Raw genomic sequence first — 115,343 nt, 5'->3', positions numbered from 1 at the left:
AAGGAGAAAAGGAGTGAGTAGCTTCGATGATGCATTCGATGCCCTCATCGGAAACGAAGGAGGCTATTCGAGCAATCCGAAGGACCCGGGCGGCGAGACAATGTGGGGTGTTACGGCGCGCGTCGCGCGTGCGGCAGGATATGCCGGCGCGATGCGTGAACTGCCGCGCGATACCGCGAAAGAGATCGCGAAGAAACTGTATTGGGATCCACTGCATCTCGATCAGTTTGACCCGCGGATCGCCTTTCAGATCTTCGATGCGAACTATAACGGAGGCCATCCGGTGATCTGGATGCAAGGTGCCGCAGGCGCGCGTGTTGACGGTGTGCTCGGGCCAGCAACGATCGCTGCAGTGCAGTCGACAGATCCCCTGCGCTTCATGATGCGCTGGAATGCGCTGCGCCTCACCTATTTCACCTCTCTGGCTACCTGGTCGACGTTTGGCAAAGGCTGGACGCGGCGGATCGCCGCCAATCTCACGAAAGGAGCCGCATGATGCCACTGATCCCTATCGCAATGGCGCTCGCGCAATTTGCGCCGATGATTGCCGGATGGCTCGGCGGATCCAAGGCTGAGGATGTCGCGACGAAGGTAGTTGGAGTTGCTCAGGCCGTCACCGGTCAATCGGCACCGGATGCTGCATTGGCCGCCATCCAAGCCGATCCTAACCTTGCGCTGCAATTCCAGAAAGCCGTGCTCGAGCAGCAAGGACAGCTCGCGCAGATCGCCGCCGATCTCACGAAGGCAGAACTCTCTGCTGACATGGCGAATACTGCCTCTGTCAATCAGACGATGCAGATCGAAGCGAAGGCGGACCACTGGCCTACCTACTCGTGGCGCCCGTTCGTCGGCTTTTGTTTTGGCTTGCTCGGCCTCTTGGCCGGCTTGACTGTTGCCGGTGCATATATCGGCGTGATGGCCTTTCAAGCCAACCCGGCGATCCTTAGTCAGATTCCTGGAATGCTCGGCTCCGAAGCTGCGGTCATGGCTACCATGGCGCCGGTGCTCGGAATCGCCAGCTACTTCCGCGGCAAGATGCAGGCCAACCCTATTTTGCCGACAGATAACCGGGGGTGATTCAGTAATCTCGGATGGCGAATAGTGTGGGAACGAGGCATGAAAAAAGCAGTAAAATCAATACTCAGTTTACGAGCGTCGTTCCCATTTTCTGGACGCTATCCAATGCTGCATACAGATTGCATGCCAGGATTGTGATTCCTGTCGTCGTGGGTTCGAGTCCCATCAGCCACCCCAACAAATTCAAGCAAAAAGCCCAGTTCATCGAACTGGGCTTTTTGCTTTCTAGCGTCTGTATAACCACCGTGTAACCGGTTTTCGTCAAAGCCTTTTCGACGAGGGGCTGTATAGCGTGTAAAGCACCGCTTCTTTTCGTGTCTGCGACGTCGCCGGCGCGTATCGCAAAACCGTCAACGGGCCGGGACCATATGTGCCTCGTCTTTCTTCGACGTTTCGTTGACAACACACTCACCCAATCTGCGAGCGACGCGTCGTTCTCGACTAAGGTTTGCACGCGCCGTGCCGTTATCTTTCGAGGACAGCCCTCGTGCCTCGAATGCTGATCCGTTTGCTTGCCTGCTCGCGCGTCGCGTGAGCAGGCTTTTTTCGTTTACGGCGACGGGAACCGGAAATTTGGCGGAATAGCGCAGGGATTTGGCACGAACCGACAAAGCGCAACAGTCTTGCATGCGTGTAATGTGTCGTCTTCCTCGTGCCCTCATGCCTTGCAGGGCCGTTCGATCCCGGCGACCAGTGAAGGTGTCGGGATTTTTTTTGCCTGCACGCAAATGTCCCGGCGGCGAGCCGTCGCGGCATGCATGTTTCAAGGAACGGTATATTTTGCGACGAGACATTCCGATCAAGAGAACAAGCAGAAGGAGTTGCCAACCGATGCCGGAAACCCGGACCACGCTTCGCGTCGCGACAGCGCACGACGCGCCCCTCATCGCCCGCCTGCACACCCTGAGTTGGCAAACCGCATACAGCCATATCCTTCCGGCAGCCTATCTGTCCGACGAGGTGCCGGCGGAACACGCGGTCCGGTGGCGGAAATATCTCGATCGCAATGAAAATGAGTGGGGCCTCGTGTTGATCGCCGAATCTGATGGCGAGCCCGTCGGCTTCGTCAGTGCCGAACGCCCGGTCGATCCGGCGCGCGGCGTGCTGCTCGACTGCCTGCACGTCCATCCTTCGCATCACGGCAGCGGTACGGGCAAACGCATGATCGAAGCCGTTCGCGCGTGGGCCCGGACGATCGGCGTGGACAAGGTCCATCTGTCGGTGCTGGAGGGCAACGTGCGCGCGATCGGCTTTTATGAGCACAACGGCTGGCAATTGGCGGGTATCGAAACGAGCCGGATCGGCCAGACGGAGGTCACCGATCGGATCTACACGATACAGGCCTAGCGGCTTGCCGCGATCCGAACGAACGACCGCACGATATGCAGCCATTCCCGGGCGAAAGCCGAACTTGCTCGTCTGTTACTCGCCGCAATATCGCACGAGCAAATCGGCCTCCGTCTCGTGCACCTCGACGGGCAGGGTCGTCGCACCTGCATAGGCAAGATAGCGTGCGCGATGCTGGCCGTTGCGGAATGACGCGACGCCGACTTTCGACAGGCCGGGGATGCCGAGCAGCGTTCGCGTTCTCGTCTCGCGAAACGTGATGAACGGCATGTCCGGAATCTTGTCCTGGTCCGGATCGAGGAATTCGCGAATACCCGCGGCTTTTCCGGGAGCCCAGTACTGGACCGACGGCAGCACATAGTCGGTGGTGTCGCGGTCGGCGCATGTCAGCAGTTTCGTCAGGTCGATCGTCACGACCTGATGTCGCGAGTCGTCGGACGGGAATACCCGCTTGAGGTGCGTATAGGCATAGGGGGCGTGCCCGGGAAGCTGGATGATCCAGACATCTACGCCATTCAGTTGTGCGCGGGCGAGCGTCATTATTTCCTCTGGTGGCGCAAGCGGTCTTCGTGGCCGGAGTTTAGCAGCGCGATTACGACAGCGGTGCAGGTCGATACCCGGAATAGGAAAACGGAACGATTCGCAGCGGAACCGGATGTGCAGAAGGCGCGATTGGCAAAGCGGATGCGGTCATGTGTCAGCGGTCGATATCGACAGGTCGTGGGAATGTCGCGATACTTCCAGTAGAAAGCACGCGCTGCGCGCAATTCACGCATGCTTCATACGGCGTCGCGAAGCCGGACAGGCGCGGATCATCAAGAGAACAGAGAGGGCAGATTGACCGGAGAAAACCATGTCGTCGAAACTTGAAATCGAATATCTCGATTACTGTTTCACGGCGACACTCGAAATCAGGGAGTCCGGTCGGACGGGCGTTGTCGACCGAAAACTGGAATCCGATTCGCGAAGCAAGACACTTGCGTGGATCGTGTTCGACCGCTTTCTCGAGCGGAATGACTTCGCCGATGAAGAGGATGCGCGTGCAAATATCGTCGACTGGCTGGAGCGGCTTGCCGACCCGAGGTCCGGCGCGTCGGCCGAAATTGCGAAGGCAAACGCGGTTGCCGCCGGGGCGGCGTCAACAAGTTCATCGACTGCCGAAATCGTCGGCGAAACGGTCATTGAAATCGTCAGCGATGTCGATTGGATCGATATGGTCGCCGACTGGTTTTCCAGCAGCTCGCCGTAATGACGAAACCGGGTTTTTTCTGATGCTGGGTATTGCGTTCGTGAAACATGGTTTCACGAAAAACGGTGCGAGAAAATGAAGCCGAAATCACGGCTCTCGAAAAAATAGAATAATCCTGCTTTGACATCACTCGCGACTTACCGGAAACTGGGCCGCTTCTGAAAAACGTCCACTTGAACTAAAACAAAATAGAACTCCAAACATGAATAGAAGAACGCTGCCGACGGCCGGCGCGATCGTTGCCGCTGCCGGTCGCAGGTCTTGCGCTCGGATCGCGACGCCACGCGGCATGCGGACCTGCCTGACGCCGCCACCTTGTCGACAAAGGGTGAGTTGCCGCACAGACCGTCGCGCGGCCCGCGATCACAATTTGGCCGGTTGACCGTTCTTCCCCGGCCCGGTCAACTGTTTCCCCGCTCGCTCGCGCAGGAGCGGGGGCTTTTTGCCCGCCCGACGCCGGAGAGCTGCGTCGGCGGAACCGGACAGGCGTTCGGCAGGCTGCGCAATCGAACCAGGCGCCCCCCGACATCCGTTCGCCTGATCCGCACGAATCGCTTTCCTCGTGCCTGAGCGAACCCTCAGGCCCATCGCCGGTTTCGGCCAGCGATGCCTTGATCCCGGCAGCGCGCAGCAACGCTGCCGGGATGTTTTTTGCACATGACACGTAGCGTCACGTCGTACGCAGCGGGCATGTCGACCCGCTCAATCAGCCTGTTCGACGCTGGTTTCCCATCCGTCGTATTCCCCTCCGAGCGAACGCACCTCGCGATTGATCGCGATCGTATGGCGCGTGATGTCGGCCAGCGCCATCGTGCCTTCGTGCGAAAACCGCACGGCCGACTTGCCGTCTTCCGTCGGCGCGACCGATTCGACCGGATAACCTTTCGCTTCGGCCCAGTCCGCGAACTGGTGCGCGTCGCTCGGGTCCGGGAAGTACGCCCAGTGCATCACGCGCCGGTTCACGTCGCTGGCGTCGCCTTTCTGCCGCAGCGCATCCAGCACGCGCATGTCGCGCATGATTTGCCAGTCGTCGTCGGTCGGGTAAAGGGTCTGCCAGTATGCTTCCTTGTCCGGATCGTCCTGGTGTGCGTACTGCAGCGCGTAGGTTGTCTGTTCGGCCAGCGAGTCGACGAGCTCCGCCGCCGCCGCATCGTCGAATGGCACGTAGAAAAGGAAATCCCGGTTGCCGTCGACGGTGATGCGGCCGACCTGCACGCCGCCTTTCGCGGTGATCGTGGCGTCCAGCAGATCCTCGATCTTCGTGAGGTCGGCGAACTCGTCGCCGGTCGGCAGGCCTTCGGGCGTCGGGTGCGCGAAGGGGACGCGCACGCTGAGCAGCGACGTGCGCGGATCGCCTTCCGCGATTTCCGCAAAGCTGTGGTTGAAGCTGATGAAAGCCTGATGGTCGCCCATTCTGGCAGGGAAGGTTCCCCAGGCGTCGGTCATGTGTTTCTCCCGTACACGATTGTCTGTTGACGGTTTCAAAGCGTCCCAATGTATCATCGAAAATGGCGTTTGCCGGGGAGGTGCGCGTGATGGCAGCCTCGCGGGTAACGTATGCGAGATCCGGGGCTGCCCGTGATCCTGCGCATTTGCGTGACGGGCCGCAAAAGCGGACCGCAAAAAATTCGAAGGAGATTCCGATGTCGATGTTTGCGGTGAATGGTGTTCGAATCGATCCGCTCAGCGCGCGCGTGACGCACGTGCGCTGGGCAGCCGTGAATCCGGCCGACCGGTCGTGGGCGGCGGCACCGAGCGAGGCGCCGGTGGCGGAAGTGGCGCGCGCACTCGCGTCCGGCAACGATGTCCGCGCGATCTTCTCGGCATCGGATGCCACCGCGATCGGGCCCAGGCTGAAACGCGTGCTGTATCGCGATGCGTCTGAAGGCATCGAACTCGACATCGATGCGACGAGCGAGTCGCGCACGTTGCGGGATCTTCCGCAGATCTGACCGGAACGACGCGTGCCGGCGGTAGCGGGCGCCGTCGCATTGATTGCGGCACCCGGCCGAAAGGCCGCCCACACAACGTCGAACGCGAGGAGTAGTATCGAATAACCGTCGTACTGCATTGCCGATCGCGCCGAACGGTTTGACTGGCCGTGCGATGTGCGGCGGGCCGGTACCAAAAGCGAATGGCGCAAACGCGCACGAGACCATGTCCAGACCTGTCATCGCCCCGTTGGCATCCGCGCTTTGTCTGGCGCTCGCTGCCTGCCAGACCGCGTCCAGGCCGACGCCTGTGCAGCCGTCGCCCGAGACCGCGTCGGCAGCCGTTCCGGCGTCGTCGCCGGCAGTGCCGATCCGCGGCATCGGCCAGGCGCCTCAGCTGGCAGGGCAAAGTCACTGGGCCGTCGGTCAATGCACGACCAACGGCACCGTCAAGGTGTGCAATTGACCGGTGCCGACTGAACGGTGCCCGTTCCCTGCGATCGAAAGATTGTTGGTGCGCGGAAACGCACGACGTTCTCGACCGCAACGATTTCCCGTCGCCAATCCCTGTTTTCCGGCTCGTTCGCAGAGCCTTGATATGGCGCCCGATCTCGATGGGCCAATTGCCGTCGAAGCGAGTAAGCGAACGATGAACGACGAACGCGAAACGAACGATTCCGACCTGCACGTCGATCCCGTCGCGGGAACGGTCATCGGCCCATTGCCGGTAACGCTGGCGGTCGACAGCCGGAGCCTGAAAAGAAGGGCAATCGCGTGCGCGGTGCTGGCCGCGGCGAGCCTGTGCGGTTATGCGGCCGCCCCGACGCTCTGGCCGGTCGCGGCGCTGGCCGTGCTGCTGGCGCTGGCGGGTGTCGCCTTCTTCGTCTCGTCGCGACGCAAGATGGCGCTGCATGTCGACGAAACGGGTTTCAGGCTGATCGGCTCCGCACGCGAAAAACCCGTCACGCAATGGCGCGACGTCACCGAGTTCCGGATCATCCGCGTCGCCGGAAATCGTTATATCGGCTACCAGTTCTCGGCGCATTCGTCGCGCACCAAGATGCCGGGCGGCGTGATGCTGCCGATCGCCCGGTTTGCCGATCTTCCGCTCGACGCGGTGGCCGGGTTGCTGGAAGCATGCCGCCGGCAGTTCGGCAGGCAGGACGACCGGGCCGACCGAACGGGCTGATTGCGCCCGATGAGCGTGACCTGAGCGACCCGGCACTCAAGAAAACAAAAAAATGTCGGGCGCCGTGTCGATTTCCGCCGGGTTCGTCCGTCGTGGTATCGGAGGCGTGCGCATCGCGCGTCCGTCCCGTTTCCCGATACGACAACCGACTGAAGGAGCGACACCTATGGCCACGTCCGTCAAACCGATCCCGGAAGGGATGCGCACGCTGACGCCGCACCTGATCTGCGCCGGCGCGGTAGCAGCCATCGACTTCTACAAGCGCGCATTCGATGCGAGCGAGCAGTTTCGCCTGCCGATGCCTGACGGCAGGCTCGCGCACGCGTGCCTCGCGATTGGCGATTCGACACTGATGCTGGTGGATGAAATGCCCGAGCACGGCGCGCTCGGGCCGAAGGCGCTGAAAGGCACTGCCGTCTGCCTGCACCTGTACGTGCCGGATACCGATGCGGCGATCGCGAAGGCTGTCGCGGCCGGCGCGACGGTGACGATTCCGGCCGCCGACATGTTCTGGGGCGATCGCTATGGACAGGTCGAGGATCCGTTCGGGCATCGCTGGTCGCTCGCGACGCATCAGCGCGACCTGACGCCCGAGCAGATCGCGGAGGCGATGGCCAGCGCACCGCCGTGCGGAAGCTGACGCGGCCAGGCAACCGCGGTTGAACGACGGGGCGGCGGCAGGCGCCGCCCCGGTTCGCGCGCGGTCAGGCGCCGGCCGTCGTGCCGCGCTGCTTGTGCTCGTACATCCGGTGGTCGGCCGGTGCGTGCAGGTCGGCCACCGTGCGATGGTGCGCGGGATCGCAGGCGACGTTCCCGACGCTGAACCGGATCGCGTAGCCGCGCGCGTCGGCCATGTTGCGCAACGCAAGCGCTTCCGCCACGCGTTCGACCGGCTCGGCGACGTCGGCCGGTTGCATGGGTTGTCTCTTGTCCCGGCAGCAAGGCCGGTCATCGGATCGTATGCGCATGATTCGGCGCGTCGCCAAGCCGCAAGTCCCGCGACGGGCGTTTTCGGCTCCGCACGGATCGATGAAGATACGGCGAGAAGCGAGCGCCATGGGCCAGCGTCGTGTCCCGATGCGGAATCGTTTGCGCGATGCCTCAAGGTGCTCGCCGCGGTGCCGTAAACAGGACGAGTCCAATCGTTCATCGCATCCCATCGCACCATGGTTCGAATCCTGTACGCGGGGTATCTCGCGTTTGCGCTGTATCTCCTTTACCCGATGGTTCAGAACACGCTGACATTCAGCACGGATTGCGTGCGCAACGCGCTGCCCGGCGGCGCCCACGGTTTGTCGACGTCGGCGGCAAGCGGCGTGGACGGGCACGCGAACCGCTGTGTGCCGACCACGCAGGTTGGTGCCGCGACCGCGCGCTTGCCTGAAATCCATTGAGCGGGGCGGACCGTCGCGCGTATCGTTCGATGCGCGACGCGGCGTGCTGGCCATTTGGCCGAATTGATACCCGCGCCACGCTCGACGATCATCGGTAACACGGCGGATCGAATGCGACGTGTCGAGGGCCGTGCGAAAGCGCGGCGTGGTCAGTAGCTGGAGCGGTACGGCGTGCCCTGGTCGAAGCGGCTTTGCCAGTGCGTGAGGTAGCGTGACGCGAGTTGTGGATTGTTCCACACCACGACGACGTTCTCGGAATTGCGGCTGGCCGCCGACGCAGAGTAGTTGAACGAACCGGTCTCGACGTGCTCGGCGTCGATCACGAGGTACTTGTCGTGATGGATTGCATAGGCGTCGATCGTGCGCGTCGGGATGCCTGCGTTGATGAGCAGGTTCAGTGCCTGCTTGCTGCTCTTCGCGCGATTGCCCTTGTCGTCGACGACCACGGCGACATTGACGCCGCGTCGCTTGGCAGCGAGCAGCGCGCGCGTGACGGGCGGCGACGTGAACGAATACGCAGCGACGCGAATCGAGCTGCGCGCGGCGCCGATCGCTTTCAGCACGAGTGCCTCGGCGCCGCCGTCGGGCGAGAACGCCGATTCGACAACCTGTGTCGCGGGTGCTTCGTGGGTAGGTGCCGGCAGCCATCGCGACACAAGGTCGATCGCCTGCTGAAGCAGCGATTCACTTTGCGTCTTGCCGAAGGCGGCGAACGGTGTAGCGAGCAGGGAGGCGGCGAGGCAGGCAGCGGCGAGGCGATTGCGCGACAACATCTTGGACAGCGAACAATTTCGAGACAGCGGGCCGTGAGTGTAACGCAGACGCGGCGGCGCGGTCACGCGCGGATGCGAATGGATTGCCCGCGCGGTGATCGCTGGCGGCGGAGGCGATGACGCAAAGTTGCGTTGCGTGGCATCTGCGTGCGCGATCAGGTCGATCGATGGATGTCGCTGACGACGGCGTGCGATTGCGCGTGCCGTTGCGGGACATCGGCGTGAAGGCAAGGCTCGCGTGCAGGTGAACGGGCTCGGTGCGGCCCGTGACGGAAGCTCGCATGCAAAGCGCGGTTCGTGCGCGTCAGGCAGTCGTGCGCATGCCGCGCGTCAATCCTCGACCGCCGGCGTCCCGGTTTCGTCGGGCGCGATCCATCCGGGCCCGGGCTCCGGCTGCACGTCGCGTGCGTCGAGCGGTTCGCCGCAGGCCGAGCACACGGTAACCGCATGCATCAACTGGCCGCAGGCACGGTGACGCAATTGCACCGGCGGCCCCTGGCCGTCGTCCTTCCAGCGGTCACCCCACGCCATCAGCGCGAGCAGGGCCGGGTACAGGTCGAGGCCTTTTTCCGTCAGCCGGTATTCGAAGCGCGGCGGGCGCTCCTGATATGCGCGCTTGACCAGCACGCCTTCGTCGACGAGCCGCGCGAGGCGTTCGGCCAGTACATGGCGCGTGAGGCCAAGCTGTGCCTGGAATGCGTCGAAGCGGCGGCAGCCGAGGAATGCGTTGCGGAGGATCAGCATGGTCCAGCGGTCGCCGAGTACGGCGAGCGTGCGCGCGACCGAGCAGTTCAGCGTGCCGATGTCATCCCATTTCATCGTCGAGTCTCTTGCGTCTTGCGGCGGTTCAGCGAAATAGCGGGTTCGATTATAGAACCCGCCTTCGGTTGCAACGGGCGCGGCTGCGTTGACAACGGGCGGCATCGTTGTCGATAATGAGTTCCAATTTAGAACTTACTCGCGTGGCGACGCGCTTTCAACCCGGAGACAACCCGATGAATCCGCTTTCCCTGTCTGGTCTCGATCTGCTGCGTGCCGCGGTGGTGGGCGATGTGCCGCTTGCGTCGATTTCCGAGACGATCCCGATGCGTCCGCTGGACGTCGAACTCGGCTATGTGAAATTTTCGGCGCGAGCGGATGGTCGGCACCTGAATCCGCTCGGCGGCGTGCACGGCGGGTTCGCCGCGACGGTGCTCGATTCGGTCACGGGTTGCGCGGTGCATTCGATGCTCGACGCGGGTGTCGGCTACGGCACGGTCGATCTGCATGTGAAGATGCTGCGGCCCGTGCCGCGCGACGTCGACCTGATCGCGGAAGGGCGCGTGATTCACCTGTCGCGTTCGCTGGGCGTCGCGGAGGGCACGCTGAAGACGCCGGACGACAAGATCGTCGCGCATGCGTCGGCGACCTGCTTCATTCAGCGGCCTCAGTAACGAACGGCGGCAGGCGGGGCCGGCTGCGGGAGGGTGCTACGGACGTGCGACGCAGGTTGCAAGGCCGTTGCCCGCTCATTCATGGCAGAGCCGAAGGCCGCCTGTAAGCGCACGCGGCGCACGTCTGAAGCGATCGCTTCAATGTGATAGCGTTCCTGCTTTCCACCGACGCGACAGGAACAGCATGGAATACCGCACACTCGGCGATTCGGGCATCGAGGTCAGCCTGGTCGGTCTCGGCACGATGACGTGGGGCGAACAGAATTCGGAACGCGACGCGCACGAGCAGATCGACTACGCGATCGGGCAGGGCGTGACGCTGATCGATGCCGCGGAGATGTATCCGGTGCCGCCGAAGCCCGACACGCAAGGGCGCACCGAGCAGTACATCGGCACCTGGCTCGCGCAGCATCGCGCGCAGCGCGACCGGATCGTGCTTGCCACGAAGATCGCGGGTCCGGCACGGCAGCCGCACAACCCGCGCCATATTCGTGGCGAAGGCAACCAGTTCGACCGCAAGAACCTGACCGAGGCGCTCGACGGCAGCCTCAAGCGGCTGCAGACCGACTACGTCGATCTCTACCAGCTGCACTGGCCCGATCGCAGCACGACGACGTTCGGCCGTCCCGCGTATCCGTGGGTCGACGACGCGTACACGGTGCCGATCGAGGAAACCCTCGGCGTGCTCGCGGAATTCGTGAAAGCCGGCAAGGTGCGCGCCATCGGCGTGTCGAATGAAACGCCGTGGGGTGTCGCGCAGTTCCTGCGTGCGGCCGAGAAGCTCGGGCTGCCGCGCATCGCGAGCATCCAGAATCCGTACAGCCTGCTGAACCGCACGTTCGAGAACGGGTTGTCGGAATTCACGCATCGCGACGGCGTCGGCCTGCTCGCGTATTCGCCGCTCGCATTCGGCTGGCTGTCCGGCAAGTACGAGAACGGTGCACGCCCGGCCGGTGCGCGCATCACGCTGTTCGAGCGTTTCCAGCGCTACAGCAAGCCGCAGGCCGTCGAGGCGACGTCGCGCTACGTCGCGCTCGCGAAGCGTCACGGGCTGTCGCCCGCGCAGCTCGCGCTCGCGTTCGTCAACAGCCGGCCGTTCGTGCGCAGCAACCTGGTCGGTGCGACGTCGCTCGAGCAGTTGAAGGAGAACATCGGCAGTATCGACGTGAAGCTGTCCGACGAGATCCTCGCCGAGATCGACGCGCTGCACGAACAGCAGCCGAACCCGGCGCCGTAAACGGCGTGCGGCCCGCGCGGCAGCGATGCCGCGACGGGCCGCATCGGCGCGCCGTCGTCGGTTGCGTTACCGCATCTTGAGCCGCGTGCGCGCGACGAACAGCGCGGCAAGGCTCAGCAGTGCGCAGCCCATCAGGTAGAACGCCGGCGACAGCCGGTTGCCGGTCGTGCTGATCAGCCAGGTGATGACGAACGGCGCGAAGCCGCCGAACAGCGTGACGCCCGTGTTGTAGCTGACCGCGAGGCCCGTCGCGCGCGTCTGCGACGGAAACAGCTCGGCCATCAGCGCCGGCAGCGCGCCGCAGTACATCGCTTTCATCGCACCGATCCAGACCAGTGCGGCGAGCATCGTCGCGAACGACGCGTGGCGCGTGAGCCATGCGAACGTCGGCCACACGGTGACCAGCATCAGGACGGCCGCGACCGCCATCATGCGGATCCGCCCGGTGCGATCGGACAGATGGCCGACGACCGGCGTGACGAGCGTCAGCACGAAGCCGGTCGCGAGCGTCGCCGCGAAGCCCGTCGATGCGGGCAGCCCGAGCTGCTTGATCGCATAGGTCGGCATGTACAGCACCATGTAGTTGATCGCGGTCGAGATCACCAGCGCGCCGATCGACAACAGCAGCCGCAACTTCTGGTCCGCGAACAGTTCGCGCACCGGCGCTTCGGAGCGTGCCTGCGTCTTGAACTCGACGCCTTCGTCGACGTAGCGGCGGATGTACAGCCCGACCGGGCCGATCGCGAGACCGAACAGGAACGGCACGCGCCAGCCCCAGCTTTCGAGTTGCGCGGTTGTCAGCGTGGACGTCAGCAGTGCGCCGAAGCCCGATGCGAGCAGCGTCGCGAGGCCCTGGCTCGCGAACTGCCAGCTCGACATGAAACCGCGCCGCTGCGGTGAGTGCTCGACGAGGAACGCGGTCGAACTCGCGAATTCGCCGCCCGCGGAAAAGCCCTGCATCAGCCGCGACAGCATGATCCCGAGCGGCGCGAGAATGCCGATCGATGCGTAGGTCGGCATCAGCGCGATCAGCAGCGTACCGGCCATCATCATCGCGATCGACAGCAGCAGCGACGCCTTGCGGCCCGCGCGGTCCGCGTACGCGCCGAGCACGAAGCCGCCGATCGGCCGGATCAGGTAGGACAGCCCGAACGTGCCGAGCGTCAGCATCAGCGAGGTCGCTTCGCTCGTCGCGGGGAAGAACAGCTTGGCGATCGTCACCGCGAAGAAGCCGTAGACGATCAGGTCGAACCATTCGAGTGCGTTGCCGATCGACGCCGCGAAGATGATGCGCCGGATCTTCGCGGCGCTGGGGCGGGCGGCTTCCTGCGAGGTCAGGGTGGTCGTATTCATCGTGTGTGCAGGTCCCGAGAAAGGGGCGAAGCGCGTTACAGGGTGGCGCCGGCCGCGGCGGGCGCCGCGCGGCGAACGGGCGGCGCGTCGTCGCCGAGATCCCAGAAGAGGCCGGCCATCATCTGCAGCCCCTCGCTGACGACGCTCGCGAGCAGGTGCTCGTCGGGCGCATGCTGCGAGCACGCCGGGTACGAGTGCGGCACCCACAGCGTCGGCAGCCCGAGCGTGTCGGCGAACACTTCGTTCGGCAGCGTGCCGCCGAGATTCGGCAGGATCGCGGGCTTCTTGCCGGTGGTCCGCGCCAGCGACGCGACGGCCCAGCGGACCCACGGATCGTCCGGCGGCACGCGCGTCGCCGGTGCGCCGCGCTCGATGTCGATCTCGATGTCGCCGAAACCGTGCGCATCGAGGTGCGCGCGCAGGTGCGCATGCAGCGCTTGCCAGTCGGTGCCGACGACGAAGCGCAGCTGGCAGTGCGCATACGCGGCGGGCGGGATCGCATTGACGGGGTGCTCCGGGTTGCCGGCCTTGAACGCGAGGATCTCGAACGTGTTCCAGCCGAACACGCGCTCGGCCGCGGACAGGCCGGGCTCGCCCCAGTTGGCGTCGAGCGCCGGATCGCCGGGGCCGCCGCCGACGGAAAGGTCGGCGAGCGCGTCGCGCACGGCGGCCGGGATCGGCGGCGGGCGCAGCCCCGCGACGCGAATCGCGCCGCGCGCGTCGACGAGGCTCGCGAGCGCATGCGCGAGCACGATCGCCGGATTGCGCAGCAGCCCGCCCCAGTTGCCGGAGTGGTGCGCGCCGTCGCGCGCGCGCAGGCTCAGCCTGAAGTTGACCGAGCCGCGCGAGCCGAGGAACACGGTCGGGCGCGCGGCGGCGATACGCGGGCCGTCGGACGCGATCAACACGTCGGCCGCGAGCGCGTCGCGCTCCTGGCGGCACAGCGCGTCGAGGCCCGGCGACCCCGTTTCCTCGCCCATCTCGATCAGCAGCTTCGCATTGAAGCCGAGCCGGCCGCCGCGCGCGTCGAGCACGCTCGCCAGCGCGGCCAGGTTGATCGTGTGCTGGCCCTTGTTGTCGGCGCTGCCGCGGCCGTACCAGCGGTCGCCGTCGGCCGTCAGCGTCCACGGCGACAGCGGCGCGCGCCACTGCGCGTCATAGCCGCGCACGACGTCGCCGTGACCGTAGATCAGCACGGTCGGCAGCGCGTCGTCCTCGTGGCGCGATGCGAGCAGGAACGGGCCGCCGCCGTCGACGGGATTGTCGACGATCCGCGACGTGAAGCCGAGGCGGGCGGCCTCGGGCGCGATCTCGTCGGTCAGGTACGCGCGCAGCGCGGCACCGGTGCCGCTTTCCTGGCTTTCGGTGCGCAGGCCGACGCGGCGGCTCAGGGTCGTGAAGAACGCACCGGATTCGAACTGGTTCAGCGCGTGCTGGATGGCGGCGGTACGGCTCAAGTCGGGCTCCTCTGTCGGGCTGGCGGCGTGCGCGGATCGCGCGTGCAGCGTGAAGTGCGATCGATTCTAGGAAGCCGTTTTTTTTGTCACAATGATCGAATTTCGAACCTTCATTTGCCGAAAAGGCAAAGCAGCGCGGCCGGGAACGGCGCGGAGACAGAACGATGGCGGCTTTCCTGCATGGCCTGGCGCTGCGGTATTTCGTCGAGGTGGCGCGCACCGGCTCGATCAGCGACGCATCCGCGCGGCTGCACGTGGCCGTGTCGGCGATCAGCCGCCAGATCGCGAAGCTCGAAAGCGAGCTCGGCGCGCCGCTGTTCGAGCGCCGGCCGCGCGGGATGGCGTTGTCGGAGGCCGGCGAGCGGCTGCTGGCCTTCGCGCAGCGCAGCCTGCTGGAGGCCGAGCATGTGATGAAGGACATTGGCGGGCTCGACGCGCTGCACGGCAGCCTGCTGAAGATCGCGTGTTCGGAGGGGTTCGCGATCGATTTTCTGCCCGGCGCGCTCGCGAGCTTCAAGGCGCGCCACCCGGGCGTCGATTTCTCCGTGTGGGTCGTGTCGCCGGCGGACGCGACGCGGCGTGTGCGCGACGGCGACGTGGACGTCGCGCTGACCTTCAGCCTCGCGCCGGAGAAAGGCGTGCGCGTCGAGCACACCGAGCGCGCGCCGATCTTCGCGCTGGTGCGGCATGACCATCCGCTCGCGGCGCGCGCCGCGGTGTCGCTCGCCGATGTTGCGCGGCATCCGCACGTGCTGCCCGAGGCCGGCACGACGGTGCGCCAGTTGATCGACATCGCGTGTGCGCTCGACGGGCTGCTGCTCGAGCCCGAACTGACGAGCAACAACACCGCGGCGATGTACGGCTATGCGCGGCGCACGGGTGCGGTGATGTTCACGGGGCTGCTGTCGGTGCGCGACCGCTTCGATGCGGACGGGTTCGTCGTCGTGCCCGTGACGAACCCGCAGCTTCGCGAGCGCAGCATCCAGGTGCAGACGATGGCGGGGCGCGATCTGCCCGCGTCGGTCCGGGCGTTCCGCGACCATCTGATCGACGCGATGCAGGTCGCATCGTCGCCGCCGGCCGCCGCGCGCGGCCCGAGACGCCGGCCCGTGAGATAATCGTCAATCCGCCTTCCGCGCCCATGCGGCTCACCGAGCCGCATCGCCCCTGTTCGACGCCAAATTGAAGAACCTGATTGTCACCCTCGATCGCGCCGGCGAGTTCGACGAGATCATCGACGTGCGCACACCGCTCGAGTTCGCCGAGGACCATATTCCCGGCGCGCTGAACGCGCCCGTGCTCAGCAACGAAGAGCGCGTGCTCGTCGGCACGATGTACCGTCAGGTGTCGCCGTACGAGGCGACCCGCGTCGGCGCGGCGATGGTCGCGCGCAACATTGCGCGCCATCTCGACACGACGTTCGCCGACCGTCCGCGCAACTGGCGGCCACTGATCTATTGCTGGCGCGGCGGCAAGCGCTCCGGCTCGATGACGGCCTGGTTCAACCTGATCGGCTGGCAGGCGCGCCAGCTCGACGGCGGCTACAAGGCGTATCGCCGCTCGGTATGCGCGACGCTCGACACGCTGCCGACGCGCTTTCGCTATATCGCGCTCGTCGGCCACACGGGCTGCGGCAAGACGCGCCTTTTGAACGCGCTGCGCGACGCGGGGGCGCAGACGCTCGATCTCGAGGCGCTCGCGTGCCATCGCGGCTCGCTGCTCGGTGCACTGCCGGGCACGCCTCAGCCGGCGCAGAAGGGGTTCGATTCGGGGCTCGTCGAAACGCTCGGACGTTTCGACCCCGAATGGCCGGTGTTCGTCGAATCGGAAAGCCGCAAGATCGGGCTCGTGCAGTTGCCGATCGCGCTGATCGACGCGTTTCACGCGGGGCCGTGGGTGCAGGTCGAAGCGGCGCACGACGAGCGCATCGCGTTCCTGCTCGACGATTACGGCCACCTGTTCGACGAACCGGCCGCGTTCAAGGCGCAGCTCCATCGGCTGATCGGCCTGCACAGCCGCGAAGAGGTCGCGCACTGGAACGCGCTGATCGATGCGAACGCGCGGGCCGAACTGTTCACCTTGCTGATCGACAAGCATTACGATCCCGCTTATGCGCGCACCTACCGCACGGCATACGGCAAGCCGAACCGGGCGCTGACCTTCACTTTCCGGCCCAACGCGGCCGACGCGCGCGATCAGGCAAGCGCGCTGCTGGCCCAACTCGCGCAGGCCGGGCTGCCCGCGTCGGCCGCGCTTGCGGCAGGTGCGAAATCCGAAACCGATAAAAACCAATCGACGACTACACGATGACGACCACACGCACCCAACCCAATCCGGCCCTCGGCTGGATGACCTTCCTGCTGATCGCGGTCGCGGGACTGTTCTATGTGAAATGGTTCCCGTACTACAACAAGGCGTTCGTTGCCGCCGAGCACCATTCGATCGGCCAGTCGATCCTGATGGGCACGTCGGCGGCCGCACCCGAGCCGTCGCTGAAGGCCGCGCTCGACTACGCGTGGGCGTACGGCAAGGCAATCTGGCAGGCGATGGTACTGGGCCTGCTGCTCGGTTCGGCCGTGCAGGCGCTGCTGCCCGCGCACTGGGTCGCGCGCGTGCTCGGCCGCACGGGCTTCGGCAGCGTCGCCGCGGGCGGCCTGCTGTCGCTGCCCGGGATGATGTGCACGTGCTGTGCGGCGCCGGTTGTCGCGGGGCTGCGTGCGCGCCATGCGTCGCCGGGCGGCGCGGTCGCGTTCTGGCTCGGCAACACGGTGCTGAACCCGGCGGCGCTGGTCTTCATGGGCTTCGTGCTCGGCTGGCACTGGAGCGCGCTGCGCCTCGTGCTCGGCATTGCAATGGTGTTCGGGATCGGCTATCTGCTGAACCGCATTGCTCGCCCTGAAGACCGCAGCATCGACGATGCGCAGCTCGCCGCGCTGGCGGCCGAACAGGCGGCGGCCGGCAATCCGTTCGTCCGCTGGATGAAGCTGCTTGCCCGCATGGCCGTGCGACTCGTGCCCGAATACATCGTGCTCGTGCTGCTGCTCGGCGCCGCGCGCGCATGGCTGTTTCCGCATATCGGCCCGGACATCGGCAATCATCTCGGCTGGATCGTCGCGTTCGCGGTCGCGGGCATGCTGTTCGTGATCCCGACGGCGGGCGAGGTGCCGATCATCCAGGCGATGCTGTCGCTCGGCATGGGCGTCGGCCCGGCCGCCGCGCTGCTGATGACGCTGCCGCCGATCAGCGTGCCGTCGCTCGCGATGCTCGCGCGTTCGTTCAAGCCCTACATGCTGGCGATCGTCGCGACTCTCGTCGTCGTGTTCGGGATCGTGAGCGGCTTGCTCGCGATCGCGTTCGGGTTCTGACGCGCGAGAGCGGCGCGCCGGGCGGGCGCGATCGTCGTATTCATCCGGCGCCGCGGCTTCACGCGTGCGGCGCCCTTTACAAGAAGCAAACAGGAAAACGCATGACCCAACCGAAGATTCATCCTCGACTCGAAAAGGCGCTGACGCGCGGCGATCTCGCGATCCGCCAGGCCAATTCCGCGCGGGCAACTGCCGTGCTGAACGCACTCGGCACGATGATCATCGAGGCCTCAGCAACGATCGGCGTCGATGCCAGTATCGACATTCCGCAGGGCGACCGCATTTACGATCCCGTCAACGGCCTGTGGCCGCAGAAGATGCTGGTGTCGTTCGACGGCCCGGTGGACGAAGCCGACAAGGAAGAACTGCGCTCGGTCTACCTGGTCGCCGACGATCCGGGCACGCAGTTCCGCGTCGAATGGCATCGCGCGGACGGCAAGCTCGGCCGCCAGGAAGGCGGCCCGCTCGCGACCGTCGCGTTCCTGACCGACGTCGAGATTCCGTGGAGTGACGACGACGAGTAACGTCGTCGCATGAAGCCGGCGCCGCGCGCGCCGGCCGTCAGCGCATCATCCGCCGCCGGAACAGCCACGCGGACAGCAGGAATCCGCCGACCGCATAGCCGGCGAGCACCGCAACGTGCAACGCGACGTCCGTCGCGGGCCGGCCGAGCATCGCGGGCCGGATCAGCTCGACCGCGTTCGCGAGCGGCAGCGCATGCGCGGCGTGCTGCGCGACCGGCGGCAGCTGCGTGATCGGGAAGAACACGCCCGACAGCAGCAGCATCGGCGTCAGCACGAGCGTCTGATAGAACATGAAGAAATCGTAGGACGGCGCGAGCGCCGTGACGATCATCGCGACGCTGGCAAACGCGAGGCCCGCGAGCGCGATCACGGGCAGCGCCGCGAGCATCGACGGAAACTGCGCATAGCCGAGCGCACCCGCGACGAGCATGATCGCGGCCCCCGACAGCATGGCCTTGCTGGCTCCCCAGACGATCTCGCCCAGCACGATGTCGCCGAGCGCGAGCGGCGTATGCATGATCGCTTCCCAGGTGCGCTGCACGTGCATTCGCGAGAAGCCCGAATACATCGATTCGAAGCTCGCGGACATCATCACGCTCGACCCGGCCGTGCCGGCCGCGAGGAACGCGATATACGACACACCGTCGACATGGCCGAGCATCAGGCCGAGCCCGAAACCGAGCCCGAACAGATAGATCATCGGATCGGCAAGATTGCCGAACATCGACGCGAGCGCGAGCTTGCGCCAGACGAGATAGTTGCGCCGCCATACGGCGACCCAGTTGGTTGCGTTCGCCGGCATCGCGATCGCGAAGCGTGACTCGCGCGGCGGCGCCGAAGGTGCGGTGGTGGAATAGTTGCGGACGTCCATGGTCGATCAGTCCTGCATTTCGCGGCCCGTGAGCCGCAGGAACACATCCTCCAGATTGGCCGGGCGATGCAGATAGCGCAACCCCGTACGACCCTTGATCCGTGCACGAAGCGGCTCCGGGTCGCTCACGTAGCAGAACAGCGTTTCGCCGCTGATCTCGGTACGCTTCGCGAACGCCGACAACTCGTCGCGCAGCGCGGCCGGGTCGGGCCCGTAGATTTCGATCACGTCGCAGCCGATCTCCGATTCGATCAGTGCGTGCGGCGCGCCTTCGGCGATCTTCCGGCCTTCCTCGATCACGCACAGGCGGTCGCACAGACGTTCGGCTTCTTCCATGAAATGCGTGGTGATCAGAATCGTCTTGCCGCGCGCGAGCAGCGAACGCAGCCGCTCCCACATCAGGTGCCGCGCCTGCGGATCGAGGCCCGTCGTCGGCTCGTCGAGCACCAGCACGTCGGGATCGTTGACGAGCGCGCGGGCGAGCGTGAGGCGGCGCTTCATGCCGCCCGACAGCTCGCCGACCTTCGCGTCGGCCTTGTTCTCGAGCTTCGCGAATTCGAGCAGCGGCTGCACGAGCGCGCGCGCAGCGTGAGCCGACATCCCGAAATAGCGGCTGAACACGAGCAGGTTCTCGCGCACGGTGAAGTCGGGGTCGAGATTGTCGAACTGCGGGACGACGCCGACGCGCCGGCGCGCATGCCGTGCTCGCGATGGAACCGGTTCGCCGCACAGCGAAATGGTGCCCGCATCGGGATACGCGAGGCCGAGCAGCATCTTCAGCGTGGTGGTCTTGCCGGCGCCGTTCGGCCCGAGCAGGCCGTAGCATTCGCCGGCCTGTACGTTGAAGGACAGGCCGTTGACGACGAGTTTGTCGCCATAGCGCTTTTCGACGTTGCGGAGATCGATCGGTGCGACGGACATGGGCATGTTGTCGTTGTAAGCGGGTGCGTTCCGCCGCCCGATGCGTGGCCGGTTGGCGAACGGATCGGACGAATGCGGGTCACAGGGGGCATGACCGAAGCGCGCGACGCCGGCACGTTATGGCCTGCTGGAATACGAACGAGCCATTCTAGTGCATCGGCTGCGTCTCTTCAGGGCAGGCCTGCACGGCGCGATGCATGTGCGCACCGATCGTGCACTGCATCATCGCGCACGCGCCGAGCGGGGCGAATCAGCGTTTTCCATCCCTTGCGTCCTGAATTGCGGCGCACCATGATGAATGCGTAGGCTCGTTGTCGCGATAGGGAGGTTTCATGGCTAGCTACAACAAGATTTTGCTGTGTTACGACGGCTCGCTCGAAGGGCGCAAGGCACTGCGTTGCGGCGCCAATCTCGCAATGGACCTGAAGGCCGAAACGCACTTGCTGTCGGTCGTCGACATGCGTTCGAGCATTGCGCAAAGCGCGGGTCTGCTGACCGACGTCGCGTGCGGCCGCTTCGAGGAAACCGCGCGCGAAATCCTGCAGGAAGGCGTGAACTGGCTGCGCGAGCGCGGCGTGCAGGCCGAAGGCCATTTCGCGTTCGGCTATCCGATCGACGAAATCGCGAATCTCGCGTCGGAGCTGAAGGTCGACCTCGTCGTCGTCGGCCACCGGTGCCGCAGCGGGCTATCGAGATGGTGGATGGGGTCGGGCAATACGCAACTGCTCGATCGCGTGAACTGCAGCATTCTGGTTGCGTGCTCGTCGGTGGAGGAGCAGAAGGCCGAAATCGCGCGCGAGCGTGAAGCGGCCACGGCGAGCGGCAAATGATCCAATGACGCAATGACGGCCTGATCGGCGATTCGCGCCGGTCAGGCGCCGCACCGCATCCGCGGCGCGGGCGTCGCGCGCGACCGGTTACGCATGCAGGTCGATCGCGGACAACTTCCACGAAAACAGCCCGAAGCGGTGGAATACCGCCGCATAGCGCGTGCCATCGGCGCTGCGCTGGTAGGTCACGACGAATTCATCGACATTCCGGTAGCCGGCGCTGGTTTGCTGCTGATGCGGCGTGTGTGTTACATCGTTCGCGCTGGCCGGTGCGGCAGCAGCTGGTGCCGGCGATGATGCTGCCGCGGCTGCGTTGCTGGCCGGAGCGGCTGCGCTCGCCGGAGCCGGATTGGCCGGCGGTGCGGCCGGTGCGCTGCCCGGTGCATTGCCTTGCGGCAGATTCGACCATTCGGGCGGACGCTCGCCCGGATTGCCGCGTGGCGGCAATCCGCTCATCAGCGCGGCCACGCCTTCCGGGGTCGCGTACGCATCGACCAGCGGGCCGATCAGCGCGGACCCGATCAGCGCACCGATCACCGCGAACGGATTCTCCTTCTTCACCGCGTCGATCCGGCGCATCAACTCTTCCGTGACCTGCTGCTTCAGGCTGATGCGCAGCGACGGAAAATCGACATATTCACTGATGGCCTGCGCATCGCGCGAATCGATCGCCGATTTCAGGCGACCGAGCGCGACGTATGGCGATGCGTATGCATAACCGATCGCCGCAATGACGGCGACGGCCAGCACGACGATCAGCAGGGGCTTGAGCCGCCATGTGCGGCCCGAAGATCCAGTCACGTTGCCTCCGGTGCGGGAATGCTCCGCAATCAGAGACCGCCTTGCGCGGCCGATCGTTCCTCCGCGATGCAGCGATCGATCATCCGGCACACGGCATCGATCGTACCGACCATGATCAGCCGCGACCGGCCGTGATAGACGCGCACCGGCGCGCGGCGCGCGGGCTCTGCATGATTCAGGCCGGCGTTCAGCGATACCCGCGCGAAAGCGGGGAGCGCCGACGGCAGCAGGGACGCCTGCCGTTCGACTGCGACTTCTTCTTTCACAGGCGCTGCCGCGGACAGCGGTGCGCAAGGCGTGCGGCCGCGCAGATGACGCAGGCGACCGAATTGACGGAAAGGCAGCAGACGGGCAAGGCGTTCCATGATGTTCTCCTCAGCGAGACGGAATGTCAGAGTTCGCCTGATCGGATCAACCCGACGGCGATGCCTTCCAGCGCGAATTCCGCGCTGCCGGCCTTGACGAAGATGTTTTCGTAATCCGGGTTCTCCGCGATCAGCTCGAGGCCGCCCGGCCGGCGCATCAGGCGCTTGACCGTGACGTCGTCGCCGAGACGCGCGACGATGATCTGGCCGTCCTTCGCTTCCGTGCGCTTCTGAACGGCGAGGAGGTCGCCGTCGAGAATGCCGGCGTCGCGCATCGACAGGCCGCGCACCTTCAGCAGGTAGTCGGGCTTGCTGGAGAACAGTGCGGGATCGCACGCGTAATGTTGCGAGATGTGCTCCTGCGCGAGGATCGGGCTACCGGCCGCGACGCGGCCGACGAGCGGCAGCGACAGTTGCATCAGGCCGGCGTGCGGCAGCGTGAACTGGTGCGGCGCGTCGTCGATGCCGAGCAGGCGGATGCCGCGCGATGCGCCGGCGGCCAGCTCGATCACGCCCTTGCGCGCCAGTGCGCGCAGGTGTTCCTCGGCCGCATTCGGCGAGCTGAAGCCCAGTTCGGCCGCGATTTCGGCACGGGTGGGCGGGAATCCGGAGCGCTCGATCGCGCGACGGATCAAGTCGAAAACTTGCTGCTGACGGGCGGTGAGTTTGGTCATGGCTCAACTGTATGGATAGACAGTGAGCTGTATTTTTATACAGTACTTCGCGAATTTCAAGCGTTACTTGAAGTTCGACGCGATCGCGCCGGTTCCGGCGCGATTTCGCGACGTCCGGACGCCGGTTTATCTGCCGCAACCGTCCATCCCGTATGCGTTAGCACTTTTGAGTATTAAAAAATGAGGAACGATTATTTTTAATCATGTAAGCCGTTCGCTAGACTGGCCCGACATCGCAATACCGACAACACTGGAGAACCAAGGATGGCGAAGCGCAATACGGGGCTGGTGGGCGGAGCGGGCCGCCTGATCGCAACACTCGCGCTGGGCGCGGCGGCGGCGCTGGGCGTCGCGACGCACGCCCAGGCCGATACGACCTTCCTGAACGTGTCGTACGACCCGACGCGCGAGCTGTATCAGGACTTCAACCAGGCGTTCGGCAAGGAGTGGAAGGCGAAGACGGGCGAGACGGTCAACTTCAAGCAGTCGCACGGCGGCTCGGGCGCGCAGGCGCGCTCGGTGCTCGACGGCCTGCAGGCCGACGTCGTCACGCTGGCGCTCGCGTACGACATCGACGCGCTCGCGAACAAGGGGCTCGTCAACAAGGACTGGCAGAAACGCCTGCCCGACAACGCGTCGCCGTACACGTCGACGATCGTGTTCCTCGTGCGCAAGGGCAATCCGAAGGGGATCAAGGACTGGGACGACCTGACCAAGCCGGGCATCTCGATCGTCACGCCGAACCCGAAGACGTCGGGCGGCGCGCGCTGGAACTACCTGGCCGCGTGGGCGTATGCGGTGCACAAGCCGGGCGGCAACGAGCAGACGGCGAAGGAGTTCGTCACGAAGCTCTACAAGAACGCGGGCGTGCTCGATTCGGGCGCGCGCGGCGCGACCACGAGCTTCGTGCAGCGCGGAATCGGCGACGTGCTGATCGCATGGGAAAACGAGGCATTCCTGTCGGTCAAGGAATTCGGTACCGACAAGTTCGAGATCGTCGTGCCGTCGGTGAGCATCCTGGCCGAGCCGCCCGTCGCGGTGGTCGACAAGGTGGTCGACAAGAAGGGCACGCGCAAGCTGGCCGACGCGTACCTGAACTTCCTGTACAGCCCGCAGGGCCAGGAGATCGCGGCGCGCAACTATTACCGGCCGCGTTCGAAGAACGTGCCGGCGGAACTGACGAAGCAGTTCCCGAAGCTGAAGCTGTACACGGTCGACGACACGTTCGGCGGCTGGACGAATGCGCAGAAGACGCATTTCGCGGATGGCGGCGTGTTCGACTCGATCTACAAGCCGCAGTAACGCCATAACGACAGCGGCGCGCCACGACAGCGCGCCGCATCCCCGACGGGCCGCCGGCGCAATTCATCGCGCCGGCGTTTGCGTCGGGCCCATGAGCAGCATCGACCCAGCAAGAGCATCCGATGACGACGTACACCTTTCGCAAGCCGAGCGCGCTGCCCGGTTTCGGCGTGACGCTAGGCATCACGGTGGCCTATTTGAGCCTCGTGGTGCTGATTCCGCTCGCCGCCACGTTCCTGAAGACCGCGACGCTGTCGTGGGACCAGTTCGTCACCGCCGTCACGTCGCCGCGCGTGCTCGCGTCGTACCGGCTGACGTTCTCGGCCGCGCTCGGCGGCGCGCTGATCAACGCCGTGTTCGGCTTCCTCGTCGCGTGGGTGCTCGTGCGCTACACGTTCCCGTTCAAGCGCCTCGTCGATGCGATCGTCGACCTGCCGTTCGCGCTGCCGACGTCGGTCGCCGGCATCTCGCTTGCGGCCGTTTACGCGACCAACGGCTGGGTCGGCCAGTATCTCGCGCCGCTCGGCATCAAGATCGCGTTCACGCCGGCCGGCGTGCTGGTCGCGCTGACCTTCATCGGGCTGCCGTTCGTCGTGCGCACCGTGCAGCCGGTGCTCGAGGATTTCGAGCGCGAGCAGGAAGAGGCCGCCGCGTGCCTCGGCGCGTCGCGCTGGCTGACGTTCCGCCGCGTCGTGCTGCCGGCCGTGCTGCCGGCGCTCCTGACCGGTTTCGCGCTGTCGTTCGCGCGCGCGCTCGGCGAATACGGGTCGGTGATCTTCATCGCCGGCAACGTGCCGATGAAATCCGAGATCACGTCGCTGCTCATCATCACGAAGCTCGAGCAATACGACTACGCGGGCGCGACCGCGCTCGCGGTCGTGATGCTGGTCGTGTCGTTCCTGATGCTGCTGCTGATCAACACGCTGCAATGGTATCTGCAGCGCCGCACGAGCAAGGGCGCAAGCGGCCCCGCGCCCGCGATTGTCACCGCAACCGCAGCAGGAGGCCAGCAATGAGCCAGGAGGCCACCGTCGTGCTGAAAACCTCGCCGTCGGCCGCGCAAGGGCGCGCCGCGAAACGGCTCGACCCCGTCAGCGAGTCGCGCGTCGTGCGCTGGCTGCTCACGGGCATCGCGCTGGTATTCCTCGCGTTCTTCCTCGTCGTGCCGCTCGCCGCGGTGTTCGTCGAGGCGCTGAGAAAGGGCGTCGGCTTCTATCTCGAATCGCTGGCCGATCCCGACGCATGGGCGGCGATCAAGCTGACGCTGATCGTCGCCGCGATCGCGGTGCCGCTGAACCTCGTGTTCGGCGTGTGCGCATCGTGGGCGATCGCGAAGTTCGAATTCCGCGGCAAGGCGCTGCTGACGACGCTGATCGACCTGCCGTTCTCCGTGTCGCCGGTGATCTCGGGCCTCGTGTACGTGCTGCTGTTCGGCGCGCAGGGCTGGCTCGGGCCGTGGCTGCAGGATCACGACGTGCAGATCATCTTCGCGGTGCCGGGCATCGTGCTCGCGACGATCTTCGTCACGTTCCCGTTCGTCGCGCGCGAGCTGATTCCGCTGATGCAGGCGCAGGGCACCGACGAGGAAGAAGCCGCGCGCGTGCTCGGCGCGTCGGGCTGGCAGATCTTTCGCCGCGTGACGCTGCCGAACGTGCGGTGGGGCCTGCTGTACGGCGTGATCCTGTGCAACGCGCGCGCGATGGGCGAATTCGGCGCGGTGTCGGTCGTGTCGGGCCACATCCGCGGCGTGACCGACACGATGCCGCTGCACGTCGAGATTCTGTACAACGAATACAACTTCGCGGCGGCGTTCGCGGTGGCGTCGGTGCTGGCGCTGCTCGCGCTCGTCACGCTCGCGCTGAAGCTGCTCGCCGAGCGTCATCTCGCCGCCGAACTGGCCGGCGCGCGCGACGCCGTTCCTGCACATGCCGGCCCTGTCGCCGCCGTTTCGTCGAAATCGTAAAGAGGCAACCAGAATGGGTATCACCGTCAGTAACCTTCAGAAACGCTTCGGCGATTTCACGGCGCTCGACAACGTGTCGCTCGACTTCCCGCCCGGCGAGCTGGTCGCGCTGCTCGGGCCGTCCGGCTGCGGCAAGACCACGCTGCTGCGCGTGATCGCGGGCCTCGAGCACGCGGACGCCGGCCAGGTCGTGCTGCAGGGGCTCGACGTCGCGTCGGTCGGCGCGCGCGACCGTCAGGTCGGTTTCGTGTTCCAGCATTACGCGCTGTTCCGCCACATGACGGTGTTCGAGAACGTCGCGTTCGGGCTGCGCGTGAAGCCGCGCCGCGAGCGGCCGTCGGAAGCCGCGATTCGCGACAAGGTGCACGAGCTGCTGAAGCTCGTGCAGCTCGACTGGCTCGCGCAGCGCTATCCGTCCGAGCTGTCGGGCGGCCAGCGCCAGCGCATCGCGCTGGCCCGTGCGCTCGCGGTCGAGCCGAAGGTGCTGCTGCTCGACGAACCGTTCGGCGCGCTCGACGCGAAGGTCCGCAAGGAGCTGCGCGGCTGGCTGCGCCGTCTGCACGACGACCTGCACATCTCGACGATCTTCGTCACGCACGACCAGGAGGAGGCGCTGGAGGTGGCCGATCGAATCGTCGTGCTGAACCGCGGCCACGTCGAGCAGGTCGGCAGCCCGCAAGACGTCTACGACCATCCGCGGAGCGCGTTCGTGTACGAGTTCCTCGGCGCGGCGAACCGGCTGCCGGGCACGGTCGCCGGGCGCGGCTTCGTCGCCGAGGGCGCCGCTGCACCGATCGAGGTGGACGCCGACTTCGCGGGCCCCGCGAACGCATACGTGCGGCCGCACGACCTGCAGCTTTGGCCGGCGGGCGAAGGGCACCGGGACGGCATCGCCGTGGACGTGCGCCGCGTGATCCCGCTGGGCGGCTCGGTGCGCGTCGAGCTCGAGGCGCGCGCGGGCGGCGCACTCGAGGCGGAACTCGATCGCGATGCATGGCGTGCGCTCTCGCTGCAGGTCGGCGACGGTGCGACGGCCGTGCCGCGCGCGGTGCGCGTGTTTCCCGCGCGTTGAGGCGAGAATGCAGGGCAGGGGGCGGAATTCGCTCCGATTCGACAATCAAACAACGACAGCCTAAGAGGCATACCCATGAATTTTCAGCAATTGCGGTTCGTGCGCGAAGCGGTGCGCCAGAACATGAACCTGACGGAAGTCGCGAACGTGCTGTACACGTCGCAGTCGGGCGTGTCGAAACAGATCAAGGATCTCGAGGATGAGCTGGGCGTCGACATCTTCATTCGGCGCGGCAAGCGGCTGACGGGCCTCACGGAGCCGGGCAAGGCCGTGCACCAGTTGATCGAGCGGATGCTGCTCGACGCCGAGAACCTGCGCCGCGTCGCACGCCAGTTCGCGGACCAGGACAGCGGCCACCTCGTCGTCGCGACCACGCACACGCAGGCGCGCTACGCGCTGCCGAAGGTGATCCGGCAGTTCACCGACGTGTTCCCGAAGGTGCATCTCGCGCTGCGTCAGGGCAGCCCGCAGCAGATCGCGCAGATGATCCTGAACGGCGAGGCCGATCTCGGCATCTCGACCGAGGCGCTCGACCGCTATCCGGACATCGTCACGTTCCCGTGCTATTCGTGGCACCACACGGTCGTCGTGCCGAAGGGCCATCCGCTCGTCGGCCGCGAGAACCTGACGCTCGACGAAATCGCCGAGTACCCGATCATCACGTACGACCAGGATTTCACGGGCCGCTCGCACATCGACCAGGCGTTCGCGCAGGCAGGCGCCGTGCCCGACGTCGTGCTGACCGCGATCGACGCGGACGTGATCAAGACCTATGTCGAGCTCGGGATGGGGATCGGCGTCGTCGCGGCGATGGCTTACGATCCGCAGCGCGACACGGGCCTCGTCGCGCTCGATACACAGCACCTGTTCGAGGCGAGCACGACGCGGGTCGGGCTGCGCAAGGGCGCGTTCCTGCGCGCGTATGCGTACCGGCTGATCGAGATGTTCGCGCCGCACCTGAACGAAGCGGAAATCGCGGGGATGTTGCGCGAAGCCGTCTGACGGCAGCGCTTCGCGCGCCGTCCGGGCGGTTGCCGCGGGCGGCGCGGCATGCGCTCGCCGGAGGCGATGCGCAGCGGCGAACGTGCCGTCACCGTGAAGCGGCTGCACGACATCGACAAGTCGTGGTGTGGATGCTGCTCTTCGTGCCGATCGTCGGCGCGATCGCGTAGTTCGCGATGAACGGCTTCATCGCCGGCACGCCGCATGCGAACCGCTTCGGCGAGCCGCGATCGGCCGATGAAGACGAGCCGGTGCCGCAGGACCCTGCGTGACGCGCGGCGGCCTGCGCAAGTGTGGTTTTTGCGCGTCGCGACGCACGATCGCGCACTCCGAAAAAACCCTTAAATATTGATCAGACAGGTTGCGCGCCGAAGCGAATCGGTACAGCATAGCCTCCACTCCGCCGGCTTCCAGCCGGCGGCGGCGCGTAAACAACAACACGCGCCAGGCAGTCGGCCGTCTGCCTCGCTTCCATTCCGTGGTACCGACAGCAGCATCGATGGCCATTGTCCGGGTAGTGTGGCGCAAACGTTTGCTTACATTAAAACAACAGTCCGGCCCTTCGGGCCAGTCGCCAGGAGATGTGTATGAATGTCCGCTTTCGCCGTCGCTTCCTGACCGCCGCGCTCGCCGCCGTCGCGGTCGCCGCCGCCCCGGCCGTCCACGCGCAATCTGCGGCCAAGCCGAAGGTCGCGCTCGTGATGAAGTCGCTCGCCAACGAGTTCTTCCTGACCATGGAAACCGGCGCGAAGGAATACCAGAAACACAACGCGAATCAGTTCGACCTGATCACCAATGGCATCAAGGACGAGACCGACACCGCGAACCAGATCCGCATCGTCGAGCAGATGATCGTGTCGAAGGTCGACGCGATCGTGCTCGCGCCGGCCGATTCGAAGGCGCTCGTGCCGGTCGTGAAGAAGGCCGTCGACGCGGGTGTCATCGTCGTGAACATCGACAACCGGCTCGATCCCGACGTACTGAAGTCGAAGAACCTGAACGTGCCGTTCGTCGGCCCCGACAACCGCAAGGGCGCGCGCAAGATCGGCGACTACCTCGCGAAGAAGCTGAAGGCGGGCGACCAGGTCGGCATCGTCGAAGGCGTGTCGACGACGACCAATGCGCAGCAGCGCACGGCCGGCTTCGAGGACGCGATGAAGGCGGGCGGGATGAAGGTCGTGTCGGTACAGTCCGGCGAATGGGAGATCGACAAGGGCAATGCGGTGGCCGCCGCGATGCTCAACGAATACCCGAACCTGAAGGCGCTGCTGTGCGGCAACGACAACATGGCGATCGGCGCCGTGTCGGCCGTGCGCGCGGCCGGCAAGCAGGGCAAGGTGGCCGTGGTCGGCTACGACAACATCAACGCGATCAAGCCGATGCTGAAGGACGGCCGCGTGCTCGCGACCGCCGATCAGTACGCGGCGAAGCAGGCCGTGTTCGGCATCGACACGGCACTCAAGGCGATCGCCGAGCATCGCAAGCAGGCCGACATGTCCGGCGTGGTCGAGACGCCGGTGGATCTCGTGACGAAGTGACGCCGCGCCGGTGCGGCCGCCGCCCTCAAGAATCGGGCGCGGCGGCCGTTATCCGGTGTGAGCGCGATCACGGCCACTGCATGCCCATGCACTAGTGAGCGTCACACCCGCGCGCCGCGTGCGCGCGGCCGCAACCAGGATCGCGATGGAACCGACCTTCCAACCCTCCCGTTCAGCCGCTCCGGTGCTGTCCGTCTCCGGCATCGGCAAGACCTATGCCGAACCCGTGCTCGCCGACGTCACGCTGACGCTCGCGGCGGGCCAGGCGCTCGCGTTGACGGGCGAGAACGGCGCCGGCAAGAGCACGCTGTCGAAGATCATCGGCGGGCTCGTCGAACCGACCGCCGGCACGATGCAGCTCGGCGGCCAGGCGTATGCGCCGGCGAGCCGCACGCAGGCCGAGGCGCTCGGCGTGCGCATGGTGATGCAGGAGCTGAACCTGCTGCCTACGCTGACGGTTGCCGAAAACCTGTTCCTGAACCGCCTGCCGCGGCGCTTCGGGATCATCGACCGCGCGCGGCTGCGCGACGACGCGCGCGCCGCGATGGCGCAGGTCGGGCTCGACATGGTCGATCCCGATACGCCCGTCGGCGCGCTCGGCATCGGCCATCAACAGATGGTCGAAATCGCGCGCAACCTGATCGGCGACTGCCGCGTGCTGATCCTCGACGAGCCCACCGCGATGCTGACCGCACGTGAAGTCGCGCTGCTGTTCGAGCAGATCGACCGGCTGAAGGCGCGCGGCGTCGCGATCGTCTACATCTCGCATCGGCTCGAGGAACTCGCGCGCGTCGCCGAGCGTGTCGCGGTGCTGCGCGACGGCCGGCTCGTGCATGCGGGCGACATGGCGGCGACGACGTCCGACCGGCTCGTCACGCTGATGGTCGGGCGCGAGGTCGGCGAGCACATCGATCTCGGCGAACGCCATATCGGCGCACCGCGGCTTGTCGTGTCGGGCCTCACGCGCGGGTCGGCCGTGCGGGACGTGTCGCTCGAGGTGCGCGCGGGCGAGATCTTCGGCATTTCGGGGCTGATCGGCGCGGGGCGCACCGAATTGTTGCGGCTGATCTACGGCGCCGATACGCCCGATGCCGGGATGATCGCGGTCGGCCAGCCGCTGAAACCGGCGCGGATCGGTTCGCCGGTCGACGCGGTGAAGCATGGCATCGCACTGATTACCGAGGATCGCAAGGGTGAAGGGCTGCTGCTGTCGCAGTCGGTCACCGCGAACGTGTCGCTCGGCCAGCTCGACCGGCTCGCGCGCGGCGGCATCGTCGACACCGCGCGCGAAACGGCGCTCGCCGAGCGGCAGATCGACGCGCTGCGGATCCGCACGCACGGTGCGGCGCAGGCGGTCGGCGAGCTCTCGGGCGGCAACCAGCAGAAGGTCGTGATCGGCCGCTGGCTCGCGCGCGACATGGGCGTGCTGCTGTTCGACGAGCCGACGCGCGGGATCGACGTCGGTGCCAAATTCGAGATCTACACTTTGATGGGCGCGCTCGCGCGCGAAGGCCGCGCGCTCGTCGTCGTGTCGAGCGACCTGCGCGAGCTGATGCTGATCTGCGACCGGATCGGCGTGATGTCGGCCGGGCGCATGACCGCCGTGTTCGAGCGCGGCAACTGGACCCAGGATGCGCTGCTGGCCGCGGCGTTCGCCGGCTTCGGCCGCGAAGCGCCGCCGGGCGGCGCGCAGCATCCGGACGCGGGGCCGGCGCAGGGCGCCGCTCCCGGCACTTCGACGACAGGACGACAGCAATGACCCAGCCTCCCGTATCCCCGACCGACGCAGGCGCGCAGCAGGACGTGACGGGGCGCCGCGCGCGCACGCTGTCCGGCACGCGGCTCGGCCTGTCGAACTATCTCGGGCTCGCCGGCGCGCTGGCCGCGATGATCGCGCTGTTTTCGGCGCTGAGTTCGCATTTCCTGACCTACGACACGTTCAGCACGATCGCGAACCAGATTCCCGATCTCGTCGTGATGTCGGTCGGGATGACCTTCGTGCTGATCATCGCCGGGATCGACCTGTCGGTCGGCTCGGTGCTTGCGCTCGCCGCGTCGATGGTCAGCGTCGCCGCGCTGAAATGGCAGTGGGGGCCGCTGCCGGCCGCGTTGATCGGGATCGCGGTCGCAACCGTCACGGGCGCGCTGACGGGCGCGGTCACGGTCGGCTGGCGGATCCCGTCGTTCATCGTGTCGCTCGGCGTGCTGGAGGCCGCGCGGGGCCTCGCCTATCAGCTGACGAATTCGCGCACGGCCTATATCGGCGACGCGTTCGATTTCCTGTCGAACCCGATCGCGCTCGGCATCTCGCCGGCATTCCTGATCGCGGTCGCGGTGATGATCGCAGCCCAGTTCGTGCTCACGCGCACCGTGTTCGGACGCTATCTCGTCGGGATCGGCACGAACGAGGAAGCCGTCCGACTTGCCGGGGTTAACCCGAGGCCGTATAAAATCCTCGTATTCGCATTGATGGGCGCGCTCGCGGGGCTCGCATCGCTGTTCCAGATTTCGCGGCTCGAGGCGGCCGATCCGAACGCGGGCGTGGGCCTCGAACTGCAGGTGATCGCGGCTGTCGTGATCGGCGGCACGAGCCTGATGGGCGGGCGCGGCTCGGTGATCAGCACGTTTTTCGGCGTGTTGATCATCTCCGTGCTGGCCGCGGGGCTGGCGCAGATCGGCGCGAACGAGCCGACGAAACGGATCATCACTGGCGCGGTGATCGTGGTGGCGGTCGTGCTCGATACCTATCGCAGCCGGCGTGCACGCGCGCGATAGAAAGACAGACAGAACAGACCAGAGAGAAACGGGAAATGGCGACGATCAAGGATGTGGCGGCCATGGCGGGCGTGTCGTTTACGACCGTCTCGCACGTGGTGAACAATTCGCGGCCGGTGTCCGCGGATGTGCGTGCGAAGGTCGAGGGCGCAATCCGCGAGCTGAACTACGTGCCATCGGCCGTGGCGCGCTCGCTGAAGGCGCGGGCGACGGCGACCATCGGCCTCGTCGTGCCGAACAGCACGAATCCGTACTTCGCGGAGCTTGCGCGCGGCATCGAGGATCAGTGCGCGGCCAACGGCTATTGCGTGTTCTTCTGCAACTCGGACGACGATCCCGTGAAGCAGCGCAACTACCTGCGCGTGCTGCAGGAAAAGCGCATCGACGGGCTGATCGTCGCATCGGCGGGCGAGGATGCGGTGCTGGCGCAGACGCTCGCGGACACGCATGCGCCGCTCGTCGTCGTCGACCGCAACATCGAGGGGCTCGCGGCCGATCTCGTGCAGATCGACCACGAACGCGGCGCGTACCTGGCGACGCGCCACCTGCTCGAACTCGGGCACGCGAAGATCGGCTGCATCACCGGGCCGACCGACACGGCCGTCAGCGCGATGCGCGTGCACGGCTTCATCCGCGCGATGGCCGAGCGCGGGGTCGACATCGTGCCGGGCGCGATCGCGGAAAGCGATTTCTCGTGCCTCGGCGGTTATCACGCGGCGTCGCGGCTGTTCGAATCGGTGCGGCCGAGCGCGATCTTCGCGGGCAACGACCTGATGGGCGTCGGCGCGCTGCGCGCGGCGGCCGAGCGCGGGCTGCGCGTGCCCGACGACTGCTCGATCATCGGTTTCGACGACATCGAATTTTCCCGCTACACGTATCCGGCGTTGTCGACGGTCGGCCAGTCGGTGCGCGCGCTCGGCGAAATGGCCGCGCAGACGCTGATCGAGCGGATCGGCGGCGGCTCGACGGCCGTGCCGAGCCGCCGTCGCGTCGTGTCGCCGCGCCTCGTGCTGCGCGAATCGACGGCGATCTACCGCGAACCGGCCGCATCGGGCGGTCGCGCATGACGACGCACGCCGCGGGTGCCGGCCGCGTGACGGTGGTCGGCAGCCTGAACATGGATCTCGTCGTGCGTGCGCCGCGGCTGCCGCTGCCGGGCGAAACGCTCGCCGGGCACGCGTTCGCGCAGGCGGCGGGCGGCAAGGGCGGCAACCAGGCCGTTGCCGCCGCCCGGCTCGGCGCGCAGGTCGCGATGATCGGCTGCGTCGGCGCGGATGCGCACGGCGCGGCACTGCGCGCCGGCCTCGAAGCCGAGGGCATCGACTGCACGGGGCTCGCGACGAGCGCGTCGGCGTCGACCGGCGTCGCGCTGATTGTCGTCGACGATGCGAGCCAGAACGCGATCGTGATCGTCGCGGGCGGCAACGGCGAGGTCACGACCGATACGATCGCACGGCACGAAGCCGCGCTGGCGTCGGCCGACGTACTGATTTGCCAGCTCGAGACGCCGCCCGACGCGGTGTTCGCGGCGCTGTTGGCCGGGCGGCGGCTCGGCCGCACGGTGGTGCTCAATCCGGCCCCGGCCGTCGCGCCGCTGCCGGACGGCTGGCTGCCGCTCGTCGATTACCTGATCCCGAACGAGGTCGAGGCCGCCGCGCTGACCGCGCTGCCGGTACGCGATCCGGCCGGTGCCGAAGCCGCCGCGCGTGCGCTGCAGGCCGGCGGCGCGCGCAACGTGCTGGTCACGCTCGGTGCGCGCGGCGTGCTCGCGCTGACGGCCGACGGCGTCGCGCGGCACTATCCGGCGCCGGCCGTGCAGGCCGTCGACACGACGGCGGCCGGCGATACCTTCATCGGCGGCTTTTCCGCGCGGATCGCAGCCGGCGCGGACGTCGACACGGCCATCCGCTTCGCGCAACGCGCGGCGGCGCTGTCGGTCACGCGAGCGGGCGCGCAGCCGTCGATTCCGACGCTCGCGGAACTGGCCGAATAGGGCTGGATCACGGATTCCGCATCACGGCCGGCCCGTCGCACGAGACGGCCGGCCGTACCTCCTGCCTGCTGCCCCGGCCGGCATCGCGCAAAGCCTTCTCCGATCCAGTTTGTCGTCGCCCGGATCTCGCGCTGATTATTCGGTCGCCCGCAATAAACAGACAAATAATTCGAAAAAATACCGTCAAAACCATCAAGTTGTGCGCCATGCGGTCGTAAATGCACCGAGGGAGTGAGGCAATGCTTCGAGCCAACGGGCCCGGCCCGTTCATGACGACGCAACACAGGAAGGATGATGGTCTTCAGGAACCTGACGATTCGTGCGCGCATCGGTGTGACGATGGCGTTTCTGGCGGTGCTGCTGGGCGTAACCGGCGTGCTCGGGCTGTACGGGATGACGCGTGCGAACGACTCGACGCGCGAGATTTTCACGAACCAGATGCCGAGTGCGGTCGACGTGGCGGTCGCGGAAATGTTCGCCGCACGCGAGCGCCTCGCGCTCGACCGCGCGGCGCTGCTGTCCGGCACGCCTGACTCGGCGGCGGCCATCGAGCGCAGCCGCGCGATGCGCGCGCAGTCCGACGCGTGGTGGCAGAAATACCTCGCGCTGCCGCGCGACGCGGAGGAGGATCGCCTGGCGCAGGATGTCGCCGCGAAGCGGCAGGCGCTGCAACGCAGTTGCGACGCGTTCGCGAGCATCGTCGGGTCCGACCAGCGCGATCGCATCGGCGACGGCGCGAAGCAGCTCCAGGCGAACTACACCGAGCTCTCGGTGGCGGGCGAGGCGCTGCGTGCCTTCCAGTTCTCTGCCGCGAAGGCGAGCTTCGATCATGCGCAATCGGTGTACGACACGCTGCGCGTGCTGTCGATCGTCGCGCTCGCGGCCGGCATCGGCGCCGCGCTGCTGTCGTGGCTGACGCTGAGCCGCGCGATCGGCCGCCCGATCGCGGACGCGCTCGCGCATTTCGACGCGATCTCCGCAGGCGACCTGCGCCGGCCGATCGTGGTGCACCGGCGCGACGAGATGGGGCAGCTTCTCGAAGGCCTCGCGAAGATGCAGCGCGGGCTCGTCGACACGGTGCGCACCGTGCGCGGCGGCAGCGAGTCGATCGCGACCGCGGCCCGCCAGATCGCGGCCGGCAACATCGACCTGTCGTCGCGCACCGAGGAACAGGCCGCTGCGCTGCAGGAAACCGCATCGAGCATGGAACAGTTGACCGGCACTGTGAAACAGAACGCGGACAATGCACGCCAGGCAAGCGCGCTGGCCGCGAATGCGTCGGAGATTGCAAACAAGGGCAATACGGTGGTCGGCCAGGTGGTCGGCACGATGGGCGAGATCAACGACAGCTCGGCCAAGATCGCGGACATCATCGCGATCATCGAGGGAATCGCGTTCCAGACCAACATTCTTGCGCTGAATGCGGCCGTCGAAGCCGCACGCGCGGGCGAGGAAGGGCGCGGCTTCGCGGTCGTCGCGGGCGAGGTGCGCAGCCTCGCCCAGCGTTCGTCGACCGCGGCCAAGGAGATCAAGGCGCTGATCGACGCGTCGGTGGAGCGCATCCGGTCGGGTTCCACGCTGGTCGACGAAGCGGGGCGCACGATGAGCGACGTGATCGGTGCGGTGCAGCGCGTGACGGACATCATGGGTGAAATCGCCGCGGCGTCCGAGGAGCAGAGCGGCGGGATCGACCAGGTGGCGCGCGCCGTTGCGCAGATGGACGAGGTCACGCAGCAGAATGCGGCGCTCGTCGAGGAAGCCGCGGCCGCCGCGCAGTCGCTCGATGAACAGGCCGCGCGCCTGCGCGAAACGGCGGCGGTGTTCCAGCTCGACGACGAAGCGGCACGCGCGGGCGCCGTCGCGCCGGTCGCAGCGCGTCACGCGTCGCGTGCACCCGCGGCGGCGGTTGCCGTACCGGCACCGGCGCCGACACAACAGGCTGCTGCGCGCGACGATCGCGATGCACCGCCGAAGCGCATGGCTGCGACGCCGCCGGCGCGCAAGCCCGTGGCTGCATCCGCAGCGCCCGCAGCGGCGCCGGTCGCTGCCGCCGCCGGCGCCGACGACTGGGAGACCTTCTGATTCGCGCGTGCCGCGCATCTATCCCCATTTGGTGACGAACGACGCCCGCGACATGCGGGCGTCGTCGTTTCGGCGGCGGACAAAATATGACAGCGCGCGTGAACGGTCACGCATCGTCGCATGCATCGCGCGGCCCGCGCCGCCGGATGCGCGCAATACGCGCAACGGTGCGCGTCGTGTTCCCGCATCCGTCGTACGGGTATCTCCGTAAGGGGCACGGCAAAAAAATTGTAACGGTGCGCGCGGCGTGTCGTCGTAAACGACGGCTCGAACGTATAGGGATGAAGGGGGGCGTGACGACGTCGGAAGTGTCCAACGCACAAGACGATTCGTTGTTCGACGAGACGCGACGGATGCAGTTTCTGCGGCTCGGGAGGTCGATTGTAAAACGACGAAATACGTTGTCCAAGCGGTGTTGTCGAGAATGACGAACTTCATACGAAGAGTTCGTGAAAAAAAATTAGAAAGGGTTTAGGATGAATTCGAACGCGCTTGCTTCTGCGCAGTCGTACGAAGGCAGGCACGTCTTCAGACTCAGGCGAGGGAGGTAGCATGGATATTTACAGCAGCTTCGCGAACCGCTTCGAAAAAATGCGAGAGGAAGAGCTCTCGCTGGAGGAGTATCTCGCGCTCTGCAAGAACGATCCATCCGCGTACGCGACGGCTGGTGAACGCATGCTGGCAGCAATCGGGGAACCTGAACACATCGATACCCGCAACGAGCCGCGCCTGTCGCGGATCTTCGCGAACAAGGTCATCAAGGTCTATCCCGCATTCCGTGAGTTCTACGGAATGGAGGAAGTGATCGAGCAGGTGGTCGCGTATTTCCGCCACGCCGCGCAAGGGCTCGAAGAGAAGAAGCAGATCCTCTACCTGCTCGGTCCGGTGGGCGGCGGCAAGTCGTCGATCGCCGAGCGTCTGAAGCAACTGATGGAGCGCGTGCCGTTCTATGCGCTGAAGGGCTCGCCCGTCAACGAATCGCCGCTCGGGCTGTTCGACTACGACGAAGACGGCCCGATCCTCGAGGAACAGTACGGCATTCCGCGCCGCTACCTGAAGAGCATCCTGAGCCCGTGGGCCGTCAAGCGCCTGCACGAATACAACGGCGACATCCGCCAGTTCCGCGTCGTGCGCCGCTATCCGTCGATCCTGCGGCAGATCGGCATTGCGAAGACGGAGCCGGGTGACGAGAACAACCAGGACATCTCGTCGCTGGTCGGCAAGGTCGACATCCGCAAGCTCGAGCAGTATGCGCAGGACGACGCCGACGCATACAGCTACTCGGGCGGCCTGTGCCTCGCGAACCAGGGCCTGCTCGAATTCGTCGAAATGTTCAAGGCGCCGATCAAGGTGCTGCACCCGCTGCTGACCGCCACGCAGGAAGGCAACTTCAAGGGCACCGAGGGCTTCGGCGCGATTCCGTTCGACGGGATCATCCTCGCGCACTCGAACGAGTCGGAGTGGAAGGCGTTCCGCAACAACCGCAACAACGAGGCACTGCTCGACCGGATCTTCGTCGTGAAGGTGCCGTACTGCTTGCGCGTGTCGGAAGAGACCAAGATCTACGAGAAGCTGATCCGCAACTCGTCGCTCGCCGAGGCCGTATGCGCGCCGGGCACGCTGAAGATGATGTCGCAGTTCTCGGTGCTGTCGCGCCTGCACGAGCCGGAGAATTCGAGCCTGTTCTCGAAGATGCAGGTGTACGACGGCGAAAACCTGAAGGACACCGATCCGAAGGCGAAGTCGTACCAGGAATATCGCGACTACGCGGGCGTGGACGAAGGGATGACGGGCGTGTCGACACGCTTCGCGTTCAAGATCCTGTCGCGCGTGTTCAACTTCGATTCGAGCGAGGTCGCGGCCAATCCCGTGCACCTGATGTACGTGCTCGAACAGCAGATCGAACGCGAGCAGTTCCCGCCGGAAACCGAGCAGAAGTACCTGTCCTTCGTGAAGGACGTGCTCGCGTCGCGCTACGCGGATTTCATCGGCAAGGAGATCCAGACGGCCTACCTCGAGTCGTATTCGGAGTACGGCCAGAACATCTTCGACCGCTACGTCACGTATGCCGACTTCTGGATCCAGGATCAGGAATTCCGCGATCACGATACCGGCGAGAGCTTCGATCGCGCCGCGCTGAACGCGGAGCTGGAGAAGATCGAGAAGCCGGCCGGCATCAGCAATCCGAAGGATTACCGCAACGAGATCGTGAATTTCGTGTTGCGTGCGCGGGCGGCGAATGCCGGCAAGAACCCCGTGTGGACGAGCTACGAGAAGTTGCGCGTCGTGATCGAGAAGAAGATGTTCTCGAACACCGAGGAACTGTTGCCGGTGATTTCGTTCAACGCAAAGGGTTCGGCGGAAGAGCAGCGCAAGCATGAGGACTTTGTAAACCGGATGGTCGCGAAGGGCTATACGCCGAAGCAGGTGAGGCTGCTTTGCGACTGGTACCTGCGCGTGCGCAAGTCGTCATGACGCGCGCGGTACCGAGCCCGTGCGGCGAGTCCGCACGGGCGCTTTCAGGGACGCCGCCCGCATGACGGGAGACGGCATGTGCGGCGAGCGTTCCGGCATATCGACTTTCGAGCGGGAGACCGGCAGTGCTTCATCAAATCATCGACCGCAGGCTGGCCGGCAAGAACAAGAGCATCGCCAACCGCGAACGCTTCCTGCGTCGCGTCAAGAACTACATTCGTCGTGCCGTGTCCGACGCGGTGCGCGACCGTAGCATCAAGGATATCCAGAGCACGCAGAGCATCACGATCCCGCGCAAGGACATCGCGGAGCCGAATTTCCGGCACGGGCCGGGCGGGCGGCGTGAATACGTGCATCCCGGCAACGAGGACTACGTGCGCGGCGACAAGATCCCGCGCCCGCAGGGCGGCTCGGGCGGCGGCGGCAGTCAGGCCAGCAACGAGGGCGAAGGGCAGGACGACTTCGTGTTCGAGCTGTCGCGCGACGAGTTCATGCAGTACTTCTTCGACGATCTCGAACTGCCGCGCCTCGTGAAGACGCACCTGCTGACGGTGCCGAGCTGGAAGAACGTGCGCGCGGGCTGGTCGGCGGAAGGCACGCCGAACAACATCGACGTCGTGCGCTCGCTGCGCAGCGCGCTCGGCCGGCGCATCGCGCTCGGCTCGCCGCTCGTCAACGAGCTGCGCGAACTCGAGGCCCAGCTCGAAGCGATGAAGAGCGATCCGGAAGACCGCCGCGCGGAAATCGCGACGCTCGAGGCCGAGATCCATCACCTGAAGGGGCGCATCTGGCGGATTCCGTTCATCGATCCGTTCGACCTGCGCTACATCAACCGCGTGAAGCAGCCGCAGCCGTCGAGCCAGGCCGTGATGTTCTGCCTGATGGACGTGTCGGGCTCGATGGACGAGCAGCGCAAGGATCTCGCGAAGCGCTTCTTCATCCTGCTTTACCTGTTCCTCAAGCGCAACTACGAGCGCATCGAGGTCGTGTTCATCCGTCACCATACGCGCGCCGAGGAGGTCGACGAGGACACCTTCTTCCATTCGACCGAGAGCGGCGGCACGGTCGTGTCGAGCGCGCTCGAACTGATGCGCAAGGTGCAGAACGAGCGCTACTCGCCGACCGAATGGAACATCTACGGCGCGCAGGCGTCCGACGGCGACAACTGGACCGACGATTCGCCGAAGTGTCGCAAAATCCTGGAAGAGGATATCCTCACGAAGACGCGTTACTTCGCGTATATCCAGGTCGCGCCGGAAGAGCAGAATTTGTGGCTGGAATACGCGCAACTGGCACTGTCGCAACCGCATCTCGCGATGAAAAAAGTGGAATCGGCTGCCGACATTTACCCGGTATTTCGCGAATTGTTCGAAAAGCAGGTGGAAACGTCATGACGACCCGCCATCTGCACAACGAGTCGCGCGGCTACGAGCCGCGCCCCTCCGGCGACGACACGGCCGGCCCTGCCGCATCGCAGCAACGCGCGCAGGCCGAACCTTCGCCGCCGGCCGCCGACTTGCCCGGTTCCGGGCAAAAGGAAGCGCGTATGAACGTTGCCGAACGCAAGCCGCTGCCGTGCCCGTCCGACTGGACGTTCGAACTGCTCGAGGAATACGACACGCACATCTCGCAGGTCGCCGAACAATACGAGCTCGACATCTATCCGATCCAGCTCGAACTGATCAGCGCCGAACAGATGATGGACGCGTATGCGTCGGTCGGGATGCCAGTCAACTACCGCCACTGGTCGTTCGGCAAGCACTTCCTGTCGACCGAGAAGAGCTACCGCCGCGGCCAGATGGGCCTCGCGTACGAAATCGTCATCAATTCGAACCCGTGCATCGCGTATCTGATGGAAGAGAACACGATGACGATGCAGGCGCTCGTGATCGCGCACGCGGCGTACGGGCACAACTCGTTTTTCAAGGGCAACTACCTGTTCCGGCTGTGGACCGACGCGCACGCGATCATCGACTATCTCGTGTATGCGAAGAACTACGTCGCGGAATGCGAGGAGCGCTACGGGCTCGATCGCGTCGAGGAGCTGCTCGATTCGTGCCATGCGCTGATGAACTACGGCGTCGACCGCTACAAGCGGCCGCAGAAGCCGTCGCTGTCGAAGGAAGCCGCGCTGCGGCGCGAGCGCGAGGCGTACCTGCAGTCGCAGGTGAACGAACTGTGGCGCACGCTGCCGGGCAAGAAACCCGAGCTGATGGAGGAGCAGGAAGACCGCTATCCGCCCGAGCCGCAGGAGAACCTGCTGTATTTCGCGGAGAAGAACGCGCCGCTGCTCGAGCCGTGGGAGCGGGAAGTGATCCGCATCGTGCGCAAGATCGGCCAGTATTTCTACCCGCAGCGGCAGACGCAGGTGATGAACGAAGGCTGGGCGACGTTCTGGCACTACACGCTGCTGAACACGCTGTACAACCAGGGCAAGCTGGAAGACAGCTTCATGATGGAGTTCCTGCATTCGCACAGCAACGTGGTCTACCAGCCGCCCGTCACGAAGCCGTACTACAGCGGGATCAACCCGTATGCGCTCGGTTTCTCGATGATGAGCGACATCCGGCGGATCTGCGAAGCGCCGACGGAAGAGGACTACAAGTGGTTTCCGGAGATCGCGGGCACGCCGTGGCTGCCGGCGATGCACTACGCGATGCGCAACTTCAAGGACGAAAGCTTCATCGCACAGTACCTGTCGCCGAACCTGATCCGCGAGATGCGGCTCTTCTCGGTGCTCGACGACGACATGCGCGATTCGCTCGAGGTGTCGGCGATCCACGACGATTCCGGCTACCAGTACGTGCGGCAGGCGTTGTCGCGGCAGTACGACATCCATCACCGCGAGCCGAACATCCAGGTGTGGGCCGTGAACACGCGCGGCGACCGCAGTCTCACGCTGCGTCACTTCATGACCGACAACCGCCACCTGTCGAACGACAGCGACGAAGTGCTCAAGCACATGGCGCGGCTGTGGCAGTTCGACGTGTACCTGGAAAGCGTCGACGAGGCCGGCACCGTGCGCAAGCGCTACGAGTGCCGCTACGTGCCGCCGGAGGTGCGCGTCTGAGCGCCGCTTTCGAATAGTTTGCATCGGACGCCAGCCCGCGGGCTGGCGTTTTCATATGACGAACGCGCGGCGGGAGAAAAATTTTCTACATCCGGACGAACCCGGAAAGCCTGTTACTTTACATTTCGCTAAAATCCCGTAGCGCCGTGCCGCCGGAACCGGTGCCACGTGCGACCGCACGCGGCGGCCCCCAAGCCGTCTCGCCCAGAAAGCATTAAAAGGAACAGACCAATCCATGGACGTCCAGACCGACCAAGCTGCGCTGTCCGCGCATGACACCCGGCGGCGCGTGTTCGCCATCGTCGGCGCCTCATCGGGCAACCTCGTCGAGTGGTTCGACTTCTACATCTACTCGTTCTGCGCGCTGTATTTCGCGCCGGCGTTCTTCCCGAGCGGCAACACCACGACGCAACTGCTGAATACGGCGGGCGTGTTCGCGGCCGGCTTCCTGATGCGCCCGATCGGCGGCTGGCTGTTCGGCCGCATCGCCGATCGTCACGGCCGCCGCGCGGCGATGATGATCTCGGTGCTGATGATGTGCGGCGGTTCGCTCGTGATCGCGGTGCTGCCGACCTATGCGCAGATCGGCGCGCTCGCGCCGGCGCTGCTGCTGGTCGCGCGCCTGTTCCAGGGCCTGTCGGTGGGCGGCGAATACGGCACGAGCGCGACCTACATGAGCGAGGTCGCGCTGAAGGGCCGGCGCGGCTTCTTCGCGTCGTTCCAGTACGTGACGCTGATCGGCGGCCAGCTGTGCGCGCTGCTCGTGCTCGTGATCCTGCAGCAGACGCTGTCGACCGACGAACTGAAGGCGTGGGGCTGGCGCATCCCGTTCGTCGTCGGCGCGGCGGCCGCGCTGATCTCGCTGTACCTGCGGAAATCGCTCGACGAGACGTCGACCAGCGCGTCGCGCGACAAGAAGGACGCCGGCACGATCCGCGGCGTGTGGCGGCACAAGGGCGCGTTCCTGACGGTGGTCGGCTTCACGGCCGGCGGCTCGCTGATCTTCTACACGTTCACGACGTACATGCAGAAGTACCTCGTGAACACGGCCGGCATGCACGCGAAGACGGCCAGCAACGTGATGACCGTCGCGCTGCTCGTCTACATGCTGATTCAGCCGGTGTTCGGCGCGCTGTCCGACAAGATCGGCCGCCGCACGTCGATGATCCTGTTCGGCTCGTTCGCGGTGATCGGCACGGTGCCGCTGATGCATGCGCTGAAGGACGTGACGAGCCCGGTGGCCGCGTTCGTGCTGATCACGGTCGCGCTGGCGATCGTCAGCTTCTACACGTCGATCAGCGGCCTCATCAAGGCCGAGATGTTCCCGCCGGAAGTGCGTGCGATGGGCGTCGGCCTGTCGTACGCGGTCGCGAACGCGATCTTCGGCGGCTCGGCCGAGTATGTCGCGCTGTGGTTCAAGTCGATCGGCAGCGAGGAAACCTTTTACTGGTACGTGACGGTGCTGTGCGCGATCTCGCTGATCGTGTCGTGGCGGATGCGCGATCCGAGCAAGGAAGGGTATCTGCGCAACGAACCGTGATCGATTGCGCATCGCGCGCAGTCGCATCGTGACGAACGTCCCGCCAGCCGGCGGGACGTTTTTTTGCGGCGTGCGATTACGCGTGCGGCGGCGCGTGATCGAACACGCTCGACCAGCCATGCGAACATCTGCTCGACGCTCGGCGAGCGCGACGGGCCGTATACGGGGAGCCGGACGATCGCGCAGGTAGACATCCTCGGCATCGCGTCGGTGGGGCGCGTCATATCGATATCGAAATCGATTCGTTGTCCGTTACGAGCAATTTCCTTAATCTGAACCCGTAGTTCGTGTGACACCTCCTTGACTGGGATTCGCGCCCGCTGTCCGCAGCGGGCGTCTTTTTTTGTGCGCGGCGTGCCGCCGCACGGCTCGCTTGCCTCATCACGAAACCCGCTGAGCAAAGCACCATTTGTTGGTTCGGATTCGCCGCACGCGCTGATACGTTAGCGGCTTCGCGACCACACGCTCCGTCGCGATGTTCCTCGAACCGGCCGCCGCGCGATCCGCGGCGGCCTTCATAACAAATCAGGTCGTGCTCGTGAAAATCCACACTCTCGCTACGTGGCTCGTCGGGGCTGCGCTCGTCACCGCAGGTACGGTCGCGCATGCGGACCGTCTCGACGACATCAAGAAGGCCGGCGTGCTGCGCGTTGCGACGTTCGACAGCAACCCGCCGTTCGGTTATGTCGATGCAAAGAACAACCACATCGTCGGTCTCGACGTCGACTATGCGAAGGCGCTTGCCGACAAGCTCGGCGTGAAGCTGCAGCTTCAGCCGACCAACCCCGCGAACCGCATTCCGTTCCTGACATCCGGCAAGGTCGATCTCGTGCTCGCGAACTTCACGATCACCGACGAGCGCGCGAAGCAGGTCGACTTCAGCATTCCGTATTTCTCGTCGGGCCAGCAGTTTCTCGCGAAGAAGGGCGTGCTGAAATCGGCCGACCAGTTGAACGGCCTGCGCGTCGGCGCGGACAAGGGCACGACGAACGAGATCACGCTGCGCGAGAAATTCCCGAAGGCGACGATCGTCGCGTACGACGACACGCCGTTCGCGTTCGCCGCGCTGCGCGCCGGCAACGTGCAGGCGATCACGCAGGACGGCCCGAAACTGATCGGCCTGCTCGCGAACGTGCCCGACAAGCAGAACTACGAGATTCCCGCGTTCACGATCTCGAACGACTACATGGGCGTCGGCGTGCCGAAGGGCGAGACGCGCCTGCTCGGCTTCGTCAACGACACGCTGAAGGGGCTCGAGGCGAACGGCCGCGCCGTGCAGATCTACGATGCATGGTTCGGGCCGACGACGAAGACGCCGCTCACGCGCATCTTCCGCATCGGCGACAAGACCTGAGCCACGCCGCACGCGCGCCGCGATTTGCCGGAACGTCGGCAGCGCGGCGCTTTCCGATTTGTTCCGATCGCGTGCTTCGCGCACGTCCCTCAGCATGCTCGGGTTGGCTCCCAAATATCTGTCCTGGCTCTGGCAGGGTTTCCTGCTGACACTCGGCCTCGCGGCCGCGTCGGCCGTCGCCGCGACCGCCGGCGGGCTGCTGCTCGCGGTCATGCGGCATGCGCGCGGCACGGCGCTGCGCACGGCGGCCGCCGCATATATTGTCGCGTTCCGCAACACGCCGCTGCTCGTGCAGTTGCTGTTCTGGTATTTCGGCGTCGCGTCGTTGCTGCCCGACACGTGGATCGCGTGGCTGAACGCGCGTCATCAAGTGAGCGCGGGCCCGCTCACGCTCGCATGGCCGTCGTTCGAATTCGTCGCGGGCTGGGTCGGGCTGAGCGCGTATACGGCCGCATTCGTCGCCGAGGAATGCGAAGCCGGCCTGCGCGGCGTGCGCCGCGCGCAGCATGACGCGGCGGCGGCGCTCGGCCTCACGCCGATGCAGTCGCTGCGCTACGTGGTATTGCCGCAGGCCGTGCGCATCGTGCTGCCGCCGCTGTTCGGCCAATACATGAATCTCGTGAAGAACTCGTCGCTCGCGATGGCGATCGGCGTGGCCGAGCTATCGTATGCGTCGCGGCAGGTCGAAACGGAAACGTTCAAGACCTTCGCCGCGTTCGGCGTCGCGACCTTGCTGTACGTCGCGGCGGTGGCCGCGATCGAGGCCGGTGCGTATGCGGCCACGCAATGGCGCGACCGGCTTGGCGCGGGGCGTTGACGATGGATTTTTCGCTGCTGCTCTCCAACCTGCCGTACCTGCTCGTCGGCGCGTTCCCGGAAGGTCCGCTCGGCGGCGCCGCGCTGTCGCTGGTGCTTGCGATCGCGTCGGCCGCTGCCTCGGCCGTGCTCGGCATCGCGCTCGGCGTCGCGATGGCGCTCGCGCGCGGCCCCGTACGCGTGCTGCTGCTCACGTTCATCGGGTTCTTCCGCGCGATTCCCGTGCTGATGCTGATCTTCTGGACGTACTTCCTGATGCCCGTGCTGCTGCACATGGATGTGCCGGGGCTCGCGACGGTCGTGTGCGCGCTCGCGCTCGTCGGCGGCGCGTATCTCGCGCATGCGGTGCATGCGGGCATCGTCGCCGCGGGCGATGGCCAATGGCAGGCCGGGCTGTCGCTCGGGCTCACGCGCTGGCAGACGGTGCGCCACGTGCTGCTGCCGCAGGCGATCCGGATCATGACGCCGTCGTTCGTCAACCAGTGGGTCGCGCTCGTGAAGGACACGTCGCTCGCGTATATCGTCGGCGTGCCGGAACTGTCGTTCGTCGCGACGCAGGTGAACAACCGGCTGATGGTGTATCCGGCGCCGATCTTCCTGTTCGTCGCGGCGATCTATCTGGTGCTGTGCACGTCGCTCGACGGCGCGGCGCGCTGGCTGTTGTCGCGCGGCACGCGTGCGCAACACGTCGAGCAAGCGACGGCCGAGCGCACGGAGCCCGCGCGGTGACGGTGTGCCACGGCCGTGGCGAACGGCCGGTGAGGACGCGCTGGTGAATATCCGCAGTTGACGGCACACCGGGCAGGTCGTGCCCGGCGTGCGGTACGGACAGCAACGGTGGATGGCCGGCCGCCTGCGCCGCCGCTTCCGGAGCGACGGCGGGCGGCACGTGCGTCACGACGCCGAGTAGTGCGTGTTGAAGACCGCGCGCAGCGTCGATTTGTCGGTTGCGAAATCGCCCCACAGCGGCCCGTCGTTCTGCGCGAACGCGAACGGCGCCGTATTGATCGACGCGAGGCGGAAGCGCCATTGCGCGGCTTCCTGGCGGAACGCGGTGAGCTGCATGTCGGACAGCGCCGTCTGCGCGCTGGCGAGCGTGACGAGCGGGTCGACCGGATCGTTCGCGACGCGCACTTCGAAATGCAGGTGCGGGCCCGTTGCGGCGCCCGTCATCCCGACCGAGCCGAGCCGCTGGCCCTGCTTCACGGTTTCGCCGGTCTTGAGCCCGTGCGCGAACGCGGACAGGTGCGCGTAGTAGGTCGAGTAGCCGTCCGCGTGATCGACGATCACGTAGCGGCCGTAGCCGCCCGGATCGGTGCCGACGAACGACACGACGCCGTCGGCCGCCGCGTCGACGGGCGTGCCGCTCGGTGCGGCGAGATCGACGCCCGTGTGGAACGCCATCGCCTGCGACAGCGGATGGACGCGCTCGCCGAAGAACGAGCTGATGCGCGTCCACTTGACCGGCATCGTGAACGCGGCGGCTTCGAGCGGCGAACCGTCGAGCGTGTAGTACGCGCCGTGCTCGGCACCCGGCGCGCGGAACCAGATCGCGCCGAACGTGCGGCCGGCGACGCGCAGTTCGAGCGCGGTGAGGCGCGGCGTGCCGTCGGTCGTGTCGAACGCGACGCGGTAATAGTCGCCGCGCTGCGCACTCGCGCGCATCGCGACCTTGCCGGTGACGAGATCGCCGAGCTGGATGCGCACCTCGGGCGGCACGTCGAGCCGGTTCAGCGTATCGGACAGCGTGAGCTCGATGTCGCCCGCGCGCATCCCGTGCTGGTTTTCGGGCGGCGCAAGCTGGAACAGGCTCGCATAGCCGAGCATGTCGTTGCGGTGTGCGCTGAGCGGCGCGAACAGGCCAGGCTGCAGGCTGCGGTCGTTGCGTTCGCCGTGTTCGTTGCGCTCGCCGAGCGTGCGGGCGAGCTCGCTCGTCACGAAATGCTGCGCGGTGGGAAACGGCGTGTCGGACAGCACGCGCTGCGGCAGCACGGCCGTGCCCGAGTCGACGGCGCCCGGCAGTTGCGACACGGCCGGCAGCGCGGCGGCAAGGCCGAGGGCGGCGAGGGCGCCGAGCACGGCGGCCGGCACGAGCGCGCGCACGACGCGCTGCGCGCGGCCGGGCGCGAAAGCATCAGGAGTTGCGGCAGGCTTGACCAAGGTGTCCACATCCAGGAAAGCGGTTCAAAGGGGTGTGGGCAGGGGCCGCCGGCGGCTCAACCGTCGAATGGCGACGGGGCGGGCGGCGGGCGTGCAACAAAACAGGCCCCGCCAGGGGCCTGTGTCGTTTCCGTTCGACCCAACGCGCGGGGCGGGCCCGCTTCGAACGGCGGCGTGTTTACCGGGTCGAACCCGGTTATCACGAAGACGCTAAAGAATGATGACAGCGTCAGTCTACCGATGTTCCGCGAAACGTTAAAAATTTTAAAGGGGGTCAGCTCATTCGTTTCGCAGTGCGGTAAATCGGGTTAAATCAGAATTTGTTACGATAATTTTCGTCAGTCCGGCAATTTTTGCGCGCGGCCGCGCAACGCGGCGGACGTGCGGACGGCGTCGAAGCCGGCGTCGAGCATCGCTTCGGCGTCGTTCCACAGATTGCCGCGCAGCCGGTTGGTCCAGATCATCGACGCGAACACGCCTTCGAGCAGCGACACGAGATAGACGGCGGCCAGGTGCACGTCGAGATTGGCGGCGAGTTCGCCGGCCGCGATCGCGCGGCGCAGCAGCGCCTTCGTGATTCGCAGCATCTGCAGCTCGAGCAGCATGCGGCGCCGCTGCAGCGCGCCGTTTTCCTCGCTCTGCTCGCACTTCGTATAGAGGATCACGAGCACGCGCTGCATCGGGCCCGGCTCGCCGCATTCCTGCAGATAGTGGGACGCGGCACGCCGCAGCGTGGCGAGCGGCGGCAGGCCGTCGCCCGCGTCGAAACCTTCCGACGTGCGCGCGAACGCGCGGTCGCACATCGCGAGACACACTTCCATCTTGTTGCGGTAGTGGCCGTAGACGGCGCCCCGCGACATCCCGGCGGCCTCGGCGAGGTCCGCCATCGCGGTTTGCGCGACGCCTTTCTCGAGCAGCACGAGCTCGGCGGCGTCGAGGATCCGGTGCTTGATGGCGAGCGATTCTTCCCGGGTCTTGCGGGCCATGTCGTGAGTTTCCTTACAATTCGCTGTCGTTTTATTGAGACAGTGTGGCGGTCAGGTTGAAACAGCGTTTATTTAATCAGTCGTGACTGATTATAATCGACCACCCTGAGCCGCCGCATTTTATCGGCGGCGAACGATCCGAGGTCACCATGAATAACAACAATTGCTTCCTGTCGCGCTGCCGCCGGCTGGCGCCGTTCACGCTGGCGGCCGCGCTCGTCGTGGCCGGATGCGGCAAGGGCGAGCAGGACGCGGAGAAAGAGACCGCGAAGCAGGCGACCGTCGTCACGGTGCGCCCGACGGCCGTGCCGATGACCGTCGAATTGCCGGGCCGGCTCGACGCGTACCGGCAGGCGGAAGTACGCGCGCGGGTCGCGGGCATCGTCACCGCGCGAACCTACGAGGAAGGCCAGGAAGTGAAGCAGGGCGCGGTGCTGTTCCGCATCGATCCCGCGCCGCTGAAGGCCGCGCGCGACGCCGCGCAGGGTGCGCTCGCGAAGGCGCAGGCCGCCGCGCTCGCGGCGAGCGACAAGCGCCGCCGTTACGACGACCTGGTGCGCGACCGCGCGGTCAGCGAGCGCGACCATACCGAGGCCGTTGCCGACGACACGCAGGCGAAAGCCGGGGTTGTATCCGCGAAGGCCGAGCTCGCGCGTGCGCAGTTGCAGCTCGACTATGCGACCGTCACCGCGCCGATCGCGGGCCGTGCACGGCGCGCGCTCGTGACCGAAGGCGCGCTCGTCGGCCAGGACCAGGCGACGCCGCTCACGACCGTCGAGCAGCTCGATCCGATCTACGTGAACTTCTCGCAGCCGGCCGCCGACGTCGACGCGCTGCGCCGCGCGGTGAAGAGCGGCCGCGCGACCGGCATTGCGCAGCACGACATCGAGGTGACGCTGTTGCGCGCCGACGGCACCGCGTATCCGCTGAAGGGCAAGCTGCTGTTCAGCGATCTCGCGGTTGATCCGACCACCGACACCGTCGCGATGCGCGCGCTGTTCCCGAATCCGGAGCGCGAGCTGCTGCCGGGCGCGTATGTGCGGATCGCGCTCGACACGGCGGTCGACCAGCGGGCGATCCTCGTGCCGCGCGACGCGCTGCTGCGCACGACCGATCGCACGTCGGTGCGCGTCGTCGGCGCGAACGGCAAGGTCAAGGACGTCGAGGTCGCGGCCGACCAGATGAGCGGCCATGACTGGCGCATCACGCGCGGCCTGACGGGCGGTGAACGCGTGATCGTCGACAACGCCGCGCAGTTCGCGCCCGAGACGGCCGTCAAGCCCGTCGAGAAGGTGCCGCCGTCGAAGGCGGCGCCGGCAGCGGCCGCTTCGCACGCGGCCGCCCGTCAAACCTGACCGGTTCAAACCACCATGGCACGTTTCTTCATCGATCGCCCCGTCTTCGCGTGGGTGATCGCAATCTTCATCATGCTGGGCGGCATGTTCGCGATCCGCGCGCTGCCCGTTGCGCAATACCCGGACATCGCGCCGCCCGTCGTCAGCATCTATGCGACCTACCCGGGTGCGTCGGCGCAGGTCGTCGAGGAATCGGTGACCGCGCTGATCGAGCGCGAAATGAACGGCGCGCCGGGGCTGATGTATACGTCCGCGACGAGCAGCGCCGGGATGGCGTCGCTGTACCTGACGTTCAAGCAGGGCGTGAATGCCGATCTCGCGGCCGTCGAAGTGCAGAACCGGCTGAAGACGGTCGAGGCGCGCCTGCCCGAGCCCGTGCGCCGCGACGGCATCCAGGTCGAGAAGGCCGCCGACAACATCCAGCTCGTCGTGTCGCTCACTTCCGACGACGGCCGGATGACCGACGTGCAGCTCGGCGAATATGCGTCGGCGAACGTCGTGCAGGCGCTGCGCCGCGTCGACGGCGTCGGCAAGGTGCAGTTCTGGGGCGCCGAATATGCGATGCGGATCTGGCCCGACCCGGTGAAGATGGCCGGGCACGGCCTCACCGCGTCGGACATCGCGTCGGCGGTGCGCGCGCACAACGCGCGCGTGACGATCGGCGACATCGGCCGCAGCGCGGTGCCGGCCAGCGCGCCGATCGCGGCGACCGTGTTCGCCGACGCGCCGCTGAAGACGCCGGCCGATTTCGGCGCGATCGCGCTGCGCACGCAGGCCGACGGCTCCGCGCTGACCCTGCGCGACGTCGCACGCGTCGAGTTCGGCGGCAACGACTACAACTATCCGTCCTACGTGAACGGCAAGGTCGCGACCGGGATGGGCATCAAGCTCGCGCCGGGCTCGAATGCGGTGTCGACCGAGAAGCGCGTGCGCGCGACGATGGACGAGCTGTCCGCGTTTTTCCCGCCGGGCGTGAAGTACCAGATTCCGTACGAGACGTCGTCGTTCGTGCGCGTGTCGATGAACAAGGTCGTCACGACGCTGATCGAGGCCGGCGTGCTGGTGTTCCTCGTGATGTTCCTGTTCATGCAGAACCTGCGCGCGACGCTGATCCCGACGCTCGTCGTGCCGGTCGCGCTCGCGGGCACGTTCGGCGTGATGTATGCGGCCGGCTTCTCGATCAACGTGCTGACGATGTTCGGGATGGTGCTCGCGATCGGCATCCTCGTCGACGATGCGATCGTGGTGGTCGAGAACGTCGAGCGGCTGATGGTCGAGGAAGGGCTCGGCCCGTACGACGCGACCGTCAAGGCGATGAAGCAGATCAGCGGCGCGATTGTCGGGATCACCGTGGTGCTGACGTCGGTGTTCGTGCCGATGGCGTTCTTCGGCGGCGCGGTGGGCAACATCTACCGGCAGTTCGCGCTGTCGCTCGCGGTGTCGATCGGTTTCTCGGCATTCCTCGCGCTGTCGCTGACGCCCGCGCTGTGCGCGACGCTGCTCAAGCCGGTGTCCGGCGACCATCACGAGAAGCGCGGTTTCTTCGGCTGGTTCAACCGCTTCGTCGCGCGTGCGACGCAGCGCTATGCGACACGTGTCGGCGCGATGCTGAAGAAGCCGTTGCGCTGGCTCGTCGTGTACGGCGCACTGACCGCGGCCGCGGCGCTGATGCTCACGCAGCTGCCGACCGCGTTCCTGCCCGACGAGGACCAGGGCAACTTCATGGTGATGGTGATCCGGCCGCAGGGCACGCCGCTCGCGGAAACGATGCAGAGCGTGCGCGAGGTCGAGTCGTATATCCGCACCGACGAGCCGGCCGCGTATACGTTCGCGCTCGGCGGTTTCAACCTGTACGGCGAAGGGCCGAACGGCGGGATGATCTTCGTCACGCTGAAGAACTGGAAGGAGCGCAAGGCCGCGCGCGATCATGTGCAGGCGATCGTCGCGCGCATCAACGAGCGCTTCGCGGGCACGCCGAACACGACGGTGTTCGCGATGAATTCGCCGGCGCTGCCCGATCTCGGCTCGTCGAGCGGCTTCGACTTCCGGCTGCAGAACCGCGGCGGGCTCGACTCCGCGACGTTCAGCGCCGCGCGCGAGCAGCTGCTCGCGGCGGGCGGCAAGGACCGCGCGCTCACCGACCTGATGTTCGCGGGCACGCAGGACGCGCCGCAACTGAAGCTCGACATCGATCGCGCGAAGGCGTCGGCGCTCGGCGTGTCGATGGACGAGATCAACACGACGCTCGCGGTGATGTTCGGCTCGGACTATATCGGCGACTTCATGCACGGCACGCAGGTGCGGCGCGTGGTCGTGCAGGCCGACGGGCTGCACCGGCTCGATCCGGACGACGTGAAGAAGCTGCGCGTGCGCAACGCGCGCGGCGAGATGGTGCCGCTCGCGGCGTTCACGACGCTGCACTGGACGATGGGGCCGCCGCAGCTCACGCGCTACAACGGCTATCCGTCGTTCACGATCAACGGCTCGGCCGCGGCAGGCCACAGCAGCGGCGAGGCGATGACCGCGATCGAGCGGATCGCCGCGAAGCTGCCGGCCGGCATCGGCTACGCGTGGTCGGGGCAGTCGTTCGAGGAGCGGCTGTCGGGCGCGCAGGCGCCGATGCTGTTCGCGCTGTCGGTGCTGGTCGTGTTCCTCGCGCTCGCGGCGCTCTACGAGAGCTGGTCGATCCCGTTCGCGGTGATGCTGGTCGTCCCGCTCGGCGTGATCGGCGCGGTGCTCGGCGTCACGCTGCGGATGATGCCGAACGACATTTATTTCAAGGTGGGGCTGATCGCGACGATCGGGCTGTCCGCGAAGAACGCGATCCTGATCGTCGAAGTCGCGAAGGATCTGGTCGCGCAGCGCATGTCGCTCGTCGACGCCGCGCTCGAGGCCGCGCGGCTGCGGCTGCGACCGATCGTGATGACGTCGCTCGCGTTCGGCGTCGGCGTGCTGCCGCTCGCGTTCGCGTCGGGCGCGGCATCCGGCGCGCAGATGGCGATCGGCACCGGTGTGCTCGGCGGCGTGATCACGGCGACCGTGCTCGCGGTGTTCCTCGTGCCGCTGTTTTTCGTGATCGTCGGCCGCCTGTTCGACGTCGGCCCGCGCCGGCGCGGCGGCACGCAGCCGGCGACGATGGAGGGATCGCAATGATGTTTGCGCTGAATGCACGCGCTGCGCTGCGGGCGCCGCTCGCGCTGGCCGCCGCGCTCGCGCTGGCCGGCTGCTCGCTCGCGCCGCGCTACGAGCGGCCGGCGGCGCCGGTGCCGGCTACCTATGCGCCGGCAGACGGAAGCCGGGAGCCGGCTGCGGCGCCTGATGCGACACCTGCCGACGCCGCGCTGCTCGACGACTGGCATGCGTATTTCACCGATCCGGCGCTGCAGGCGTGGATCGACGCGGCGCTCGCGAACAACCGCGACCTGCGGATCGCAGCCGGCCGGCTCGAGGAGGCGCGTGCGCTGTACGGCGTGCAGCGCGCGGACCTGATGCCGTCGGTCGATGCGAATCTCGGCTATGAACGCACGCGCCAGTACGACCCGGTCGTGCGCGAAAGCGCGATCAGCGGGCTGTATCGCGCGGGCGTCGGCGTCAGCGCGTACGAACTCGACCTGTTCGGCCGCGTGCGCAGCCTGTCCGACGCGGCGCTCGCCGAATATTTCGCGACGGCGGACGCGCAGCGCACGGTCCGCATCGGCGTGATCGCCGAAGTGGCGGGGGCGTATGTATCGGAGCGCTCGCTGTACGAGCAGCTCGCGCTGGCGCAGCGCACGCTCGACGCGCGCGTGCACATGGCCGCGCTCACGCAGCGCCGCTACGCGGCCGGCACGAGCGACGCGATCGAGCTGCGCTCGGCCGAGATGCTGGTGGCGTCCGCGCGTGCGTCGCAGGCCGCGCTGCAGCGCGAGCATGCGCAGGCCGTGCGGGCGCTGCAATTGCTCGCGGGCGATTTCGCGCGCAACGTGCCCGGCGACGCGACCGCGCTCGACACGTTGTCGATCGCGCCCGTGGCGCCCGGCGCACCGAGCGCGCTGCTCGAACGGCGGCCGGACATCCGGCAGGCCGAGGCGCGGCTCAAGGCCGCGAACGCGCAGATCGGCGCCGCACGCGCGGCGTTCTTCCCGCGCATCGCGCTGACGACCGACTACGGCTCGGTCAGCGACGCGTTCTCGAGCCTGTTCGCGGCCGGCACGAGCGTGTGGACGTTCGCGCCGCGCATCACGCTGCCGATCTTCGCGGGCGGACGCAATCGCGCGAACCTCGACGTCGCGAACGCGCGCAAGCACATCGCGGTCGCCGAATACGAGAAGACCGTGCAGACCGCGTTCCGCGAAGTGGCCGACGCGTTCGCCGCGCGCGACTGGATCGATCGCCAGCTTGCCGCGCAGCAGGACGTCTACACGGCGGACGGTGCGCGGCTGAAGCTCGCGGAGCGCCGTTATGCGGGCGGCGTCGCGACGTATCTCGAACTGCTCGACGCGCAGCGCAGCACGTACGAGTCGGGGCAGGAGCTGATCCGGCTCAAGCAGCTCAGGCTCGCGAACGCGATCGCGCTGTATCGCGCGCTTGGCGGCGGCTGGGCGCCGGCATCGGCGTCGGCGGAGGTCGCGGCTTCCGCATGATGCGCGTCGCCTGACGCCGCAGCGCGCCGGGCAACGAGACGGCGGCCGCACGATTCGACGTGCGGCCGCCGTTTCCCGTTTCGATCGACATCGTTGCCCGCTGCATCGCCGATCGCTATCGGCGTTAGCTTCCGCTGTCGGGCAAGTCGTCCAGACCGTTTTCATACCGCGGCAGCGCGGAAGGGCATCTTCCGGAACGGCCCGCATCCGGCGATCGATCGTGTCGCCTCCCGGCGCAAACATGTGCCGCGCATCTTCCTTTTTCATCTCGTCCATTCAGACACGCGCATCGCGTGCCGACGGCCGCGCAAATATCTGATTCTCGATCGGTAATTGACGGTCGAATTAATTCATGTATTGGAATTAATGCCGGCGGCAAAGTGTCGCGGTAAAACGTTTGCATTCGTTTCGCATTCATTTCGCAATCGTTTGCGCAATAAATCGAAGTTGCTGAAAGCCGGGGTTAATTTCCTGTCAGTTGAAAATGATTTGATATTGATGTTGCCGTCCGACAACGATGGCGGCATTGGACAACGTTTTGTCTTTTTCGGATCGGGGCCGATATGAACCAATACCAGTATGGGTGAGGACGATTATGAGGAATGCAGGAGAAAAATATCGTTAATCTTCAATCGGTTCCGTGGAGCAAAAGAGAACTTCAGGTGAAATCGGTGAGATTAAAAATTGTCGAGAATGAATGTGATTTGTAAGATGCAAATGGAACATTGTCAGGGATATTTAACAATGATTTACAAAAAACTTTCACGACTATCTCGATAATGCCGCCTCGTGACGGACGGGAGCCACCACACGCTGCCTTTTGTATCCGCCACGTCGTCCATTCCCTTTGCAATTCTCACGGAAAACGTCATGAAAAAATCCCTCCTGACCGCTGTCGCACTCGCGGCCCTGTCGACCTCGGCCTTCGCAGCGGGCACCGGCACGATCAACTTCACGGGCGAGATCGTCGCGGGCGCGTGCGGCATCGATTCGGGCTCGGTCAACCAGACCGTGAACCTCGGCAAGGTGCCGACCAACGTGTTCAAGCAGGCTGGCGACAAGTCCACGCCGACCAATTTCGACATCAAGCTGACCGACTGCGACACGAGCATCGCGCAGAACGCGTACTTCACGTTCACGGGCACGTCGAGCGCTGGCCAGCCGAAGCTGCTCGCCACGATCGGTTCGGCAACCAACATCGGCATCCGCCTGCAGGCCGCGTCGGGTGAATACCTCGACAACGGCGCCGAGCAGAAGGCTCCGACCGTGCTGCAAAACGGCACGAACATCGCACGCTTCGCAGCGATGTACGAAGCGACGGCAGCCGGCGTGACGCCGGGTACCGCCGACGGCGTCGCGAACTTCACGGTCCGCTACCAGTAAGCGTCCGTATCGGAGGAGGGGTGCGTGCATCCCTTCCTCCTTCTTCTTTCCTTCCTGTTTCCTTCTCCTCGGATTTCCGGTAGCACCGCGTGCGAATCAGACATTCCTTCCTTTGCGTCTCCGTGCTGGTCGTCGGCAGCCAGAGCCATGCGACGGAATTCAATGCGTCGTTTCTCGATATCGACGGAACGAGCAATGTCGACCTGTCGCAGTTCTCGCAGGCCGACTTCACGCTGCCGGGCGAGTACATGCTCGATGTGCAGGTCAACGACCTGTTCTACGGGCTGCAGTCCATCGAATTCATTGCCGTCGATGCGTCCGGCGCGGGCAAGCCGTGCCTGCGACCGGAGCTCGTCGCGCAGTTCGGGCTGAAGCCGTCGCTCGCGAAGGACCTGCCGCGCTTCCAGGGCGGACGCTGCGTCGACCTCGGTGCGATCGAGGGGGCGACCGTGCGTTACCTGAAGAGCGACGGGCGGCTCAAGATCACGATTCCGCAGGCCGCGCTCGAATTCACCGATTCGACCTACCTGCCGCCGGAGCGCTGGTCCGAAGGGATTCCCGGCGCGATGCTCGACTATCGCGTGATCGCGAACACGAACCGCAACTTCGGTGCGGGCGGCGGGCAGACGAATTCGATCCAGGCCTACGGGACGATCGGCGCGAACTGGGATGCATGGCGCTTTCGCGGCGACTACCAGGCGCAGTCGAACGTGGGCAACACGGCGTACGCGGATCGCACGTTCCGCTTCAGCCGGCTCTATGCATTTCGTGCGCTGCCGTCGATCCAGTCGACGGTGACGTTCGGCGACGACTACCTGAGCTCCGACATTTTCGACACGTTCGCGCTGACGGGCGCGTCGATCCGCAGCGACGACCGCATGCTGCCGCCTTCGCTGCGCGGCTATGCGCCGCTGATCGCGGGCGTCGCGCGCACCAATGCGACCGTGACCGTGTCGCAGGCGGGCCGTGTGCTGTACGTAACGCGCGTGTCGCCGGGCGCGTTCGCACTGCAGAACATCAACACGAGCGTGCAGGGCACGCTCGACGTGGCGGTCGAGGAAGAAGACGGCAGCGTGCAGCGCTTCCAGGTGACGACGGCCGCCGTGCCGTTTCTCGCGCGTACCGGGCAGTTGCGCTACAAGGCTGCCGTCGGCAAGCCGCGCCTGTTCGGCGGCGCCGGCATCACGCCGTTCTTCGGCTTCGGTGAAATCGCATACGGCCTGCCGCTCGACGTCACGGTGTACGGCGGCTTCATCGCCGCATCGGGCTATACGTCGATCGCGCTCGGCGTCGGCCGCGATTTCGGCACGTTCGGCGCGGTGTCGGCTGATGTCACGCATGCGCGGGCGCGCCTGTGGTGGAACGGCGCGACGCGCAACGGCAACTCGTACCGCGTCAACTATTCGAAGCACTTCGACGGGCTCGATGCCGACGTGCGCTTCTTCGGCTACCGGTTTTCGGAGCGCGACTACACGAACTTCGCGCAGTTCACGGGCGACCCGACCGCGTACGGCCTCGCGAACAGCAAGCAGCGCTACTCGGCGACGATGTCGAAGCGCTTCGGCGACACGTCGACCTATTTCTCGTACGACCAGACGACCTACTGGGCGCGCTCGTCCGAGCAGCGCGTCGGCCTCACGCTGACGCGTGCGTTCTCGGTCGGCGCGCTGCGCAACCTGAACGTCAGCGTGTCGGCATTTCGCACGCAGAGCGCGGGCGCGAGCGGCAACCAGTTCTCGATCACCGCGACGCTGCCGATCGGCGGCCGCCACACCGTCACGTCGAACCTGACGACGGGCAGCGGCAGCACGAGCGTGAACGCGGGCTACATCTACGACGATCCGGATGGCCGCACCTACCAGGTCAATGCGGGCGCGACCGACGGCCGCGCATCGGCGAACGCGAGCTTCCGCCAGCGCTCGTCGGCGTACCAGCTCACGGCACAGGCGTCGACGCTCGCCAATGCGTATGCGGCCGCGTCGCTCGAAGTCGACGGTTCGTTCGTCGCGACGCAGTACGGCGTGTCCGCGCACGCGAACGGCAACGCGGGCGACACGCGGCTGCTGGTGTCGACCGACGGCGTGCCCGACGTGCCGCTGTCCGGCACGCTCACGCATACCGATTCGCGCGGCTATGCGGTGCTCGACGGCATCTCGCCGTACAACGTGTACGACGCGACCGTCAACGTCGAGAAGCTGCCGCTCGAAGTGCAGGTGACGAACCCGATCCAGCGCATGGTGCTGACCGACGGCGCGATCGGCTTCGTGAAGTTCGCCGCCGCGCGCGGCAGCAACCTGTACCTGACGCTGACCGACCCGGCCGGCAAGCCGCTGCCGTTCGGCGCGTCGGTGCAGGACGCGGCGAACGGCAAGGAGCTCGGCATCGTCGGCGAGGGCGGTGCGGCGTTCCTGACACAGGTTCAGCCGAAGTCGTCGCTCGCGGTGCGCGCGGGCGAACGCACGCTCTGCACGGTCGATGCGCTGCCGAACCAGCTCCAACTCGAAGGCACGCCGATCCCGGTGACGTGCCAGACGCCCGGCGAGTCGCACGCAGCGGCCGCGCGGGTCGAACGATGAATCCACGGATCCTGCGATGAAAAACTCTCTTTCCCTTTCCTTTCCGCGCCGCGCGTCGTGCGCACTCGCGACCGCCGGCGCGCTGCTCGCGGGCGCCGCGCATGCGGCGATCGTGCCGGACCGCACGCGCGTGATCTTCAACGAAGGCGAGCAGGCCGCGATCGTCACGATCACCAACAAGAGCACGACGTATCCGTATCTCGTGCAGTCGTGGCTCGAGGACGCGAAGGGCAACAAGATCACGTCGCCGCTGATGGTCGTGCCGCCGCTGCAGCGCGTCGAGGCGAACGAGCGCAACGTGCTGCGGATCGCGAAGCTGCCGGGCACCGAGTTGCCGGCCGATCGCGAATCGGTGTTCTACCTGAACATCCGCGAAGTGCCGCCGAAGACCGATACGCCGAACACGCTGCAGATCGCGCTGCATACGCAGATGAAGCTGTTCTACCGGCCGAAGGCCGTGCAGCCCGCGCGCGACGAGGACTGGACGCTGCCGATGACGCTGCGCGTCGACGCGGCCGCGCACAAGCTGGTGTTCGACAACCCGACGCCGTACCACGTGACGGTGGTCGACGTGAGCTCGGGCGCGCAGAAGACGCCGGTGCCGATCGAGCCGGTGATGGTGAGCCCGATGAGCACGGCCGACGTGCCGTTCAAGGCTGCGACGCCGTCGACGCTGTTCGTCACGCATATCGACGATTACGGCGGCCAGGTGGCGGTCGAGTATGCGTGCGACGCGGGGGCTTGCAAGAGCGTGAAGAAATGAGCGGGGGAATGCGTCATCGGGAATCGCCGGCGGCATGGTTGCGCTGGGTCGTGCTCGTGCTGCTGGTCGCGGCCGTGCAGCCCGCGTGGGCACTGCGCTGCCTGACCAACAGCGGCGCGACTTCGTTGACCGAGCCGATCGGTGGTGTTGCGTCGTATCCGACCGACGCGCCGGACGGCTACGTGATCTGGGTGTCGCCGGTGCGCACGACGTCGGGGTACTGCTACAAGGACCTGGGTGACGACGGCAGCCTGAAGGTCGTCGACAACATTTACTTCTACGCGAATCCGAATCGCACGAACCCTGCCGCATGGGGACTCGAGATCGGCATCCGCTACAAGGGCGTCGACTATTTCGACAAGACCAGCAATCGCGGCGGCGGGGTGTTTACCGGATTTTCGGTGCCGCCGTGCAGCCGGTACGACTTCGACCGCGGGCGCTGCCAGCAGACGCGCATCAGCATCGACTATCAGGTCGTCGTGCGCAAGAAGGGCAACTGGGTCCAGCCGCCGAGCGATATCTATACGGTGTTCCAGTTCGACGGCGAGTTCGGGCTGAATGCATTCGGCACGAGTTTCCAGTACCGCCTGAGCGGCCTGCGCAACCTCAAGCCGACGCCGTGCTTCGTCGACGTACTCGTGACGCCCGAACCGGGCATCGTCAATTTCGGGCAGGTGCAGGCGGTCGGCAACGGCTTCCTGCCGGCGGTGCCGCGCAAGCGATTCTCGTTGTCGCTGACCAAGAAATGCAACGTCGCGGTGCGCGTCGACGGGTACTTCGAAACGAGCTATCCGGTTCGGAACGGTTTGCTGGTACCCGCGAAGGACAGCAATTTCGGCATCGGCATCGAAGACAGCCAGGGCAAGGCGATTCCGTTCAACGAACAGTTCACGCTGACGCAGTTTCCGTCCAATGTGATGAATCAGAGCGTGCTGATGGACGCGGTGCTGAAGTCGTTCGGGCCGCCGAAGATCGGGCGATTCGATGCGACGGCGACGATCCGGTTGTTCATCTATTGACGCATGCGTGCGCGGCCGGCGCCCGACAGTCGGCCGCAAGCCGTCAACCCGGCGCCGGCATTGCCCGGCGCCTTTCATGTCGAAAGCTTATGCGATGTCGCGGCCGGCATCGCACGATCGCGTTCGCTCGAACAACGATCCCGTCAATTGTTCAGACAAATCCTGACAGCCGGAAGGGGTATCTCGTAATCGGATTGAGAATGATTTGCGTTTACGTTAAATTGCGCTATCTCAGAATTTGACGGAGCAGATCGATGGCGATGGCGGAAGTGCTCGACCGACCCGCGGCGGCAACGGCAAACCCGTTCCTCGGCAGTTATCCGGACCTGCCGTTGCGCGCCGCGCCACGCGCGCGCCGTGCCGCGGAGCCCCGCGCGCAGGGCGCATTGCTCGACGTGCTGATCTCGCATCGCGCGATGCTCGTCAATGTCGCGCGCGGCTTCGTCGGCTGTGCGAGCCGTGCCGAGGACGTCGTGCACGACGTATTCGTGAAGCTCGTCGAATTCCCGAACCAGGACGCGGTGCGCCAGCCGGTCGCTTACGTGACGCGGATGGTGCGCAATGCGTCGATCGACGCGTGCCGCCGGCAAAGCCTCGAAAACGTCTATCACACGGAAGAGGACGACGGCTTCGACGTGCCGTCGCCGGAGCCGTCGCCGGAAGCCGCGCTGATGACGCGCGATACGCTGCGGCGCGTGTGGGCCGCGCTCGACGACCTGCCCGCGCGCAGCCGCGCGGCCTTCGAGATGGTGCGGCTGCGCGAGGAGACGCTGCAGACCGCGGCGCGCGCGCTGAACGTATCGCAGACGCTCGTGCATTTCATGGTGCGCGACGCGGAGCGCCACTGCGCGGAATGCCTCGACGCGTGCCATCGCGGCGTCGCGTGCCCGGTGTTCCTGGGCGGCCGTGCGCGGCGGCGGTAAAAAAACGCGCCGGCCAATCGTCTATCAGACAGGAGCGGCGCAATCCGCCGCTTCGCATCCTTCAACCGCCTCCTGCTTTTTTCCGATCATGACGCAAGCCACGACGCCTTCCGCCGACACCGACGATCTCGTCTACACGGTCGTCATCAACGACGAAGAACAGTATTCGATCTGGCCGACGTTCCGGCCCGTGCCGGCCGGCTGGCGCGAGGTCGGCGTGAGCGGCCCGAAGGCCGACTGTCTCGCACACATCGAGACCGTCTGGACCGACATGCGCCCCGCGAGCCTGCGCCGCGCAATGGACGGCGAGCGCGCGACGCGCGCCTCGTGACCCTCAGCGCCGCGACCCGGCGCGCCACCTGAAGAGGACGTTGCATGACCCTGCTTTCGTTGCCGACGCTCGACGACCTGCGTATCGAGCCGGGGCTGCCCACCGTCGTGTCGCCGCGCGGCAGCGACGGGATGTCGATCGACGACGTCGCGCCGCTGGCGCGCGAGATCGCGACCGACACGCTCGAACGGGCGGGCGGCGTGCTGTTCACGGGCTTTCACGTGCCGTCGATCGACGCGTTCCAGCAGTTCGCGGCATCGTTCGGCGATCCGCTGATCGGCTATGAATACGCGTCGACGCCGCGCAGCCAGGTCGAAGGCGCGGTCTACACGTCGACCGAATACCCGCCGCACCGCGCGATTCCGCTGCACAACGAGCAGTCGTATACGCGCGAATGGCCGCTGCGGATCTGGTTCCACTGCGCGCTCGCGGCGCCGAAGGGCGGTGCGACGCCGATCGCGGACAGCCGCGCCGTGTACCGCGCGCTCGATCCGGCGCTGATCGCGCGCTTCGAGCGGCGCGAGCTGCTGTACGTGCGCAATTTCGGGCAGGGGCTCGACCTGCCGTGGCAGCAGTCGTTCGGCACCGACGAGCCGGCCGAGGTCGAGCGGATGTGCGCGGCGCGCGGCATCGAATGCGCATGGCGCACCGACGACGACGGCGAGCTGCTGCTGCGCACGCGTGAACGCTGCCAGGCCGTCGCGCGCCATCCGCGCACCGGCGACCGCGTGTGGTTCAACCAGGCGAACCTGTTTCATCTGTCCGCGCTCGACGACGACATGCAGGAAGCGCTCGTCGATGCGGTCGGGCTCGAGAATGTGCCGCGCAACGTGTACTACGGCGACGGCGAGCCGCTCGAAGCCGATGCACTTGCCGAGATCCGCGGCGTGCTCGACCAGCAGCGCATCGTATTCCCGTGGCGCACGGGCGACGTGCTGATGCTCGACAACATGCTGACCGCGCATGCGCGCGACCCGTTCGAGGGGCCGCGCAAGGTCGTCGTCGCGATGGCGCAGAGTTACACGGTCCCGCGCGCGACCGAACGGAGGACCGATGACGCGTAGTACCGCCGCGCTTGCCGCGCGCGGATTGACGGTAGGTTATCGCGACCATGTCGTGATCGACGGGCTGGACCTGTCGATTGCGGCCGGCCGCGTGACCGCGCTGTGCGGGCCGAACGGCTGCGGCAAGAGCACGCTGCTGCGCACGCTCGCGGGCCTGCAGCCCGCGCGTGCCGGCCATGTCGAAGTGAACGGCAAGCCGCTCGCGTCGTTTCGCCGTCGCGCGCTCGCGCGCGAGCTGACGATGCTCGCGCAGTTCAACCAGATTCCGTCGGGCCTCACGGTGCGCGAGCTCGTCGCGTACGGGCGCTATGCGTACGGCGGCTTCCTGCGCGGCCTGTCGCGCGCCGACCATGCGGCGATCGACGAGGCGCTCGAGACCAGCGGCCTTGCGGGCGATGCGGGCCGCGACGTCGGCGCGCTGTCGGGCGGCGAACGCCAGCGTGCGTGGATCGCGATGGCGCTCGCGCAGCAGGCGCCGATCGTGCTGCTCGACGAGCCGACCACCTATCTCGACATCCATCACCAGCTCGACATCCTCGATGCGCTGCGCGCGCTGAACCGCGCGCGCGGGTTGACGATCGTGTGGGTGCTGCACGACCTGAACCAGGCGGCCGCGTACAGCGACGAGATCGTGCTGATGCGCGCGGGCCGCCTCGTCGCACAGGGCTCGCCCGACGCGATGCTCGATCCGGCGCGGCTGCGCGCGGCGTTCGGCGTCGAGATGCTGAAGCTCGCGCATCCGCAGACGGGCGCGCCGATGTGCGTGCCGGCCTACGGGCCGTCCACATCCGACACACCGCAGGCGGCAGGCGTCTTCGACCGGGATCTCGCCGTATGACGACGTTCGCGATGCGCAAGCGCCTCGCGGCGACGGGGAAGGGCGCGGCCACCGGCCGGGCCGGCACGATCGCGATCGGCCTCGTCGCGCTGATCGCGATACTCGCGGCGCTGCGCGTTGCACCCGATTTGCGCGTGTGGTGGGCGGCGGCGCCCGGCAGCGACGGTGCCGCGCTCGCGCATGTGTTCCTGTTCGACCTCAGCCTGCCGCGTGTCGCGGCCGCGCTCGTCGCGGGCGGCTGCCTCGGCATCGCGGGCGCGCTGTTCCAGTCGCTCACGCGCAATCCGCTCGCGTCGCCCGACCTGCTCGGCGTGACGGGCGGCGCGCAACTCGGCCTGCTCGCGGCGATGCTCGTGCCGGCACTGGCGGGCGTCGCATCGGTGCCGCTGCTGTTCGTGTGCGGGCTGGCCGCCGCTGCAGTCGCGATCGTCGCGGCCGGCGGCTGGCGCGCGACGCCGTTGCGGCTCGTGCTCGCGGGCAGCGTGTGCATGCTGCTGTTCGCGGCGCTGTCGACGCTCGTGCTCGCGTTCTTCGAGCAGAACATCGCGGGCGCCGCGCTGTGGACCAACGGCAGCCTGTACCAGCCGGGCGCGACGGGCCTCGCGCTCGCCGCGCGCTGGCTCGTCGTGCCGCTGGTCGCGCTGCCGTTCGTGATCCGGCCGCTGAACCCGCTCACGCTCGGCGACGATGCCGCGGCCGCGGCCGGCGTGCGCGTCGATGCGACGCGGCTCGCCGCGACGCTCGTCGCGGTCGCGTTCACGAGCGTGGCCGTCAGTATCGCGGGCCCGCTGTCGTATGTCGGCCTCGTCGCGCCGAACCTGCTGCGTCAGGTGCGCGGTGCGCGCACGGCGCGGCTCGGCGTGCTGGTGCCGCTGTCGGCGCTCGCCGGCGGCGCGCTCGTGCTCGTCACCGACAGCGCGGTGCTCGCGTCGGGACTCGACGCGACACTGTCGACCGGCGTCGCGATCGCGCTGGTCGGCACGCCGCTGATGCTCGCGATGATCCGGCGCGGCGCCGCATGGTCAGGCGTGCTGCACGCGGATGCCGAACGCACGGCGGGCGGCGGCTCGACGCGGCTCGTCGGCTGGCTCGAACGGCTCGGCTGGCCGCTGCGCACCGCGCTGTTCGTCGTGGTCGGCGCGCTGGTGGTGTTGATCGGCGTGTCGGCCGGCCCCGAGTGGCTGTCGCCCGCGCGCTGGTCCGCCGCGCTGCACGGCCAGGATGCGCTCGCGCGGATGCTGATCGACCTGCGCATGCCGCGCCTGCTGTGCGCGCTGCTCGCGGGCGCGCTGCTGGCCGTGAGCGGCGTCGCGATGCAGAGCGTCGTGCGCAATCCGCTCGCGGGCCCCGAAGTGCTCGGCGTCACGCAGGGCGCGGGGCTCGTCACGCTGTTCGCATTGTCGACGTGGCCGCTGATGGGCCATGTGACGCTCGCGGCGGCCGCGCTGATCGGCGGCGGACTGTCGCTCGCGATCACGCTCGCGCTGAATCACCGGCATCGTTATGCGCCGCTCGCGGTGGCGCTGACCGGTATCGTGATCGGCGCGCTGTGGACGACGCTCGCGCAATGGCTGATCACGCAGCAAAGCGTGCAGCCCGCGCGCTTCGTCGTATGGCTCGTCGGCGGCACCTATGGCCGCAGCTGGGGCGAGGTGTCGATGCTGCTGCCGTGGTGCGTGCTCGCGGTGCCCGTGTTCGCGTGGCTCGCGCGACCGCTCGACATGCTCGCACTCGGCGACGACCAGGCGGCCGCACTCGGCCTGCCGGTGGCCGCGCTGCGGCCGCTTGCGCTGACGATCGCGACGCTCGCCGCGTGCGCGGCCGTCGCGGCGGTCGGGCCGGTCGGCTTCATCGGGCTGATGGCGCCGCACGTCGCGACGATGCTCGGCGCGCGCCGGCATCGCACGCGGCTGTGGCTCGCGGCCGCGTGCGGCGCGCTGATCCTCGGCGCCGCGGATCTCGCGGCGCGCACGGTCGTCGCGCCGCGCGAAGTGCCGGCCGGCGTGCTGACCGCGCTGATCGGCGCGCCGTACCTGCTCGGGCTGCTGATCCTCGAGGGGCGCCGCGCCCGGCGCGCGGGGCGATGACGCCGTCGCTCGACGGCGTGCGCGCCACGCGCTTCTCGGCGTTCGCGCCCGAACCGTTCGCCGACCATCTCGACGTCGTCTGGCTCGGCATGCCCGACGACACGCACGCGCCGGGCCGCATCGTCGTGCCCGTCAGCGCGTTGCCCGAGCATCGCGAGGCCGTGCTCGACGCGATGGTCCGTCATTACGGCGGCGATCCGGCGCAGCATGCGCGCGCGCTGATCTCGCAATGGAGCAAATACTATTTCGGTCGTGCGGCGCCGGCCGGTGTCGTCGCCGCGCTGACGCTCGGCCGGCCGCTCGACATGGCGCCCGAACGCACGTTCGTCGCGCTCGACGACGGGATGCCCGCCGCGCTGTATTTCGCGGCGGACGCGCTCGGCGCGCCGTGCGACGATCCCGCGCCGCGCTATGCGGGGCTCGTCGCGCATCTCGGCGCGGTGATCGATCTGCTCGCGGCGATGGGCCGCGTCACGCCGCGCGTGCTGTGGAGCAACGCGGGCAATCTGCTCGACTATCTGCTCGACACCTGTCGTTCGCTGCGTTGCGCGGCCGATCCCGTGCGCGACGCGGGCTGGCTGTTCGGCTCGACGTGCTTCGCGTGCGAACCGAATCCGCTGCGCATGCCGGTGCGCGACGCCGTGCCGCGCTCGCCGCTGCTGCCGACGCCGTTTCGCGCGCGCCGCGTGTGCTGCCTGCGCTACGAAATTCCTGGAGAAACGCAACTGTGTGGAAGCTGCCCCCTGCTATTGACGATGGACGACGCGGCGCTGGCCGGGCAGGACGCGATCCGGTGACGGATGCCGGCCGCCGGCACGCGTTGGGTGCGCTCGCTGTGCTCGGTGCCGCGTGCTGCGGCGTGTTTTCCGCGTCGGCCGGTGCGGTTGCCGTTGCCGGTGGCGGGCCCGGTACGCCGAGCGCCGTGTCGCTGGCCGGCAACCCCGTCGTGTCGCAGGCGAGCGCGAAGATGCCCGTGCGGCCGCAGCGCGTGGTCGCGCTCGACTTCATGTTCGCGGAAAGCGTGGTCGCGCTCGACCTCGTGCCGGTCGGGATGGCCGATACCGCGTTCTATCCGGGCTGGCTCGGCTACCAGAGCGACCGGCTCGCGCACGTGACCGACATCGGCTCGCGGCAGGAGCCGGGGCTCGAGGCGATCGCGGCGGTCAAGCCCGACCTGATCATCGGCGTCGGCTTCCGGCATGCGCCGATCTTCGACGCGCTCGACCGGATCGCGCCGACGATCCTGTTCCAGTTCAGCCCGAATGTTTCCGACGGCGGCGTACCCGTTACGCAGCTCGACTGGATGCGGCAGATCTTCCGGACGATCGGCGCGGTGACGGGGCGCGACGCGCGCGCGCAGGCGGTCGATGCGCAGCTCGACGCGGGAATCGCGCGCAATGCGGCGCGGCTCGCGGCAGCGGGAAGAAAGGGCGAGCGCATCGCGCTGCTGCAGGATCTCGGCTTGCCCGACCGTTACTGGGCCTATACGGGCAACAGCACGTCGGCCGGCCTCGCGCGTACGCTCGGGCTCGATCCGTGGCCGAAGAAGCCGACGCGGGAAGGCACGCTGTACGTGACGTCGGCCGACCTGCTCACGCAGCGCGACCTGGCCGTACTGTTCGTGACCGCGTCGGGGATGGACGTGCCGCTGTCGGCGAAACTCGATTCGCCGGTGTGGCGCTTCGTGCCCGCGCTGCGCGACCGCCGGATCGCGCTCATTGAGCGCAACATCTGGGGATTCGGCGGGCCGATGTCGGCGCTGAAGCTGGCCGACGTGATGACCGATACGATGCTGAAGCTGCCGGCCGTGCGTTGAGCGAGCGGCGCAGATACCGCCGTTTCGACGGGCATGACGTCGTGATCGGCTTGACGACCGATGGCCCCGGCCTTTCCTTGTCGCCAATCTCCGGCAACATTCCCTTCCGAATCGAACATCGCCGACGCGCTGCCATTGCGGCGCGTCGGCGATCTATCCACGAATGGCTTACGCGCTCAGCGCATCGACACCATCCTGAGCACGCAAACGCGCGGGCATCGTGTCGCTGACGATGCGCCCGTTGTCGAGCTTCAGCAGCCGGTCGGCGAGATCGAAATAGCGGTCGTCGTGCGTGATCACGATCACGGCCTTGCCGCGTGCGCGCAGCTCGGGCAGCAGCTGCTCGTAGAACACGGCCTTGAACGACGGATCCTGGTCGGCCGCCCATTCGTCGAACAGGTAGAACGGCCGGTCTTCCAGATACGCGACGACGAGCGCGAGCCGCTTGCGCTGCCCGGTCGACAGCGCACGGGTCGAGAACGCGCCGTCGACCACTTTCACCTTGTGATCGAGCGCCAGCTTCGCAACGAGCGCGTTCGCCCGCGCATCGGCCTGCGCGCGGGCCGGATCGTCGGGATCGACGATGCCGAGCAGCGCATCGAACAGGTGGAAATCGTTGAACACCGCGCTGAAGCGCTGCCGATACGCTGCCCGCTCGCGCCAGCCGATCGTGCGGCCGTCGACCTCGATCGTGCCTTCCTCGGGCTCATAGAGCCCCGTCAGCACCTTCGCGAGCGTCGTCTTGCCGCTGCCGTTGCCGCCGACGATGAACACGAGCTCGCCCGGCTTGATCGTCAGGTCGATCGGCCCGATGCTGAACATCCGTTCGTCGCGTTCGTGGAAATACGCGTGCGTGACGCCGCGCAACGTGACGGCGCCGGCCGGTGGCACGTCGGGCGCGTCGGCCGCGGGCGGCACCGTGCGCAGCGCGCCGAACTCGGCCATCACGTCTTCGATCCGCGTGAGCGACACGCGTGCCGCGTTGACGGTCGGCAGATTGTTCAGGAGGCCGTCGAGCGGCACGAGCATGAACAGAAACACGACGACATAACCGGCCGCCGTGCCCGGATCGGCATGCACGCCGAGCTGCGGCCAGAACGACGCCACGCCAAGGAATACGTAGAACAGGAAGATGATCCAGCCGACGCCGACCGCGTACGCGCTGAACGCGCGGCGGCGGTGGTCGCGCACTTCGCCGATCGCGGCGCCGAGCTGGCCGTCGACGAACTGGCGCGCGCGCGCATCGTGCAGCTTCAGTTCCTTTGCGCCGGAAAACAGCGAGCCGAGATAGCCGAACAGGCGGTCCTGCGCCTGGCCGGCCGCTTCGAGCGACGCGATCGCGCGGCGGTCGCCGGTGTGATAACCGAGCGAGCCGGCGATGATCGCGGCGAGCGCCAGCACGCACACGGGCCACGACAGCCACGCGAGATAGCCGAGGCAGCCGAACACGATCGAGCCGTGCATGACCAGGTTCGGCAGCGCGAAGAACAGCATCGACACGTTGGTCGCGTCGTCGGTCAGTACCGACTGCACGGGCGCCGCGCCGATCCGCTCGATGTCGCGCAGTTCGGCCGCGCCGACGCGCCGCGCGAGATGCACGCGCAGCCGCGCCATCGTGTCCTGCGACAGGCGCGCGAACAGCGTGCCCGACACGATCCGCGTGACGAGCGCGATCACCGCGCACAGCGCGAAGCGCCACGCGAGCGACGCATCGGCCGCACCGGGTTGCGAGAGCGCGCGGTTCAGCGTCGCGACGAGCAGCACGCTCGCGACGCCGTTCAGCACGCACGCGGTAAGCGCCAGCGCGAGCGACGCGCGGCTTTCGCGCAGCAGCGCGAGGATCAGGCGCGCCGCGGGGCGGGCGGGCGAGGCGTCGAGGGACGGCGGGGAAGAAGGCTCGTGGGCAGCAGTCATCGGCAACGTCGGTAAAGGGAAGGCGAGCGAATACGCGGAAGCGGAAAAGTCGATGCGAAAGCGGCGGGCGGGGTGCGCCCGTTCCGGCTTTCCTTCCTGATAGACGAACGAGCCGCGCAAATATTTAGCAGCGCATGAAAAAAATCGGCTGCACGCACTTTGAGCGCAAAACGGTAAAAAATCGGCCGCGCCGTTCGTCACACCAGTGAAGCCGCCCCAAGCGGCCCCGAGACTTGGCCGAAGCGGCCGGACCGAAGGACTTCACGCACATGACGAGTTTCCCGACTGCGCTGCATCACCGAATCCGCGAACTGGCGCGCGTTGCGCCCGACGCGCCTGCAATCGCGGTACCTTTCCAGAACGACTTGCGCCTGTCGCGCGGTGCGCTCGACGCGCGTGCGTCGCGGCTGGCCCGGCAACTGCGCGCGGCCGGCGTCGGCGCGGAAGTGCGGGTCGGCGTCTGCGTCGAGCGCTCGTGCGAGCTGTTCGTCGCGCTGCTGGCCGTGCTGAAGGCGGGCGGCGTGTTCGTGCCGCTCGATCCGCGTCATCCGGCCGCGCGCCTCGACTGGATCATCCAGGATGCGCAACTGCGGCACGGCATCGTCGACGAAGCCGGCCGCACGGCGCTGGGCATGCCGTTCGAATACGCGTTCGATGCGGCAGCGGAAGCGGTGGGCGAGCAGGACTTCGCTGCCGATGACGAAGACGTGCCCGTGCACCCGCGTGCGGCCGCCTACATGATCTATACGTCGGGCTCGACCGGCACGCCGAAGGCGGTCGTCGTCGAACACGGGCCGCTCGCCGCGCATTGCGACGCGCTCGCGGCCGCGCTGCCGATCGTCGCAGGCGACCGCCTGCTGCATTTCGCGTCGGTCAATTTCGACGCCGCTCATGAGTGCTGGCTCGCGCCGCTCGCGATCGGCGCCAGTATCGTCGTGGCGCCGCCGCAGCCGTTCGCGCCCGACGCCGCGCATGCGCTGATGGTGCGCGAATCGGTCAACGTCGCCGCGTTCCCGCCCGCGTACCTGCGCGAATTCGCGGCTGTCGCCGCGCGCGACGGCGTGCCGCCGGCATTGCGCGTGCTCGCGTTCGGCGGCGAAGCGCTGCCGCAGCAGGCATTCGAGTTCGTGCGCCGCACGTTCCCGTCGGTACGCCTGATCAACGGCTACGGGCCGACCGAGGCCGTGATCTCGCCGATGCTGTGGCCGGTCGAACCGGGCGAAGCGCCCGTGCTGGCCGCCGACGACGCGTATGCGTCGCTGCCGATCGGCCGCGTGATCGGCCCGCGCGTCGCGCGCATTGACGGCGATGAGGCCGCTGGCGTGGGCGAGCTGCTGCTCGGCGGCGTCTGCATCGCGCGCGGCTATCACGGCCGCCCGGCGCTGACGGCCGAACGCTTCATTCCCGATCCGGACGGCGAGCCCGGCGCGCGCGTCTACCGCACGGGCGATCTCGCACGCCTGCGCGACGACGGTGCATTTGACTATCTCGGCCGCCTCGACGACCAGGTCCAGGTGCGCGGCGTGCGCGTGGAGCCCGCGGAAATCGCCGCGTGCCTGCGCTCGCATCCGGCCGTGGCCGACGCGGCGGTGGTCGCCGAAGCCGGCAACGGACCGACGCGGCTGATCGCATGCGTCGCGCTGCGCGCGGCGGCCGACGATGCGGCACTGAAGGCGCACGTGGCCGCGCAATTGCCGGCGGCATGGCAACCGCACCGGTTCGTGCGTTGCGATGCGCTGCCGTATACGTTGAACGGCAAGATCGACCGTGCCGCGCTGCGCGAGCGGATTGCCGCCGCGCGCGACACGACGCAAGGTGCCGGCGCCGCGCCGCGCACGCCGACCGAGCAGCAGCTCGCCGGCCTCTGGCAGACGCTGCTCGGCCTCGACGCCGCGCCGTCGCGCGACGACCGTTTCTTCGCGCTGGGTGCCGATTCGCTCGCCGCGATGCAGTTGCAGGCCGCGATTCGCGCCGCATCGCGCGTGAACCTGCGGCTCGATACGCTGTTCGCCGATCCGGCGCTCGCCGAACTGGCCGAAACGGTCGATCGCGCGGAACGCGAGACAGGCGAGCCGCTGGCCGCCATTTCCGCACGCCGCGCGAAGGCCGATGCGGCCGCATCGGGCGCGCCGCACGTCGACCGTGCGGCGTCGCTCGCGCAGCAACGCTTCTGGGTGCTCGCGCAAACGCGCGATGCGAGCGCCGCGTATCACATCGCCGCGCACTGGACGCTCGACGGCACGCTCGATCGCGACGCGCTGCAGCGCGCGCTCGATCACGTGATCGGGCGTCATGAGGCGTGGCGCACGACGCTCGTCGACAACGACGACGGCATCGTGATGCAGCGGATTCATGCGCATCTGCCGGTGTCGATCGCCGACCTCGACCTGCGCGACCAGCCGCCGGCCGCGCGCGACGCACAAGCCGCGCGGCTCGCCGAGCGCGATGCGGCCGAACCGTTCGATCTCGCACGCGGCCCGCTGCTGCGCGCGACGCTCGTCGCACTCGCCGACGACCGTCACCGCCTGCTGCTGACCGCGCATCACGCGATCACCGACGGCTGGAGCTCGCGCTGCGCGTTCGACGAACTGTCGGCTGCATACAGCGCGTATGCGGAAGGCCGAGAACCGTCGCTGCCTGATCTGCCGATCCAGTACGCCGACTACGCGGACTGGCAGCGCGACATGCTGGCCGGCGGCGAGGGCGAACGCCAGCTCGACTACTGGCGCGGCGCATTGCGCGACGTGCCGGGCCCGATCCCGCTGCCGGTCGACCGTCAGCCGGGCGCTGCGCGTACGCTGCAGGGTGCACGCGTGTCGGTGCGCCTGCCCGACGCGGTTGCGGCCGACGTGCGGCAACTCGCGCGCGACGCGCAGGCCACCGTCTTCACGGTGCTGCTGGCCGCGCTCGACGCATGGTTGTCGCGTCTGACCGGCGAAACGGACGTCGTCGTCGCGGTGCCGGTCGCGCATCGCCAGCGCGCTGAAACGCGCGCGTTGCTCGGGCTGTTCCTGAATACGGTCGCGCTGCGCGTGCGCGTGGCGCCGACGCTGCCGTTCCGCGCGCTCGTCGACGCGGCGCGCACGGCGGCGCTCGACGCGGTCGCGCACCAGGACGTGCCGTTCGAGCGTGTCGTCGATGCGGCGAAGCCGCCGGTCAAGCGCGGCGACGAATGGCTGCGCGTGAAATTCGCGCAGCAGTTCGACGCGCGGCACGACAGCGTGCTGCCGGGTGCGATCGCTGTTGCTACGCCGGGGCCCGATCTGGCCGCGCGTTTCGACTTCGCGCTGGATTTCACCGACGACGCGAACGGGATCGAACTGGTCGCGGCCTATGCGACCGACTGCATCGACGCCGACACCGCACGCGCGTGGCTCGACAGCTATGCGGCGCTCGTCGGCGCGGCCGCGCACGATCCGCAACGCACGACGGCCGCGCTGCCGTGCGACGCATCGGCCGCATTGCGCCAGCCGCGCGACGGCCGCGCGCTGAGCGTCGAACATGCCGACATCGTCGCCGCGTTCGCGCGACAGGCGGCCGCGTATCCGCATCGCGTCGCGCTCGCCGATGCGTCGGCGTCGCTGACGTTCGCCGAACTCGACGATGCGTCGAACCGCATCGCGCGTGCGCTGACGCAGCGCGGTGTCGCCGCCGAAGCGTCCGTCATCGTCTGCATCGAACGTTCGGCGCGCTTCGTCGTCGGCCTGCTCGGCGCGCTGAAGGCCGGTGCGCTCGTCGTGCTGCTCGATCCCGCACAGCCGGCCGCGCGACTCGCCGCGGCGGCAGCCGACTGCGGCGCGCGCTGGGCGCTCGTCGCGGATACGGCCGCGTGGCCGGCCGGCATCGACGCTCAGCCGCTCGACGTCGATACGCTCGCACAGGACGCGACGCTCGCGCATGCAGCCGGCGTGCGCGTCGCACCGCATCCGGAACAGGGCGCGTACCTGATCTATACGTCGGGCTCGACCGGCACGCCGAAGGGCGTCGTCGTGTCGCACGGCGCACTGGCCGACTACGTGCAGGGGATGCTCGACGAACTCGCGTTCGCGCCGGACGCATCGTTCGCGATGGTGTCGACCGTTGCGGCCGATCTCGGCCACACGACGCTGTTCGGCGCGCTGTGCGCGGGCCGCACGCTGCACCTGCTGCCGGCCGCGTGTGCGTTCGATCCCGACCTGTTCGCGGACGAGATGCGCCGCCGCGACGTCGGCGTGCTGAAGATCGTGCCGAGCCACCTGCAGGCGCTGCTCGACGCGCGCGTGCCGGCCGACGTGCTGCCGCGCCACGCGCTCGTGACGGGCGGCGAAACGCTCACGTGGGCGCTCGTCGCGCGCCTGGCCGCACTCGCACCGGCCTGCCGCGTGATCAACCATTACGGGCCGACCGAAGCGACGGTCGGCGCAATTGCGTGCGATACGGCGTCGATTGCCGCCGATGCGCGCGATCCCGCGAGCGGCGTGCCGCTCGGCCTGCCGCTGCCGAATGCGCGCGCGCTGGTGCTCGATGCGTTCGGCGCATGCGTGCCGGCCGGCGCGACGGGCGAGCTGTATCTGGGCGGGCCGGGCGTCGCGCGCGGCTACCTCGGGCGTCCGGCGCAGACCGCCGAACGCTTCGTACCCGATCCGTTCATGCCCGGCGCGCGGCTGTATCGCACCGGCGACCGCGTACGGTTGCGCGCGGACGGCCGTCTCGCGTTTCTCGGCCGCATCGACGACCAGGTGAAGATCCGTGGCTACCGCGTCGAACCGGGCGAGGTGAGTGCAGCCGTGCGCGCGGCCGGCCCGGTCGCGCAAGCCGAAACGCTTGCGATCGAGCACGACGGCCGCCTGCGGCTCGCGACCTTCGTCGTGATGCGCGACGGCGCGGCGTTCGACGAGGCTGCGATGCGCGCGGCGCTTGCCGCGAAGCTGCCCGACTACATGGTGCCCGCGCAGTTCGTCGTGCTCGCGCGCCTGCCGGTGACCGCGAACGGCAAGATCGATCGCGCGGCGCTGCGCGAACTGGCTGCGGCGCCGATCGCGATCGCGTCCGGCGATGCGCCGCAGGGCGCGGTCGAAACGGTGCTCGCCGAAGTCTGGCAGGCCGTGCTGAAGGCGCCGCAGGTGGGCCGCGACGACAACTTCTTCGAACTCGGCGGCGATTCGATCCTCGTGCTGCAGGTGATCGCTCGTGCGCGCAAGCGCGGCGTGCGCTTCACGCCGAAGCAACTGTTCGACAACCCGACGGTGGCCGAACTCGCACGCATCGCGAAGACCGAGGACGTGACTCCTACCGCGCAGCCTGCAATCGCAACCGCAGTGGCGACGCCGGCTGCCGCGCCAATCCTGACGCCCGCGCAGCAACGCTTCTTCGCGCTCGACGTCCCGCAGCGCGGCCACTGGAACCAGTCGGTCGCGTTCGACGTGCGCGGGCCGTTCGACGCGGACGCATTCGCGCGCGCATTCGATGCGTTGCTGACGCATCACGACGCGTTCCGCCAGCGCTTCGCGCTTGGTGCGGACGGCACGTGGCACGCGAGCGATGCCGCTAAGCCATACGATGCGCTGCCGTTCGTCGAAGTCGCCGCACGCGACGAAGCCGACGCGCTCGCGCGCTTCGACGCGTTGCAGCGCCGTCTCGACCTCGGCCGCGGGCCGCTCGCGTGCGCGTGCGCGGCACGGCTGCCGGACGGCTCGACGCAGCTTTATCTCGCGATTCACCACGCGATCGTCGACGGCGTGTCGTGGCGCATCCTGCTCGACGACCTCGACACGGCCTACCGCGCCGCATGCGACCGCACGCCGGTCCGGCTGTCGCAGCCGGGCCTGCGCGCGGATGCATGGGCCGCACGACTCGCGCGCGCCGCGACGGAACCGGCATCGCCGTTTGTAGCCGAAGCCGCGTACTGGGCCGGGATGGCGCAGGGCCATGACCTCGTGCCCGATCATCCGGACGCAGCGGCGACGAATGCCGATGCAGCCGTCGTCGTGCAGACGATCGACGCGGCGTTGACCCGCGCGGCGCTGACCGATGCACATGCAGCCTATCGCACGCAGACGATCGAACTGCTGGGCGCGGCGCTCGCGCTGGCGCTGTCCGGCGCACGCGGCGGTGGCGCATCGTGCCGCGTCGAACTGGAAGGGCACGGCCGCGAGGCGCTGTTCGACGATGCGGACGCGAGCCGCACGATCGGCTGGCTGACGAGCCACTACCCGGTGACGCTGCCGGTCGAAGCGACTGCGAGCGACACGCTGTGCGCGGTCAAGGACACGCTGCGCGCGGTGCCGCACAAGGGGCTCGGCTTCGGCGTGCTCGCGCACTACGGCGATGCGGCGACGCGCGCGGCGCTGGCCGCCGTGCCGCGCCCGCGCGTCACGTTCAACTATCTCGGCCAGTTCGACGCGCCGCGCGACGCGACGCTCGTGCCGCGTTTCGGCGGCACCGGCGTCGAGCGCGATCCGCGGGGGCCGCTGGGCAATACGCTCGCGATCCACGCGTACCTCGATACGGACCGCGACGGCGCACGCACGCTGAAAGTGCACTGGGTCTATGGCGTGCCGCAGTTCGAGCGCGCGACGATCGACGCGTTCGCCGAACGCTTCGCGGCCGCGCTGCGGGAACTCGTTGAAGCCTGCGCGTCGCGCGTCGCGCATCGCGGCGGCGGCGCGACGCCGGGCGATTTCCCGCTCGCGCAGGCCGCCGGCCTCACGCAGGCGGCGATCGAACGCACGCCGCTCGATTGGCGCACGATCGACGACGTGTATCCGCTGTCGCCGATGCAGCAGGGCATCCTGTTCCATGCGCAGTTCGCGCCCGGCCACGCGAGCTACGTGAACCAGCTCGTCGCGAACGCGACCGCGCTCGATGCCGACCGCCTCGCGGCCGCGTTCGACGCGTCCGTCGCTCGCCACGACATCCTGCGTACGAGCGTGATGCCCGACGAAGCCGCGCCGCTGCAGTGCGTGCATCGCCACGCGCAGATGCTGGTCGAGCAGCTCGACTGGCGCACGCGCGGCGACACGCTCGACGCCGATTTCGACGCATGGCTCGCGGCCGACCGCGCACGCGGTTTCGACTGGCGCGAGCCGCCGCTGATGCGGCTTGCGCTGATCCGCGTGACGGACGACGCATGGCGCGTCGTGTGGACGCGTCACCACGTGCTGCTCGACGGCTGGAGCACCGCGCGCCTGCTCTCCGACGTGCTGCGCGACTATCGCGACCCGGATGCGGTGTCGCCGTTCGCGAGCCGTCCGGCGCTGCGCTATCGCGACTTCATCGCGTGGCTCGGCACGCGCGACCGCGATGCCGACGAGCGCTTCTGGACCGAGCGCCTCGCGCGGCTCGACGCGCCGACGCTGATCGCGGAACGCGCGGCCGACCGCGCGGACGCCGAGATGGTCACGTGGCGCGCGACGATCGATGCGGACGCGATGACGCGCGTCGCGCAGACGGCGCGCGCGCTGAAGCTGACGGTCAACACGCTGGTGCAAGGCGCATGGGCACTCGCGCTGCAGCGGATGACGCACCAGCCGGCCGTCGCGTTCGGCGCGACCGTCGCGGGCCGCCCCGATGCGCTCACGGACGTTGACACGGTGCTGGGTCTTTTCATCAACACGCTGCCGGTGATCACCGCACCCGCGCCGCAGCAACGCGCGGCCGACTGGCTGCAGACGCTGCAGCGCGAGAATGCGGCGGCCGCCGAGCATGCACACACGCCGCTCGCCGACATCCAGCGCTGGGCGCATGGCGCGGGTGGCGCACTGTTCGACACGCTGGTCGTGTTCGAGAACTACCCGGTGGACGACACGGCGCGCGACGCCGATCCGCGCGCGCTTGCGCTGAGCGGCGTACGCAGTATCGAAGCGACCGATTTTGCGCTGACGCTCGTGATCGAGAGTGGTGTCGAATTGACGATCGACTACGGCTACGACACCGCGCGCGTCGATGCGCGGCAGGTCGAGACCTGGCACCGTGCGTTCGCGTGCGCGCTCGATGCGCTGGCCCGCACGCCGGACGCGCTGCTCGGCACGCTGTCGATCGCCGACGACGCAACCCGCGACGCGCTGGCGCTTGCGCGGGACACCGCGCATGCGTGGCCGGCTTCGCAACGGCAGCCGCTGCACCTGCAATTCGCCGATGCGGCACAAGCGACGTCCGACGCGATCGCGCTTGAATACGCGGACGTTCATGGCGGCGTGCATCGTGCGACCTATCGGGAACTCGATATCAGCACGTCGCGCATCGCGGCCGCGCTGCGCCGGCGTGGTGTGCAGCCCGACACGCCGGTCGCGCTGTGCGTCGAGCGTTCGTTCGACATGGTGATGGCGCTCGTCGGCGTGCTGAAGGCCGGCGCCGCCTACTTGCCGGTCGATCCCGACTATCCGGCCGAGCGCATCGCGTACCTGCTGCGCGACGCGCGGCCGGCCGTCGCGATTACGCAGGCGCACCTGCGCGAGCAGGTCGAAGCCGCGCTTGGCGACGGTGCCGCGACGCAGTTGCTGACGGTTGCGGACCTGCTCGCCGATGAAGCGGACGAAGATGAAGAAGCGCCTGCGGGCATCGCCATCGACGACGCCCGACTCGCGTACCTGATCTACACATCGGGCTCGACCGGCAAGCCGAAGGGCGCCGGCAACACGCACGGCGCACTCGCGAACCGGATCGCGTGGATGCAGCACGCATACCGTCTGACGCGCGACGACGTCGTGCTGCACAAGACGCCGTTCGGTTTCGACGTGTCGGTCTGGGAATTCGTGTGGCCGCTGGCGATCGGCGCGAAGCTCGCGATCGCCGCGCCCGGCGACCATCGCGATCCGGCGCGTCTCGCGGCCGCGATTCATGCGCACGGCGTGACAGTGCTGCATTTCGTGCCGTCGATGCTCGCCGCGTTCGCCGCGTATCTCGACGATTTCTCGGCCGCCGCGCAATGCGACAGCGTGCGCCTGATCGTCGCGAGCGGCGAGGCGCTTGCGCCCGAACTCGTCGCGAAGATCGCACGGCTGCTGCCGAACGCGACGCTCGTGAACCTGTACGGGCCGACCGAAGCCGCGATCGACGTGTCGCACTGGACCTGCAGCCCCGACGACGCGAACGCGGCCGCGGTGCCGATCGGCCATCCGATCGCGAACCTGCAACTGCACGTGCTCGATGCCGCATGGCAGCCGGTGCCGGCCGGCGCGACCGGCGAACTGTATCTCGCGGGCGCGGGCCTGGCGCGCGGTTATCTCGGCCGCCCGGCGCTGACCGCCGAGCGTTTCGTGCCCGATCCGTTCGTGCCGGGCGCACGCATGTACCGCACGGGCGACCTCGCACGCCGGCGCGCCGACGGTGCGCTCGACTACCTCGGCCGCGTCGATACGCAGGTGAAGCTGCGCGGCCAGCGGATCGAGCCGGGCGAGATCGAGGCGCTGCTGCGCGCGGTACCCGGCGTGAACGATGCGGTCGTGATCGTGCGCGACGAGCAATTGATCGGCTATGTCGCACGCGGCGACGCCGGCTCGCTCGACTGTGCGGCGCTGCTCGACGCGTTGCGTGCGCAACTGCCGGCCTACATGGTGCCGTCGCAGCTGATCGAGCTCGACGCATTGCCCGTCACGCCGAACGGCAAGTGCGACCGTCATGCGCTGCCCGCGCCGGTGCGCGAAGCGGCTGAAGCCGTCGAACTCGCGACCGATACCGAACGTGCGCTCGCGGATATCTGGCAACGCGTGCTGCACGTCGATGCGATCGGCCGCGACGGCGATTTCTTCCTGCTCGGCGGCCACTCGCTGCTCGCGACGCAGGCCCACGCGCAGGCGAACCTGCACTGGGGGCTCGCGCTGCCGCTGCGCACGCTGTTCGACACACGCACGCTCGCGCGCTGCGCGGAAGCGATCGACGCGGCCTGCGCGGCCCGCGGCGCGACCGATGCGGCGAGCGCGATCGATGCGCTGCTCGGCGAACTGGAAACCCAATAAGGACGACGGATGACGAAGGTTCAACCCGACTGGCTCGCGCTCGCGACGCGTTTCGCGCAACTGCCCGACGCGCAGCGCGCGGTCTTCATCGACAAGCTCGGCGCAGCCGGCATCGACTTCCGCGTGCTGCCGATCCCGCCGCGCACGCCGCGCAGCGACCGCGTGCCGGCGTCGTTCGCGCAGACGCGGCTGTGGTTGCATGCACGGCTGATCGATGCGCCCGACGCGTATCACATCACCGAGCGCCTGGCGCTGACGGGCCCGCTCGACGCGCATGCGCTGCGTCTTGCCTGCGATGCACTGATCGCCCGCCATGAAGCGTTGCGTACGACCTTCGACGAGGCGCAGGACGGTGTTGCGCAAACGATCCACGCGCCGCTGCGCTGCCCGTGGCGCGAAACCGATCTCGAAGCGCTGCCGGACGCGCCGCGCGCCGCGCGCGCGGAGGCCGTCGCGACGGCCGACGAAGCCGAACCGTTCGATCTCGGCACGCCGCCGCTCGTGCGTGCGCATCTGGTCCGCTTCGACGCGACGCATCACTGGCTCGCGCTGACGGTGCACCACATCGTGTCGGACGGCTGGTCGTCGGGCGTGATGCTGGAAGAGCTCGCGGCGTTCTATCGCGCGTATGCATCCGACCAGCCGGTGCCGCTCGCGCCGCTGCCGATCCAGTACGCCGACTACGCGCTGTGGCAGCGCCGCTGGCTCGACGCCGGGGAACGCGATCGCCAGCTTGCGTTCTGGCGCGAACGGCTCGATCCGCAGCGCGGCGTGCTGACGCTGCCGGGTGCAGCCGCACGACCGGCGCGCCGCAGTGCGCGCGGCGCTCGCCATGTGTTTTCGCTCGATGCGCGCATCGGCGCGCAACTGCGTGCGTTCGCGGCCGCGTCGGGTGCGACGCCGTTCGCGGTGCTGCTCGCCGCGCTCGATGCGCTGCTCGCGCGCGCGACCGGCGATGCGCGGATCTGCGTCGGCGTGCCGGCCGCGAACCGCGAACGCGCGGAAGTCGCCGGCCTGATCGGCTTCTTCGTCAACACGCTGGCAATCGACGTCGACGTGCCCGCGCACGGCGATTTCTCGTCGCTGGTTGCGCGCACGCAGCGCGCGCTCGTCGACGCACAGATGCACCAGGACGTGCCGTTCGAGCAGGTGGTCGATGCGCTCGGCGTGCCGCGCAGCGCGAGCCACCATCCGCTGTTCCAGGTGATGGCAGCGTACGGCGAGCGCCGCGCGCTGCCGGCGCTCGGCGCGGCAGCCGCCGCGTTGCTGCCGTCCGGCACGCCGTCCGCGAAATTCGATCTCACGCTCTCCGTCGAGGCAACGCCCGACGGTACGTTCGACGCCGCGTTCATCTACGCGCTCGACCTGTTCGACGCCGACGCGATCGCGCGGCTGGCCGCGCGCTTCGTCACGCTGCTCGCCGATGCGCTCGCGCGGCCTGACCTGCCGACCGGCGATCTCGACTGGCTGCCCGCCGACGAGCGCGCACAGCTCTTTGCGTGGAACGCGCCGGCGGGCGCGACCGAAGCCGAACCGTTCGTGCCCGTGCATGCGCGCATCGCCGCACATGCGCACGCGCGGCCCGACGCGCGCGGCGTCGCCGATATCGATCGCGCACTGACGCGCGGCGAGGTCGATGCACGCGCTGCGCGCCTCGCGCGTCATCTGGTGGCGGCAGGCGTGCGGCCCGAGATGCGCGTCGGCGTCGCGCTGCAGCGCTCGGTCGACCTGCTCGTCGCGCTGATCGCGGTGCTGAAGTCCGGCGCCGCGTTCGTGCCGCTCGATCCGGCCCATCCGTGCGAACGGCTCGCGCAGATCGTCGGCGATGCGAGCATCGCGCACGTGCTGACCGATGGCGCGAGCGCTGCGTCGTTGCCCGAGCTACCGGAACTGCGCGTGTGGCGCGCCGACGAAATCGATGCGCTCGACGAAGCCGCCGGCGTCGCGCTGCCCGACGTGCTGCCGGGCCATGCCGCCTACGCGATCTACACGTCGGGCTCGACCGGCAAGCCGAAGGGCGTGATCGTCGACCACGCGTCGTTCGCGCTGCACTGCGCGGCGATTGCCGAGCGCTACGGCGCGGGCGAGAACGACGTGTTCCTGCTGTTCCAGTCGGTCAACTTCGACGGCGCGCACGAAGGCTGGTTTTCGCAATACATGTCGGGCGCCGCCGTGTCGGTGACGGCCGACGTGCTGTGGCCGCCCGCACAGACCTGCGCGATGATGGTCCGCGACGGCGTGACGATGACCTACGTGCCGCCCGGCTGCGCCGCGCAGCTCGCCGAATGGGCGCTCGCGCACGGCGCACCGCCGACGCTGCGTTCGCTGACCGTCGGCGGCGAGGCGACGTCGCGCGAGGCGTTCGCGATGCTGCGCCGTGCGCTGCCGAACGTGCGTGTGGTCAACGGCTACGGCCCGACCGAGACGGTCATCACGCCGACGCTGTGGATGTTCCGGCCCGGCGACGATCTCGCGACGCTCGGCGACGCCGCGTATCTGCCGATCGGCACGCTGGTCGGCGCACGCACCGCGCACGTGCTCGACGAGCGGCTGCATCCGCTGCCGGTCGGCGTGATCGGCGAACTGTATCTGGGCGGCGAGGGGATCGGCGTCGCGCGCGGTTATCTCGACCGCCCGGCGCTGACGGCCGAGCGCTTCGTGCCCGATCCGTACGGTGCGCCGGGCGCGCGCCTGTACCGCACCGGCGACCTCGTGCGGCGCCGCGCGGACGGCGTGTTCGACTTCATCGGCCGCGTCGATCACCAGGTGAAGCTGCGCGGATTGCGCATCGAGCTCGGCGAAATCGAGGCGCAACTGGCCGCGCACGATGCGGTGCGCGAAGCGTGCGCAGTCGTGCACGGGCAGGGCGCGCTTGCGCAGCTCGTCGCATATGTGGAACTGACCGCCGATGCACGGGCGGCCGCGCAGCCCGTCGAAGCCGCGACGCTCGATGCGCACCTGCGCCGCACGCTGCCCGACTACATGGTGCCCGCGCAACTGATCGTGCTCGATGCGCTGCCGCGCAACGCGAACAGCAAGGTCGACCGCGCGCGGCTGCCGGCACCGGTGCGCGTCGAACGTGCGTACGAGGCGCCGCGCGACGGCGACGAAACCGCGCTCGCGGCGATCTGGTGCGACGTGCTGAATCTCGAGCGCGTCGGCCGCGGCGATCACTTCTTCGATCTCGGCGGCCATTCGCTCGCCGCCGTGCGCGTCGCGACGCGCGTGGCCGAACGGCTCGGCCGCGACGTGCCGGTGCGCGCGCTGTTCGAGGCGCCCGTGCTCGCGCAGTACGCGCTGCAGGTGGCCGACGCGCCGCGCGCCGCGCATGCCGGCGCTGCGGCGCCGGGCGTCGCGGTGGCCAAACCCGATGCGAACGGCGTGTGGCCGCTATCGCCCGCGCAGCTCGGCCTGTGGTTCCTGTGGCGCGCGCAGCCGGACAGCGCCGCATACAACATTCCGGTCGCGCTGCGCATGCGCGGCCCGCTCGACATCGATGCGCTGCGCGCTGCGTTCTCGGATGCGGCGGCCGTGCATCCGGCGCTGCGCGCGCGGCTCGTCGCTCGCGACGGCGCGCTGCCGGGCCAGTGGATCGACGTGGCGGCGCCGGTCGAATTGCCGGTCGTCGACCTGTCGGCGCAACCCGATGTGCTTGCCCGCGCGTCGGCGTTGACCGACGACGATGCGCTCGCGCCGTTCGACCTCATAGCCGATGCGCCTCTGTGGCGCGCACGCGTGCTGCGGCTCGGCGCGGACGACCACGTGTTGTCGGTGACGATCCATCACATCGTGTCGGACGGCGAATCGATCGAGCTGTGGCTCGATGCCGTTCGTGCACGCTACGTCACCCGCGTACGCGGCGACTCCGTGCCGGTCGACGAAGCTGTCCAAACGGCTGTACCGCTCGTGCTGACCGCACCGTGCCATCCGGCCCGCGTCGCGTACTGGCGTGACGCGCTGGTCGATCTGCCGTCGCGCGTGCTGCCGCAGCGCGCGGACGCGCCGGCCGTGCCGCAATGGCGCGCGGCACGCATCGCGTTCGAATTCGACGCGTCACTGATCCGCGCCGCGCGCGACGCCGCATCGGCCGCGCACGCGACGCTGCCGATGCTGCTGCACGCGGCGCTCAACACCGCGCTGTTCCGCGCGACGGGCGCGGCCGACCAGCCGGTCGGCGTGCTCGCGTCGACCCGCGAGCTGACGGGCGATGCGGCACGCGATGCGCTCGGCCTGTTCATCAATTCGGTCGTCGTGCGTACGCGGATCGACCCGGCCGCGCGCCGTGCGGACGTGCTCGCCCAGGTGCGCGATACGGCGCTGGCCGCGTATGCGCATGCCGACGTGCCGTTCGCCGACGTCGTCGCGGCGCTGCGCGCGCCGCGTGCCGCGCAGGCCAATCCGCTGTTCCAGGTGATGTTCAACTACCTGCGCCCGACGGGTGCGGCCGAGCGCGACTGGGCCGGCCTGTCGCTTGCCGAATTCGACGACGTGCGCCATCGCGTCGTGTTCACGCTGGAGCTGGACGTCGTCGAGCATCCGGACGGCCGCGTGAGCGCCGCGTTCTCGTATGCGGACGAACTGCTCGACCGCGGTTTCGTCGATGCGCTGGTCGATGTCTATCACGACGAAGTCGCGCGCTTTGCCGGCGCATCGGAAGCGGCGCTTGGTGCATCCGATACGCGTGCCGTCGCGCACGCGAACTTCATTGCACAGACGAGCGTAGAAGCACCGCCCAACGCACCGTCGCACGCGGCCGCCGTGCTCGCGGCGCTGTGGTCGGACACATTCTCGACGGCCGCGCCCGAGCCCGGCGCGGACCTGTTCGAAGCCGGCGCGACGTCGTTCGACGTCGTGCGCTTCATCGACGCGGCAGGCCGTGCCGGTCACGCGCTGACGGTCGCCGACGTGTTCGCGTCGCCGACGCTCGCGGCGCTCGGCGCGCGGCTCGATGCGCGCGCGGAAACAGGACAGGAGGAACGCCATGCTGGCTGAAGTGCGTCCGGACGGATTCACGATGCCCGATACGTGCCGCCTCGCGTTCGCGGACGGGCTGTTCGCCGCGCGCGACGGCACGGAGATCCGCGTCGCGCAGGGCTACGGCATCGGCGCGCAGTTGCTGCGCGCGCAACTCGCCGACGACGGCACGCTGCGCCTCGTCGCATACAACCATCGCGCGGCGCCGGCCGACCAGCGGCGCGCGCTGCTGGCCGCGCTGTCCGCGGCGTTTTCGGACGGCGCGCATCATGCGGCGATCCGGCTCGACCCGGCCGCGTGGCCGGCGGTCGCGCTCGACGCGCTGCGCGCGAGCGGCGTGCTCGCCGACGGCGGCCGCTGCATGCGCGACGGCTGGGCGCAGCAGGCCGATCTGTGGCTCGTCGGCACGCACCTGCCGTGCGCGACGCTGCCGATGTTTACCGACGGCCGGCGTCATCCGCGCCGGCCGCCGGCGCCGCGCGGCGACGTCTACGCGCGCGACCTGCCGGCGCTCGGTGTGCGCTTCACGCTGCGCGGCTGGCAGCCGGCGGAGGACACCGTGCGGCTCGCGCGCTGGTTCGACGAGCCGCGCGTGCGCGACGGCTGGCCGGGCGCGCAGCCCGGCGCGGACGGCCCGCAAGGGGCCGCACCCGACGCCGATCCGCACGTGACGCCGCTCGTCGGCTGTTTCGACGGCGAGCCGTTCGCGTACTTCGAGGCGGTCTGGCTGAAGGAAGACGCGCTCGCGCCGCACGTCGCGGCGCGCGACTACGACCGCGGGCTGCGGATGCTGGTCGGCGAATCGCGCTGGCGCGGCCCGCATTGCGTGGCGGGCTGGCTGCCGTCCGTCGTTCATTACCTGTTTCTCGACGACCCGCGTACCGAAGCGGTCGGCTGTGCCGTTCCGGCCGGCCACGCGCGGGTTGCCGACCATCTCGCGCGGCATGGCTTCGCGCGGCAGCGCCGTCTCGCGCTGGCCGACGCGCAGCCGCTGTGGATGCGCACGCTGCGCGAGACGTTCTTCTCCGGTCGTCACGTCTGACGGGCCGGAATCACCGACAAGGGAGCTGAGACATGCAGAGAGAAACCGTATTCGACCTGATCGGCGTCGGCTTCGGGCCGTCGAATCTGGCGCTGGCCATTCGCCTCGCGGAGCACGCAGGCGCACGCACGTTCGCCCATTGCTTCGTCGAGCGCCAGCCGGAATTCGGCTGGCATCGTGGGATGCTGCTCGACGACTGCCGGATGCAGATCTCGTTTCTGAAGGATCTCGTCACGATGCGCGATCCGAAAAGCCGCTACACGTTCATCAACTACCTGTTCGAACGCGGCCGCCTGAACGAATTCGTCAACCTGAAGAACTTCTATCCGACCCGCGTCGAATTCCACGACTACCTGAGCTGGGTCGCCGATGCGTTCGAGGATCGCGTCCATTACAGCGAGACCGTGCTGGCGATCGAACCGGTGCGCGGCGACGGTGCGCGGATCGACGCGCTGCGCGTGCTGTCGCGCGATGCCGCGGGCCACGAGCGCCAGCGCGTCACGCGCGCGCTGTCGGTCGGCGTCGGCGGCACGCCGGCGATTCCGGATGCGTTCGCCGCGCTCGGCCGCGACCGCGTGATCCATTCGTCATCCTATCTGACCGACATCGACCGGCTCGTCGCGTCGCCGGACGGCGAACGCCGTCGCGTCGCGGTGATCGGCGCGGGGCAGAGCGCGGCCGAGGTGTTCATCGACCTCGCGCGCCGCTTCCCGCATGTCGACGCGAACCTCGTGATGCGCGCAGGTGCGCTGAAGCCGGCCGACGACAGCCCGTTCGTCAACGAGATCTTCAGTCCCGAGTTCACCGATGTCGTCTATGCGCAGCCGCACGACGCGCGCCGCGCGTTGCTCGAACGCTATCGCGACACCAACTACGCAGTAGTCGACCGACCGCTGATCGAGCAGATCTACGAAATGCTGTACCTGCAGCGCATCGACGGCACGCCGCGTCATGCGCTGCTCGCGAACAGCGCGATCGAGGCCGCGGTGCGCACCGGCGACGGCCGCATCGAGCTGACGCTGCGCGACCGGATGAGCGGCGCCACGCGCGTCGAGCGCTTCGACGCGCTCGTGCTCGCGACCGGCTATCGCCGCGACACGCATTCCGCGCTGCTCGAAGGGCTGGCGCCGCACCTGGGCGATGCGCTCACGCGCGGCGACGTGACGCGCGACTACCTGCTCGCGACGCCCGAGCACTTCGCGCCGCGCATCTACCTGCAAGGCTGCTGCGAAGACAGCCACGGCTTGTCCGACACGCTGCTGTCGGTACTGGCACGCCGCGCGGACGAGATCTGCGCGTCGCTCGAAGACGGGCTCGCGCCCGCCCATGACGATGGCGCGGCTCGGGAGTCGCACGAAAAACGACAGGAAAACGGGGTGAGCGCGGGCCGGATGGCTTTCGCTCTTTGACAAAGGCGCGGTCGGAGACCGCATGAAAAAAGTGGAGCAGAGAAAGATGGAGTGGGCAACAGGCACGCGTTTGCGTGCGATCGCAGCCGCGGCGAGCGTGGCGTTCGGTGCGGCTGCAGGGCAGGCTTATGCCCAGACGGCGCCGGCCGTGAACGCAGGCGCCGCGGCGTCGGCCAGCAGTGCGCAGAACGGCACGACGAACGGCGCGCCGAACGGCACGCTGCCGGCGATCACCGTCAACGCGGCCTCGGAAGGCGACGGCACCGTCGGGCTCGTCGCGAAGCGCAGCAGGACCGGCACGAAGACCGACACGCCGATCAACGAGATTCCGCAGACGATCAACGTCGTCACCGCGCAGCAGATCGAGATGACCGGCGCGACCGACGTGAACGCGGCGCTGCGCTACGTGCCGGGCTTCTCGTCGTACGGTTCGGACAACCGTTCGGACTGGTACGCGGCGCTGCGCGGCTTCACGCCGACCGCCTACGTGAACGGGCTGCAGGTGCCGAACACGATCAACCTCGCGAGCTGGCGCGTCGATCCGTACATGATCGACAGCATCACCGTGCTGCGCGGACCGACGTCGGTGCTGTACGGCGCGGGCGATCCCGGCGCGATCATCGACGTGCAGACCAAGCTCGCCGACGGCGAGCGCGTGCGCGAAGCCGGGGTGCAGATCGGCAACTATGCGCGCAAGCAGTTCATGATCGACGTCGGCGACAAGCTCGACGCGGACGGCAAGTACGCGTACCGGTTCGTCGGCGTCGCGCGCGACGGCAATGCGCTGACCGGCCCGAACAACGACCAGCGCGTCGCGCTCGCGCCGTCGTTCCGCTGGCGCCCGAACGCGGATACGTCGCTGACGCTGTCCGCGACGTACCTGCAGGACTGGGGCGACATCTCGTCGAACTTCCTGCCGGCGCAGGGCACGGTGCTGCCGAACCCGAACGGCCAGATCAACAAGGATGTGTACGAAGGCGACCCGAACTTCAACTACTACCGCAAGAAGCAGTGGTCGGTCGGTTACCAGTTCGAGCAGAACCTGACTTCGGCGTGGAAGTTCCGGCAGAACGTGCGCCTGATGCACCTGTCGCTCGACAACGGCTCGGTGTTCGGCAACGGCTTCGTCGACGGCAGCACGACCGACGTGTCGCGCTGGGCCGGCGTGTTCCAGATGAACTACAGCCGCTTCGACATCGACAACAACGTGGAAGGCCGCTTCGCGACGGGCCCGCTCCAGCACACGCTGCTGCTCGGCTTCCAGTACAACCGCCAGACCGCGACCGACAGCGAATGGCTCGCCGCGGCGCCGCCGCTGAACATCTACAACCCGGTGTACACGCCGGTGACGACGGCGGTGTTCGATCCGGCGTCGACGTTCCGCACCAACACGTACACGACGATGAACACGTTCGGCCTGTACGCGCAGGACCAGATCAAGTGGAACCGCTGGACGCTGACGCTCGGCGGCCGCGAGGACTGGGTCAACATGCGGATGGACGACCGCGCGGGCGGCACGCAGACGAAGGCGGACGTCACGGCGTTCACCGGCCGCGTCGGCCTCACGTACCAGGGCGACTACGGGCTGTCGCCGTACGTCAGCTACGCGACGTCGTTCAACCCGCTGATCGGCGTGAACCTGCTCGGCGGCGGGCTGCCGCAGCCGACCCGCGGCAAGCAGATCGAGGCCGGCCTGCGCTGGCAGCCGCCCGGCAAGAACCTGATGCTGAACGCGGCGATCTACCAGATCAACCAGACCAACGGGATCACGCCGGCGCTGCCGAGTCAGGACACGACCGGCACGAAGTCGGTGCAGACCGGCGAGGTGCGTTCGCGCGGGATCGAGCTGAGCGCGACCGGCAAGGTCACGCGGAACCTGTCGCTGATCGCGTCGTACGTGTACCAGGACGTGAAGAACGTGAAGGCGAACGACGTGTCGCTGAACAACTGGCCGGTCGACATTCCGCGTCCGCGCCAGATGGCGTCGATGTGGGCCGACTGGACGTGGCACACGGGGCCGCTCGCGGGCTTCGGCCTCGGCGGCGGCGTTCGCTACCAGAGCGCGTCGGCCGGTGCGGCCGACAACTCGCTGACGGTGTCGAGCGTCACGCTGTTCGACGCGGGCGTGCATTACGACACGCGTAACTGGCGCTTCGCCGTGAACGGGACCAACCTGGCCAACCGCCACTACATCAGCGGTTGCCAGTCGGCCAACGTCTGCGTTTTCGGCACCGACCGCACGGTGATCGCGACCGCGAAATACAACTGGTGACGTTGCGCGCCGCGGCCCGCCGGCCGGCCTTCGTGGCCGGCGCGGGACGGCCGCGGCGCCTTCGTCCGCTTTTCCACGACGCATCCATGCCGAAGAAAAATCTCGTCTATATCCAGTCGCTGCGCAACGGCGCGGCCGATCGCGCCGGCCAGCCGGTCGCTTATCAGGGCGGCACGCGCTACATGAAGGCGCCGCTCGAATTCCTCGTCGAGCGCCTGAACGACTCGTCGCTCGGCGAGCGCTACACGCTTCAGGGCGTGATCGTCGACGACGACGACGGTTCGCCGGCCGATCGCGCGAAGGTGGCCGACTACGGCTTCGCGCGTACGCCGGGCCGGCCGTGGATCCTGCCGGACGGGTTGACGGTGCAGGGCCGGCCGGTCGACGAACTGTTCTGCACGATTGCGTCGACGTACCGGCGGCTGCCGCGCGACGCGCGCGAACGGGTGGCAGGCAAACAGGCGTTCGAGCGCCGCGTGCTCGAGCGCCTGCTCGAACTCGACGCCGACGTCGTCGTGCTCGACGGGCTGCTCGTGATCCTCGACGAACTCGTGCGGCCCGGTGCGCGCTTTCACCGGCGCATCGCGAACATCCACCCGGGCATCACGGCCGACGGTTCGCCGTACCAGCGGCGCGGCGCGTGGGCGACGCTCGACGCGCTGCACGGCGCGCGCGGCGAACGGGTCGACTGGGCGAGCGGCGCGACGTCGTCGGTCGAGCCCGTGACGATGACGGGGGCGTCGTTCCACTACGTCGACAACGGCATCGATTCCGGCGAGGTGATCTGCGACGTGCTCGACACGCCGATCGCGCCGGACGACACGATTCTCGAACTGCGCTGGAACAACTTCCAGCGCAGCCTGTTTCCGGCGCTCGAGCGGGGGCTTCACGTGCTCGCCGACCGCCACGACGCGGGAGCACTGTGATGGAAGACACGCTGACGAAACCGGCCGGCGCCGCGGATGCCGTCGAAGGCGAGGTGGCGGCCGCGCTCGACGGTGCCGCGCATGGCCAGGCGACGCAGGTCGCCGAGCACACGCTCGACGCCTGGCATCCCGACGACTCGCCGGACTGGCTGCTTGCGGCGTTCGTCCCGTTGTTCAACACCGACACGCGGTACGACGCGGCAACGATCTCGGTGCCGCTCGGCGGCGCCAGTGCGGCGGCCGTCGCGTCGTACGTGGCGCGCGCGGTGCGCGAGGGCGTGATCGACGGCGCGCAGGTCGCCGGCGACACGCTGCACCTGAACGTGTCGCGCACGACGTTCTGGCAGAACCCGCGGCCGTGGCTGAGGGCGCCCGCGTCGAGCGGGATGCCGCTGCGCTACGCGATCACGAACGGCCACCGGCACCCGGTGCGGCCGCCGTCGCCGGCCGGCGAGATCTATGCGCGCACCATGCCGCAGGTCGGGATGACGTTCAGCCTGCGCACCGTCGACATCGACGCGCACGCGGACCTGTTCAGCGGCTGGATGAACCTCGATCGCGTCGCGCAGTTCTGGGACCAGCGCGGCACGCGCGACGAGCATGCGGCGTATCTCGCCGAGCGGCTCGCCGATCCGCACATGCACCCGATGATCGGCTATTTCGACGACACGCCGTTCGGCTATTTCGAGTTCTACTGGGCGAAGGAGGACCGCCTCGCGCCGTTCTACGACGCGCACGACTACGATCGCGGGCTGCACCTGCTGATCGGCGACTCGCGCTTCCAGAGCGCGGGCAAGCTGCATGCGTGGTGGAGCGGGGTGCTGCACTACATGTTCGTCGACGAACCGCGCACGCAGCGGCTCGTCGGCGAGCCGCGCGTCGACCACGTGCGGCACATCGCGTACATGCACCGGCTCGGGTTCTATACGCTGAAGGAATTCGACTTCCCGCACAAGCGCGCGGCGCTCACCGTGATCGAGCGCGATACATTCTTCGACACTTTCCGGTTGCCGTGACGGGGCGGGCGCGCAGCGTCGGCGCGACGCTGCGCGCGGCCGTGCATCGCGCCAGCATCGGCCGTCCGGGATATGGACCGCGCGGCCTGCGTCGTGAAGAATGGATCGCTCTTCTTACCGACGACAGGCCGACAGCATGACAAAAACACCCGCGACAGCGTGGGGCGCGACGTCCGATTCGCGCTCCCTCAAATTGACATATGCCGACATATGTCTAAAATGGGCGCATCGTACTCCCATGGAGTGGCTCATGCGCACCGTTTCCATTTTCAAGAACGCCCGTAATCAGGCAATTCGCATCCCGAAGGACATGGAGTTCGAGGGGGTGACGGAACTCGAGATCCGCCGCGAGGGCGACACGCTGCTGCTGCGCCCCGTTCGTCCCACGTGGCTGTCGTTCGCGAACGAACCGCTGGCCGACGCCGAGTTCCTCGCCGACCGCCCGGCCGTCATCGAATCCGGCCGCTTCGACCTGTCCGGTGACGCCGGCGCGCCGACGGAGTCCGGCCGGTGACCACGCTCTACATGCTCGATACGAACATCTGTTCGTTCATCATGCGCGAGCGGCCGCCCGTGGTGCTGTCGCGGTTGCAGTCGTGCGTCAACGCTCAGCACCGGATCGTCGTGTCGGCAATCACCTATGCCGAAATGCGGTTCGGCGCGGTCGGCAGGAAAGCGTCGCCGAAGCATGCGGAACTCGTGACGGCATTTGTTTCGCGGCTGGATGGCGTGCTGTCGTGGGATACGGCGGCCGTCGACGCAACGGCCGCGATTCGCGCGGATCTCGCCGCGCGCGGCATGCCGATCGGCGCGAACGATGCGTCGATCGCCGGGCACGCGATCGCGGCCGGCGCGGTGCTCGTCACGAACAACGGCCGCGAATTCGGCCGTGTCGCCGGGTTGTCGCTCGAAGACTGGGCGGCCTGAGCGCAGTGCGGCGAAAGCGCGATGACGTTGCTGTTTCGCAGCGGCGCGTCACGCGTGCGGTGCGGGAGGATCGACGAGGAACGCGTTGCGGAACGCGTCGAGATACCGGTCGGCATCATCGATGAATTCGCCCGACAACTGCGCGAACGCGCGTGCCAGCAGATCCTGGCCGAGCGCCGCGTAAGTCGCTGCGTCGGACAACAGCGCGCGAATGGCGTCGCGCGTGTGCGGCGAAGCAATCCGCTTCGCATCCCGCGCGAGCAGCGCGGCGGCGGCGAGGCCCGGCTGGAACGCATGCGCCTCGAGCAGGTCCGGCGCGGCCTCCCAGATGCGCTCGCGATTGCCGGCGTCGTGATAATTGCGCAGCAGGAACAGCAGGTCGTACGCGTCGCTGTTCTGGCGCGCGCGCCGGTCCTTCCATGCGAGCAACTTCAGCAGCGCGAGCGCCGGCAGGCTGGCCACCGGCACTACGGTGCGTGCGTCGATCGACACCGGCTGCGCCGTGTCGACCGCTTCCTGGAACCCGAGCACGTTCAGCACGAATTCGCCGCCCGGCGGCCACGCGATCTCGCCCGGCGGCGTTTCGAGCGGCCCGAACGGCACGAGATCGAGTTCGGTGCGAAAACCGTGCGTTCCGCTTTCGAACAGCAGTTTCTGCTGCTGCTTCGGCGCGCGCGTGAATTGCCCGGTCGCGACGAGCGTATCGACGAGCCGCTCGTGGAACGGCCAGCTCACCGCGCACACCGCGACGTCGACGTCCCGCGTCGCACGCACCGGCCGGATGCCATGTACATGCCACATCAGGATGTCGCGCGCGGTTGCGCCGGCGACGACGAACGCCGCGTCGAGACGCGCGCAAGCGCTGCCGACCGCTTGCAGCAGCGCGACCGCCGCCGGCTCGAGCGGCCGGCGCGCATCGACTTCAAGCGGGCGGATGGGTGAGGTATCGGTCATGGATCCGTTCGGCGGCGGCAAGATTGCGGCTGTCCCCGGACGAGACGAGATCCGCGTAGATCAGGAGCGGCGGCACGAGCGGCACATCCTGCTCGCGCCAGTCGAGCGCAGGCGTGCGCGGCCAGAACGCTTCGAGGATTTCGACGTCGCCGCGCTCGTCCGGACGCAGGCGGGCCTGGAGCAGCAGACGGTTCGACACCGCGCCGTGCGTATAGACGGTGATCGCGGCCGGTTTCAGGTCGTGCGTCAGCAAGTCGGCCGCCGGCTCGCCGCCGAGCTGTGCATCGAACGACGCGAAATCGAAGCCGCGCCACCAGTCGGGGGCGAGGCCGGCAAACCGTCGGCTCGACAGTTTCGCGCGCAAGCGGCTCGGGTACAGCGCGACCCATTCCTGCACGAAGCGCGGCCAGTCGGGAATCAGGCGCTCGCCGTTGCGGCGCTGCCCGACGAGGCTGCGCGCGATCAGATCGTCCATCGCGAGATTGACCGTGCCGAGCGCGACGCCCGACGCGGCGGCAATCGCCCGATACGGCTGCGCGACGAGGCCCGGCTGCGTCGCGAGTGCGAACATCACGGCCAGTCCCTTCGGCGTCGTCGCGCGCGACGCCTGCCGGCGCGGGGTGCGTGCAGGCTTCGGCCGGCCGGCGATCATCACGGTCGCCTCCGGTTGAAGCAGGCATGCGTTGCCGGCGGTGTCGAGAAACGGGATGCCCCGGTCGGTCAGGCCGGCGGCCAGTTCGGCCGAAAGATACGGCGCGACCAGCATCAGCGGCCGTTCGCCTGGCATCGCGGTAGCACCGCCGCGGCGGCGCAATTCCGCGAGCGCGCCCGGCAGCGATTCGACGCGCAGGCTCACGGCGACCGGCATCTCGAATGCCTGCCCGGCAACGTCGAAGCGGATCATCGCGTCGGCATGCGCGTTGTATGCGGCCGGCACGCGCGCGGGCCGCGCGCTGAAGCGCCGGGTCGCGCGTTCGAACGCGGCGCAGGCTTCGTCGAGCACATGCTGTTCCGACATCGGGAGGGGAGCGTTCTCGGGCATCGGAGGCGATCGCTTGTTCACTTCTTTGTCAGCGTACACAAAAAATGTACAAACGTCAAAAAGTGAACAAATATCCGCAAGTCTTTGATGTGTAGGTTGTATTTCAGATGTCTGAGCAGCCATCGCCGGATCCTCATGCACGGAAAATCGATGCGGAACGCACAGTTTCACGTATCCGGATCGTGTGCGGCAGTCGTCCACATGGCCAGCTCGCACTTATCGCGCACCGTGCCATGGTGTGGCAACCATCGGTTGCTGCCGTGACGACTTTCCGTCTGCCCGGTTGCCGGTGAACCGTCTATCCTTGCCTGCACATTCCCCACGGCACACAGGAGACGACACCGTGACGCACAGCGTGATTCCCGCAGGCCTCGCCGACGAAATGATCGAGATCCGGCACCGCATCCATGCTCACCCCGAACTGGGCTTCGAGGAATTCGCGACGAGCGACCTCGTCGCGGAGCAACTGCAAGCGTGGGGCTACACGGTGCATCGCGGGCTCGGCGGCACGGGCGTCGTCGCGCAGTTGAAGCTGGGCAACGGCATGCAGCGCCTCGGCCTGCGCGCCGACATGGATGCGCTGCCGATCCACGAGGCGACGGGCCTGCCGTACCAGAGCACGATCGCCGGCAAGATGCACGCATGCGGCCACGACGGCCACACGGCGATGCTGCTCGCGGCCGCGAAGCATCTCGCACGCGAGCGCCGCTTCTCGGGTACGCTGAACCTGATTTTCCAGCCGGCCGAGGAAGGGCTCGGCGGCGCGAAGAAGATGCTAGACGAAGGGCTGTTCGAGCAGTTCCCGTGCGACGCGATCTTCGCGATGCACAACATGCCGGGCTTCCCGACGGGCAAGTTCGGTTTCCTGCCGGGGCCGTTCATGGCGTCGTCGGATACCGTGATCATCGACGTGCAGGGCCGCGGCGGCCACGGCGCGGTGCCGCACAAGGCGATCGATCCCGTCGTCGTGTGCGCGCAGATCGTGCTGGCGTTGCAGACGATCGTGTCGCGCAACGTGTCGCCGCTCGACATGGCGATCGTCACGGTCGGCGCGATCCACGCGGGCGACGCGCCGAACGTGATCCCCGATCGCGCGCAGATGCGCCTGTCGGTGCGCGCGCTGAAACCGGAGGTGCGCGACCTGCTCGAGACGCGCATCAAGGAAGTCGTGCATGCGCAGGCGGCCGTGTTCGGCGCGACCGCGACGATCGACTACCAGCGCCGCTACCCGGTGCTCGTCAACGATGCGGAAATGACCGCGTTCGCGCGCAACGTCGCGCGCGAGTGGGTGGGCGATGCGAACCTGATCGACGGGATGGTGCCGCTTACCGGCAGCGAGGATTTCGCGTTCCTGCTCGAGAAGCGGCCTGGCTGCTACCTGATCATCGGCAACGGTGACGGTGAGGGCGGCTGCATGGTGCACAACCCCGGTTACGACTTCAACGATGCGGCGTTGCCGACGGGCGCGTCGTACTGGGTCAAGCTGGCCGAGGCGTTCCTGGTTTGACGGGCGACGCGGCGGTCGCCGCACGGTGTGCGTAAGCGCGTCCGTGTCCACGAAACCGGACGCGCGCAGGCTGCACTTCGATTTGACGCTCCTTGACATCGGCGGGACAGGCCGCGTGCTACGCTGCGCGCGACGCCGAATCGGCTCGATGAATACAGGTGTGGACGAAATGCGAAAACAGCTTCTGACCGTGCTGACGGCCTGTGCGGTCGGCGTTCTGGCGGCCGGGTGCGACGACCAGAAGGTGGCCGACGCGGTGAACGCGATCAAGCCCGATCCGATGGCGTTCGGCAAGCTGCAGCCGGGCGTCTCGACGACCGAGGACGTGCTCCGTCAGGCTGGCAAGCCCGAGATGGTCAGGCAGGGTGACGACGGCTCGCAGCGGTTCGAGTATCCGCGCGGCCCGTACGGCACGAGCACCTACATGCTCGATTTCGGGCCCGACGGCCGGCTCGTGTCGATCACGCAGGCGCTGACGGCGGCGAACATCGCGAAGGTCGTGCCCGGGATGTCGAAGGACGACGTGCGGCAACTGCTCGGCAAGCCGACCGAGGTCGCGCAATACGCGTTGAGCCATGAAGAGGTGTGGAGCTGGCACTGGGCCGAGGGCGGCGTATCGGGCGACGCGATGTTCAATGCACATTTCTCACCCGACGGCACCGTGATCCGGACTTCGCGTTCGGAAGCGCCGGGCCGCGAAAAACCCTGACCTGACGAAGGACGCAACGCATGTGACGCAGGCCGGACATCGGCAAGGCTGCCACTGCAGCTGAATGCCAAATGTACCGAACGTTGGTGAACGTTGGTATATGGTGCTCGCATTCAAGAGGAGGTGACTCATGTCGCGAAACATATCCGTTTCCATGGGCGACCACTTTGCCGAATTCGTCGACGCTCAAGTGCAATCGGGGCGATACAGTTCCGCAAGCGACGTCGTCCGAGCCGGTTTGCGGCTCCTCGAGTCACACGAAACGCAAATCCGTGCGTTGCAGGAAGCGCTGAAGGCCGGCGAGGCATCGGGGGAGCCCCATGCCTTTGCCAGCGAGGCCTTCCTGGTCCGCATGCGGACAACGCATGGCGGTTAAAGGCAGACAGCTTCGGCTGACTCCGCTGGCCGAGCTGGATCTCGAATCAGCTGTGCCGTCTCGATCCGGGCGCGGCATCGAGCAATCTAGAACGCTTCTCCGCTGAACAACGCCACGACCGCATCCGGATTCGACGGCCAGTACATATGCATGTACGTCGCGACGATCGCGCCGCGGCGATAGACGGCTTCGCCGCTGCCCGGCGCGCCGTCGGGGCGCACCGCGTTCGCGACCGGTTCCAGCGGCGTCGCGAGCCGCGAATAATGAAACGTATGGCCGCGCATCGGCCCGATGCGCGTATCGAGCTGCTGCATGCCGAGCGCCGCGAACCGGCGCTGCATCGTCGCGTGGCCCGGCAGCAGGCCCAGCATCGGCGTCGTTGCGCCGTCCACGTCGGTCAGCGATTCACACAGATACACCATCCCGCCGCATTCCGCGACGATCGGCTTGCCCGTAGCCGCATGCGCACGAATCGTCCGCGCGGTTTCGGCATTCGCCGCGAGCGTCGCCGCATGCAGTTCCGGATAGCCGCCCGGCAGGAACAGCGCGTCGCAATCGTCCGGCACCGGTTCATCGGCGAGCGGCGAGAAGAACCGCAACTGCGCACCGAGCGCATCGAGCAGCGTGAGATTCGCCGGATAGATGAACGAGAACGCCGCATCGCGCGCAACCGCGATTCGTTTCCCGGCGAGCGCGCGCGGCAGCGGCGCTGCCGCGTCCGGTTCCGCGAACGCGACGGCAGGCGGCAATTCGGCGAGCGCCGTCTGCGCGAGCACGTCGGCCGCGCGTTCGAGCCGCGCGTCGAGGTCGTCGATGTCGGCCGGCTGGTGCAGGCCGAGATGCCGCTCCGGCAGCGCGATGCCCGCATCGGCCGGCACGTGCCCGAGCCAGCGCAGGCCGTCGGGCAGCGCCTGTTGCAGCAATTGCGCATGCCGGGCCGAGCCGACGCGGTTCGCCAGCACGCCGTGAAACGGCAGCCCCGGCCGGAACCGCGCGAGCCCGAACGCGATCGCCGCGAAGGTCTGCGCCATCGCCTTCGCGGAAATCACCGCGACGACCGGCACGCCGAACGCGGCCGCGAGGTCGGCACTGCTCGGCGTGCCGTCGAACAGCCCCATCACGCCCTCGATCAGGATCAGGTCCGCATCGCGCGCGGCCTCGGCCAGCAGCGCACGGCAGCCGGCCTCGCCGACCATCCCGAGGTCGAGCGCATGCACGCTCGCGCCGCTCGCGCGTTCGAGCAGCATCGGATCGAGAAAATCGGGCCCGGTCTTGAACACGCGCACGCGGCGGCCGAGCCGGCGGTGCAGCCGCGCGAGGCCGGCCGTCACCGACGTCTTGCCCTGGCCGGACGCGGGAGCGCTGACGAACAGCGCGGGGCAGGCCGGCACGCTCAGAACTCCACGCCGCGCTGCGCCTTCACGCCTTGCTCCTTGTACGGATGCTTGACGAGCCGCATTTCGGTGACGAGATCGGCCGCGTCGATCAGCGCATCGGGCGCGTGCCGCCCGGTGACGACCACATGCACCGACTCCGGACGCGCGACGAGCGTTGCGAGCACTTCGTCGAGCGGCAGGTATTCGTACTTCAGCACGGTGTTCAGCTCGTCGAGGATCACCATCCGGTAGTCGCCGCTTTCGATCATCCGGCGCGCCTCGTCCCAGCCCTTGCGGGCGGTCGCGATGTCGGCGTCGCGGTTCTGCGTGTTCCAGGTGTAGCCGTCGCCCATCGTCACGAAGTCGCATTCGGCGACCGCGCCGAGGAAGTCGCGCTCGGACGTGTGCAGCGCGCCCTTGATGAACTGCACGACGCCGAGCCGCATGCCGTGGCCGAGCACGCGCACGGCCATGCCGAACGCGGCCGTGCTCTTGCCCTTGCCGTTGCCGGTGTGGACGATCAGCAGGCCTTTTTCATGAGTGGCGGCGGCCTGCTTCTTCTCGTGGCCGGCACGGCGGCGCTCGGCCATCCGCTGATGGGATTCGGAATCGGTCTTCATCGGGAATCGTCCTGTCGAAAGCGAAACAAAGGGTTCAGAGCGGGCCGGCGAGTGCGACCGTCACGCCGTCCCGGATGGATTTGGGGCCGAGCAGCCGGCCGTGCGGTGCCGCGAGCTGCGCGCACGGCTCGGCCACGCCGGCGACGCCGAAGCGCGCGAGCGCGGCGTCCGACGGACCGCTCGCGGCCAGTTCGGGACGGCTCGCGAGTTGCGCCGCGTCGAACGCGACGAGCGGCCAGCCGCGTCGCGCGCACAGCGTGCGCAGCGCACGGGCACGCGCCTTGTCGGCGAGCGTCGCGACGAGCGCCGGTTCGGCGGCCGGGTAGCGCGCCAGCGCCGCGCGGATCGCGGCATCGAGTTGCGCGGCCGTCACGCCCGCGCGGAACCCGACACCGAGCGCGACGCGCATCATGCGCCGCCGCCGAGCGCCGCACGCACCGACGGATCGTCGGCAAGCGCCGCGACGCGGCCGATCACGACGATCGCCGGCGAACCGATGCCGGTCGCGCCGACGCGTTCGACGACGGTGTCGAGCGTCGCGAGCACGTGCCGCTGTCCGGGGCGCGTCGCGTTCTCGATCGCCGCGCACGGCGTATCGCCCGGCAGGCCGCCGTCGCGCAGCGCCGCCGCGATCGCATCGAGCCGGCGGATGCCCATGTAGATCACGATCGTCATGCGCGTGGCCGCCAGCGCGCGCCAGTCGGGCTCGTCGGCGCCCGCGCCGTGGCCCGTGACGAAGATCACGCCCTGCGCGTCGCCGCGCTGCGTGACCGGAATGCCGAGCGCGGCCGGCGCGGCGATGCCCGCGGTGATGCCGTTCACGACCTCGACCGGAAAACCCGCCGCACCGAGCGCGGCCAGTTCCTCGCCGCCGCGGCCGAACACGAACGGATCGCCGCCCTTGAGCCGCGCGACGCTGCGGCCCGCGCGCAGGTGCGCGAGCATCGCGGCGACGATCGCTTCCTGCGGCGTCGACGCATGACCGCCGCGCTTGCCGACATGCTCGATGTGCGCGTCGGCGCGCGCATGGCGCAGCACGTCGGGGTTCACGAGATCGTCGACGAGCAGCACGTCCGCCGCGCCGATCGCGCGCACGGCCTTGAGCGTCAGCAGGTCGGCGTCGCCGGGGCCGGCGCCGATGAGCCAGGCGCGGCTCATCGCGCGCGGCACGGCGCGCACCGTGTCGAAACAGTGGAAAGGGGCAGGCGGGCGGCACATCGGCGGCCGGCGGACAGGCAATGCATGACGGATCGGGCGAAGCCCGCGCGAACGCGGGTGGAATGCGCACCCCATCCGTCCCCCGCGGATCGGGCGTTCGGCGAGCGTCGGGCTCGCCCCTTGCGTCGGCCGGTATCCGGGCTGGCCGCTTGCCAGGCCGCGGCCTTCCCGCCCGGCTGAAGGGCAGTGGCATCGTGGGCGGCATGGGCGCGTGCGCGGGGAAGCGCGTCGCGCGGGCGGCGTACCGTTGCGGGGACAGCACAGGCCGGGCGGTAGTCCGCCTCCTGTTTCCCGTTTAACTGCATGCGCGGAATGCGCATGCGAGCACCGAACGCGGCGCTACGATAGCACAGCGCGCCGCCCGCGCTAACCCGCTTCGCCGATGCCGGAAGCCGCCCCCGGCATGGCGCGGCGGCCATGCAAGCCGCCGTTCGGCGGGCTGCGCCGCCTTGACGCTCCCGCCCCCGGCGCCTACACTCGCACGCGTTTTGGTGCTCGCGCGCGCCCTCCGGCGCGTGCAGTTAAACGGGAAACAGGGAGCCTGCCTGCGTCGCAGTCGAGCCAACCTGTGCTGCCCCCGCAACGGTAAGCGAACGCATCGTGCCCGCCGCGATGCAGCGCCGCTTCGCCGCATGCCGCGCGCATGCGGACGACCGCCACTGGATGCCCTGCGCATCCGGGAAGGCGAAGCGGCGCGTTCGTCAGCCCGGATACCGGCCTAAACGTTGGGGTTCAGCGCCGCGGGGAGGCGGCGCATCGTCCACGGCCGCAGCGTGCCCGACACCCGAGCGTTTCCCGATTCCCGTCGTCCGACCGCCCGCGCGAGCGCGCATGATCCGGCCCGATGACGGGCCGGACCGCGCGGGGCCGCGCAGCGACGGCCGTGTTGGCATTCTTCATGTCGACCGTTCGCAAAGGAGCACCATGCTCGATTCGCTGTTTCGCCTGTTCAACGACAGTCCGTCCGGGCTGCGCGGCAAGATCGTCGCGATCTATGCGCTGCTGATCGCGTTCAACGCAGGCGCGTGGATCTGGGCGTTCGCCGCCTTCCACGGCCAGCCCGTGCTGCTCGGCACCGCGCTGCTCGCGTACGTGTTCGGGCTGCGCCATGCGGTCGACGCCGACCACATCGCGGCCATCGACAACGTCACGCGCAAGCTGATGCAGGAGGGCCGCAGCCCGCTCGGCGCGGGCCTGTTCTTCTCGCTCGGCCACTCGACGGTCGTGATCGTGATGTCGGTCGTGGTCGCGCTCACGGCCGCGTCGCTCGCGCGCTTCGAGAGCATGAAAGCGTGGGGCGGCGTGATCAGCACGAGCGTGTCGGCGTTCTTCCTGCTGGTGCTCGCGATCGCGAACCTGCTGATCCTGATTTCCGTCTACCGGACGTTTCGCGCCGCGCGGCGCGGCGAGCCGATCGTCGACGCCGATCTCGACCTGCTGCTGAACCAGCGCGGCGTGCTCGCGCGCCTGTTCCGTCCGCTGTTCCGGCTCGTGTCGCGCAGCTGGCACCTGTATCCGGTCGGGTTCCTGTTCGGCTTCGGCTTCGATACGGCGACCGAGATCGCGCTGTTCGGCATCTCGGCGGCGCAGGTGCAGGGCGGCCTGTCGTTCTGGTCGGTGATGGCGCTGCCGATGCTGTTCACCGCCGGCATGACGCTGGTCGACACGACCGACGGCATCCTGATGATGGGCGCGTATCGCTGGGCGTACGTGCGGCCGATCCGCAAGATCTACTACAACATGACGATCACCTTCGTGTCGGTGCTGGTCGCCGCGCTGATCGGCGGCATCGAGGTGCTTGCGCTGCTCGCGGACAAGCTGTCGCTGCAGGGCCCGGTATGGGGCTTCGCGTCGATGGTGGCGTCGCACTTCGGCATGCTCGGCTACGTCGTGATCGGCCTGTTCCTCGCATGCTGGCTCGTGTCGGCCCTGATCTACCGGTTAAAGCGCTACGACGAGATCGACGTGACGATCTCGGCCTGACTCCCCCTTACGACCCTGGATATTCCATGACCCTACGCAAGCTGCCCGTCACGATCGTCACGGGCTTTCTCGGCAGCGGCAAGACCACGCTGATGCGCCACATCCTGCAACACGCCGAAGGCCGCCGCATCGCGGTGATCGTCAACGAATTCGGCGAGCTCGGCATCGACGGCGAAATCCTCAAGGGCTGCGGCATCGGCTGCGAGGAGACAGAAGGCGCGCAGGACGAAGCGTCGGGCCAGCTCTACGAGCTCGCGAACGGCTGCCTGTGCTGCACCGTGCAGGAAGAGTTCTATCCGGTGATGGAAGCGCTCGTCGAGCGCCGCGCGGACATCGACCATGTGCTGATCGAGACGTCGGGGCTCGCGCTGCCGAAGCCGCTCGTGCAGGCGTTCAACTGGCCGACGATCCGCAACAGCTTCACGGTCGACGCGGTCGTGACCGTCGTCGACGGGCCGGCCGCCGCGAGCGGCCAGTTCGCGGAAAACCCGCAGGCCGTCGACGCGCAGCGCCGTGCGGACCCGAACCTCGACCACGAATCGCCGCTGCACGAGCTGTTCGCCGACCAGCTGTCGTCCGCCGATCTCGTGATCGTGAACAAGGCCGATCTCGTCGGCGACGCGCAGTTCGCGCAGATCGAAACCGCGATCCGCGAAGAGATCCCGCCGCAGGTGAAGATCGTGCGCGCGACGCGCGGCGAGCTCGACCTCGCAATGCTGCTCGGGCTCGAATCGGCATCGGAGGAAACGATCCACCTGCGCCACGACCATCACGGCTCGGCCGACGACGGCGATCACGATCACCATCACGACGATTTCGATTCGGTGGTCGTGTCGGGCGACGCTGGCTCGCGCGAAGCGACGATCGCCGCGCTGCAGCGCGTCGTCGAAGCGCACACGATCTACCGCGCGAAAGGCTTCGCCGCGCTGCCCGGCGCGCCGATGCGGCTCGTGATCCAGGGCGTCGGCCGCCGCTTCGACAGCTATTTCGACCGCCGCTGGCAGGACGGCGAAACACGCGCGAGCCGTTTCGTGCTGATCGGCGAGGATCTCGACGCGGCCGCGCTGCAACGCGCGTTCGACGCCGCGTGCGCGGCCGAGCCGCAACAGGCGTAACGCGCGATGCATCTGCTGCGCACCACGCCGGGCGGCTTCGTCGACGATACGCAGGGCGTCGTCCGGATCGACCAGCAACCGGCCGACATCGTGATCCTGAGTTCGGCCGACACGACGCTGTCGCTGCTCGCGAGCGTCGTGCCGCAATTGCCGGCCGGCTTCCCGAGCGTGCGGCTCGCGAACGTCACGTTCCTGCGGCAGCCGGCGTCCGTCGACTTCTATGTCGACGACGTGCTGCGCCACGCGAAGACGGTCGTGATCGATCATCTCGGCGGCGAAGCGTACTGGCCGTACGGGATCGAGCAGGCCGTGTCGCTCGCGTCGAAGCGCGAACAGCAGCTCGCGATGTTCTCGGGCGACCTGCAGGAAGACCCGAACCTCGTCGCGAAAAGCACGGTCGCGCCCGACCTGTGCCGGCTGTGGTGGCGCTACCTGCGCGAAGGCGGCGTGCACAACGCCGAAGCGCTGCTGCGCAGCATCGCGTTCCATACGCTCGGCTTCGGCGACGAACCCGAGCCGCCGCGCCCGTTGCCGGCGGCCGCGCTGTATCACCCGGCGCGCGACCGCGCGAGCGTCGACGACTGGCGGCCGCGCTGGACGCCGGGTGCGCCGGTCGTCGCGATCCTGTTCTATCGCGCGCACTGGCAGGCCGCGAACACGGCCGTGTTCGATGCGCTGGCCGACGCGCTCGTTCAGGAAGGGCTGAATCCGCTGCCGATCGCGGTGACGTCGCTGAAGGACGCGGTGAGCCGCGAGGTCATCACGCAGCTGTGCGACACGCACGGCGTCGCGCTCGTGCTGAACACGACCGCGTTCGCGGCAGGCGCGATCGATGCCGCCGAACCGGACGTGCTCGCCGGCGACGCGCCGGTGCTGCAGGTGATCCTGTCCGGCGGCAATCGCGACGCATGGGTGGCCGACAACCAGGGCCTGCATGCGCGCGATATCGCGATGCATATCGCGCTGCCCGAGGTCGACGGGCGCATCGTCACGCGCGCGGTGAGCTTCAAGGGGCTCGCGTATCGCTGCCCGCACACCGAGGTCGACGTCGTGCGCTACCAGCCGGATGCGGAGCGGATCGCGTTCGTCGCGGCGCTCGCGCGCGGCTGGTGCCGGCTGCGCACGCTCGACAACGCGAGCAAGCGCGTCGCGCTGATCCTCGCGAACTATCCGCAAAGCGAAGGGCGGATCGGCAACGGCGTCGGGCTCGACACGCCGGCGTCCGCGCTGCGCGTGCTCGCGGCGCTGCGCGATGCGGGCTACGCGCTGGCCGACCTGCCGCCCGACGGCGACGCGCTGATCGCGCGGCTCACCGAAGGCGTGACCAACGACGCGGCCGTGCATGCGCTGCGTCCGGCGTTCCAGAGTTTCGCGCTGGCCGACTACGTCGCGCATTTCGCGCGGCTGCCGGTAGCCGTGCGCGATGCGCTGAACGAACGCTGGGGCCCGCCCGAAGCCGACCCGACGCTGCGCCACGGGCGTTTCACGATCGCGGGCTGGCGCGCGGGCAACGTGTTCGTCGGCATCCAGCCGTCGCGCTCGCGCGGCGACAACGACTACGCGAGCTACCACGACGCGGATCTCGTGCCGCCGCACGCGTATCTCGCGTTTTATTTCTGGCTGCGCGATGCGTATCGCATCGACGCGGTCATCCATCTCGGCAAGCACGGCAACCTCGAATGGCTGCCGGGCAAGAGCGTCGCGCTGTCCGACGCATGCTGGCCCGACCTGACGCTCGGGCCGCTGCCGCACCTGTATCCGTTCATCGTCAACGATCCGGGCGAGGGCAGCCAGGCGAAGCGCCGCGCGCAGGCGGTGATCGTCGATCACCTGATGCCGCCGCTCACGCGTGCCGAAAACTACGGCCCGCTGCAGGATCTCGAGCGGCAGGTCGACGAATACTATGAAGCGCTGATGGTCGATGCGCGGCGCGCGAAGCTGCTGAGGAAGACGATCCTCGCGACGATCGCCGAACACCGGCTGCACGACGAACTGAGCGTATCGCCGCCGCGCGACGCGGGCGACGAGGATGCGCTGCTGACGCGCGTCGACGCGTGGCTGTGCGAATTGAAGGAAGCGCAGATTCGCGACGGGCTGCATGTGTTCGGCGCGTCGCCGGCCGATCGCCAGCGGCGCGACACGCTGCTCGCGCTCGCACGCTTTCCGGTCGGCGACGGCAAGGAAGAGCGCGCGGGGCTGATCGGCGCGCTCGCGCGCGACCTGATGCTCGGCGACGATTTCGATCCGCTGTCGGCCGACTGGGCCGCACCGTGGGCCGGCCCGCGACCGGCGATCCTGCAGGCGCTCGACGCGTCGCCGTGGCGCCATGCGGGCGATACGCGCGAGCGGCTCGAACGGCTCGCGCAGCAATGGCTGGACGGGCTGTGCGCGGCCGTGTCGGGCGACACTCGTACCGATGCGACGCCGCCCGGCGAATGGCTGCATACGCTCGCGGTGATCGAACGCGTCCGCTCGACGCTGATGCCTGCGCTCGACGCATGCGGCGGCGAGGAAATGCGCCAGCTGCTGCGCGGGCTCGACGGCCGCTTCGTGCCGCCGGGGCCGAGCGGCTCGCCGTCGCGCGGCCGCCCCGACGTGCTGCCGACCGGCCGCAACTTCTACTCGGTCGACACGCGCGCGGTGCCGACGCAGGCCGCGTGGTCGCTCGGCCTGAAATCCGCGCAGCAGCTGATCGAGCGCCATCTGCAGGATCACGGCGATTATCCGCGCGCGATCGGCCTGTCCGTATGGGGCACGGCGACGATGCGCACGGGCGGCGACGACATCGCGCAGGCGTTCGCGCTGCTCGGCGTGCGGCCGAAATGGGCGCACGGCAGCCATCGCGTGACCGATTTCGAGATCCTGCCGATCGAGATATTCGACCGGCCGCGCATCGACGTGACGCTGCGCGTATCGGGCTTCTTCCGCGACGCGTTCCCGAACCTGATGCACCTGTTCGACGCGGCCGTGCAGGCCGTCGCCGAACTCGACGAGCCCGAGGAACTGAACCCGGTCCGCGCGCGCATCGAGCGCGAACGCGCGAAATGGATCGCGCAGGGCGTGGCGCCCGACGAAGCGCGGCGACGCGCCGGCTGGCGCGTGTTCGGCGCGCGGCCGGGCAGCTACGGCGCGGGCCTGCAGGACCTGATCGACCAGCGCCGCTGGCAGACCGACGCCGATCTCGCCGATGCGTATCGCCAGTGGGGCGGGCATGCGTACGCGCAGAACAGCGCGGGCGACGCCGCACCCGACGTGTTCGGCGAGCGGCTGGCGACGATCGACGTCGTCGTGCAGAACCAGGACAGCCGCGAGCACGACATCCTCGATTCGAACGACTACTACCAGTTCCAGGGCGGGATGACGGCGGCCGTGCGGCACCTGTCCGGGCAGCAGCCGAGCATCTACCACGGCGACCACGCGAACCCGGCCGCGCCGAAGATGCGCACGCTGCGCGAGGAGATCGCGCGCGTGATCCGTTCGCGCGTCGTCAACCCGAAATGGCTCGACGGTGTGAAGCGCCACGGCTACAAGGGCGCGGCGGAAATGGCCGCGACCGTCGACTACCTGTACGGCTATGACGCGACCGCGCGCGTGCTGTCCGACCACCAGTACGCACTCGTCGCCGACGCGTACCTGTTCGACGACGACACGCGCGCGTTCCTCGAACGGCACAACCCGAAGGCGCTGCACGGCATCTGCGAACGCTTCGTCGAGGCGATGCAGCGCGGCCTGTGGCAGCAGCCGGGCGATTATCGCGAGCGGATCGAAGCGGTCTGGCTCGAAAGCGAACAACTCCAGGAAGGAGGACGGCGATGACCGATCCGACGCTGCACCGCGCGCGCGCGGTCTTTCCGTTTGCGGCACTCGTCGCGCAGGACGCGTTGCAGCAGGCGCTGCTACTCGCCGCGATCGACCCGTCGCTCGGCGGCGTGCTGGTGAGCGGGCCGCGCGGCACCGCGAAATCGACCGCCGCGCGCGGCCTCGCGGAGCTGCTGCCCGAAGGGCAGTTCGTCACGCTGCCGCTGTCGGCGAGCGACGAACAGGTGACCGGCACGCTCGATCTCGCACATGCGCTGGCCGAAAACGGCGTGCGCTTCAGGCCGGGCCTGCTGGCGCGCGCGCATCTCGGCGTGCTGTATGTCGACGAAGTGAACCTGCTCGCCGACGGGCTCGTCGATACGCTGCTCGACGTCGCCGCGAGCGGCGTGAACATCGTCGAGCGCGATGGCGTATCGCACGCGCATGACGCGCGCTTCGTGCTGGTCGGCACGATGAATCCCGAGGAAGGCGAACTGCGTCCGCAGTTGCTCGACCGCTTCGGGCTGATGGTCGAACTGGAGAACTGCTTCGATGCCGCGCAGCGCGAGCGGATCGTGAAGGCGCGGCTTGCATTCGATCTCGATCCGGATGCGTTCCGCGCTCGTCATGCAGCCGCGCAGCGCGAACTCGGCGACCGGATTCATGCGGCGCGAGCGCGGCTGGCGAGGCTCGATTTCGACGATGCGGTGCATGCGCGCGTCAGTGCGCTGTGCATCGACGCGGCCGTCGACGGGCTGCGCGCCGATCTCGTGATGCTGCGCGCCGCGCGCGCACTCGCCGCGCTGGAACGGGCCGATGCGGTGACGGTGTCGCATGTGGAGCGTGTGGCCGAAGCGGTGCTGCGGCACCGGCGCCATGCGGGTGCGCCGCCATCTTCCGGCGCGTCGCAGCCGGACCGCGAACGTGATGAACGTGACGATCGCTCGCCGCCGGATGCGCGCCAGCGGCCGGAGAACCAATCGGGAGCGACGAAGAACGACACCGCAGCATCGCAGCGCGACTGGGGCTACCTGCCGCCCGAACCCGCCGGGCTGCGCGACGTGAAAAGCGTCGTGCCGCTGCCGCTAAAAAAACGCTGAGCCATCGAGTCGGCGCCGCCGCGAACGCCGTTCGCGGTCCTCGATGGCAATCAGGCGCAGCCGCGCGCGTGCCGGGCACGGCGCGCGCCGGCACGGCCGTTGCGTGGCCGGCGACGCTCGCCGCGAAACGCGGCGATTCGCTGCACCTCGGCCATTTGCGCTTCCGGAAACGGGCCGGCACGCCGCACGCGCTGCATTGCTTCGTGCTCGACTGTTCGGCGTCGATGCTGTCGCACGACCGGCTCGCGCTGGCGAAGGGGCTGATCGTCGCGTATTTCGATCGCGCGGCGCGCGACCGTGTCGAAACCGCGCTGGTCTGCTTCGGCGGCAACGGCGCCGCGCGGCGCTTCGGCCCGGCCGTGCCGCGCTGGTGGAACGCGCGCTGGCTCGAACCGGTCGACGGCGGCGGCGGCACGCCGCTCGCGGACGGCATCGCGGCCGCCGCGCAGTTGCTCGCGCGCGAAGCGCGGCGTGCGCCCGACAAGCAGCGCTGGCTGTGGGTGCTGTCCGACGGCCGCACGCGCGAAGCGCCGGCGAAACCCGCGGCGGCCGATCATGTCGTGTTCGTCGACTTCGACGACGCGGCCGTGCGGATCGGGCAGGGCGTGCGGCTCGCTGCTGCGTGGGGCGCGCAGTGGGTGACGGTCGATGCGCTTTGTACGGACCTCGCGGGCTGAGCGGGCCTTGCGGACCTTGCAGCTCTCACGGACCTAGCTGATCTAGCGGGCCGAGTGACGGCCGCAAGGCCACGGCCGACGGTGCGATATGATCGCCGCTTCTGCTTCTCCCCATTGGAAAACCCGCCATGCAAGTACTGGTCGATGCCGACGCGTGTCCCGCCGTCATCAAGGACATGCTGTTTCGCGCCGCGCGTCGTGCCGAAATCCGCGTGACGCTGGTCGCGAACCAGTTTCTGCGCACGCCGCCGTCGCCGTTCATCAAGGCGGTGCAGGTGCCGGCCGGCTTCGACGTGGCTGACGCGCGCATCGTCGAGCTGGCCGAGGCCGGCGACCTCGTGATCACCGCCGACATCCCGCTGGCCGCCGCCGTGCTCGACAAGGGCGCGCATGCGCTCGACCCGCGCGGCAACTGGTTCAGCCGCGAGAACATCGAGGAACGCCTGTCGACGCGCGCGATGATGGAGCAGTTGCGCAGCACGGGCATTGACACGGGCGGGCCCGCGCCGTTCAGCGCGCGTGACGGCAAGACGTTCGCATCGCAGCTCGACCGGTTCCTGGCGCGATACGGCAAGCCGTAAGGCCGCGTTTCGGCGGCCACGCGCGATCGATCGTTCCGCATACGGAAACGCTCGTACGCGCCATGCGGCAATGCGTCGAATTCGCATCGGATCGTGTGCGCAGCTCAGGCCGGAATGCAGGTTTGCGCCGACGCTGCTATCGTGGCGCGAACCACTACACAGGAGCTCGCACGTGTCGCCGACCCAACTTCTCGTTCCGACGTTTACCCAGATGCTGCGCGCGCAGTCCGCGTGGCTCGACAAGGCTGTCGCACACCGGCAGGCCGCGGGCGACGAGCCCGACGCGGCGATGACGCTGAAGCTGGCAGCCGACATGTATCCGCTCGCCGCACAGGTGCGCTTCTCATGCTTCCAGGCGATGGAGCCGGTCTACCGGCTGCGCGGCGAGCCGCTGCCGGCCGCGCTGCTGGCATTGCGCGAAGCCGGATGGAATGCGGATGCGCAGCCCGGCTCGCTGAGCGACGCGCAGGCGATCATCGCGGGCACGCTCGCGTTTCTCGGCGAACTCGCGCCGGATGCGCTCGATGGCGGCGCCGCGCTGCCGATCGCGCTCGAGCTGCCCAACGGCGTCGCGTTCGACATGACGGGCGAACAATACGCGCGCGACTGGGCGCTGCCGCAGTTCTACTTCCATGCGATCGCCGCGTACGCGATCCTGCGCCATCACGGCGTCGAACTCGGCAAGGCCGACTACGTGCCGCACATGCTCGCGTACGTGCGACCCGGCACGATTCCGCAAGGGTGAGTGGTGAGCGGGCCGCGAAGCGGCATGATGCGGGCACTGTTCATCTGCAGCCGCAACCGGCTGCGCAGCCCCACGGCCGAAGCGGTATTCGCCGCGTGGCCGGGTGTCGAGACCGACTCAGCGGGCCTCGCGCCGGACGCGGACACGCGCCTGTCCGCCGAGCAGCTCGAATGGGCCGACATCGTCTTCGTGATGGAGCGCGCGCACAAGGCGAGGCTGTCGGCGCAATTCGGCGCTCATCTGAAGCACAAGAAGATCGTCTGTCTCGATATCCCCGACCGTTACGCGTTCATGCAGCCCGAACTCGTCGCGCTGCTCGAACGCAAGGCCGGCCCGTTCCTGCGCGCGTGACCGGCGCAGGCGGCATCGATATCAGCGCAGCGGGCCGTTCGCGATTGCCGAGAAGCAGTCGAGGCGCAGCAGTTCGATGATCTTGCGCGTCGGCACGCTCGCATGGAGCGTGTCGAGCCGGTCGACGGTGAACCACTTGCAGCGGGCGATCTCGTTGCTCGCGCGCGGCGTCAGGTGCGCGGGCACGTGTCGGCCACGAACACGTGATGCAGCTTCGTCAGCCCGCCGAACTGCACCGCGTAGTCGAGCGCAAGCCCCTCCAGCCGCGTTTCCTCGGCGAGCTCCCGCTGCGCAGCCTCGAGCGGCGTCTCGCCGCGCTGGATCGTGCCGCCCGGCAGCGACCAGCGCGACGCGGTGCGGGCGACCAGCAGCACGCTGCTGCGCTGGCGGCACACAATCGTGGCTCTTTCCTTGATGACGGCGAGAATGTCCGGCCCGGTACTCATGTTCGGCAAAACAGGTGCTGAATCGTGGAGAAAATGCGCGTCGGCGGTTCGTTGTCCGGCCGCGGGCCGCGACGGCATGCAGGCAGCCGCAGCGATCTTACCGGCCGTTCGTGACAGTTCCGTGCATGGCGTCGCGCCGCGTGAGCCGTGTCATGCGTGCGTGTAGATCCCGCTGCGCGTCGGCTTCACGTGGTGCGAACGGCGGCGCTGGTGAACGGCGCGCCGGTGATGGGGCGGCACCGTCACGTGCCGGCGCGCGGGCGCGGGCCGTGCGGTCGGCGCGGCGGCCTGCGGTGCCGCGGCCGGCATCTGCGTCTGTCCTTCGCCGAAATTGAATGTCCGGGTTTGCGCGTGTCCGACGCCCAGCGTCGACGCCAGCATGAAGGTCGCCAGCAGGATCCGTTTCATGAATATTCCGCGTTGCTTTTCGAGATGAAGGTTGCCCGCCAGCTTAACGAAGGGCGGGGTGGTGCCGCAACCGGCGCGGCTTCGGTGTCGTCTCCAGTTGCGCCCGGCGGCGTTGTCCGCGCTTCCGCCGAGTGCATCCGGGCTTGACAACATAATTCCTGAGTGTGAATATAAATTCACATACAAGAATTATTTGCCGAATCCGGAAAGTCGCGCCGCAGGCGCCGGCCGCCGGAACCGGCAGTCCGATCAACCGGAACCAGGAGCGAGACGCATGGCGGAACGAGAGCAGCAGGGCGCGCTGGCGGGATTGCGCATCGTCGATCTGTCGCGGGTGCTGGGCGGCCCTTACGCGACGCAGATCCTCGCCGACCACGGCGCGGAGGTGATCAAGGTCGAACCGCCGTCCGGCGACGAGACGCGCACGTGGGGCCCGCCGTTCGACGGCGACACCGCGTCGTATTTCCTCGGCGTGAACCGCAACAAGCTCGGCGTCGCGCTCGACCTGACGCAACCGGACGACCGCGAGCGCCTGCTCGGCCTGCTCGAACATGCCGATGCAGTCGTCGAGAACTTCAAGATCGGCACGATGGAGCGCTGGGGGCTCGGTTTCGATACGCTGCATGCGCGGTTTCCGCGGCTCGTTTATTGCCGCGTATCGGGCTTCGGCGCGGACGGCCCGCTTGGCGGGCTGCCCGGCTACGACGCAGCCGTGCAGGCGCTCGCGGGGCTCATGAGCGTGAACGGAGAAGCAGGCGGCGCGCCGTTGCGCGTCGGCGTGCCGATCGTCGATCTCGTGACCGGACTGAACGCGGCGCTCGGCGTGCTGATGGCGCTGCGCGAGCGCGACGCGAGCGGCCGCGGCCAGTTCGTCGAATCGACGCTGTTCGACTGCGCGCTGTCGATCCTGCATCCGCATACGCCGAACTTCTTCCATTCGGGCAACGCGCCCGTGCGCACCGGCAACGCGCATCCGAACATCACGCCGTACGACAGCTTCCCGACGGCCACCGTCGACATCTTTCTCGCGGTCGGCAACAACGGGCAGTTTGCGGCGCTGTGCGACGTGCTCGGCACGCGCGACTGGCCCGACGATCTGCGTTTCGCGGACAACCGCGCGCGCAGCGCGAACCGCGCCGCGCTGCGCGCGCTGCTCGAAACGGCATTGGCCGGACACGACGGCGCGGCGCTCGCCGAGCAACTGATGCGCCGCGGCGTGCCATGCGCACCCGTGCTCGGGCTCGATGCGGCGCTCGACCATCCGCATGTCGCGCATCGGCAGATGAAGGTCGAGCTGGGCCGGCATCGCGGCATCGCGTCGCCGATCAAGCTCGGCCGCACGCCGGCCACGTACCGGCGGCCGCCGCCAGCGCTGAATGAGCATGCGGCGCAGGTTTTTGCCGACGTCGACGCCGAAAACGATCACGACAACCGCCGGGACTGACCGGCATCGCGGCCGCCGGCCGTGCCGCGCGCCCGACGGCGGCGCACGGCCGCGCGGGCCGTACACCTCGTTCGGACACCACGCCGGCCCGCGCACGGACGCACCGGCTGAAGAGGAGACGCATCATGCTTGCATGGATCGGCGCGATCACCATCGTCGCGCTGTTCGGCCTGATCATCACGAAGCGGCTGTCGCCGCTCGTCGCGCTGATCGTCGTGCCGGTGGCCGCGTCGCTCGCGGCCGGTTTCGGGCTGACGACCGGCAAGTTCATCGTGCACGGCGTACAGAACATCGGCCCGATCGCCGGGATGTTCGTTTTTGCGATTCTATTTTTCGGAATCCTCACCGACGCGGGGATGCTCGACCCGATCATCGCGGGCGTGCTGCGCGTGATCGGCTGCCATCCGCCGCGCATCGTGATGGGCTCGGCGCTGCTCGCGCTGCTGATCCATCTCGACGGCTCGGGCGCCGTCACGTTTCTCGTCACGCTGCCCGCGATGATGCCGCTCTATACGCGGCTCGGGATGGATCGCCGCATCCTCGCGTGCGTCGCGTCGATGGCGGCCGGCGTCAATTTCCTGCCGTGGGTCGGGCCGATGCTGCGCGCGTCGGCGGCGCTGCACATTCCCGGCTCGGCGATCTTCATGCCGATGATCCCGGTGCAGATCGTCGGGCTCGCGTTCGTGTTCGGCACCGCGTACGTGCTCGGCGTCCGCGAGGCGAAACGGCTCGGGCTCGATCGCGCCGGTGCGGCGTCGCTCGCGATCGCGCCGCGCGAGCTGACCGACGCCGAGCGCGCGCTGCGCCGGCCCGGCCGCTTCCGGATCAACCTCGCGCTGACGCTTGTCGTGCTCGTCACGCTGGTGTCGGGCATCGTCGACCCGATGGTGATGTTCATGCTCGGCACGGTCGCCGCGCTCGTGATCAACTACCCGGACGTGCAAGCCCAGCGCGAGCGGATCGACGCGCATGCGAAGGCCGCGCTGATGATGGCGAGCGTGCTGCTCGCGGCCGGCGCGTTCACCGGCATCATGTCCGGCACCGGGATGCTGAAGGCGCTGGCGGAAGTCGTCGTCGCGCACGTGCCGGTCGAGCATGCGCGCCACATGCCGTTCGTGCTCGGGCTGCTGTCGATGCCGCTCAGCCTGCTGTTCGATCCCGATTCGTTTTATTTCGGCGTGCTGCCGGTGCTCGCGGAAAGCGGCAAGCTGCTCGGCGTGCCGCCGATCCAGATGGCGCAGGCCGCGCTGCTCGGCCAGATGACGACGGGCTTTCCGGTGAGCCCGCTCACGCCCGCGACGTTCCTGATCGTCGGGCTGACCGGCGTCGAGCTCGCCGAGCACCAGAAATTCACGATTCCGTTCCTGTTCGCCGCTACCGTGCTGATGGTCTTCGCCGCGGTCGCGACGGGCGTGTTTCCACTATGAGCGCCCGCAGACCTGTTGCTTCGCGCCAGGCTCCCGAGGGAACTTCCTTCGAGGCGGCTCGGCGTTTTCTTGCGTACGGCGCGGCCGTTCACGTTTTCCGGGAGAGCAATCCATGCAGTTCGACCTGACCGACGACCAGCGCGCGATCGACAGCGCGATCGAGAAAATCTGCGCGCGCTTCGGCGACGACTACTGGCTCGAACGCGACCGCGCGGGCGGGTTTCCGGCCGATTTCCACGCGGCGCTCGCCGAGGCCGGCTGGCTCGGCATCGCGATGGACCCGGCTTACGGCGGCGCCGGGCTCGGGATGACCGAGGCCGCGCTGATGATGCGCACGATCAGTGCGTCGGGCGCCGGCCTGTCCGGCGCATCGGCCGTCCACATGAACATCTTCGGGCTGAATCCGGTGCAGGTATTCGGCAACGACGCGCAGAAGGCGCGCTTCCTGCCGCCGCTGATCGCCGGGCGCGACAAGGCGTGCTTCGCGGTGACGGAACCCGACGCGGGCCTCGACACCACGCACCTGGCCACGCAGGCGCGTCGCGACGGCGACCACTACGTGCTGAGCGGGCGCAAGATCTGGATTTCGACCGCGCAGGTCGCGAACAAGATGCTGATCATCGCGCGCACGACGCCGCTCGACCAGGTCGCGAAGCCGACCGACGGGCTGAGCCTGTTCTACACCGACCTCGATCGCTCGCGCGTCGAGGTGCGCGAGATCGAGAAGATGGGCCGCAAGGCCGTCGATTCGAACATGCTGTTCATCGACAACCTGCGCGTGTCGCGCGACGACCTGATCGGCAACGAAGGCGACGGCTTCCGCTATCTGCTGCACGGGCTGAATCCCGAGCGGATCCTGATCGCCGCGGAGGCGATCGGGCTCGGGCAGGCGGCGCTGCGCCGCGCGACGCAGTATGCGTGCGAGCGCGTCGTGTTCGGCCGGCCGATCGGGCAGAACCAGTCGATCCAGCATCCGCTTGCGCTGGCGTGGATGCAGCTCGAGGCCGCGTGGCTGATGGTGATGAAGGCCGCGACGCGCTACGACGCGGGGCAGTCGTGCGGCGCGGAGGCGAACGCGGCGAAATACCTCGGCGCGGAAGCCGCGTTCCAGGCATGCCAGACGGCGATCGCGACGCATGGCGGGATGGGGTACGCGAAGGAATACCATGTCGAGCGCTACCTGCGCGAGTGTATGATTCCGAGGCTCGCGCCCGTGAGTCCGCAACTGATCCTGTGCTACATCGCGGAGAAGGTGCTCGGGCTGCCGAAGTCTTACTGACGCGCGGCGGCCCGCCCGGCGCGCGGTTTCCCGTTCCGAATCAAGCGCTCGTCATGGACGTCAAACTCGTTGCCCG

General features: G+C 68.0%; 95 protein-coding genes, 2 pseudogenes and 2 riboswitches (2 of these 99 running past the window's edge). Of the genes and pseudogenes, 74 read left to right on the top strand and 23 right to left on the bottom strand.

Features of this window, described 5'->3' with window-relative positions; translation table 11 throughout:
- From KVT39_RS17110 to KVT39_RS17095, 4 genes are all read left to right on the top strand, one after another.
- Window positions 1-17: the 3' end of a DUF1003 domain-containing protein gene (locus KVT39_RS17110; RefSeq protein WP_217589716.1), read on the top strand. It extends 388 nt beyond the left edge of the window; the window shows 17 of its 405 coding nt (coding positions 389-405); its start codon lies off the left edge, out of view; the stop codon is at window positions 15-17.
- Window positions 14-496 (top strand): glycosyl hydrolase 108 family protein, encoded by a 483-nt coding sequence (locus KVT39_RS17105; RefSeq protein ID WP_217589714.1) that lies wholly within the window; start codon window positions 14-16, stop codon window positions 494-496. The genes KVT39_RS17110 and KVT39_RS17105 overlap by 4 nt, the downstream gene beginning before the upstream one ends.
- Window positions 493-1,077 (top strand): hypothetical protein, encoded by a 585-nt coding sequence (locus KVT39_RS17100; RefSeq protein ID WP_217589712.1) that lies wholly within the window; start codon window positions 493-495, stop codon window positions 1,075-1,077. Before KVT39_RS17105 ends, KVT39_RS17100 begins: the two co-directional genes overlap by 4 nt.
- A gap of 831 nt (window positions 1,078-1,908) precedes the next feature.
- Window positions 1,909-2,424 (top strand): GNAT family N-acetyltransferase, encoded by a 516-nt coding sequence (locus KVT39_RS17095; RefSeq protein WP_105393096.1) that lies wholly within the window; start codon window positions 1,909-1,911, stop codon window positions 2,422-2,424.
- A gap of 75 nt (window positions 2,425-2,499) precedes the next feature.
- Here the strand turns inward: KVT39_RS17095 and KVT39_RS17090 are convergent, their stop codons facing one another.
- The gene (locus tag KVT39_RS17090) at window positions 2,500-2,964 is read right to left on the bottom strand and encodes a hypothetical protein (RefSeq protein ID WP_034184092.1); all 465 of its coding nucleotides are present in this window, start codon (window positions 2,962-2,964) and stop codon (window positions 2,500-2,502) included.
- Window positions 2,965-3,277: 313 nt separating this feature from the next.
- Between KVT39_RS17090 and KVT39_RS17085 the strand changes: the two genes are divergently transcribed.
- On the top strand, window positions 3,278-3,673 hold the full coding sequence (locus KVT39_RS17085) for a hypothetical protein (protein ID WP_034184093.1): 396 nt from the start codon (window positions 3,278-3,280) through the stop codon (window positions 3,671-3,673).
- Between the two features lie 702 nt (window positions 3,674-4,375).
- On the opposite strand, the gene KVT39_RS17080 is transcribed toward KVT39_RS17085, so the two are convergent.
- The gene (locus KVT39_RS17080; protein ID WP_217589710.1) at window positions 4,376-5,119 is read right to left on the bottom strand and encodes a DUF695 domain-containing protein; all 744 of its coding nucleotides are present in this window, start codon (window positions 5,117-5,119) and stop codon (window positions 4,376-4,378) included.
- A 197-nt stretch (window positions 5,120-5,316) separates the two neighbouring features.
- Between KVT39_RS17080 and KVT39_RS17075 the strand changes: the two genes are divergently transcribed.
- From KVT39_RS17075 to KVT39_RS17065, 4 genes are all read left to right on the top strand, one after another.
- Window positions 5,317-5,625, top strand: a complete 309-nt coding sequence (locus tag KVT39_RS17075; protein ID WP_034184095.1) for a phosphatidylserine/phosphatidylglycerophosphate/cardiolipin synthase — start codon at window positions 5,317-5,319, stop codon at window positions 5,623-5,625.
- A 205-nt stretch (window positions 5,626-5,830) separates the two neighbouring features.
- Window positions 5,831-6,070: a hypothetical protein gene (locus KVT39_RS38505; RefSeq protein ID WP_131946880.1), complete on the top strand. Its 240-nt coding sequence runs from the start codon at window positions 5,831-5,833 to the stop codon at window positions 6,068-6,070.
- A gap of 183 nt (window positions 6,071-6,253) precedes the next feature.
- Window positions 6,254-6,793 (top strand): hypothetical protein, encoded by a 540-nt coding sequence (locus KVT39_RS17070; protein WP_034184272.1) that lies wholly within the window; start codon window positions 6,254-6,256, stop codon window positions 6,791-6,793.
- 166 nt (window positions 6,794-6,959) lie between these two features.
- Window positions 6,960-7,433 (top strand): VOC family protein, encoded by a 474-nt coding sequence (locus KVT39_RS17065; RefSeq protein WP_034184096.1) that lies wholly within the window; start codon window positions 6,960-6,962, stop codon window positions 7,431-7,433.
- A 64-nt stretch (window positions 7,434-7,497) separates the two neighbouring features.
- Here KVT39_RS17065 and KVT39_RS17060 read toward each other — a convergent pair.
- Window positions 7,498-7,704: pseudogene (locus tag KVT39_RS17060) on the bottom strand (GGDEF domain-containing protein); the annotation flags it as partial.
- 255 nt (window positions 7,705-7,959) lie between these two features.
- Between KVT39_RS17060 and KVT39_RS17055 the strand changes: the two are divergent.
- Window positions 7,960-8,187 (top strand): hypothetical protein, encoded by a 228-nt coding sequence (locus tag KVT39_RS17055; protein WP_034184098.1) that lies wholly within the window; start codon window positions 7,960-7,962, stop codon window positions 8,185-8,187.
- Between the two features lie 149 nt (window positions 8,188-8,336).
- On the opposite strand, the gene KVT39_RS17050 is transcribed toward KVT39_RS17055, so the two are convergent.
- A complete protein-coding gene (locus tag KVT39_RS17050; RefSeq protein ID WP_105393102.1) occupies window positions 8,337-8,960 on the bottom strand; it encodes a phospholipase D family protein in 624 nt (207 codons plus the stop codon).
- Between the two features lie 330 nt (window positions 8,961-9,290).
- The gene (locus KVT39_RS17045; RefSeq protein ID WP_217589708.1) at window positions 9,291-9,779 is read right to left on the bottom strand and encodes a helix-turn-helix domain-containing protein; all 489 of its coding nucleotides are present in this window, start codon (window positions 9,777-9,779) and stop codon (window positions 9,291-9,293) included.
- 176 nt (window positions 9,780-9,955) lie between these two features.
- Between KVT39_RS17045 and KVT39_RS17040 the strand changes: the two genes are divergently transcribed.
- Both KVT39_RS17040 and KVT39_RS17035 read left to right on the top strand, forming a co-directional pair.
- Window positions 9,956-10,393 (top strand): PaaI family thioesterase, encoded by a 438-nt coding sequence (locus KVT39_RS17040; protein ID WP_034184101.1) that lies wholly within the window; start codon window positions 9,956-9,958, stop codon window positions 10,391-10,393.
- 184 nt (window positions 10,394-10,577) lie between these two features.
- A complete protein-coding gene (locus tag KVT39_RS17035) occupies window positions 10,578-11,630 on the top strand; it encodes an NADP(H)-dependent aldo-keto reductase (RefSeq protein ID WP_034184102.1) in 1,053 nt (350 codons plus the stop codon).
- A gap of 66 nt (window positions 11,631-11,696) precedes the next feature.
- On the opposite strand, the gene KVT39_RS17030 is transcribed toward KVT39_RS17035, so the two are convergent.
- Window positions 11,697-12,983 (bottom strand): MFS transporter, encoded by a 1,287-nt coding sequence (locus tag KVT39_RS17030; protein ID WP_034184103.1) that lies wholly within the window; start codon window positions 12,981-12,983, stop codon window positions 11,697-11,699.
- A gap of 35 nt (window positions 12,984-13,018) precedes the next feature.
- Window positions 13,019-14,440 (bottom strand): M20 family metallopeptidase, encoded by a 1,422-nt coding sequence (locus KVT39_RS17025; protein WP_034184104.1) that lies wholly within the window; start codon window positions 14,438-14,440, stop codon window positions 13,019-13,021.
- Window positions 14,441-14,604: 164 nt separating this feature from the next.
- Between KVT39_RS17025 and KVT39_RS17020 the strand changes: the two genes are divergently transcribed.
- The 4 genes from KVT39_RS17020 (at window position 14,605) to KVT39_RS17005 (ending at window position 18,329) form a co-directional block, all read left to right on the top strand.
- Window positions 14,605-15,558 carry a LysR family transcriptional regulator gene (locus KVT39_RS17020; protein ID WP_105393104.1) on the top strand — a complete coding sequence of 318 codons (954 nt, stop codon included), beginning with the start codon at window positions 14,605-14,607 and terminating at the stop codon, window positions 15,556-15,558.
- A gap of 64 nt (window positions 15,559-15,622) precedes the next feature.
- A complete protein-coding gene (mnmH, locus tag KVT39_RS17015) occupies window positions 15,623-16,750 on the top strand; it encodes a tRNA 2-selenouridine(34) synthase MnmH (RefSeq protein WP_034184106.1) in 1,128 nt (375 codons plus the stop codon).
- Window positions 16,747-17,805, top strand: coding sequence for a permease (locus KVT39_RS17010; protein ID WP_027809855.1), 1,059 nt, complete (start codon window positions 16,747-16,749; stop codon window positions 17,803-17,805). Before mnmH ends, KVT39_RS17010 begins: the two co-directional genes overlap by 4 nt.
- 101 nt (window positions 17,806-17,906) lie before the next feature.
- Window positions 17,907-18,329, top strand: a complete 423-nt coding sequence (locus KVT39_RS17005) for a hypothetical protein (protein WP_011351887.1) — start codon at window positions 17,907-17,909, stop codon at window positions 18,327-18,329.
- Window positions 18,330-18,366: 37 nt separating this feature from the next.
- Here the strand turns inward: KVT39_RS17005 and KVT39_RS17000 are convergent, their stop codons facing one another.
- The gene (locus tag KVT39_RS17000) at window positions 18,367-19,200 is read right to left on the bottom strand and encodes an ABC transporter permease (RefSeq protein ID WP_105393106.1); all 834 of its coding nucleotides are present in this window, start codon (window positions 19,198-19,200) and stop codon (window positions 18,367-18,369) included.
- Between the two features lie 6 nt (window positions 19,201-19,206).
- Window positions 19,207-20,121 (bottom strand): nodulation factor ABC transporter ATP-binding protein NodI, encoded by a 915-nt coding sequence (gene nodI / locus KVT39_RS16995; protein ID WP_034184273.1) that lies wholly within the window; start codon window positions 20,119-20,121, stop codon window positions 19,207-19,209.
- Window positions 20,122-20,453: 332 nt separating this feature from the next.
- Here nodI and KVT39_RS16990 point away from each other — a divergent pair, with 332 nt between their 5' ends.
- Window positions 20,454-20,951 carry a universal stress protein gene (locus KVT39_RS16990; RefSeq protein ID WP_217589706.1) on the top strand — a complete coding sequence of 166 codons (498 nt, stop codon included), beginning with the start codon at window positions 20,454-20,456 and terminating at the stop codon, window positions 20,949-20,951.
- An 87-nt stretch (window positions 20,952-21,038) separates the two neighbouring features.
- Here the strand turns inward: KVT39_RS16990 and KVT39_RS16985 are convergent, their stop codons facing one another.
- From KVT39_RS16985 to lexA, 3 genes are read right to left on the bottom strand one after another with little or no spacing between them, the layout of a single operon-like run.
- Complete coding sequence (locus KVT39_RS16985) at window positions 21,039-21,752, bottom strand: DUF2939 domain-containing protein (protein ID WP_175749363.1); 714 nt, start codon at window positions 21,750-21,752, stop codon at window positions 21,039-21,041.
- Between the two features lie 29 nt (window positions 21,753-21,781).
- Complete coding sequence (locus KVT39_RS16980; RefSeq protein ID WP_034184111.1) at window positions 21,782-22,117, bottom strand: hypothetical protein; 336 nt, start codon at window positions 22,115-22,117, stop codon at window positions 21,782-21,784.
- A 26-nt stretch (window positions 22,118-22,143) separates the two neighbouring features.
- Window positions 22,144-22,791, bottom strand: a complete 648-nt coding sequence (lexA, locus tag KVT39_RS16975; RefSeq protein WP_009689103.1) for a transcriptional repressor LexA — start codon at window positions 22,789-22,791, stop codon at window positions 22,144-22,146.
- A gap of 264 nt (window positions 22,792-23,055) precedes the next feature.
- Here lexA and KVT39_RS16970 point away from each other — a divergent pair, with 264 nt between their 5' ends.
- The 18 genes from KVT39_RS16970 to KVT39_RS16885 all read left to right on the top strand — a co-directional run bounded on the left by KVT39_RS16970 (window position 23,056) and on the right by KVT39_RS16885 (window position 46,502).
- The gene (locus KVT39_RS16970; protein ID WP_105393108.1) at window positions 23,056-24,093 is read left to right on the top strand and encodes a sulfate ABC transporter substrate-binding protein; all 1,038 of its coding nucleotides are present in this window, start codon (window positions 23,056-23,058) and stop codon (window positions 24,091-24,093) included.
- Between the two features lie 122 nt (window positions 24,094-24,215).
- Entirely contained in the window at window positions 24,216-25,109 is an 894-nt protein-coding gene (gene cysT, locus KVT39_RS16965) for a sulfate ABC transporter permease subunit CysT (RefSeq protein ID WP_105393109.1), read from the top strand.
- The gene (gene cysW / locus KVT39_RS16960; RefSeq protein WP_034184114.1) at window positions 25,106-26,056 is read left to right on the top strand and encodes a sulfate ABC transporter permease subunit CysW; all 951 of its coding nucleotides are present in this window, start codon (window positions 25,106-25,108) and stop codon (window positions 26,054-26,056) included. Before cysT ends, cysW begins: the two co-directional genes overlap by 4 nt.
- Window positions 26,057-26,069: 13 nt before the next feature.
- Entirely contained in the window at window positions 26,070-27,128 is a 1,059-nt protein-coding gene (locus KVT39_RS16955; RefSeq protein WP_034184115.1) for a sulfate/molybdate ABC transporter ATP-binding protein, read from the top strand.
- Between the two features lie 75 nt (window positions 27,129-27,203).
- A complete protein-coding gene (locus KVT39_RS16950) occupies window positions 27,204-28,130 on the top strand; it encodes a CysB family HTH-type transcriptional regulator (protein ID WP_034184116.1) in 927 nt (308 codons plus the stop codon).
- 587 nt (window positions 28,131-28,717) lie between these two features.
- Window positions 28,718-29,668, top strand: coding sequence for a sugar ABC transporter substrate-binding protein (locus tag KVT39_RS16945; protein WP_034184117.1), 951 nt, complete (start codon window positions 28,718-28,720; stop codon window positions 29,666-29,668).
- Between the two features lie 145 nt (window positions 29,669-29,813).
- Window positions 29,814-31,427 (top strand): sugar ABC transporter ATP-binding protein, encoded by a 1,614-nt coding sequence (locus KVT39_RS16940; RefSeq protein ID WP_034184118.1) that lies wholly within the window; start codon window positions 29,814-29,816, stop codon window positions 31,425-31,427.
- On the top strand, window positions 31,424-32,443 hold the full coding sequence (locus tag KVT39_RS16935) for an ABC transporter permease (RefSeq protein ID WP_034184119.1): 1,020 nt from the start codon (window positions 31,424-31,426) through the stop codon (window positions 32,441-32,443). Before KVT39_RS16940 ends, KVT39_RS16935 begins: the two co-directional genes overlap by 4 nt.
- 35 nt (window positions 32,444-32,478) lie before the next feature.
- Window positions 32,479-33,510, top strand: a complete 1,032-nt coding sequence (locus KVT39_RS16930) for a LacI family DNA-binding transcriptional regulator (RefSeq protein WP_034184120.1) — start codon at window positions 32,479-32,481, stop codon at window positions 33,508-33,510.
- On the top strand, window positions 33,507-34,436 hold the full coding sequence (gene rbsK / locus KVT39_RS16925; RefSeq protein WP_217589704.1) for a ribokinase: 930 nt from the start codon (window positions 33,507-33,509) through the stop codon (window positions 34,434-34,436). Before KVT39_RS16930 ends, rbsK begins: the two co-directional genes overlap by 4 nt.
- 294 nt (window positions 34,437-34,730) lie before the next feature.
- Window positions 34,731-36,518: a methyl-accepting chemotaxis protein gene (locus KVT39_RS16920; RefSeq protein ID WP_217589850.1), complete on the top strand. Its 1,788-nt coding sequence runs from the start codon at window positions 34,731-34,733 to the stop codon at window positions 36,516-36,518.
- Window positions 36,519-37,070: 552 nt separating this feature from the next.
- Window positions 37,071-38,993, top strand: a complete 1,923-nt coding sequence (locus KVT39_RS16915; protein WP_034184123.1) for a PrkA family serine protein kinase — start codon at window positions 37,071-37,073, stop codon at window positions 38,991-38,993.
- 125 nt (window positions 38,994-39,118) lie between these two features.
- Window positions 39,119-40,387, top strand: coding sequence for a YeaH/YhbH family protein (locus KVT39_RS16910; protein ID WP_034184124.1), 1,269 nt, complete (start codon window positions 39,119-39,121; stop codon window positions 40,385-40,387).
- Complete coding sequence (locus tag KVT39_RS16905; RefSeq protein WP_034184125.1) at window positions 40,384-42,063, top strand: SpoVR family protein; 1,680 nt, start codon at window positions 40,384-40,386, stop codon at window positions 42,061-42,063. Before KVT39_RS16910 ends, KVT39_RS16905 begins: the two co-directional genes overlap by 4 nt.
- 235 nt (window positions 42,064-42,298) lie before the next feature.
- Window positions 42,299-43,603, top strand: coding sequence for an MFS family transporter (locus KVT39_RS16900; RefSeq protein WP_034184126.1), 1,305 nt, complete (start codon window positions 42,299-42,301; stop codon window positions 43,601-43,603).
- Window positions 43,604-44,141: 538 nt separating this feature from the next.
- Window positions 44,142-44,957, top strand: a complete 816-nt coding sequence (locus KVT39_RS16895; protein WP_041489925.1) for an ABC transporter substrate-binding protein — start codon at window positions 44,142-44,144, stop codon at window positions 44,955-44,957.
- A gap of 94 nt (window positions 44,958-45,051) precedes the next feature.
- Window positions 45,052-45,774 carry an amino acid ABC transporter permease gene (locus KVT39_RS16890; protein WP_217589702.1) on the top strand — a complete coding sequence of 241 codons (723 nt, stop codon included), beginning with the start codon at window positions 45,052-45,054 and terminating at the stop codon, window positions 45,772-45,774.
- Window positions 45,775-45,776: 2 nt separating this feature from the next.
- The gene (locus KVT39_RS16885) at window positions 45,777-46,502 is read left to right on the top strand and encodes an amino acid ABC transporter permease (RefSeq protein ID WP_217589700.1); all 726 of its coding nucleotides are present in this window, start codon (window positions 45,777-45,779) and stop codon (window positions 46,500-46,502) included.
- A gap of 165 nt (window positions 46,503-46,667) precedes the next feature.
- On the opposite strand, the gene KVT39_RS16880 is transcribed toward KVT39_RS16885, so the two are convergent.
- Window positions 46,668-47,933, bottom strand: coding sequence for a M23 family metallopeptidase (locus KVT39_RS16880; RefSeq protein ID WP_034184128.1), 1,266 nt, complete (start codon window positions 47,931-47,933; stop codon window positions 46,668-46,670).
- A gap of 338 nt (window positions 47,934-48,271) precedes the next feature.
- The gene (locus tag KVT39_RS16875; RefSeq protein WP_217589698.1) at window positions 48,272-48,919 is read right to left on the bottom strand and encodes a TetR family transcriptional regulator; all 648 of its coding nucleotides are present in this window, start codon (window positions 48,917-48,919) and stop codon (window positions 48,272-48,274) included.
- 149 nt (window positions 48,920-49,068) lie between these two features.
- Between KVT39_RS16875 and KVT39_RS16870 the strand changes: the two genes are divergently transcribed.
- The 15 genes from KVT39_RS16870 to KVT39_RS16800 all read left to right on the top strand — a co-directional run bounded on the left by KVT39_RS16870 (window position 49,069) and on the right by KVT39_RS16800 (window position 67,696).
- A complete protein-coding gene (locus tag KVT39_RS16870) occupies window positions 49,069-50,274 on the top strand; it encodes a MexX/AxyX family multidrug efflux RND transporter periplasmic adaptor subunit (protein ID WP_175749371.1) in 1,206 nt (401 codons plus the stop codon).
- Window positions 50,275-50,289: 15 nt separating this feature from the next.
- Window positions 50,290-53,427 carry a multidrug efflux RND transporter permease subunit gene (locus tag KVT39_RS16865; protein ID WP_217589696.1) on the top strand — a complete coding sequence of 1,046 codons (3,138 nt, stop codon included), beginning with the start codon at window positions 50,290-50,292 and terminating at the stop codon, window positions 53,425-53,427.
- The gene (locus KVT39_RS16860) at window positions 53,427-54,896 is read left to right on the top strand and encodes an efflux transporter outer membrane subunit (RefSeq protein ID WP_217589849.1); all 1,470 of its coding nucleotides are present in this window, start codon (window positions 53,427-53,429) and stop codon (window positions 54,894-54,896) included. The genes KVT39_RS16865 and KVT39_RS16860 overlap by 1 nt, the downstream gene beginning before the upstream one ends.
- 333 nt (window positions 54,897-55,229) lie before the next feature.
- Complete coding sequence (locus KVT39_RS16855; RefSeq protein WP_217589694.1) at window positions 55,230-55,463, top strand: hypothetical protein; 234 nt, start codon at window positions 55,230-55,232, stop codon at window positions 55,461-55,463.
- Between the two features lie 303 nt (window positions 55,464-55,766).
- Window positions 55,767-56,279, top strand: a complete 513-nt coding sequence (locus KVT39_RS16850; protein ID WP_217589692.1) for a fimbrial protein — start codon at window positions 55,767-55,769, stop codon at window positions 56,277-56,279.
- A 122-nt stretch (window positions 56,280-56,401) separates the two neighbouring features.
- Window positions 56,402-58,855, top strand: a complete 2,454-nt coding sequence (locus KVT39_RS16845) for a fimbria/pilus outer membrane usher protein (RefSeq protein ID WP_217589848.1) — start codon at window positions 56,402-56,404, stop codon at window positions 58,853-58,855.
- A 16-nt stretch (window positions 58,856-58,871) separates the two neighbouring features.
- On the top strand, window positions 58,872-59,618 hold the full coding sequence (locus KVT39_RS16840; RefSeq protein ID WP_217589690.1) for a molecular chaperone: 747 nt from the start codon (window positions 58,872-58,874) through the stop codon (window positions 59,616-59,618).
- A gap of 8 nt (window positions 59,619-59,626) precedes the next feature.
- The gene (locus tag KVT39_RS16835; RefSeq protein ID WP_254640522.1) at window positions 59,627-60,637 is read left to right on the top strand and encodes a fimbrial protein; all 1,011 of its coding nucleotides are present in this window, start codon (window positions 59,627-59,629) and stop codon (window positions 60,635-60,637) included.
- Between the two features lie 254 nt (window positions 60,638-60,891).
- Window positions 60,892-61,560 carry an RNA polymerase factor sigma-70 gene (locus tag KVT39_RS16830; protein ID WP_034184136.1) on the top strand — a complete coding sequence of 223 codons (669 nt, stop codon included), beginning with the start codon at window positions 60,892-60,894 and terminating at the stop codon, window positions 61,558-61,560.
- An 88-nt stretch (window positions 61,561-61,648) separates the two neighbouring features.
- Window positions 61,649-61,891, top strand: a complete 243-nt coding sequence (locus KVT39_RS16825; protein WP_047900635.1) for an MbtH family protein — start codon at window positions 61,649-61,651, stop codon at window positions 61,889-61,891.
- A 44-nt stretch (window positions 61,892-61,935) separates the two neighbouring features.
- Window positions 61,936-62,955, top strand: a complete 1,020-nt coding sequence (locus KVT39_RS16820) for a TauD/TfdA family dioxygenase (protein ID WP_034184138.1) — start codon at window positions 61,936-61,938, stop codon at window positions 62,953-62,955.
- Window positions 62,945-63,793, top strand: coding sequence for an ABC transporter ATP-binding protein (locus tag KVT39_RS16815; protein WP_217589686.1), 849 nt, complete (start codon window positions 62,945-62,947; stop codon window positions 63,791-63,793). The genes KVT39_RS16820 and KVT39_RS16815 overlap by 11 nt, the downstream gene beginning before the upstream one ends.
- Window positions 63,790-65,880: a Fe(3+)-hydroxamate ABC transporter permease FhuB gene (fhuB, locus tag KVT39_RS16810; RefSeq protein WP_217589684.1), complete on the top strand. Its 2,091-nt coding sequence runs from the start codon at window positions 63,790-63,792 to the stop codon at window positions 65,878-65,880. Before KVT39_RS16815 ends, fhuB begins: the two co-directional genes overlap by 4 nt.
- Window positions 65,877-66,677, top strand: a complete 801-nt coding sequence (fhuF, locus tag KVT39_RS16805; protein WP_034184141.1) for a siderophore-iron reductase FhuF — start codon at window positions 65,877-65,879, stop codon at window positions 66,675-66,677. Before fhuB ends, fhuF begins: the two co-directional genes overlap by 4 nt.
- Window positions 66,674-67,696, top strand: a complete 1,023-nt coding sequence (locus KVT39_RS16800) for an iron-siderophore ABC transporter substrate-binding protein (protein WP_217589682.1) — start codon at window positions 66,674-66,676, stop codon at window positions 67,694-67,696. Before fhuF ends, KVT39_RS16800 begins: the two co-directional genes overlap by 4 nt.
- A 168-nt stretch (window positions 67,697-67,864) precedes the next feature.
- Here KVT39_RS16800 and KVT39_RS16795 read toward each other — a convergent pair whose 3' ends face one another.
- Window positions 67,865-69,610: a cyclic peptide export ABC transporter gene (locus KVT39_RS16795; RefSeq protein WP_217589680.1), complete on the bottom strand. Its 1,746-nt coding sequence runs from the start codon at window positions 69,608-69,610 to the stop codon at window positions 67,865-67,867.
- 269 nt (window positions 69,611-69,879) lie between these two features.
- Here KVT39_RS16795 and KVT39_RS16790 point away from each other — a divergent pair, with 269 nt between their 5' ends.
- The 9 genes from KVT39_RS16790 (at window position 69,880) to KVT39_RS16750 (ending at window position 92,111) form a co-directional block, all read left to right on the top strand.
- Window positions 69,880-79,545 carry a non-ribosomal peptide synthetase gene (locus KVT39_RS16790; RefSeq protein WP_217589678.1) on the top strand — a complete coding sequence of 3,222 codons (9,666 nt, stop codon included), beginning with the start codon at window positions 69,880-69,882 and terminating at the stop codon, window positions 79,543-79,545.
- Window positions 79,546-79,554: 9 nt separating this feature from the next.
- Window positions 79,555-84,537 (top strand): non-ribosomal peptide synthetase, encoded by a 4,983-nt coding sequence (locus tag KVT39_RS16785; protein ID WP_217589676.1) that lies wholly within the window; start codon window positions 79,555-79,557, stop codon window positions 84,535-84,537.
- On the top strand, window positions 84,527-85,561 hold the full coding sequence (locus KVT39_RS16780) for a GNAT family N-acetyltransferase (protein ID WP_217589674.1): 1,035 nt from the start codon (window positions 84,527-84,529) through the stop codon (window positions 85,559-85,561). The genes KVT39_RS16785 and KVT39_RS16780 overlap by 11 nt, the downstream gene beginning before the upstream one ends.
- Before the next feature lie 32 nt (window positions 85,562-85,593).
- The gene (locus tag KVT39_RS16775) at window positions 85,594-86,970 is read left to right on the top strand and encodes a lysine N(6)-hydroxylase/L-ornithine N(5)-oxygenase family protein (protein ID WP_217589672.1); all 1,377 of its coding nucleotides are present in this window, start codon (window positions 85,594-85,596) and stop codon (window positions 86,968-86,970) included.
- A gap of 22 nt (window positions 86,971-86,992) precedes the next feature.
- Window positions 86,993-89,242 carry a TonB-dependent siderophore receptor gene (locus KVT39_RS16770; RefSeq protein WP_217589670.1) on the top strand — a complete coding sequence of 750 codons (2,250 nt, stop codon included), beginning with the start codon at window positions 86,993-86,995 and terminating at the stop codon, window positions 89,240-89,242.
- Between the two features lie 86 nt (window positions 89,243-89,328).
- A complete protein-coding gene (locus KVT39_RS16765; protein ID WP_217589668.1) occupies window positions 89,329-90,168 on the top strand; it encodes a formyltransferase family protein in 840 nt (279 codons plus the stop codon).
- Complete coding sequence (locus tag KVT39_RS16760; RefSeq protein WP_105390196.1) at window positions 90,168-91,184, top strand: GNAT family N-acetyltransferase; 1,017 nt, start codon at window positions 90,168-90,170, stop codon at window positions 91,182-91,184. The genes KVT39_RS16765 and KVT39_RS16760 overlap by 1 nt, the downstream gene beginning before the upstream one ends.
- 250 nt (window positions 91,185-91,434) lie before the next feature.
- The gene (vapB, locus tag KVT39_RS16755; protein WP_051983829.1) at window positions 91,435-91,698 is read left to right on the top strand and encodes a type II toxin-antitoxin system VapB family antitoxin; all 264 of its coding nucleotides are present in this window, start codon (window positions 91,435-91,437) and stop codon (window positions 91,696-91,698) included.
- Window positions 91,695-92,111 (top strand): PIN domain-containing protein, encoded by a 417-nt coding sequence (locus KVT39_RS16750; RefSeq protein ID WP_021160096.1) that lies wholly within the window; start codon window positions 91,695-91,697, stop codon window positions 92,109-92,111. Before vapB ends, KVT39_RS16750 begins: the two co-directional genes overlap by 4 nt.
- Before the next feature lie 48 nt (window positions 92,112-92,159).
- Here KVT39_RS16750 and KVT39_RS16745 read toward each other — a convergent pair whose 3' ends face one another.
- Window positions 92,160-93,065: a nucleotidyl transferase AbiEii/AbiGii toxin family protein gene (locus tag KVT39_RS16745; protein ID WP_175749386.1), complete on the bottom strand. Its 906-nt coding sequence runs from the start codon at window positions 93,063-93,065 to the stop codon at window positions 92,160-92,162.
- On the bottom strand, window positions 93,034-94,107 hold the full coding sequence (locus KVT39_RS16740; protein WP_217589666.1) for a type IV toxin-antitoxin system AbiEi family antitoxin: 1,074 nt from the start codon (window positions 94,105-94,107) through the stop codon (window positions 93,034-93,036). The genes KVT39_RS16745 and KVT39_RS16740 overlap by 32 nt, the downstream gene beginning before the upstream one ends.
- Window positions 94,108-94,450: 343 nt before the next feature.
- On the opposite strand from KVT39_RS16740, the gene KVT39_RS16735 reads away from it, so the two are divergent.
- The 3 genes from KVT39_RS16735 to KVT39_RS16725 all read left to right on the top strand — a co-directional run bounded on the left by KVT39_RS16735 (window position 94,451) and on the right by KVT39_RS16725 (window position 96,699).
- On the top strand, window positions 94,451-95,614 hold the full coding sequence (locus KVT39_RS16735; RefSeq protein ID WP_034184153.1) for a M20 aminoacylase family protein: 1,164 nt from the start codon (window positions 94,451-94,453) through the stop codon (window positions 95,612-95,614).
- A 169-nt stretch (window positions 95,615-95,783) separates the two neighbouring features.
- The gene (gene bamE / locus KVT39_RS16730) at window positions 95,784-96,323 is read left to right on the top strand and encodes an outer membrane protein assembly factor BamE (RefSeq protein ID WP_105390220.1); all 540 of its coding nucleotides are present in this window, start codon (window positions 95,784-95,786) and stop codon (window positions 96,321-96,323) included.
- Window positions 96,324-96,453: 130 nt separating this feature from the next.
- Entirely contained in the window at window positions 96,454-96,699 is a 246-nt protein-coding gene (locus KVT39_RS16725; protein WP_217589664.1) for a type II toxin-antitoxin system ParD family antitoxin, read from the top strand.
- A gap of 86 nt (window positions 96,700-96,785) precedes the next feature.
- Here KVT39_RS16725 and KVT39_RS16720 read toward each other — a convergent pair whose 3' ends face one another.
- The 4 genes from KVT39_RS16720 to cobA are packed head-to-tail and all read right to left on the bottom strand — an operon-like array spanning window position 96,786 to window position 99,913.
- Window positions 96,786-98,090, bottom strand: a complete 1,305-nt coding sequence (locus KVT39_RS16720) for a cobyrinate a,c-diamide synthase (RefSeq protein ID WP_034184155.1) — start codon at window positions 98,088-98,090, stop codon at window positions 96,786-96,788.
- A gap of 2 nt (window positions 98,091-98,092) precedes the next feature.
- On the bottom strand, window positions 98,093-98,695 hold the full coding sequence (gene cobO / locus KVT39_RS16715) for a cob(I)yrinic acid a,c-diamide adenosyltransferase (RefSeq protein WP_034184156.1): 603 nt from the start codon (window positions 98,693-98,695) through the stop codon (window positions 98,093-98,095).
- 34 nt (window positions 98,696-98,729) lie between these two features.
- Window positions 98,730-99,107: a cobalamin biosynthesis protein gene (locus tag KVT39_RS16710; RefSeq protein ID WP_034184157.1), complete on the bottom strand. Its 378-nt coding sequence runs from the start codon at window positions 99,105-99,107 to the stop codon at window positions 98,730-98,732.
- A complete protein-coding gene (gene cobA, locus KVT39_RS16705) occupies window positions 99,104-99,913 on the bottom strand; it encodes a uroporphyrinogen-III C-methyltransferase (protein ID WP_217589662.1) in 810 nt (269 codons plus the stop codon). Before cobA ends, KVT39_RS16710 begins: the two co-directional genes overlap by 4 nt.
- A gap of 109 nt (window positions 99,914-100,022) precedes the next feature.
- Window positions 100,023-100,260: riboswitch (cobalamin riboswitch) on the bottom strand.
- A gap of 125 nt (window positions 100,261-100,385) precedes the next feature.
- A riboswitch (cobalamin riboswitch) is annotated at window positions 100,386-100,650 on the top strand.
- 187 nt (window positions 100,651-100,837) lie between these two features.
- Between cobA and KVT39_RS16700 the strand changes: the two genes are divergently transcribed.
- From KVT39_RS16700 to KVT39_RS16665, 8 genes are all read left to right on the top strand, one after another.
- Window positions 100,838-101,896 (top strand): HoxN/HupN/NixA family nickel/cobalt transporter, encoded by a 1,059-nt coding sequence (locus tag KVT39_RS16700; RefSeq protein ID WP_034184158.1) that lies wholly within the window; start codon window positions 100,838-100,840, stop codon window positions 101,894-101,896.
- Between the two features lie 26 nt (window positions 101,897-101,922).
- The gene (gene cobW / locus KVT39_RS16695) at window positions 101,923-103,011 is read left to right on the top strand and encodes a cobalamin biosynthesis protein CobW (RefSeq protein ID WP_217589659.1); all 1,089 of its coding nucleotides are present in this window, start codon (window positions 101,923-101,925) and stop codon (window positions 103,009-103,011) included.
- Between the two features lie 6 nt (window positions 103,012-103,017).
- On the top strand, window positions 103,018-106,827 hold the full coding sequence (gene cobN, locus KVT39_RS16690; RefSeq protein WP_217589657.1) for a cobaltochelatase subunit CobN: 3,810 nt from the start codon (window positions 103,018-103,020) through the stop codon (window positions 106,825-106,827).
- A complete protein-coding gene (locus KVT39_RS16685; RefSeq protein WP_217589655.1) occupies window positions 106,824-107,909 on the top strand; it encodes an ATP-binding protein in 1,086 nt (361 codons plus the stop codon). The genes cobN and KVT39_RS16685 overlap by 4 nt, the downstream gene beginning before the upstream one ends.
- 68 nt (window positions 107,910-107,977) lie before the next feature.
- On the top strand, window positions 107,978-108,586 hold the full coding sequence (locus KVT39_RS16680) for a VWA domain-containing protein (protein ID WP_217589653.1): 609 nt from the start codon (window positions 107,978-107,980) through the stop codon (window positions 108,584-108,586).
- A 128-nt stretch (window positions 108,587-108,714) separates the two neighbouring features.
- Complete coding sequence (locus tag KVT39_RS16675; RefSeq protein WP_034184162.1) at window positions 108,715-109,167, top strand: YaiI/YqxD family protein; 453 nt, start codon at window positions 108,715-108,717, stop codon at window positions 109,165-109,167.
- A 172-nt stretch (window positions 109,168-109,339) separates the two neighbouring features.
- Window positions 109,340-109,912, top strand: coding sequence for a DUF1993 domain-containing protein (locus tag KVT39_RS16670; RefSeq protein WP_217589652.1), 573 nt, complete (start codon window positions 109,340-109,342; stop codon window positions 109,910-109,912).
- Window positions 109,913-109,936: 24 nt separating this feature from the next.
- Window positions 109,937-110,263, top strand: a complete 327-nt coding sequence (locus KVT39_RS16665) for a low molecular weight protein tyrosine phosphatase family protein (RefSeq protein WP_034184164.1) — start codon at window positions 109,937-109,939, stop codon at window positions 110,261-110,263.
- A gap of 21 nt (window positions 110,264-110,284) precedes the next feature.
- On the opposite strand, the pseudogene KVT39_RS16660 reads toward KVT39_RS16665, so the two are convergent.
- Window positions 110,285-110,709: pseudogene (locus tag KVT39_RS16660) on the bottom strand (NUDIX hydrolase).
- 150 nt (window positions 110,710-110,859) lie between these two features.
- Window positions 110,860-111,117: a hypothetical protein gene (locus tag KVT39_RS16655; RefSeq protein ID WP_034184166.1), complete on the bottom strand. Its 258-nt coding sequence runs from the start codon at window positions 111,115-111,117 to the stop codon at window positions 110,860-110,862.
- A 274-nt stretch (window positions 111,118-111,391) separates the two neighbouring features.
- Here KVT39_RS16655 and KVT39_RS16650 point away from each other — a divergent pair, with 274 nt between their 5' ends.
- The 4 genes from KVT39_RS16650 to KVT39_RS16635 form a co-directional block, all read left to right on the top strand.
- Window positions 111,392-112,561: a CaiB/BaiF CoA-transferase family protein gene (locus KVT39_RS16650; RefSeq protein WP_217589650.1), complete on the top strand. Its 1,170-nt coding sequence runs from the start codon at window positions 111,392-111,394 to the stop codon at window positions 112,559-112,561.
- 125 nt (window positions 112,562-112,686) lie between these two features.
- Window positions 112,687-113,988, top strand: a complete 1,302-nt coding sequence (locus KVT39_RS16645; RefSeq protein ID WP_034184168.1) for a CitMHS family transporter — start codon at window positions 112,687-112,689, stop codon at window positions 113,986-113,988.
- Between the two features lie 112 nt (window positions 113,989-114,100).
- Window positions 114,101-115,267: an acyl-CoA dehydrogenase family protein gene (locus KVT39_RS16640; RefSeq protein ID WP_175749401.1), complete on the top strand. Its 1,167-nt coding sequence runs from the start codon at window positions 114,101-114,103 to the stop codon at window positions 115,265-115,267.
- A gap of 53 nt (window positions 115,268-115,320) precedes the next feature.
- Window positions 115,321-115,343, top strand: partial view of an IclR family transcriptional regulator gene (locus KVT39_RS16635; protein ID WP_034184170.1) — the 5' end (the start) only. Its footprint extends 721 nt past the window's final position; 23 of the gene's 744 nt are visible here — the first part of the coding sequence; its start codon is at window positions 115,321-115,323; its stop codon lies beyond the right edge, outside the window.

Origin of the sequence: Burkholderia sp. GbtcB21 (assembly GCF_019091065.1) — a bacterium.
Lineage (GTDB): Bacteria > Pseudomonadota > Gammaproteobacteria > Burkholderiales > Burkholderiaceae > Burkholderia > Burkholderia pyrrocinia_C.
This window is presented reverse-complemented; position numbering and strand designations above follow the sequence as displayed.

What these genes read in the sequence shown, in the direction of transcription:
- KVT39_RS17100 (WP_217589712.1), top strand. Translation starts at nt 493, where the DNA reads ATGATGCCACTGATCCCTATCGCAATGGCGCTCGCGCAATTTGCGCCG.
- KVT39_RS17095 (WP_105393096.1), top strand. Translation starts at nt 1,909, where the DNA reads ATGCCGGAAACCCGGACCACGCTTCGCGTCGCGACAGCGCACGACGCG.
- KVT39_RS17090 (WP_034184092.1), bottom strand. Translation starts at nt 2,964, where the DNA reads ATGACGCTCGCCCGCGCACAACTGAATGGCGTAGATGTCTGGATCATC.
- KVT39_RS17085 (WP_034184093.1), top strand. Translation starts at nt 3,278, where the DNA reads ATGTCGTCGAAACTTGAAATCGAATATCTCGATTACTGTTTCACGGCG.
- KVT39_RS17080 (WP_217589710.1), bottom strand. Translation starts at nt 5,119, where the DNA reads ATGACCGACGCCTGGGGAACCTTCCCTGCCAGAATGGGCGACCATCAG.
- KVT39_RS17075 (WP_034184095.1), top strand. Translation starts at nt 5,317, where the DNA reads ATGTCGATGTTTGCGGTGAATGGTGTTCGAATCGATCCGCTCAGCGCG.
- KVT39_RS38505 (WP_131946880.1), top strand. Translation starts at nt 5,831, where the DNA reads ATGTCCAGACCTGTCATCGCCCCGTTGGCATCCGCGCTTTGTCTGGCG.
- KVT39_RS17070 (WP_034184272.1), top strand. Translation starts at nt 6,254, where the DNA reads ATGAACGACGAACGCGAAACGAACGATTCCGACCTGCACGTCGATCCC.
- KVT39_RS17065 (WP_034184096.1), top strand. Translation starts at nt 6,960, where the DNA reads ATGGCCACGTCCGTCAAACCGATCCCGGAAGGGATGCGCACGCTGACG.
- KVT39_RS17055 (WP_034184098.1), top strand. Translation starts at nt 7,960, where the DNA reads ATGGTTCGAATCCTGTACGCGGGGTATCTCGCGTTTGCGCTGTATCTC.
- KVT39_RS17050 (WP_105393102.1), bottom strand. Translation starts at nt 8,960, where the DNA reads ATGTTGTCGCGCAATCGCCTCGCCGCTGCCTGCCTCGCCGCCTCCCTG.
- KVT39_RS17045 (WP_217589708.1), bottom strand. Translation starts at nt 9,779, where the DNA reads ATGAAATGGGATGACATCGGCACGCTGAACTGCTCGGTCGCGCGCACG.
- KVT39_RS17040 (WP_034184101.1), top strand. Translation starts at nt 9,956, where the DNA reads ATGAATCCGCTTTCCCTGTCTGGTCTCGATCTGCTGCGTGCCGCGGTG.
- KVT39_RS17035 (WP_034184102.1), top strand. Translation starts at nt 10,578, where the DNA reads ATGGAATACCGCACACTCGGCGATTCGGGCATCGAGGTCAGCCTGGTC.
- KVT39_RS17030 (WP_034184103.1), bottom strand. Translation starts at nt 12,983, where the DNA reads ATGAATACGACCACCCTGACCTCGCAGGAAGCCGCCCGCCCCAGCGCC.
- KVT39_RS17020 (WP_105393104.1), top strand. Translation starts at nt 14,605, where the DNA reads ATGGCGGCTTTCCTGCATGGCCTGGCGCTGCGGTATTTCGTCGAGGTG.
- KVT39_RS17010 (WP_027809855.1), top strand. Translation starts at nt 16,747, where the DNA reads ATGACGACCACACGCACCCAACCCAATCCGGCCCTCGGCTGGATGACC.
- KVT39_RS17005 (WP_011351887.1), top strand. Translation starts at nt 17,907, where the DNA reads ATGACCCAACCGAAGATTCATCCTCGACTCGAAAAGGCGCTGACGCGC.
- KVT39_RS17000 (WP_105393106.1), bottom strand. Translation starts at nt 19,200, where the DNA reads ATGGACGTCCGCAACTATTCCACCACCGCACCTTCGGCGCCGCCGCGC.
- nodI (WP_034184273.1), bottom strand. Translation starts at nt 20,121, where the DNA reads ATGTCCGTCGCACCGATCGATCTCCGCAACGTCGAAAAGCGCTATGGC.
- KVT39_RS16990 (WP_217589706.1), top strand. Translation starts at nt 20,454, where the DNA reads ATGGCTAGCTACAACAAGATTTTGCTGTGTTACGACGGCTCGCTCGAA.
- KVT39_RS16980 (WP_034184111.1), bottom strand. Translation starts at nt 22,117, where the DNA reads ATGGAACGCCTTGCCCGTCTGCTGCCTTTCCGTCAATTCGGTCGCCTG.
- lexA (WP_009689103.1), bottom strand. Translation starts at nt 22,791, where the DNA reads ATGACCAAACTCACCGCCCGTCAGCAGCAAGTTTTCGACTTGATCCGT.
- KVT39_RS16970 (WP_105393108.1), top strand. Translation starts at nt 23,056, where the DNA reads ATGGCGAAGCGCAATACGGGGCTGGTGGGCGGAGCGGGCCGCCTGATC.
- cysT (WP_105393109.1), top strand. Translation starts at nt 24,216, where the DNA reads ATGACGACGTACACCTTTCGCAAGCCGAGCGCGCTGCCCGGTTTCGGC.
- cysW (WP_034184114.1), top strand. Translation starts at nt 25,106, where the DNA reads ATGAGCCAGGAGGCCACCGTCGTGCTGAAAACCTCGCCGTCGGCCGCG.
- KVT39_RS16955 (WP_034184115.1), top strand. Translation starts at nt 26,070, where the DNA reads ATGGGTATCACCGTCAGTAACCTTCAGAAACGCTTCGGCGATTTCACG.
- KVT39_RS16950 (WP_034184116.1), top strand. Translation starts at nt 27,204, where the DNA reads ATGAATTTTCAGCAATTGCGGTTCGTGCGCGAAGCGGTGCGCCAGAAC.
- KVT39_RS16945 (WP_034184117.1), top strand. Translation starts at nt 28,718, where the DNA reads ATGAATGTCCGCTTTCGCCGTCGCTTCCTGACCGCCGCGCTCGCCGCC.
- KVT39_RS16940 (WP_034184118.1), top strand. Translation starts at nt 29,814, where the DNA reads ATGGAACCGACCTTCCAACCCTCCCGTTCAGCCGCTCCGGTGCTGTCC.
- KVT39_RS16935 (WP_034184119.1), top strand. Translation starts at nt 31,424, where the DNA reads ATGACCCAGCCTCCCGTATCCCCGACCGACGCAGGCGCGCAGCAGGAC.
- KVT39_RS16930 (WP_034184120.1), top strand. Translation starts at nt 32,479, where the DNA reads ATGGCGACGATCAAGGATGTGGCGGCCATGGCGGGCGTGTCGTTTACG.
- rbsK (WP_217589704.1), top strand. Translation starts at nt 33,507, where the DNA reads ATGACGACGCACGCCGCGGGTGCCGGCCGCGTGACGGTGGTCGGCAGC.
- KVT39_RS16920 (WP_217589850.1), top strand. Translation starts at nt 34,731, where the DNA reads ATGGTCTTCAGGAACCTGACGATTCGTGCGCGCATCGGTGTGACGATG.
- KVT39_RS16915 (WP_034184123.1), top strand. Translation starts at nt 37,071, where the DNA reads ATGGATATTTACAGCAGCTTCGCGAACCGCTTCGAAAAAATGCGAGAG.
- KVT39_RS16905 (WP_034184125.1), top strand. Translation starts at nt 40,384, where the DNA reads ATGACGACCCGCCATCTGCACAACGAGTCGCGCGGCTACGAGCCGCGC.
- KVT39_RS16900 (WP_034184126.1), top strand. Translation starts at nt 42,299, where the DNA reads ATGGACGTCCAGACCGACCAAGCTGCGCTGTCCGCGCATGACACCCGG.
- KVT39_RS16890 (WP_217589702.1), top strand. Translation starts at nt 45,052, where the DNA reads ATGCTCGGGTTGGCTCCCAAATATCTGTCCTGGCTCTGGCAGGGTTTC.
- KVT39_RS16885 (WP_217589700.1), top strand. Translation starts at nt 45,777, where the DNA reads ATGGATTTTTCGCTGCTGCTCTCCAACCTGCCGTACCTGCTCGTCGGC.
- KVT39_RS16875 (WP_217589698.1), bottom strand. Translation starts at nt 48,919, where the DNA reads ATGGCCCGCAAGACCCGGGAAGAATCGCTCGCCATCAAGCACCGGATC.
- KVT39_RS16870 (WP_175749371.1), top strand. Translation starts at nt 49,069, where the DNA reads ATGAATAACAACAATTGCTTCCTGTCGCGCTGCCGCCGGCTGGCGCCG.
- KVT39_RS16865 (WP_217589696.1), top strand. Translation starts at nt 50,290, where the DNA reads ATGGCACGTTTCTTCATCGATCGCCCCGTCTTCGCGTGGGTGATCGCA.
- KVT39_RS16860 (WP_217589849.1), top strand. Translation starts at nt 53,427, where the DNA reads ATGTTTGCGCTGAATGCACGCGCTGCGCTGCGGGCGCCGCTCGCGCTG.
- KVT39_RS16850 (WP_217589692.1), top strand. Translation starts at nt 55,767, where the DNA reads ATGAAAAAATCCCTCCTGACCGCTGTCGCACTCGCGGCCCTGTCGACC.
- KVT39_RS16840 (WP_217589690.1), top strand. Translation starts at nt 58,872, where the DNA reads ATGAAAAACTCTCTTTCCCTTTCCTTTCCGCGCCGCGCGTCGTGCGCA.
- KVT39_RS16835 (WP_254640522.1), top strand. Translation starts at nt 59,627, where the DNA reads ATGCGTCATCGGGAATCGCCGGCGGCATGGTTGCGCTGGGTCGTGCTC.
- KVT39_RS16830 (WP_034184136.1), top strand. Translation starts at nt 60,892, where the DNA reads ATGGCGATGGCGGAAGTGCTCGACCGACCCGCGGCGGCAACGGCAAAC.
- KVT39_RS16825 (WP_047900635.1), top strand. Translation starts at nt 61,649, where the DNA reads ATGACGCAAGCCACGACGCCTTCCGCCGACACCGACGATCTCGTCTAC.
- KVT39_RS16820 (WP_034184138.1), top strand. Translation starts at nt 61,936, where the DNA reads ATGACCCTGCTTTCGTTGCCGACGCTCGACGACCTGCGTATCGAGCCG.
- KVT39_RS16815 (WP_217589686.1), top strand. Translation starts at nt 62,945, where the DNA reads ATGACGCGTAGTACCGCCGCGCTTGCCGCGCGCGGATTGACGGTAGGT.
- fhuB (WP_217589684.1), top strand. Translation starts at nt 63,790, where the DNA reads ATGACGACGTTCGCGATGCGCAAGCGCCTCGCGGCGACGGGGAAGGGC.
- fhuF (WP_034184141.1), top strand. Translation starts at nt 65,877, where the DNA reads ATGACGCCGTCGCTCGACGGCGTGCGCGCCACGCGCTTCTCGGCGTTC.
- KVT39_RS16795 (WP_217589680.1), bottom strand. Translation starts at nt 69,610, where the DNA reads ATGACTGCTGCCCACGAGCCTTCTTCCCCGCCGTCCCTCGACGCCTCG.
- KVT39_RS16790 (WP_217589678.1), top strand. Translation starts at nt 69,880, where the DNA reads ATGACGAGTTTCCCGACTGCGCTGCATCACCGAATCCGCGAACTGGCG.
- KVT39_RS16785 (WP_217589676.1), top strand. Translation starts at nt 79,555, where the DNA reads ATGACGAAGGTTCAACCCGACTGGCTCGCGCTCGCGACGCGTTTCGCG.
- KVT39_RS16780 (WP_217589674.1), top strand. Translation starts at nt 84,527, where the DNA reads ATGCTGGCTGAAGTGCGTCCGGACGGATTCACGATGCCCGATACGTGC.
- KVT39_RS16775 (WP_217589672.1), top strand. Translation starts at nt 85,594, where the DNA reads ATGCAGAGAGAAACCGTATTCGACCTGATCGGCGTCGGCTTCGGGCCG.
- KVT39_RS16770 (WP_217589670.1), top strand. Translation starts at nt 86,993, where the DNA reads ATGAAAAAAGTGGAGCAGAGAAAGATGGAGTGGGCAACAGGCACGCGT.
- KVT39_RS16765 (WP_217589668.1), top strand. Translation starts at nt 89,329, where the DNA reads ATGCCGAAGAAAAATCTCGTCTATATCCAGTCGCTGCGCAACGGCGCG.
- KVT39_RS16760 (WP_105390196.1), top strand. Translation starts at nt 90,168, where the DNA reads ATGGAAGACACGCTGACGAAACCGGCCGGCGCCGCGGATGCCGTCGAA.
- vapB (WP_051983829.1), top strand. Translation starts at nt 91,435, where the DNA reads ATGCGCACCGTTTCCATTTTCAAGAACGCCCGTAATCAGGCAATTCGC.
- KVT39_RS16745 (WP_175749386.1), bottom strand. Translation starts at nt 93,065, where the DNA reads ATGACCGATACCTCACCCATCCGCCCGCTTGAAGTCGATGCGCGCCGG.
- KVT39_RS16740 (WP_217589666.1), bottom strand. Translation starts at nt 94,107, where the DNA reads ATGCCCGAGAACGCTCCCCTCCCGATGTCGGAACAGCATGTGCTCGAC.
- bamE (WP_105390220.1), top strand. Translation starts at nt 95,784, where the DNA reads ATGCGAAAACAGCTTCTGACCGTGCTGACGGCCTGTGCGGTCGGCGTT.
- KVT39_RS16725 (WP_217589664.1), top strand. Translation starts at nt 96,454, where the DNA reads ATGTCGCGAAACATATCCGTTTCCATGGGCGACCACTTTGCCGAATTC.
- cobO (WP_034184156.1), bottom strand. Translation starts at nt 98,695, where the DNA reads ATGAAGACCGATTCCGAATCCCATCAGCGGATGGCCGAGCGCCGCCGT.
- KVT39_RS16710 (WP_034184157.1), bottom strand. Translation starts at nt 99,107, where the DNA reads ATGATGCGCGTCGCGCTCGGTGTCGGGTTCCGCGCGGGCGTGACGGCC.
- cobA (WP_217589662.1), bottom strand. Translation starts at nt 99,913, where the DNA reads ATGTGCCGCCCGCCTGCCCCTTTCCACTGTTTCGACACGGTGCGCGCC.
- KVT39_RS16700 (WP_034184158.1), top strand. Translation starts at nt 100,838, where the DNA reads ATGCTCGATTCGCTGTTTCGCCTGTTCAACGACAGTCCGTCCGGGCTG.
- cobW (WP_217589659.1), top strand. Translation starts at nt 101,923, where the DNA reads ATGACCCTACGCAAGCTGCCCGTCACGATCGTCACGGGCTTTCTCGGC.
- cobN (WP_217589657.1), top strand. Translation starts at nt 103,018, where the DNA reads ATGCATCTGCTGCGCACCACGCCGGGCGGCTTCGTCGACGATACGCAG.
- KVT39_RS16685 (WP_217589655.1), top strand. Translation starts at nt 106,824, where the DNA reads ATGACCGATCCGACGCTGCACCGCGCGCGCGCGGTCTTTCCGTTTGCG.
- KVT39_RS16675 (WP_034184162.1), top strand. Translation starts at nt 108,715, where the DNA reads ATGCAAGTACTGGTCGATGCCGACGCGTGTCCCGCCGTCATCAAGGAC.
- KVT39_RS16665 (WP_034184164.1), top strand. Translation starts at nt 109,937, where the DNA reads ATGATGCGGGCACTGTTCATCTGCAGCCGCAACCGGCTGCGCAGCCCC.
- KVT39_RS16655 (WP_034184166.1), bottom strand. Translation starts at nt 111,117, where the DNA reads ATGAAACGGATCCTGCTGGCGACCTTCATGCTGGCGTCGACGCTGGGC.
- KVT39_RS16650 (WP_217589650.1), top strand. Translation starts at nt 111,392, where the DNA reads ATGGCGGAACGAGAGCAGCAGGGCGCGCTGGCGGGATTGCGCATCGTC.
- KVT39_RS16645 (WP_034184168.1), top strand. Translation starts at nt 112,687, where the DNA reads ATGCTTGCATGGATCGGCGCGATCACCATCGTCGCGCTGTTCGGCCTG.
- KVT39_RS16640 (WP_175749401.1), top strand. Translation starts at nt 114,101, where the DNA reads ATGCAGTTCGACCTGACCGACGACCAGCGCGCGATCGACAGCGCGATC.